Genomic DNA, 115343 nt, shown 5'->3' on the forward strand with positions numbered 1-115343 from the left:
GCGCGGTTAGTAGGTCCGGAGAAAATGATTGCGGCGCTGCGACGTTTGCAAAATGCGCACGAATCACAACTTGATGGCAGCATGGCAGCCTTTGGGATCCAGAGCAAACGGCGTCCGAGTGAGCTGTTTATGAGCCATCCGCCACTTGAAAAACGCATTGCAGCTTTGCAACAACTGAAACGATAAAAGTAGTAGATAAGGAATACCATGACCCATTGGAGTGCACGAAGCTGGCGTGAGAAGCCTATCCAGCAGCAACCAAATTACACTGATAAAGCGCAGCTGCAGCAGGTTGAACAACAACTAAAAACCTTTCCACCGCTGGTATTCGCCGAAGAAATTCGCTCACTTCGCGCACAGTTAAGTAAAGTGAGCCAAGGGCATGGTTTTCTTTTACAAGGTGGTGACTGCGCCGAATCTTTTGCTGACTTTAATGCGCCGAAAATCCGCGATACTTTCAAAGTCATTTTGCAAATGGCAATCGTGATGACCTTCGCCGGTTCGTGCCCTGTAACAAAGGTGGCGCGCATGGCGGGACAGTACGCCAAGCCGCGTTCGAGCGACGAAGAAACCATTGATGGGATTAGTCTGCCAAGTTATCGCGGCGATATCATTAATGGCTCTGATTTTACTGAGCTTGCGCGGGTACCCGATCCGCAACGTATGTTACAGGCTTACCACCATTCAGCGGCGACCTTGAACTTGCTGCGCGCGTTCGCTCAGGGTGGTTTAGCCGACTTGCACAAAGTGCATAAGTGGAACATGAGTTTTGTTGCTGCCAATCCGCTGAAAGAAAAGTATTTGGAAGTTGCTGAGCAAATTCAATCGGCACTGAAATTTATGGAAGTCGTGGGTATCACTGCGCAAACCAATGCGACCATTCACGAAACTCAGTTGTTCACTTCCCACGAGGCACTTCTGTTGCCTTATGAAGAAGCGTTAACGCGCACCGATACGCTGACCGGTCTGCCTTATGATTGTTCAGCGCATATGGTTTGGATTGGCGAGCGAACACGCCAGCTAGACCATGCGCACGTTGAGTTTATGCGTGGTATTCACAACCCGATCGGTGTTAAAATAGGTCCGACCACAACACCTGATCAACTGATCGCATTGTTGGATGTGCTTAACCCGCACAACGAGCCGGGCCGCATGACGCTGATTACGCGCATGGGCGCTGATAAGCTTGCGCAAGCGATGCCAGCGTTAGTGCGCCGTGTCAAAGCAGAAGGGCGGCATGTGGTGTGGTCAAGTGATCCAATGCATGGCAATACGGTGAAAGCTGAAAACGGCTTGAAAACTCGTAATTTCGACGCCATACATCAGGAACTGCGTCAGTTCTTTGCTGTGCACCAGGCCGAGGGAACCTACCCAGGTGGTGTGCATCTCGAAATGACTGGCGAAGACGTAACTGAATGCACCGGCGGTGCTTATCAGATTAGTGAACAGGATTTGACGCAGCGCTATCGCACCCAGTGCGACCCGCGTTTGAATGCAGACCAAGTGCTGGAATTAGCCTTCTTGGTCGCAGATTCACTCCGTGAGGCACGTCAAGGCCGCGGATAACACGACATTTTCGAGGTTTAGTAGTATATGTCACAGCAGGTTGAGCAGTTTTTTGAAAACCTTTGGAACGATTACATCAAACTTACGCCATCGGCAGCAAAAGTGCATGAAGTGTTGGGCCAAGGCCGCGACATTATCAACGACCATGTTGCCTTCCGTACTTTTAATTTAGCCCCAGTGCGCCTAGAAACCCTAGCGAAGCACTTTGAAGCTATGGGTTACGTTGCGGCGGGTGATTATACCTTTGAGGCGAAGCGTTTGCAGGCGAAGCACTTTGAGCACGCCGACCCGCGCTTACCAAAAATTTTCATCAGCGAGCTTTTGGTCGAAGAATTCTCACCAGAACTCCAAGCGATCGTAAAGCAGTTGGTTGAGCAGATTGACCCGGCAGCAGTTCAGCAACCTGAATTTTTGTACTCAGGTACGCACTGGCAAATCAGCAGCAATGACTATGAGCGCTTGCTCGAAGAAAGTGAATACGCGGCATGGATGGCAGCATTTGGTTTCCGCGCCAATCACTTTACCGTGAACGTGAACGAATTGCCTGATTATGCGTCACTTGAACAAGTGAACGAAACCTTGAAAAACGCCGGCTTCCGCCTTAATAGTTCAGGTGGTGAGATTAAGGGGTCACCGGCGGTTTACTTGGAACAGTCGTCAACCATGGCCGATCATATGCCCGTACGTTTTAGCGATATGGAAAAAGTCATTCCAAGTTGCTTCTACGAGTTTGCCAAGCGTTACGAAGTGGCACCGAATAAACTTTACACGGGCTTTGTTGCAGCTTCTGCTGACAAAATTTTTGAGAGTACGGACGCACGCGCCGCTGCTGCTCAGAATAGCGACGCTTAAACACGCTTGAACTCTCAATAATGATGCCGCTCAAGATTCGTCTCGGCGAGGATCTTGGCGGCAATCTCTTCTACCGAAAACCGCGTTGAATCTAGAAACGGGATGGCTTCCCGGCGGTACAGTTTCTCTACTTCTTGTAATTCAAACCGACATTGCTGCATTGACGCATAGCGTGAGCCTTCGCGACGTTTACTGCGGATCTCGTGTAGGCGCTGCGGTTCCAGCGTCAAACCAAAGAGTTTATGCCGTTGGTGCTTTAACACTTTCGGTAACTGTAAGTTCTCCATGTCATCATCTTCAGTAATGGGGTAATTGGCCGCCTTGATGCCGTAATGTAGGGCTAAATAAAGACTCGTCGGCGTTTTTCCAGTGCGTGAGACACCGAGGAGAATGATATCGGCTTGATCGTAGTCAGCGATGTTACTGCCGTCGTCATTGGCAAGCGAGTAGTTCACCGCTTCGATACGACTGTCGTAGCTATCACGCACACCATTTTCTTGAATACCGTGAGTTCTGTGCGTTTTGGGTTGTGCTTGAATCCCGAGTTCAGCACTCATGGGTTCGACAAAATAATCGAGAAAATCGTAACAGCTGCCTTCGGAACTGGTGATAACGCGTTTAATATCCAAACTTACGAAGGTATGGAAAATAATCGGACGTTCGCCCGATGCTGCATGTGCTGCGTTGATTTTGGTGACGGCGAGTTGCGCTTTTTCTACGCTATCGACAAAAGCAATGGTTTTGTGTTCCACCTTGACCGGAAACATCGATAACATGGCGCGGCCGAAAGCTTCAGCTGTCAGTGCAGTGCCGTCAGATATATAGAAGATTGTTCTCATGAATGGTTTCTCAGCGTAGAAATGCCTGATGAATCTTAACCTTTTCGGCGTTAGCGTGTAAAATGATGAGCCATCATCAGCCAGATTGACGGCTACCTTTCGCTTTACAACTGCGAGGAATTCAACGTGCAGCAACAGGTTACTGATTACGTACTTTGGTATGATCACTTAGGGATGAATGATGTAGGGCGTGTAGGGGGCAAGAATGCTTCCCTAGGCGAGATGATTAGTAACCTTGCTGGCGCCGGGGTTGTGGTGCCCAACGGCTTTGCCACCACAGCTGAAGCCTTCCACCAATTCCTCGAACAATCTGGCGTCGACGAACGCATTCATAAACTGCTCGATAAGCTTGACGTTGACGATGTTCGCGCACTTGCCGAAGCGGGCAAACAAATTCGTCAGTGGGTCATCGATACACCGTTTCAGCCAGAGCTCGATAAGGCGATTCGTGATGCCTATCAGCAACTGAGCGAGGGCAACGATGAAGTAAGTTTCGCAGTGCGCAGCTCGGCCACCGCTGAAGACATGCCAGATGCGTCCTTTGCCGGTCAACAAGAAACCTTCCTTAACGTGCATGGCATCGATGCAATCATGGAAGCGATTAAACATGTATTCGCCTCGTTATTTAACGATCGCGCGATATCCTACCGGGTTCATCAAGGTTATGACCATCGTGGCGTTGCGCTATCGGCTGGTATTCAACGCATGGTACGGAGCGACATTGCCGCTTCAGGCGTCATGTTCACCATCGATACCGAGTCAGGCTTCAACGACGTAGTCTTTATTACTTCATCTTATGGTCTGGGCGAGATGGTTGTGCAGGGTGCGGTGAATCCTGATGAATTTTACGTGCATAAACCGACCTTAAAAGCCGGTCGTAAAGCGGTGCTACGTCGCAACATTGGTAGTAAGAAAATTCAAATGATTTACGCTGATAGCAAAGATCATGGCAAGCAAACTCAGATCGTCGACATTCCGACCGAGCAGTCACGTCAATTTTCTATTACTGATGCAGAAGTTGAAGATTTGGCACGGCAAGCGATGATTATCGAGCAGCACTACGGTCGCCCAATGGACATTGAATGGGCGAAAGATGGGATCGATGGCAAGCTTTATATCGTCCAGGCGCGCCCAGAAACCGTACAGTCAAATAAATCTGGTCAAGCGATCGAACGCTTTACTTTGGCTAAGAAAAGCCAAGTTGTGGCCAGCGGTCGCGCCATAGGCCAGCGCATTGGCAGTGGTGTCGCACGTGTACTGAACGATATTTCTGAAATGGATCAGGTGCAAGCGGGCGATGTACTCGTGACCGATATGACCGACCCCGACTGGGAACCGATCATGAAGCGGGCCGCGGCGATTGTCACCAACCGCGGTGGACGTACTTGTCATGCGGCGATTATTGCGCGCGAATTAGGTATTCCGGCTATCGTCGGCTGTGGTGATGCAACGGACAAAATTAAAGCGGGGCAAGCGGTCACCGTTTCTTGTGCAGAAGGTGATACCGGTTACATTTATGATGGCGAACTGGAATTTGCGGTCAACCGCACTGATGTCGGTGCGATGCCAAACGTCCCATTAAAAATTATGATGAACGTGGGCAACCCAGACCGTGCTTTTGATTTCGCTGGGTTGCCACATGCCGGTATTGGCTTGGCGCGCTTGGAATTCATTATTAATCGGATGATCGGCGTACATCCAAAAGCCTTGCTGAATTACGCACAACAAACGCCTGAATTACAGGCACAAATCGATGAGTACATTGCCGGTTATCCATCACCGCGCGAATACTACGTAACCAAACTGACGGAAGGGATCGCCACCCTAGGTGCTGCGTTTGCACCTGAACGGGTGATTGTCCGAATGTCAGATTTTAAATCGAACGAGTATGCAAACCTGTTGGGTGGACGTCAGTATGAGCCGCACGAAGAAAATCCAATGCTTGGTTTTCGCGGTGCTTCACGTTATATCTCAGCTGAGTTCCGCGATTGTTTCGCGATGGAATGTGAGGCTATCAAGCGCGTGCGCGATGACATGGGACTGACCAACGTCGAAGTAATGATTCCGTTTGTACGCACTCTTGAAGAAGGTCGCGAAGTGATCAAGCTTTTAGCCGAACAAGGGTTAGTGCAGGGAGAACGTGGTTTACGCGTGATTATGATGTGCGAACTACCGTCTAATGCTTTGCTAGCAGACCAGTTCCTCGATATTTTCGATGGTTTCTCTATTGGCTCCAACGATTTGACGCAATTGACGTTAGGGCTTGATCGCGATTCAGGTGTCATTGCGCACTTATTTGACGAACGCAACGAAGCAGTCAAAGCACTGTTAGCGATGGCTATTCAAGCGGCAAAACGCAAAGGCAAGTATGTTGGTATCTGTGGCCAGGGACCATCGGATCATGCTGATTTTGCTCAATGGTTGGTCGAACAAGGCATAGATTCCGTATCACTAAATCCAGACACTGTAGTTGATACTTGGTTGTATCTTGCAGAACACGCAAAACACTAATTCAATTCGACGAGGAGAACGACTTGTCAAATACAGCAGTCCAGGAGTTGCACGTGCTCGATCAGCACGTAAGCTACGAGGTTCCTGCCGCTGGTTATCGACGCTATAGCCAAGCGCTAACGCAAGCGGGGTTCGCTGGCGCAATCGAAGATAACTATGCAAGTCGTTTACTCGCCGCGACCGACAACAGTGTTTACCAACTGTTACCACAGCTTGTCATTTTTCCTCGTGATACCGCTGATTTGCAGTTGGCATTGCAACTTGCTCAGCGCGAGGACTTTCTCGATCTAACCTTCAGCCCTCGTGGGGGGGGTACGGGTACCAATGGGCAAAGCTTGAATCAAGGCATCATCATTGATTTAAGTCGAACTTTTAAAAACATTCTTGAAATTGCCCCTGAACAAGCTTGGGTTCGCTGTCAGACGGGTGTCGTCAAAGATGCACTCAACGATGCTGTGCGCGAGCATGGACTGTTTTTCTCGCCGGATTTGTCGACCTCTAATCGTGCCACCATTGGCGGTATGATCAATACCGACGCTTCAGGGCAGGGGTCCTTGGTCTATGGTAAAACCAGCGATCATATTCTTGGTCTACAAGCGGTGTTGATCAATGGCGAAGTGATTGAAACGGCCCCGGTAAGCGTGGCCGAGGCGCAACGCCGCGCGCACGGCGAAAGCATGGAGGCAAGTCTTTACCGGCAAGCTATTGCAACTTGTATCGGCAAGCGGAGCGCTATCGAAGCTAAATTCCCGCCATTGAATCGGTTTTTAACCGGCTACGATCTCAAGCATTGCTATGACCCGCAAGCACAAACTATTGATTTATCGCGTTTGTTGGCCGGCTCTGAAGGTACTTTGGCATTTATTACCGAGGCTAAACTCAACTTAACCGCCATTCCGCGCCACAAAGTCTTAGTAAATATAAGCTATCGTAATTTCGATGCTGCGTTGCGGCATGCGCCGGTTTTGGTTAAAGCACGTGCGACTTCGGTCGAAACCATAGATAACACAGTGCTCAATTTGGCACGTAATGACATTATTTGGGACAGTGTTCGCGAGCATCTTTCTGAAGGCCAAGCTGATCAACCCATGGACGGCATCAACATGGTGGAATACACCGCCGTTGATCAGGCTGAAATTGATGCAAAACTGCAACAGCTGATTGCAATCTTGGAGCGTGAATTAGAGGCCGGCGCTAATAACCAACATGGAGTGGTGGGCTATAAGATCTGTGACCAAGCGGATAGCATTCAAACCATCTATGCCATGCGTAAAAAAGCCGTCGGTTTGCTCGGTGCGGTAAAAGGCGAACGTAAGCCTATCGCGTTTGCTGAAGACACCGCAGTGCCACCTGAGTCACTGGCGGACTTTATTAGCGAGTTTCGAGGTTTACTTGACCAACATGAACTGCAGTACGGGATGTTTGGCCATGTCGACGCTGGCGTATTACACGTGCGTCCTGCGCTGGATATGAAAGTGCCGGCCGATGAGCAAATGTTGCGCCGTATCAGCGATAAAGTCGCAGCTTTGACTGCCAAATATGGCGGTTTGATGTGGGGTGAACATGGTAAGGGCTTTCGTTCCGAGTATGCGCCGACGTTCTTTGGTCCCGAGCTCTATACCGAACTACAGAAAATTAAAGCTGCTTTTGATCCTGACAATCGGTTGAATCCAGGAAAGTTGGCCACGCCGTTTGGCCATCCGACCGCTCAACTGGTTTCGGTTGATGCGCGCAAACGAGGCTTTTTCGACCGCCAAATTCCAATCGCTGCGCGTGCGTCCTATCAAGCAGCTTTGAACTGTAATGGTAATGGCTTGTGCTTTAACTATGCCGAAGCATCGCCTATGTGTCCCTCGTATAAAGTCACGGGTGATCGACGCAATTCACCAAAAGGTCGCGCCACCTTAATTCGTGAATGGCTACGTCTGAACGCTCGAGAAGGCGTTGATGTGAGCGCAGAAGCACCACAGAAGTCTTGGTTTTGGCGTTTTCCTAAACGTCAAAACGCCAGTGACTTTAACCACCAAGTGAAAGCTTCCATGGATGCCTGTTTGGCATGTAAGGCATGTGCTAGCGAATGTCCGGTCAAAGTTGACGTACCGCAGTTTAGGGCGAAGTTCTTACAATGGTATTATCATCTGTATCGGCGCCCACTGCGTGATTATTTGGTAGCAAGTGTAGAGCGCACGGTGCCGCTAATGGCGAAATGGCCGCGTATCAGCAATGCACTAACCCACAATGGTTTGAGTCAATGGCTCTTTGCTAAAGTCTTTGGTTACGTTGATACGCCCAAATTATCGGTTCCTAATCTCCAGCAGCAATGGCAGCAGGATTGGTTATCGGGCAATGTGGAACAACTGCAAGCGATGGATGCCAAGGAGCGGCAAAACATCGTGGTGATTGTGCAGGATCCCTTTACCAGTTTTTACCAAGCTGAAGTGGTAGTCGCCTTTGCAAAAGTCGTCGCGCGTATGGGTTACCAGCCATATTTATTGGACTTTATCGGTAATGGTAAAGCCTTACATGTGAAAGGCTTTTTAAGCCAGTTTCGCCGTGTAGTGCAGCGTGTGAGCAAACAACTTAACGCTGTTGCTGAGTTAGCTATTCCCATGGTTGGCTTGGATGCTGCCACAGTACTGGTGATGCGTGATGAATATCGTGAATTTCGTGGCGCGCCGCAGAATTACAAGGTGCAATTAGTGCACGAGTGGTTATGTGAGCATCTAGCGGAGCTACAACAGTTCAAAGGGGTGCACGAGGGCAGTGCCGATTTGTTAACCCACTGTACTGAGCAAACAGCCGTACCGACAACGGCGAAGCAATGGCAGCAAGTATTTGCCAGCGTGGGTAAAACCATTAAGCCGGTAGCAACGGGTTGCTGTGGAATGGCAGGAACTTATGGACATGAAATCGAACAGCTCGAGCATTCGAAGCGACTCTTTGCTATGAGTTGGCAGCAACCCCTTGCGGCAAGTGCGCAGCCTTTGGCCACCGGGTTTTCTTGTCGCTGCCAAACCCATCGCATGCAAGCTACAGAAACAACGAAGCTGCGACAGGATGTTCGCCATCCAGTGCAGCTTCTCGCAGACTTGCTGAGTTAATAAGAGCTGAGCGCGGTATTAACCGCGCTTGGCTGCTTTTGCTTTGGCAATCACTTCACGAGCCAGCTCGTCAGCAATAATGCCTGTGGGGCGTTGCTCTGCTGCTGAACGATTGAAGATCTCAGTCAACGTATTGTAAATATTACGCACCCGTTCTTCCGTTTCGGCGGTACTCATACCGGTAGCTTCGCTACAAACATGAATTACACCACCTGCGTTAATCACGTAGTCAGGTGCATACAGAATCCCCATATCCATGACTTTTTGATCGTGCGCAGGGGTGGCTAACTGGTTATTGGCACTACCGGCGATAATTTTCGCTTTAATTTGTGGCAGTGTAGTGTCGTTGATGGTCGCACCTAATGCACATGGAGCATAAACATCGACATCCAAGCCATAGATTTCATCTAAGCCGACAACGGTCGCATTCAATTCTCGTGCGGCACGCTCGCAGGCTTCTTCATTAATATCGGTCACGAATAGTTTTGCGCCTTCTTTTGCACAGTATTCAGCGAAGTCGTAACCAACCGCACCGAGACCCTGAATCGCAATTTTCAAACCATTTAAATCTTCGCTACCAAATTTGTGCTTAGCGGCAGCTTTCAGGCCTAAATAGGTACCTTGCGCGGTATGCGGTGACGGGTCACCCGCTTTACCTTCGGTACCGGCAACATGTTGTGTTTCTTCAGCAACAATTGCGATATCACTGGTGCGAATATTGACGTCTTCGGCAGTAATATAACGTCCGCCTAATGAATTGATAAAACGACCATAAGCACGGAATAATTCGGGGCTTTTAATTTTCTTTGCATCACCGATGATAACCGCTTTACCGCCGCCAAGGGGCAAGCCGGCGAGGGCGCTCTTATAAGTCATGCCACGCGATAAGCGCAACACGTCCGTCAGAGCTTCGGCTGATGACGCGTAGTTCCACAAGCGTGTGCCACCTAACGATGGACCTAAGGTGGTGTCGTGAACTGCGATAATCGCTTTAAGACCGGTTTCTTTATCGTGGCAAAACACCACTTGTTCGTGTTGGTCGAACTCTTGATGCTCAAATAGAGACATGAGTTTGGTTTCCTCGTTCATCCCAAAATTGCGCGCACATTAGCACTTAAATATTGGCTATGCTAGTGCACGACAAAAATAAAACGTTTACGTTAACGTAAACTATTGAAAGCAAAGTTTACAGTAATTCAGACTTTGCCCAAAACACCTTTCAAGGTACTATGGGCGCAACGTTGATGTACTAAATAAGCAATAAGGAAAGATTCAATTATGGCGATTCAACTGCCTCCAATGAGCCAAGAAGAAACCTCGAAATGGGTGCGTGAGCAATTTCAAGCCGCGAATAAATTTTTGGCCGAAAACGGCATTATAAGCGACCGCGTATTGACCAAAGATTCGCGCTATTTAGCGCCGTACGTTGCGGTATGGAAATTTACCACGCAAGATCGTAAAGAGTTGTGGTTGGTCAATGGCGATGTACCGACTGACGTGGCTGGCAAAAAAGCCGCAGATAATGCCCGTGATGCGCTGCGTTATTTCTCATTTCAGTGGCAGTTGAAAGCGCAAAACTTGATGGCGGATGAGCAAGCCATGGCCGACCCTACCAAGCAGCAATATGCTAATTATTTGGTGAATCGTGCCGAAACCATTTATGAAGTGGTTGATTCGCCTGAACTGTGGGAAGCACCAGCAGAAGATCAGAGCAACGGGTAAGTCGTTGCTCTTCACAGCTTAATCTTCGTCGAGTTCTTGCACGAGATAGAACACCCCCAGATTCAGCAGCTCGCAGGTCCACCTGCGCAGTTGCTGATCCGCAAGTAACACATCGCATTCAGCTAATGGGCATTCGTCCCAAATCGCCAGTAGTGCATCGCGCGCTGGTGAGTCAGGGCAATACCCTAGACGCTCTCCTTGCGCATAAAGCTGGTTATTTGTATCCAGCAAAATACGGGCCCCAGGGCTGCGACCAATGAGCATGTCAGTGGCGGCAAATTGCAATAATTGCTGCTCATCAATGGCTTGATCTGGCTGCGGAAGTGGGCGTTTTGCTTGGGACATTACTTGTAGAATGGCTTGCTGTCCTTGCTCACTTGCCAATTGCTGCTGCAGCAATTGTTGGACTGCGGCGACTTCCTGTGGATTGACAAAAAAGGGAGCCTGCTTCGAGTCCAAAGCTGGATCTTGGTAACGCGGATAGACAGTATCACTAGCCAGTAGTTGATCTGCGATCTGTGCCAGGAACTCGGCACTATTAGGTGCCCGAAAACCGACCGAATAATTCAACGACGGCTCAAGGGCAATACCATGATGCGGACATCCGGCAGGAATATACAACACATCTCCAGGCTCCAAGACGGTATCGATGACCGCTGGAAAATCAGCGTCTTGAAGCTGCTTTAAATCGGGGTGTGGACAATGTTCGGTCAGTCCCGACATGCGCTCGCCGACGCGCCAATGCCGCCGTCCTGCGCCTTGAATGATAAATACGTCGTACTGATCAAGGTGAGCACCGACGCCACCCCCGTCGGTAGCAAAACTCACCATGACATCATCAAGGCGCCAATCGGGTAAAAAACGAAAGGCCGAAAGCAGTTGTTGAACTTCCGGAAACCATTCGTTGACCGCTTGTACTAGTAGCGTCCAATTGGCTTCGCCAAAACTTTCGTAGTCAGCAAATGGCCCGTGGAGCACATCCCATTGGTGGTTATGATGTTGAATGATGCGTGCATCGACGCCTTCTTCCATGGCCAACCCTGCGAGCAACTCGGCTTCAATTGGATCGGCAAAGTCAGCGAAACCGCCACGAATGAGAAGCGGTTGTTGTTGCCAGTATTCACCGAGAAAAATTTGACGATCGAATTGCAGGGTAAAAACAGTCATTATGAACCTTGCAAGTCATCAACGAAGGCAATAGCACGACCAATGTAAGAAGCTGGAGTAAGCATTTTTAATTCAGCTTTGACGTCATTGGGTAGGGCTAAGCTGTCGATAAATTCCGCCATAGCCGCTTGGTTGACACGTTTCCCACGGGTCAATTCCTTGAGTTTTTCATAGGGCTTTTCAATTCCGTAACGACGCATTACGGTTTGGATTGGCTCTGCTAGCAATTCCCAGTTTTGATCAAGTTCGCGCGCCAGATTGTCGGCATTGACTTCGAGTTTGCTGATGCCTTTGAGTGTGGCTTGATAAGCAATCAACGCGTAGGCAAAGCCGACACCAAGATTGCGTAGTACTGTTGAGTCAGTCAGATCGCGTTGCCAACGGCTGATTGGTAACTTGCTCGCGAGATGCTGCATAATGGCATTAGCGATACCGAGGTTGCCTTCAGAGTTTTCAAAGTCGATCGGGTTGACCTTGTGTGGCATGGTCGATGAGCCAACTTCGCCAGCTATCGTACGCTGTTTAAAGTGATTCAGTGCGATATAGCCCCAAACATCGCGGTTGAAATCAATCACAATAGTGTTAAAACGCGCAACGGCATCAAATAATTCAGCAATGTAGTCATGCGGCTCGATTTGGGTCGTATATGCATTCCAACTCAAGCCCAAACCGGTTACGAACTGTTCGGCAACTTGGTGCCAATCAACGTTAGGGTAGGCGGTTAAGTGCGCATTATAGTTACCAACCGCGCCGTTAATTTTGCCCAACAGCGGTACGGCTGAAATTTGCTTTAACTGACGTTCGAGGCGTACATAAACGTTCGCCATTTCTTTACCCATAGTGGTCGGTGTTGCTGGCTGACCGTGGGTACGTGCCATCATAGGCACTGCTTTATGTTCGAATGCGAGCGCTTTGACCGCGTCACTGAGTTGTTGCATCATCGGCAGCATCACATCGGTGAGTGCTTCGCGCAGCATTAACGCATGCGACAGATTGTTAATGTCTTCAGAGGTACAGGCGAAGTGAATAAATTCGCTAACCGCATGCAATTCAGCTTGCCCAGCGATACGTTCTTTCAGAAAGTATTCGACTGCTTTGACGTCGTGATTGGTGGTCGCTTCGATCGTTTTGACACGCTCAGCATCAGCTTCGCTAAAATTGTTGATCAATGCTTCGAGGTAGTCATTTGCAGCAGTTGAAAACGGCGGGACTTCTTTGATCTCTGTTACCTTGGCGAGCTGTTGGAGCCAGCGAATCTCCACGATCACACGTTGACGTATCAGCCCGTACTCACTAAACATAGGACGTAGGGCGGCGGCTTTCGTGCCATAACGGCCATCGACGGGAGATAAAGCCGTAAGGGCAGATAAACTAGTCATGTTGAAGACTCCGATGCTGAGCTAAGTGAAACATAAAGGTCATGCGCGATGGTGACCATCTTGCGCCGATTGAAAAGAAATTGTCGACGTTGACCGCCGCTTTGCTGCCAAAGAATAGCACTGCGAATCGCCGCCAGCAGCAGGGCGCGTATTTGGTTTTGGATATTCGGCTGCTGTAAATGGCTTGGCTTACCTTGTATTTGAATCGGTCGACTCAAGGGCGAGATAAAGTCGCTGTAGGTGCTTGCCATGCCAGTTAACAAAGTTTCGTCGGCAAATTGAAAAGTAGCCCGCTGACGTTGCAGTTGTTCGATGCGATCGCCCAGTTTGGCTAGCTGCTGAGGGTGTTTCTGTAAACGCCGAGCTAGCGCTAGTATGCCAACCATGTAGCGGGTGACTTCAACGTCTTTATCGCGGGTCGCGCCAAGTTGTGCTAACAACACCTGCAAGCCGCGCCGCAAGTTTTGCACATCGCCATAGATTTCGATAAATGACCGCGGATTTTGGATTAATACGCTATCAAGCAGTGCTTGGCGCGCATACTCATCGGTCAACTGGCCGTGCCGCGCCAGTTGCTTGACCGCGGCACAACATTGGGCTACCGCAGCAAGGGCAAGGACGCGTTGTTGCCACTGGTTCACAACAATACCTCGTGGTCGGCTAAACGCTGTTCAATAATACCCCCACCGAGACACACGTCACCCTGGTAAAATACCGCCGATTGTCCAGGAGTCACCGCTGCCACCGGCTGCTCGAATTCGACTTGGATGCGGCCATCAGCTTGCGGCGTCACGCGGCAAGGAATATCTTGCTGGCGATAGCGAGTTTTCACCACGCAAGCAAAAGGCGCGGTCAACTGTTCGCGTGCAACCCAATGCAGTTGACCGGCAATTAGCCCTTTCGAATACAAACGCGGATGTTGTTTACCTTGTGCAACAATGAGGACATTGCGTTCGACATCTTTATCAACCACATACCAAGGTTCGTCGCTGGCATCGGCGCGCCCGCCAATGTACAGACCTTTGCGCTGACCCAGGGTGTGATACATTAAACCTTCATGCTCGCCAAGCACTTCGCCGTCAACACTCTCGATGACACCCGGTTTGGCGGGTAAGTATGTTTGTAAGAAGTCCTTGAACTTGCGTTCGCCGATAAAACAGATACCGGTAGAGTCTTTCTTATCGGCTGTCACTAAACCTTGCGCCTCAGCGATTTTGCGCACTTCAGGCTTTTCTAGTTCACCAACTGGAAAAAGAGTTTGCGCGACATGTTCATGTGAGAGCGTGTACAGGAAGTAGCTCTGATCCTTGTTGTTATCGAGGCCGCGCAAAAGTTGAAACTTACCTTCGCTCTCACGGCGACGGACGTAATGACCTGTAGCAATATAGTCAGCGCCTAATGCTTCCGCAGCAAATTCTAAGAAGGCCTTAAATTTAATTTCTTTGTTGCACATGATATCGGGATTAGGTGTACGTCCTGCTTTATACTCTTGCAGGAAGTATTCGAATACGTTGTCCCAATATTCGGCGGCAAAATTGACCGTATGCAGCTCGATACCAAGTTTGTCACATACCGCTTGAGCGTCGGCAAGGTCTTCTGCCGCAGCGCAGTATTCGTCGTTGTCGTCTTCTTCCCAGTTTTTCATAAACAAGCCTTCGACTTGATAGCCTTGTTGTAGTAACAGGTACGCGGAAACCGACGAATCGACGCCACCTGACATTCCGACAATTACTTTTGTATCTGCGTTCGACATAACGACCTTTTACTCCGTAAAAATGCGCGCGAATTCTACCACACTGGGGGCACTTCGCGCCACTGACCCGGCGCTAAACCTGCCAAGCGCCAAGGGCCAATTGCAGCTCTTATCAGACGCAGTGTTGGATGGCCTACCGCAGCTGTCATACGACGCACTTGGCGGTTCTTTCCTTCACGAATAATTAAGCAAATCCAGCTGTCTGGCACCGATTTACGCTCGCGAATGGGCGGGTTACGTGGCCAAATATGATCTGGTTCTGGCATTCGCAAAGCTTCTGCTGGCAGCGTCATACCATCAGCGAGCTCGACGCCTTCACGAAGTTGCTTGAGCGCACTTTCGTCAGGTATTCCCTCAACTTGTACCCAGTAGGTCTTCGGTAGTTTGTGTTTTGGGTGACTAATCTTATGTTGTAGGGAACCATCATTGGTCAACAACAACAGACCTTCACTGTCTTTATCGAGACGCCCAGCAGGATAGACATCATTAAACGGAACATACTGCTTGAGCGTAACCTCATCGGCGTCTGCGGAGGAAAATTGTGTCAATACGCCATAGGGTTTATTCAATAACACTAACTTTGGATTGGCTGGGCGGCTGCTAGTTTTTTTAGTTTTACGGCGAAACGGTTTTGGGCCTGATTTGGGTCGCATGGTCTCGATATCGTGGTTGCAAAAATTTAATGGTAGAATGACGTTTGTCATTGCAAAAACACAGTATAAAGGAAAAAGTCCGCGATGCAGGATTCTCAACCGAATAAAAACGAAAACCAGGTAACTAAAGATGATTGCTTTGCTGCAGCGCTGCGCGGTGAGGTGCCACTGCGTGTTGGTGATGTGATTCAACGGAGCTGGGATATTACCTTACGCGCCTTGCCAATTATGCTCGTTGCGTTAGCGCTGATGCTGGTCGTTAATTACGTTATTGGCGAGATTACCGCAGTGCAGTTTCCGGTCGACGAAAACAATCCAAATCTAGCCAATGTTGCTTGGCAAACCCTAATTGGTATGGTGATCATGGCGCCCTTTAACGCGCTTGTGCAATGGCTCGGGATACTTAACGCGCGCGATGTTAAACCAAGCTTTGCGAACTTTTCTCACGCCTTTCGTAGTGCGCCACAGGTGATTGGCATTCAAGTCGTGATGACGGTTTTGATCATGGTGGCGAGCACCGTGTTCTTCCTTATTTTTGGTTTCTCTTCAGTGTTCCTCGCGTTAGTCGTGGTCACTGCCGCTTATTTGCAGCTTTCTTTTACCCTTGCTGTGCCGCTAGTGTTGGATCGAGGTTTACGTGTACAGCGCGCAATTCTTGCCTCAGTGATGATTTTAAGTAAACGTATCTTTGCCATGTTAGGCATTTATATTGTGATGTTTTTTATTCTTTTTATCAGCGCTTTACCGTTACTTCTTGGTCTTATATTCACCCTACCAATGACGTTTAACGTGATCGGGGTGATCTACAATCGCATGATCGGGCTACCTAGTTCAGAACAACCGTTGCCACTCGCGACGGACGACCAAGGTGGCGTATAGGAGATTGGATGTTACGATTTTTATTAGTTGTGTTTGCCCTAATTGCTGTGGTGGCAGCTGTGGTTGCGCCGAATGTGCTGCATTTGGCCAATCCCCACCGACTTTATGATGGCGTAGTTCCGGTCAAGTCTGACCAAGTAAAGGTGCCGGAAATCCGTGAACTGCCTGACTTTTCGCAGTACAGCCAAGCCGCTGATAAAAAACAGGCATTCTTTGGTTTTTTGGCGCCAGTGGTGGCCGCTGAAAATGCACTGATTGAGCAACAACGCCAGGGCTTGCAAGCGTTACACACGAAGTGGTTGTTCAAAGCGAACTCGCTCAACCGTGAGCAACGTAGTTGGCTTGAATATTTGGCTAAGCGTTATCGCGTTGACTTTGATTTACAAGAAGGTGCAGCTGAAATGTTTGAACTGTTGTTGCGTCGCGTCGATGTGGTACCAGAAACCTTAGTGTTAGTGCAAGCGGCGAATGAGTCAGCATGGGGAACGTCACGTTTTGCCACCGAAGCTTTTAACTTATTTGGTGAGTGGTGCTTTAGTGAAGGCTGCGGCATTGTACCCAACTTGAGAGGTGACGAAGCGCGCCATGAGGTTGAACGCTTCAGCACCATTAATGCGTCTGTACGCAGCTACTTAATGAATCTCAATACCCATCCGGCTTATGTCGAATTGCGTACGTTACGTGCCGCTAAACGCGCTGAAAATGCCGATATCCGAGCCTTGGACCTAACCCCTGGGTTGCTTAGCTACTCCGAGCGTGGCGAGGCTTACATTGAGGAACTTAACGCGATGATTCGCGTCAATCGGCCATTGATATTAGAAGCCCTAGACGAAACCGGCCCACTGCCTGAGCCGGGTTTTAATGCTAGCGCTGCAACTAACTCAAATTCCGCACCTGAATAACACCTGAGGCGCCGTCTTCGTTGGCGGCGTCATCTTCTGTATCACGGAAATTCAAGAACTCGGTTGGCGTAGGCTGATCGAATGCCGTGTCACCATTAACATTTTCCTGTCCGTCCGCCTGAATCGATTTAAAGTCAAATAGCTGATGATCAGCTAAATGTGATGGCACGATGTTTTGCATCGCGGTAAACATACTTTCAATACGGCCTGGGAATTGCCGATCCCATTGTCTCAACATCTCTTTAATGGCTTTGCGTTGCAGATTCTCCTGCGAGCCACATAGGTTACATGGAATAATAGGGAAAGCTGCATAGCTGGCGTATTTTTCGATGTCTTTCTCACGCACATAGGCGAGCGGCCGAATTACCACATGTTCACCGTTATCACTGACCAGCTTGGGTGGCATTGACTTCATTTTACCGCCATAAAACATGTTCAGCATGAGCGTTTCGAGCATGTCATCGCGGTGATGGCCTAAGGCTATCTTAGTAGCACCTAGCTCTTTGGCGACACGATAAAGAATCCCACGGCGTAAGCGTGAACAGAGTGCGCAAGTGGTTTTACCTTCAGGTATCTTCTCTTTAACGATAGAGTAGGTGTCTTCTTCAATAATGCGAAAGTCAACGCCTTCAGCGCGCAGATATTCGGGCAAAATGTGCTCTGGAAATCCGGGCTGTTTTTGGTCAAGATTCACTGCGATCAAGGAAAACTGAATTGGCGCGATTTTCTGTAAAAAACGTAGAATGGCGAGTAGGGTGTAACTATCTTTACCACCCGATAGACACACCATCACTTTGTCGCCGTTTTCGATCATATTAAAATCTTCGATGGCTCGACCGACATGGCGACGTAAGCGCTTTTCTAACTTATTGAAGTTATAGCGTTGTTTTTTCTCTTGCTCGCTTTTTTCTGCAACACTCATGAATCTATGCACACCTAAATTAAAGTAAAACCCACAAAAGCGCGCGGATTATACCTTAACTGGTGATTCAAATCCTGCTGGTTTTACCGCAAGCAGGTCACAATTGATCTGCTCTATGACATGCTCCGCAGTGTTACCAAGTAGGGCGGCACTAAATCCGGTGCGACCAATGGTACCTAAAACCACGAGCTCGGCATCCAGCTCTTTTGCTAATTCCGGTATCACTTGTTCTGGCAACCCCTCTAGCACATGCTGCTGAGCGGCTGGCAAGGAAAATAGTTGGGCATGCTCAGCGAGTGCTTGGCGATGGTTTTGTTCGATCACTTCGCGATAATTGGCGGTGTCAAATTCAGGAATTTCAGCGGCGATGGTGACCGGCGCGCCAGGATAAGCGTTGACAAGGTGAACCTCACTATGGAGACAGGTTGCAAAGCGTTGGGCCACTTCGGTAATGCGGTAGTTGAGGCTCTCGTGATGTGCATGCTCACCGGTGGTATGAATGGCGGCGAGTACTTTGCCATCTTCGGGCCAGTCATGCTCTTTGACCAGTAGGACTAAACAGGGGGCCTTACGCAACAAATGCCAGTCGGTTGGGGTAAAAATAAGATGCGCCAAGCCTTCATGCGGGTGGGTCGCCTTGACGATGATATCGTGCTCGCCTTTAACCGCGGTCTCAATAATGGCCTCATAGGGGCGATTGTGCCACAGTACTTCGATATTGATATCAAGATCGCGCGTGTTATAGCCTTCGAGCAGATCTTCAATCCACACGCGGCGGTCATTGATCAGGCTGTCGCGCATAGTACTGCGCTCATCAGCGGCGAGCATGGTGGTCATTTCATACGAAAAATCATAGATGGAAAGCAACAGGGTGAGCGATGCTTGGCTAATGCGAGCTAAATGAAGGGCTCGGTTGAGTGCTTTTTGTTGCTCTTTATCAGGGTCTAAAACCACCAAAATATTGTTCACGCACGACATAGTTCACCTCAATGAGTGGAAATTTCTAGCATTGAGTTTAGCCAGAATTTTCTGCGTAAGCCAACTATGCCATCGCAACTGCTTGACGCAGCGCAATGATCAAGGTCCAAACCCCGTAGAGAATGAGTAACACGCCCATTGCCTGGCGAAAGCCTTGGGCTTTGAGAATGCTTTGCACTGCGCCGGTGAACCAGCCAAAAGCAAACATTGCGGGTAAGGTTCCCAAGCCAAACAACAGCATGTAAAGCCCCCCTTGAGCGGCGGTGCCGCTGATGGCGGCCCAACTCAGCGCACTGTAGACAAGACCACAAGGTAACCAGCCCCAGACCACTCCGGCGGCAAAACGCCCCGCAAGTGAGCGTTGTTGTTGTAGTTTCCGCGCACTTGGCGCAAGCCGTTGCCAGAGGGGACGTCCCAAGCGTTCAAGCTGTTGCATGCCAAACCACCAGCCAGCGAAATAGAGGCCAAGCGCAATTAAAAAGACTGCCGCAAGAAAGCGCAGACCAAGCAACGCAGGGGTAAATTGTGCGATGGCAAGTTGGCTGAGTAAACCCACTAAAACGCCAGCAACCACATAAGAACTGATGCGACCTAAATTGTAGGTCAGTAATTCAGTAGCAGAAGGTTTTGCGCCAAGCGCGCCGGCAAGCCCCCCACACATCATCAAGCAGTGTCCCGCTCCAGCAAGTCCCATCAGTAGGGCTGCAAAGTAATCAGCTGGATTGTTCATCATCGTTAGTTGGCTGAGTTGGCGACTTGTTCCTATGTTTTGCTTTGGGGTCATCATCGTCGAGCAAAACATTCATGCCCTGGCGCTCAAGATCTTCAAACTGATCGCTACGCACTGCCCAGAAAAATACCGCCACAGCGATGATCACGAATACGATAGCGATGGGAATTAACAGGTACAGACTTTCCATGCTATGGGTCCTTCGGAGTAGGAGGTTGTCGATAAAGGCGCAATGAATTCACTAACACCAGTAGCGAGCTAACTGACATACCAATGGCTGCGATGTAGGGGGTTACCCAGCCCATCACTGCAATAGGTACAATAGCAATGTTATAGAACAATGCCCAAGAGATATTCTGCTTCAAAATAGCACGACTTTTAGCCGTGGCTCGCAAGAGCTCGGCGAGCGCACCAAAATCATTGCGCATCGCGACGATATCGGCAGCTTGCCGAGCGAGATCCGCGGCATGTCCAAACGTCATTGAGACGTCTGCTTGGGCGAGAACGGGACCGTCATTCATACCATCACCAATCATCATCACTGGATGTTGCTGTTGTGTTTGCTTAACCCAATGCAGTTTGTCTTCTGGCAAACACTGCGCGTGATATTGGCTGATCCCCAGTTGCTCGGCAACACGGCGCGCGTTGTGTGGCTGATCACCGGTAAGCATGATGATTTCAAGCCCTTGTTGGCGCAGAAAATGCAAGGTTTCTGCGACATCTGGACGTAAAGTATCAGTGACCAGAAAGCGCGCAATGACTTGTTCCGGCGTGGCAAGAATAACGTTGTAATCAGCTTCTTTATTGAGTTCTGGGTGCCAATCCGCAGAGAATCCAGGAGCGCCAATTCTGACCCGTACTAAATTACCATCTGTTTGCTGCCAGTCTGCCTCGATGCCACGACCGAGTGCGACTGAGACGTTGGTTAACTGCACCGAGGACTTGCTATCAAGTTGTTGAAACGGCTTGGCAAGAGGGTGTTCGGAGTGCGATTCAAGTGCTTTCGCGAGAGCCCAAGCCTGTGTTTGCGCAACGTTATCCTCTAGTTGCACGTCAGCAATGCTAAATTGACCGGTAGTGAGCGTTCCGGTTTTATCAACCATCACAGTTTTGACCGTTGCCAAGGTCTGAATCGCATCTGTGTTACGCAGGATGATGCCTTGCTTATTTAACCGATGGATCACGCCAGTTACAGCTGTGGGTGCTGCTAATGCAAGAGCACAGGGGCAGGTTGCTACTAACACCGCAAGCGTCACCCAAAATGCTTCGCTAGGTTCAATAAAGGTCCACACAAAGAAAGTAAGCGCGGCGAGAATCAACAGTTGCTGCACAAATTGATTGGCCAGCTTTTCAGCGCGCTCCGCGAGTTTTGGTTTGTTGGCCAAGGCTTGGTCTTGTAAGGCTGCTATTTTTGCCATCACGGTGGCTTGTTGCACCGCGGTCACGCGAATACGCAATGGCTGCGTTTGATTCAACGTTCCAGCAAACACTCGGGCTCCTTGTTCGTGCACGACAGGCACACTTTCACCGGTGAGCATGCTTTCGTTAATCGTACCTAGCGCGCTTAGCAACTCGCCATCGGCGGGCAAAGTTTGTCCCGGCAATACGCGCACAATATCGCCGTCGGTTAATTTATTGACCGCAATTGACTCAAGGTCGCCATTCGCGGTCTCACGTTGCGCGGTGGCGGGAAGCAGCTTTACCAGATTTGATGCGGTGGCAATGGCGCGTTGTTTGGCCAAGAGCTCCAAATAACGTCCGACTAACAGTAAAAAGGTGAACATACTCACCGATTCAAAATACACTTCGCCGTGATTAATGACCGTAGCATATGCGCTGGCACCGTATGCGCTAAGTAATGCAAGGCTAACCGGGACATCCATGTTCAACTGTTTGGCTTGGATGCTGCGTAGTGCTGATAAATAAAATGGCTGAGCGCTGTAAAGTAAAACAGGGGTGGCGAATAACAGACTGATCCACCAGAAGAATTGCCGTAGATTATCGTCTAATTCATCGACCATGCCAAAGTAGAGGGCGACAGCTATCATCATCACTTGCATAGTTGCAAGGCCGGCAATGCCGATCCGCCGCACAAAATAGCGACGTCGGCGTTTGAAGTCCTGCTCTTGCGTTGCCGCTTGAAACGGCAGGGCGCGATAACCAAGCCCTGATATTTTTTTCAGAACGTCGCTGAGTTTGACCTGTTCTGGGTGCCAAGCCACGTTCACTCTCTCTGTGGTGGCGTTGACTCGCGCGTAATCGACACCGGGCAATGTTTGTAGTTGCTGTTCGATAAGCCAAGCGCAGGCGGCGCAAGTCATACCTTCGACCGATAGGGTGGTACTCGTGTGGCCGTTGTCGTCAAGATGGGTAAACTGTTGTTGTAATTCTTCTTGATCGTAAGCCTCGAGCTGTTGCAACTCTTCGGGAAGTAATGGGATCTGCAACGGATTCGAGGTATCGCGGAATTGGTAAAAATGCTGCAGTCCTTGCGCTTCGATGGTTTGCGCTACCGCCTGACAACCGTAACAACAGACGTGGCGCTGCTTATCTGCCACTGTAACGCTGTAACCACCATTTGGTGGCAAAGGTTGGAGGCAGTGAAAACAACTGCCATTTGGAGATTCAGGCAGGTTGGCACCCATCACTAAACGCCGTAGGTCAAGGGCTGTAGCGTGAGTTCGCGATAAGCCGGGAGTTGTACCTGCTGACTCAAACGCCAACTGTTATCGAATGGGCTTATAGTGAGCGTCCATTTGCCTTGCTCGGTGGCAACGTCGTCGGGGAGTTGGCCACGAAAAACACCTTTGGCGTCAGCAGTTAGAATGAGCTCAAAATCTTTGTCTTTTAACGTGGTGTGATAAAACTGTACACGCAATGCAGTAAGTTCATCAGGAGCGCCGGTTTTGTACGCTAGGGTTAGGGTTTGCGCATCTTGCTGCAGAGTGAAGCTAATATTCAATGCTTGCGCAGCTTGAACTTTCTCCACTTGAGTATTGATTCCGCGACCTTTCTTATAATAGTCGTCAACCACCATCGGATTGTCGTATTGGCTGGCAATACTGAGGGTGATGACCATTGCGATGACCACAGAAAAGGGAATGAGCATTAAAAACCAGGGCCAAAACTGCTTATACCAAGGTTTTTCCATCAATTTACACCTCAAAAAAAGCCCCGCCGCAGCGGGGCTCGTTTATTTACTCGTTAGATAACCCGTAAACATAGGCACTAATCACGTGAATTTTGTCTTCGCCGAGGATATCAATCCAGGCCGGCATCACGCCATTACGGCCGTTGTGTAAGGTTTCTTCGATCGCTTCTTGCGAACCGCCGTAGAGCCAAATGTTATCGGTCAGGTTTGGCGCACCCAATTGCTGGTTACCTTTACCGTCTTGACCGTGGCAGGCTGCACACACTGCATAGTTCTGTTTACCTGCAGCAGCCATTTCTGGGTCTACTTTGCGACCACTGAGGCTCAGTACGTAAGTCGCTAGTTCAGAGATTTGCTGATCGCTAAACTGTGCGTCAAACGCTGGCATCGCGCCACGACGACCTTGAATCAAACTGGTCTTGATCGCTTCTGGCGAGCCGCCATAGAGCCAATCGTCATCGGTGAGGTTAGGGAAGCCCTTACCACCCATTGCGTTCGAGCCATGACACTGGGCACAGTTCTGTAAGAACAGGCGCTGTCCGATTTCTGTTGCTTCTTCATCTTTTGCCAATTCAGGAATTGGCCGTTGCGCGTAAGCTTCGAAAATTGGACCAAAACGGTCATCGGCTGCTTGAACTTCGCGGTCGTACTGAACCACTAAGCCAGCTTCTCGATGCGCTTCAGTTGCCGCACGTGATTCTTCTAGCGATAACACTTCTTGGTTCGAGCTACTCCAGCCGAGTAACCCTTTAAAGTTACCGAGGCCAGGGTAGAGCGCCAAGTAAATAAAGCCCCACACGATAGTGATCCAGAATAAGATCATCCACCAACGTGGCAGCGGGTTGTTAATCTCTACAATCCCATCGAACTCATGATCCATGAGTTCACCTTCTTTAATATGGGTGTAGTTGCTCATATTCCATCGCAGTAACCAGATGATAAACACCAGAAATGCGAGGGTCAGGACGATAATCCATGCACTCCAGAAGCTACTCATTATTCTTCGACTCCTGTTTAGTAGTGTTGTTTGCTTTTTGCTCTAACTCATCTTCTTCGAAAATAGAGTTGGCGGCCTCATCAAAACGCTTTTTGCTGCTTTTGCTGTAGGCCCACCAAATAATGGCAACGAACACTACGAAAACTAAAACTGTGTAAATACTACGCCAGGTGATGTAATCCATCTTAATTGGCCTGTTGTTGCAATCCGGTACCCAGTGACTGCAAATACGCAATCAGCGCGTCCATTTCGGTCTTACCTTGAACTGCGGCTTGCGCACTAGCGATATCTTCGTCAGTGTAAGGCACGCCATAATCACGGAAGACTTCCATTTTCTTAGCTGTCCATTTGCCATCAAGCGTATTTTCAGCTAACCACGGGAAGGCAGGCATGTTCGATTCAGGAACTACATCGCGTGGGTCCATTAAGTGTACATAGTGCCACTCGTCACTGTAGCGACCACCAACTCGAGCCAGGTCAGGACCGGTGCGTTTTGAGCCCCACAAGAACGGACGCTCCCACACGTGCTCACCAGCCAAGGAATAATGACCATAGCGCTCAGTTTCAGCACGGAATGGACGAATCATCTGACTGTGACAGTTGTTGCAACCTTCACGGATATAGATATCGCGACCTTCCAGCTCTAATGCTGTGTACGGCTCTAAACCAACGACTGGTTCATTGGTTTGTTTTTGGAAAATCAGTGGCGTGATTTCCACTAGGCCACCAATCGAAATAGTAATGGTGGCCAAAACCGCCAACCAACCCACGCGTTTTTCAACGAAATCGTGCTTAACGTTTTTCATGATTACGACTCCTTAAGCTGATTGCGTAGCTGTTGATTGTGGTGCTGCTTCTTGTGGAGCAGCGTCGATGTAGTCTGCAGTTGCAGTACCAGCTTTAATGGTGCGGTAGCAGTTCCATGCCATCAGTAACATACCAGCAACAATGAACAGGCCACCGACAAAGCGAATGAACCAGAACGGATATGACGCTTCGACACTCTCAACAAAGCTGTAGGTCAGGGTGCCGTCTTCGGCATTGACTGCGCGCCACATCAGACCTTGCATGACGCCTGAGATCCACAATGCAACGATGTACAGAACAACACCGATGGTATGAAGCCAGAAGTGGGTGTTGATCCACTTGACGCTATGCATTTGGGTTTGGCCCCATAAGCGTGGAATTAAGTAGTACATCGAACCAATGGTGATCATTGCAACCCAGCCAAGTGCACCTGAGTGAACGTGACCAATGGTCCAGTCAGTGTAGTGCGACAGGGCATTTACCGACTTGATTGACATCATCGGGCCTTCGAAGGTCGACATACCGTAGAACGATAGTGAAACGATCAAGAAGCGCAAGATTGGGTCAGTTTTCAGTTTATGCCAAGCACCAGATAAGGTCATGATACCGTTGATCATGCCGCCCCAAGATGGAACGAACAGGATAACCGACATCACCATACCCAGCGACTGAGTCCAGTCTGGCAGTGCGGTGTAGTGCAAGTGGTGTGGACCAGCCCAGATATAGAGGCCAATAAGTGCCCAAAAATGCACAACCGACAAGCGATAAGAATAAACTGGACGCTCGGCTTGTTTCGGAACGAAGTAGTACATCATTCCCAAGAAACCAGCGGTGAGCAAGAAGCCTACGGCGTTGTGGCCGTACCACCACTGTACCATTGCATCCACGGCACCCGCATAAATACTGTACGACTTGGTGAACGATACTGGAACCGCCATACTGTTGACGATGTGCAGTACCGCAACGGTAATAATAAAGCCACCGTAGAACCAGTTTGCTACATAAATGTGCGATGTACGACGCTTAACTAGGGTACCAAAGAATACAATAGCAAAAGCTACCCATGACAAGGCGATCAGAATATCAATCGGCCATTCAAGTTCAGCATATTCTTTTGATGTAGTGAGACCTAGTGGTAAGGTGATCACCGCTAGCAGGACGACCGTTTGCCAGGACCAAAACACAAAAGCTGCAAGTTTGTCGGAGAAGAGTCGCACGCGACAGGTCTTCTGCACGATGTAAAACGCTGTGCCCATAAGTGCTGAGGTGCCAAACGCAAAAATAACTGCGTTGGTGTGCAGCGGGCGTAAGCGGGAATAGGTTAACCAAGGTGTATCGAAATTGAGCTCAGGCCAAATTAGCTGAGCGGCAATCCAAACCCCTAAAGCCATCCCTACAATGCCCCAAATAACCGTCATAACAGCGAACTGTCTAACGACCTTTAGGTTATATTCGATTTGTTGTGGACTTGTTTGACTCATTTTTATTTTCCGCGTTGATGCTCTGACTACAAAAACAGAGTAACGTGACAATGATGACCGCTTGTCGGATACTTTGACAAACTCCACGTATTTTATGATGAATAACCCTAAAAATACAGGGAGAATGCAGCAAATAACCGAAGCGCACCGTCAACATGGAGAAAAAAACAGCAAGCTATGGGATTAAACATTCTAATTTTGCCCCGTGACTGCTATATCCACAAGATTTTTAAGGTCTTTATGGCACTCCTGTTGACGGCGTTTAGTATCGCTTGTAGCCCTGATTCATCGCAACCTTTAGCCGAAAAAAAGATTGATCTGTATCAACAAAAGGTTTTTTTATGGATGCCACAAGATCCAGTGCCCATTGAGCAAAGTGTAACGCTGCGTTTGCAGCTTCCGGCCGAAATTAATCCACAATTAAGCGTTATAGAAGGCATCAATATGTACATGGGCAAGATTCCAGTGCAATGGTTACAACAGGAAAACGGTCAATGGCATGCACAACTTCTTATTGGTGCTTGCACCGAGCCAAAAATGGAATGGTTACTGACGATTCCGCTTGAACATGGTCCGGTAGATTTTCCAACGACTTTAACCGTGCGCTTTTTCAGCGAAGCAAATTGAAACAAAATTGCCGCTCGCCAGCACTTATAGGCATGCTATAGTCAAACTACACACCTTTTTAACACTCGAGGAGAAGGGAATGTCCGTAGCACTGATTTGGATTCTAGTTGGTATCGTTTTGATTCTTTCAGAATTGATGTTGACCAGTGTTATTGCTGTATTTCTAGGCATTGGAGCCATAGTTACTGGATTACTATTGCATTGGGGTTGGATTGAGCAAACATCAATTCAATTTGCGATTTTTGGCGGTGTTAGTTTGGCTTTATTGTTGCTTGCACGCGGTCGAATCAAGCGTTGGTTCCAAGGCTACACGGCAGATGAAGACGAAGCTAAACCTAATTTTCAGCGCGATATTGGCGCTCGCGTGCGGGTGATTCGTGATTTCAATCATGGTGCTGGTCGTGTCACTCTTAACGGTGTTCAGTGGGATGCCTTTTCAGACGACGAGTTGAAAGCTGGTGAAACCGCTTGGGTGATTGCTAACGAGGGTATTCAACTTACCGTAGCGCGACAAAAACCGAAACAATAATCGATTCCAAATAATAGAAGGGAACATCATGTTTGAACCACAAATCGGAACCGTACTGGCCATAGGCTTTGCCTTAGCCGTAATTATCGTCATTTTCAAAACTGCACGGATTGTGCCGCAACGAACCAATTTCGTCATTGAGCGACTCGGACGTTACAGCCGTACGCTGGACTCTGGTTTTCATTTATTGATTCCATTTATTGACAAAGTCGCGTATCAACACACGTTAAAAGAAGAGGTAATTGACGTAGAGCGTCAAGCCTGTGTCACGCGCGACAACATTCAGGTGGGCATTAACGGTGTGCTTTATATTCAAGTTGTGGATGCTCACAAAGCCAGTTACGGCATTAACGACTATCGTTACGCAGCGTCGCAGTTAGCGCAGACCACGATGCGCTCAGTCATTGGTCAGACTGACCTTGATAAAACCTTTGAAGAACGCGCCCGCATCAATGAAATCGTCGTGCAAGCACTCGATGAAGCAGCTTCGCCGTGGGGTATTAAAGTACTGCGTTATGAGATATCCGATATTGAATTACCGGCAAGCATTAAAGATGCGCTAGAACAACAGATGCGTGCGGAACGCGAACGTCGTGCTGCGATTGCTAAATCTGAAGGTGAGCGTCAGGCAATGATTAACGTTTCTGAGGGCCAGAAACAAGAAGTCATTAACTTGTCGGAAGCCGAGAAGCAAAAGCAAATCAACGAAGCTGAAGGGCGCGCTCAAGAAATCGAGCTGATCGCCCGCGCGACTGCCGAAGGCTTGAGTATGATTGCTGCATCGATTCAGCAGCCTGGTGGACAAGACGCGGTAAGTTTACGCGTTGCAGAACAGTACGTGAAAGAGTTTGGTAATTTGGCAAAAGAAACCAACACCTTGATTTTGCCGGCACAGCTTGCTGATATCGGTGGTGCCGTCGCTGGACTGACAGAAGTGTTGAAACAACGCCCGAAAGCTTAAGCGCTAGAAGACTGGCGTATTGAAAAGACCGTTCATCGAAGATGGGCGGTCTTTTTTGATCGTATTTGTTGAAATAACACTATTGTTACTCTAAGCACGCTCAATTACACCAAGGAAAAAAATTACATGAAGTTGTCTATCTGTGTTCGCGCAGCTCTCGTTGTAAGTATTCTGTCTCTGCCACCGCTGCTGAGTGACGTGGCTTATGCACAGCAATGGGGAAATTCCGAACAAGCGGCGTTAGTTGTTTCGCAACCGCTTGGTTTCGAGCGAGAACGCGAACAGGTTGAAGCTGTGGCCTATGCGGAAGCTTTACAATCCGTAGACTTGTATCCAGCAGTAGGCGACGAAGTTGTCGCAGTTAACTTTGCCCCTGGGGACGCAGTCGAGGAAGGTCAGGTGTTAGTACAGTTAGACGATAGGCGCCAACAAATCGCCTTGCAACGGGCGAAGTTACAACTGGCTGATGCTGAACGTACGGTGGAACGCTTGCGACAAAGTCGTGCCAACGGCGCGATCGCACAAAGCGAGCTTGATGCGGCTGTGATCGCACGTGACCTGTTAAAAGTTGAAGTTGATGAGGCGCAAACTGAAATTGATGATCGCCGTATTACTGCACCTTTCTCAGGCATCGTAGGCATCACTGATGTTGAGCCTGGCGATCGCATCACTCCACAAACAATGATTGCATCACTTGATAAACGCAATCAGCTTTATATCGACTTCCAAGCACCGGAAAGTGCGGTGAGCATGTTAGAGCAGGGCGCGCAGCTGTCAGTTTATGCATGGCAACGATTACGCGAACCTTTAGCTGCCACAGTTGCGGAAATCGGTTCACGCATTGATCCGCAAAACCGCACCATTCGAGTGCGCGCGCTGATCGATAACGCGGATGATACCTACCGACCTGGTATGAGCTTTCGCGTAGCTTTGAATTTAACCGGCGAGAGTTACCCTGTGGTCCCTGAAGCAGGTCTGATGTGGGGGCCTGAGGGTGCTTACGTGTGGATTGTTGAAGATGATAAAGCACGGCGCGTCGACGTTTCAATAGTGCAACGCATGCCCGGACGCGTGTTGGTGAACGGCGATTTACAACTAGGCGATCGCTTAATTGTTGAGGGAGTGCAAACCCTGCGCCAAGGTCAAACCGTGCAAGAGCTCACCGCCGCTGCGACCAATGGGAGCTTTGAATAATGAAATGGGCTCCGCAATTAAATGATTTACCGTCGTTATCGATTCGTCGGCCGGTACTTATTGTCGTAATTAACCTGCTTATCATTATCGCTGGCTTTGCCGCGATTCAAGGCGTTGAAGTTCGGGAACTGCCCGATGTCGACCGTCCGATCATTTCCGTTACCGCAAGTTTTCCTGGCGCCGCCCCAGAAACAGTTGATACTGAAGTAACGAGTCACCTAGAAGGCGCCGTGGCGCGGGTGAGTGGGGTAAAATCCATTCGCGCTTCAAGCGAGGAAGGTAGCTCGCGCATCGTTGTTGAATTTCGCCCTGGGGTCGATTTGGATAACGCCGCCAATGAAACTCGCGAATCAGTCAGCCGCATTCAGCGACGCTTACCAGAAGAAGTTGAAAACGTTGCGGTCATAAAAGCGGATAATGATGCCGAATCAGTTGTGGCGTTGGCTATTTCCAGTGACACGCTCGACCTGCCTGCTTTAACTGAGCGTGTTGAAACTGATCTAGCGCCTAACTTTTTAAATATACCTGGCGTTGCCGATGTGCGTCTAACCGGCGACCGCCGTCTAGTGATGCGCGTCGTCATCGATCCGCTACGTTTAGCGAGCTACAACCTAACGGTGAGTCAAGTTTCGGCGGTGTTAAGGCAGGCGCCATTCGACGTCCCTGCAGGGAGTCTTAAATCTACCGATCAACAACTGATCGTTCGTGCTGATGCAAGTTCGGTCACAACCGATGATGTCGAAGATATTATTATTGCTGGCAACACGCGCGTTGGCGATGTCGCGACGGTCTATTTTGGCCCTGCAGATGCAAGTAGTATTACTCGTCTCGACGGCCGTCAAGTGCTGGGTCTGGGGATCATTCGTCAAGCACGTTCCAATACTATCGAAATCTCTGACGAGGTATTGGCGCTCGTTGATGACTTGCAAAAGCAATACCCTGAGCTCAACATCATGGTGACCGATGATGATGCGGAGTTTATCCGTAGTTCGGTCGAAGAGGTTATTACGTCGCTAGGTTTAACCATTCTATTGGTAATCGCGACGCTTTGGGTGTTTATCGGTTCAGGCCGAGCAACGATCATACCGGCTTTTGCGATTCCAGTCGCATTGATTGGTTCTCTTGCTGTTATTTGGTTACTTGGTTTCTCGGTCAATATCCTTACCTTACTCGCATTAGTGCTGGCTACCGGTCTGATCGTTGATGATGCCATCGTTGTATCTGAAAATATTCAGCGTCGTAGGTCAATGGGATTAGGTGCGCGAGCAGCTGCGGTGATTGGTACTCGCGAAGTATTTTTTGCTGTCATTGCAACGACCGCCGTGCTTGTTGCGGTATTCGTACCGATTGCCTTTATTCCTTCAACAGCGGGGCGTTTGTTCCGCGAATTTGGCGGAGTTTTGGCTGCCGCCGTTATCATCTCATCCTTTGTCGCACTGACCTTGGTACCTGCACTGACCGCTCGGTTACCATTGAAAGAATATAAAGAAACAGCGTTAAGCCGTGTCGGTAATCGGTTCCGTATACGCTACGTAAAAAGCTTACATTGGGTACTCGACCATGCACTGTTGACCTTTGTTGCTTGTTTGCTCGTTGCTGGCAGCGCTACTTACTTCTACTTCGGCGTTGATAATGAGCTCATGCCTGCCGAAGACCGTGGTCAGATACGCATCTTTGCACGCGGACCCGATGGCGTCGGTCTCAACTTCATGGACCGCCAAGCGCAACGCATGGAAGAAATCTTATTACCTTATGTGAATGGTGGTGCGGTCGAGAGCATCAACACGCGAGTAGGTCAGTGGGACCCCAATTTGGTGTTTATCACGGTGCGTTTAAGCGACTGGGAAGAACGCGATCGTTCACAACAAGAGATCATTGATGAGATCAGTGAACCGCTGAGCCGGATCCCAGGTGCACCCGGCCGTGCATTTGGCTCAAACAGCTTGAATTTGCGCGGTCAGGGCGGTGGTCTTGAAGTTGCTTTGACCGGTGATGAATACATGGAAATCTATGACGCCGCGGTGAAGTTTGGTGCCGACGTGCAAGAGGCGATGCCGGAAGTTGGTTTCCCTCGCATTGGTTATCAGCCTACACAGCCAGAATTGCGCGTGAATATTGATCGTCGTCGTGCGACTGAACTTGGGGTGGCGTTAAGTGATATCTCGTCAACTTTGAGAGTCGCGATTAATGGCGATGACATTGTCGACTTAAATATTGGCGATCAAGCGGTACCCATTATGCTGCAAGCAAATCGTAGTTTGATTCAGTCGCCCAATGATTTGAACAACCTTTATGTGGCTGCAGCAAATGGCTCGTTAGTGCCGTTATCGAGCGTGGCGACGATTACTGAAGCGGGGGTTGCGGCAGAATTAGAGCGTCGTGCGCAACGTCGTGCGATTGAAGTCGACATGCAGATGCCAACCTCTATTCCAATTGAGGAAGTGGTGGAGCGCTTGCGCGAAATCGCCAACGAGTCACTGCCTGACAATGTAGGTATGGTGCTGCTGGGTGAAGCTGAAGCCTATGAAGAAACTGAGCGCGAAGTCATGCTCACTTATATTCTGGCCTTTGTTATCGTGCTATTGGTACTTGCTGCCCAGTTTGAAAGTGTTAATAGTGCAGTTGTGGTCATGGCAACAGTGCCATTCGGTATAGCTGCGGCATTCTTTGCACTATTTGTAACGGGAACATCCATTAATATTTTCTCGCAAATAGGCTTAGTGATGCTTATTGGTCTGATTGCAAAAAACTCAATTTTACTTGTGGAATTTGCTGACCAACTACGCGATAAAGGTAAGTCTGTACGCCAGGCTGTAGAAGAGGCCGCGGATATCCGACTACGCCCAATTATGATGACTTTAGTGTCAACTTTATTGGGTGCGTTACCCCTCATTTTATCGATGGGAGCGGGTGCGGAAGCACGTAATTCGATTGGTTGGGTGGTATTCGGTGGACTTGCATTCGCTGTACTCTTTACGCTTTACTTAACGCCAGTGATTTACCTTGGTCTGGCACGTTTCACCAAACCTCGCGCAGATGAAACTCAGCGCTTGGAGCGGGAAATGGAGAAAGCGGAAGAAATTTAAATGAATATACCCTGCAATCGGCTTTTTATAGCCATGGCATTCGGCGCTGCAACTGTTGCAGCGCCGCTACATGCCGATGTCATAGATAGTTCTGTAACTGGCTTTTCACTAGCGTTCACACGCGATTTACCTGTCACTACTGAGATTGCTTTCCAGCGGCTGACAACTGACGTTCAGCGTTGGTGGCTGGCTGATCACACTTGGTACGGCAGTAGCGCGAACATGTTTATTGATGCAAAACCTAATGGTTGCCTATGTGAAACCGACGGCCAGCGATTTACTGAGCATTTGCGCGTGGTGAAATATGAGCCCGGTCAAGCGATTCGATTTACCGGTGGCTTAGGACCCTTGCAAGGTGAAGGCGTGAGCGGTGTCATGGATTGGTCGGTTGCGGCTGATGCCGAAGATCCACAACGTAGCGTGTTGACCGTGAAGTATCGTGTGGGTGGTTATACGCCCAACGATTTGAGTCAATGGGCAAGTGCAGTCGATAATGTACTGCAACAACAAATGGATTCACTCCAAGCTTACGTTGGTGATTAACGATTACGCTGAAAATTTGCTAGCAACGAAATCGTGCGCTACGTGAAATCTGCGGTAATTCCTTAGGGATTGCCGCTATTTTTTTGCCTAGCACAAAGTGTAATAGGTTGTTGGTTGACTTATAAATGTGAATACCTACTTAGTGAATAGATACTTATCCATATCGTATTTAACATAATATACATTGTGCGCAATCATGGATCATCGTTGCCGGGATCAAGATTATCGTCGCTGCCGTCCCTGTCACTAGCTTTAGCCACGCGCTTTTGACTTCTGGCTCCTTAGCCCATTGTGCGTGAATACTAGCTAGAACTTCGCTTTCTCTCATTCCAAGCAATTTCGCAATATTAACCGCATGTTTATCCGGTAGCGGTGCTTTGCAGTTTTTAAATTGGCTAACCGTTGCTTGTTCCATACCAAGTGCGGCACCAATTTGTTTTTGTGTGAATCCGGCTTCTTTGAGTTTTTCAAACAAGCCTTTTTGATAGTTCATGGTTGTTCCTCCTGATTTTTCCATAGTATAGATGAAAATCTTTTTCTTGACACTGTATAGATGAACGTCTATAACTATAGATAAATATCCATTTATCTATCCAGGCAAGGAGATATGAAACATGAAACATTTACCTAAACAAGGTTGTTACTTTAACCGAATGGGCAATTTGCCTCTTTGCGCAAACTCGCTTAAACAAGGGCGTTTAACTGGTGTTGGTCGCATACGTTCTATCGGCTTCCCATTCCGCATTATTGATTTGAATCCACAACGGTTGGGTTTGAAATGAATATTCTGAACATTCCTTCATACGTTTTAGACCAGGCGATTGAATCCGCTGTTGCTGATTTGGGGCAACCTCAATTGACCCTTTCAGCCATTAACGCTGATCTCAAATATCACACTAAGTGCATCTTGATGCTGCGGAACGACCTCCGCGACCTAGCTCGCAAATATTCTCGTGATTGCGTGAAAGTGGATTCTTATCAGTCGTTGGAATTAACGAACGAATACGACACCGCTCGCGCAGTTCTCCAGGAGCGACAAGACGATCATAAAGCTGCCGTTACTCGTCTTGAACGAGCAAAGTCAAAATACTTGTTCTGCTTGGACGAGGTGACGAAGTGAACCATAGCATTTTACTTCCCCTTTTTATTGCCGCTTGTATCGCTTACGCGGTATGGCGTTCTAAACGAGGTTCTTAAAATGTCGCTTATGTGTGATTGGTTAACGGTCGTCATTGAATGTCCGCATGAACCTATCCCCTCTGGTGCGCTTATTGATTGCGACGCTGATGGGAATGTAACCCGGACGATTGTGAAGCGTACAACTGTTCGGTCGTCTTTCGAATCATCTATCCAGGTTAAGACAAACAATGTTATTACTCGCGACGATGGCTCAAGAATTGGCACACAATTATACCTGGACGGAAATTTTGCAAAATTCCTCCAGGGTCACAATGTTTTTGGTTCTCTTGATATTCCTTTTCTGGTTGCTGCTGGTGTACAGCAAGCGTTAAACCAGTGTCAAATACCTATTTATCCGTTTCAGCTTAAGCGCATTATGAATGGGGAGTTCAAGGTTAAACGGGTTGACTTAACAGCTAGTTACGATTGTGGAACGTCTGAAAACGTCGATCACTGGTTACAGTCTGCTTCTGTTATGTCACGTTCGCGCAGCGGTAAACCGGAAATTACCCGTGGCACTGTTTATTTCCAAAAGCATTCGCGTCGATGGTCGGTTAAGTTTTATAACAAACATCGTGAGATTCTGAAAAACAAAATTCCTTTACATCTGTTGAACTCCCCTATCCCGGCTTGGACTGATGGAAAACTTCGCGCAGAAGTCGTTATTCGTAGCAAGGAATTGCAAAAGATTGCAGAACAACAACTCGATAATGCTGATATTTACGGCTCCGATTTAACGCCCAAATTTTGCTCTACTTTATTCAACTCCTATATGGAGCGCATTGATATGTCTGACGTTCACCGCATTCCCCAGTCCGCAGCTTTATCTCTGCCTAACGCTTTGCGTGGTACTTATGAGTTATGGCTCAACGGCTTCGATATGAAAAGCCATTTATCTACTACTACTTTTTATCGCCACCGACGCGAAATTTCTTCGCGCCTGGGCGTTGATATATCGCTGCCACCTCCACGCGCAGCGCGTAACAATGTCGTACCTCTTTTACGGGTGATTGAAGCTAAACCCGTAGAAGTTCCTAACCACTTGCTTCCATACATGATTAAACGAGGTGATTTCAATGTCGCAATCTAACTTAAATTCTGGTTTCGCAGGTACGTTGTTAGCCGGCCGTTTGGTGGGTACTCGCATCGACCAACGACCAGGCAAAGACGGGCAACCCTGGATACGTCATTTCTTGGGAATCGAGGTGCCTGTCGTAAACGGTTTCCCTGGACAAACTGACGTTCAAGAAGTGCAAGTTTCCGAAAAAATTATGAATGCTGCGTTTCATACCGCTATTGAAAAGCTAACCGGAAAAGACGTTTTTGTTGTTGTCTATCCTCGCGTTTATGCCACCAAGAATGGTAACGCAGGTATGCAGTACAACTTATCGAACGTAGAAAACAATATCCTTGCGCAGCCGACTGCGGTTGCTAAGGTCGCTTAATGAGTTGGGTTCAGGTCTGCCCGGTCGATCCGATAAATGGGTCATGTCCTGAACCTATGGTTTGGGCGGAAACTGCTTCAGTCGGTTTAACGGCTGAACAGTTCCTCCAAATACTCCCGTCGCTAGTTATCATTCTCCTAGCGGCTTGGGGTACTAAGACACTTGTGAGAATGATTTTTAACCGTTAAGGACGAGCTATGAAAAAGCTACTTAAGGTCGGCACAGTTGTTTCATCTGTGCTTTTAACTGGTGCGGTAATGGCTACCGAACCGTCTGGTGTTCAAGCTGCGGCTACACAGTTTGAAACTGATTTCGGTGGTAACGCTGCAATCGTGGGTGGTGCAATCATTGCCATGGCTTTCTTGGCAATTGGTTACAAATGGGTCAAGGGCATGATTTTCAGTTAAGCCCTGAAACCTGGAGTATAACGCCATGTTTACTGTTGATGATGTTTTGATTATTACTGGACTCATGGCGTTATACATTCTTTTCTCTGATTGAGTGTATAACGTTATGCTTTCCCGACCCTGCCGCTTGTTGTTCCTTGCCGTTGCACTTGCGGTGGGGTTTTTTAATTCTTCTTTTGCACAAGATACCGTTCCAAAAGTAGAAATAGATACTTACCAGTGCCGTTCTTCCTATTGGCATAGTACCGATCCCAACGCTGTTTCTATGGGTAATTTTGCGTCCCTTGATGAATGTTATAATGCGGCATTGGCATACAACGCGAACTTTAATGATCAAACGCGCACTTTGGACGGCTATACTGTAAAGAATACCTACTCTAACTATGTTCATTATGTCTTTATCGTAAAATATGCCAATTCTAATCCCGATGCAGAAAAAAGTGGTTTTGCATTTTATACAACCGCATCTGGTTCTACCCAATCTTGCCCATCTTCTCACCCAATCGACAACGGTGATGGCACGTGCAGCATCGACGGAGCCCACGAAGCTTTTTGCCAGGACTTAGCGAATAGCGGTACTTCGTTTTGGGCACCTGATAACGGTGATGAATGTACGACTATCACTGATGGTAATCCGCAAGGTTATTCATGCACGTTCACTCGTGGCGAAATCGGCATCGGTTTCGGTGGTGGTGTCGAACAATGGGAATACACTGCTTCGGGTGAAATCTGTTCTGGTGGCGGCAGCGGTGGCAATTCACCCGGTAGCGACCCTTTAGAACCCTCAACACCTATCGACGGTGGTGATTTAGGCGGTGATGGTGGCTCACCTGGCACGACACCAGGCACCGACCCTGCCGAGCCAACAAACGATGAATCTGCCTCATATCTCGGTCAAAAAATCGAATTTGAAACCAGGACACAAACAAACGCTTTGCTTGATGGTATGGCTGAATCCGTCAATAAACGTAATGAAAATCACGACAAAAACTCGCAGTTCATTGTCCAGGGTTTATCTGATTTGGCAAAAGCCAATGCGTCCGGTTTATCCGATATAGAACGCGCAGTTCGCGCCAATGGTACTTCGAGCGGTGGCGGCTCCGGTGGTGGTGACGATCCGGCAGGTTGGGGAAATGAAGAAAACGTTTCAATTGATGCGCTTGATTGTACGCCTGACCCTGTAACGGGTCGCTGTACCAATTGGCAGCCTTTAACGGAGCAAGAACTACCGGAACAAATCATTAATCTTGACCAGGAAATTTCGCAATTTGATGAATATTCGGTAACTGCTACATGCCCGGAAACCTTGCCGATGGCTTTGTCTTTCGGCAATTTAGATTTCAACTCTAAACCTGTTTGTGATTCCCTGGGCGGTGTTCGCTATATTTTGTTAGCGATAGCCTATTTTATCGTTGCGCGTGTGATGGTTAGGAGTTTTGGCTAATGACCACGCTTGCGGCTCGCGCTTACCCTCAAATCACCTGGGATACTTCCACAACGTTGGATTCGTTGCGTGTGATTGCTTGCGCTATCGTTCTTTTAAGCCATGTCTATGAATTTTCAACCGGGAATTTGAATAACCCGGTAAATGAAACGATTAGTTATATCGCGGTCGCTTGCTTCTTTTTTATCTCTGGTTGGGTGAACACGCATTCCATTCGCACTCGAAACTCAACCAAACAGTTTTATGAAAAACGCTTTTTCCGTATTGTACCGACCTATGTATTTGCCCTGGTGTTGGGTGCAGTCGTTTTTATCCTGGTCGGTGGTAATCCGTTAGAGTATCTTTCGAATTTGGTATTTCTGAATCCCTTTTTCGGCACGATACCAACTAACGCCCCTCTTTGGTCATTACCTTATGAAATCTATTTGTATGCGCTGCTGCCACTGCTCTTGGGTTCCTCCTGGTACTGGTCGCGCTTTGCCTTTGTGCTGTTGATTTTGCTGTTTACGCTACTTGGACACCCGTTTTTATTTGTTGCGTTTTATATGGGCTGCCTTTGCTATTCGTTTGGGTTGCAGTTACCTCGTCTGAATCTTTTTTCCAAGTACGGTAAACACACCTACGAAATTTATGTGTTTCATTATCCGCTCATGATTTTGTTATGGGGGCTTTTCTAATGCCTATACCTTTTGCGGGAATACTTGTTCCTCTAGCAGGACCGCTTATTACTTTTGGCACCTTTTTACTTGGTATCTTCACCAAGTTTCGTAGTTGGTTCGGCTTTTGGTTTATCACCCACATCGGTGATTTAGCCATAGGTGCGCTTTATTCTGTCGGTGCAGGTTGGGCAACCTATGAACTCGGCTCCTTTGCCTTAACCGCTATTTATAACGAAATTCTAAGCAATGTTTCTGGTATGCCTGAAATGCTATTAGTCAGCATTAATACAATGGGCATGTTTGAGTTTCTGCCGATTGTATTCGGTGGCTTTTCGGCTTCTCTTGTGCTGCGCGGTGTTGTTGGCGGTATCAGTGCTTCAAAGTTCTCTATGCGTAAACCTGAAAATTGGGTGACTTAAAAAGCAGCGTGCAACATGAGCGAACGCAGTCGCCAGGTTGCACGCTTTAACAACTATCTGGGGTTAATATGTATTCTTTAACTTTAATCACGGGTCGCCCAGGTGCAAATAAGACCCTTAACACCATTAAAATGATTGTTCAGGATAAAGATCATCAAAACCGGGTGGTCTTTTATCACAACATTCCGTTGATGTTTCTTGATTATTCTGTCTGTAATTCTTTCCAGGGCTTCTTTTACGGTGTTTTTCGTCCATCTTTACAAGGTAACGATAAAGAACACTATCAGCTTCTAATGGAACGCTGTCATAACCAAAAAAGACGGGTTGAACTCAAAGATGTTCCCCATTTGGAACAACAATTTGATGCCTGGCAATATGACGGGGGTTTGCAGCTTTGGTTATCCTGGTGTCGTCGCGTTTATTCCAGTTCTCGGTTAGAACCTCTTGAAAATTATTTAGCGATTAACCCTGATGCGACTTTCGATCAACTAGAACAATTTAATTTGCATTGGATTAGTTTTGATAATCCTACGGATTGGCATCTGCTGCCGCGTCCTTGTCGTATTGTCGTTGATGAATGCCAGCGTTGGTTTTTACCTCGTCGCCCTGGTTCCGAGGTTCCTAAACATATTTCCGAGTTTGAAACCGTCCGGCACTCTGGCGGTGATGTTTTTCTCATTACACAGCACCCGAAACTCATTGATTCGAATATTCGTCGCCTGGTGGTGAATCATTATCATTTTGTCCGTAAATTGGGCATGAATCGCGTTATCAAATATGGTTTTCCCGATTGTGCTGATGATCCTGATGATTACCATGCTAAACAATCAGCAGATAAACAAACGATCCAATCTGATAAAACCTTTTTCGGTTTGTATCACTCGGCTGACAGGCACAATTACAAATTCAAACTCCCTCGTAAGGCGTATTTTTTCATCGTTGTTGCTGTTGTCCTTGTTTTGCTTCTTTTTCTGGCTTATTTTCGTCTTTTTGGTGGTTCTAATGGTGATTCTTCAAACCATTCTGGCGGTGCTGTTAGTGTCGCAGATAGTTCTGTTGCTGTGGTTCCTGGTGGATTGGATAATGGAAGCAATTTTTCCCAGGCTCCGCGATCGATTCAGCAAGTAGAAAGTGAGGTTTTGCCGATTACTGCGTTATCGAATCAACCTCACCCGTTGAACTCGCTTTGTCAAAAGCTATCGTTAGCCGGCCATGAAGATATTAGGGATTCGAGTGGTCGTACTGTTCGAACGTATTACCTTAATTGTTTCACTGAAAATGTGATTAGTTATAAAGCCCAGGCTTCCGGCAGCAGTTCACCAGGTGAAAACCAAGATGGTGATTTTGCTCGAAATAACAACGACCAGGCACAATCGAAATCTTACCAAGAACGGTTGTTGTTTACGTTTGATGATTTGATTCAGTATGGTTATCAGTTTACGTTGAGCAGCAACCAAACTCCGATGTTGGTGTATGGTGGTCAAAAGTATTTGTTGGTTAATTATAATTAGGTGGTTATGAAAGATTCATTTATGTTTTTGGTTGAGATATTCGAGGGATTGCGGTCTGGTTCGTTACTGGCCGACCAGGTTGCAGACAGTTTTTTAGCGTCAAACAATGTTTGCCCTGGTATGCCGAACTATCCAACGGAAAAGGAACGGTTAATCGAAGCACTAACGTCTGTTGCTCAGATAAAATGTGACGATTACCGCCTAGTCATTATCGAACAAATCGCTTTGCAAGACGCTTTTCGCATTCACTAATGAACCTGGTTTGAAAAGCTGAACCCGTCTTTCTGCACGAAAAAATCAAAAAAATCGCTTTCACAAAAAACGGCTAACGCTCGCCGCAGTCAAAAACGAACACGCAGCGAAGCGAGTATTCGTTTTTGCGAGGAAGCGTCACGCCAAAGGAACTCGAAAAAGGAAAGTACACACCTAACCCGAACAATTCCTCACCTAAACCCGAACGGGCAAAAGGTAAGGTAATACTGGACTTTTGTGCCATTTTTGGCAAAACCCCATCATCAATAACACACCTCATATTCGCTTAACCTTATGAAAATACTATACTTATCGGCTTATTGGGGAGTTTTTAGCGTGGATCACCAATTTAAAACCGATTTTGTTACCGTCTACGGCTTTAATTTTGCTGCTGCTGCGGCTGACCTGGGCGTTTCTGAACAAACTATTTTGCGTTGGTACCAGGGCAATCCGAATCCTTTAGCCAGGCGATTAGTTTCCATTATGGCGCGTGGCTATCTTCCTGAATATGCGCCTTTTGATACCTGGCAAATTGTAGGAACTGAATTGCATACGCCCTGGGGAAACTTCCCGGCTGCTGAAGTTGAGTATTTAAAACAGTACAAGTGGCAAGCCCGAACCTTGTCGGCTCGGTTCCGCTCTTTACCAGGTGCTTACAAAGAATTGGAGGAAAGGTTAAACCGGATACTTGGGGAATCGGAAGAACTGCGAACTATTATCAAGCGCATGAATGGCGTTTAGCCATTCCAATAAATATACATTATGCGCAATAAATTTAAGGTTGTTGTGAAGGTCATTTCGCGCTCATTTATTCACGATTTGTTGCAGTTCTTGTCGTTGCTGTTCATGGCAATCAATTTGCGAGCGGTTTAGAATGCTTCTCGTTAATGCATTGTTAACTTCAATAAGGAAGCAAGTATGAAAATGTCTAAACTCGCAACGCTCGTTGGTGCTGGTCTATTGTCTTTGAGCACAGCCCAAGCATCACTGCTGTATAAAATTAGCGGTAATGAGATGCAGGAACCGTCTTACCTGTTCGGCACCATCCACCTAATTTGCGCGGAAGATTTTAAGGTTGCTGAATCAACACAAGCCGCTTTGCAGGAATCTGATCGCGTCATTTTGGAACTTGATATGGATGATGCTGAGGCCATGCAAGCCATGCAAACTAAGTTAATGGATCCCGAAGGAAATAGAATTTCTGCGCATTTGAGTGAAGATCAACAAGCAATGCTTGATGCGTTCTTGATGAACAATTTTGGTGCGGGTCTGGCTGCGTTTGATGGTATGCGCCCTTTCATTCTCAGTACTATGGTCATGACGACGCAGATGGGCTGTGCCCAGCAAATGTCGTTTGAGGGCTATTTCGTGCAACAGGCTATGGGCCAAGGCAAAAGCGTAGATGGGCTTGAAACCGTTGATTTTCAATTCGGTGTATTTGAACAAATTCCGCATCAAGAACAAGTTCAGTGGTTGATTGAATCTTTGGAACAGCCTGATAAAGCTAAAGAAGAATTCGCGAAGATGCTTGAATTGTATCTTGCCGAGGATTCGCAAAGCTTGTATGACATGATTGCGGGGATGGATGCCTATGCCGAATATACTGAATTACTGCTCGACAACCGTAACCGTGATTGGCAAACCAAGCTAGACGCGGAATTGCAGGCTGAAGGCAGTGAGTTTATAGCGGTTGGCGCAGGTCATCTTGGTGGCGAAGCTGGAGTAGTCCAACTTCTGCGTGATCTAGGGTATGATGTCGAGCCTATCGCAACATCTGCTGAATAATAAGGATTTACTCTATGCGTGTCGCTGCTGATCAGCTTCAACCCCCTGTCGAGTCTTGGGCGCAACAGCGTCCAGCTGCAGTCAAACCTGATCCTTTGGTCGGGCAAACGCGGGCTTTGACGGCGATTGAACAAACTATGCTGATCGGCGGTCGATACGCGCACGGCTTTGTGGTGACCACGCCTGGCCTGCGCATTGTTGACGTGTTACAGGAAGTTCAGGCGCGACATCAATGGTTGCATTTCGAACGTTTTGATTGGCTCTATCTAGCTAACCCTGACTCCGCCAGCGAGCCATTGTGCGTGAATGTTCCCGCAGGTCAAGCTCGGACCGCTCTAGAACAGCTCATGGCGTTGTTTCAGACCGACGTTAAACAACGCACTGAATTGCTTCAGCAGTTGCAACAAGACTTCCCTACTGAGCGTTTTCAAGCGTATGTAGCGCGGGTGCAAGACAAAACTTTTGATGACCTGCCGGGCAATGAGTTGGCGACGATAATTGTCGAAACTGAAGCACAGCAAGATGAATTTGTTTTATGTGATCGGGTGACAGACGCGAGCCTATTCGGCAGCATTCGTTTGCAGTCGGTGGCGGGTACCATCACTTCTGAACTTCATTTAATTCAGCCAGGCGCATTGTTAAAAGCAAACGGCGGCGTGTTAGCGATTGATGCCGAAGAATTGCTATCGCAACCGGGGCTATGGCGTAAGTTAAAATATGTACTGCGCACCAGTCTCTTTCACTGGCCACAACCGGGCGAAGCAAATATTGCGGCTTATTATCAACCAGAGCCCGTGCCGATTCACCTGAAAGTCTTGCTACTCGGTGATCGTAATATCTATGCCCAGTTACGCGAATTAGATCGCGATTTCGATAATTTGTTTCCTTATCTTGCGGACTTCTCGGCACATTATTCTCTGGCACAGCATGAATTGGTGCCCTACTTTGATTACTTAGCTTATGTTGAGCGCGAAGCAGCGACTTTACCCGTCGATGCATCTGCCCTACCTTATCTACTGAAATACGCCTCGCGGCTAAGTGATTATCAGACCGAGTTAGCACTCGATACAATTGCATTGATGCAGTTTTTGCGCGAAGCCGATGCCTTTGCTAAGAAACAACAACGGACAAGCATTGACGCTGAAGCTATTTTAACGGTCTTGCAACAGCGGTTATTTCGCGAGGGGTATATTGCTGAACTAAGCCGTCGCCAAGTCCTCGAAGGTCAGGTTTATATTGCCACCGAAGATGCTGTGGTAGGTCAAGTTAACGGCCTTACAGTGGTTACCATCGGTGGCACAGAGTTTGGTGAAGCCGCACGGATCACCGCAACTGTGCACTACGGCGATGGCGATATCATCGATATCGATCGGAAATCGGAACTGAGCGGTAATATTCACACGAAAGGCGTGATGATTTTATCGGCCTACATTGCCAATGTGTTTGCCCGCAGCGAAGAAATGCGCTTATCGGCAACTATTGTCTTTGAACAGTCTTACTACGAAGTTGATGGCGACAGCGCCTCACTGGCTGAGCTGTGCTGCTTGTTGTCCGCGCTTGCTGAAGCTCCGGTTGCGCAGGGGTTGGCGATTACCGGTGCCGTCGATCAATTTGGCCGAGTACAAGCGATTGGCGCAGTGAATGAGAAAATTGAAGGGCACTTTGAGTTGTGCCAAGCGCGCGGCCTTAATGGTAAACAAGGGGTGATTATTCCTCGTGCCAACTTATCGCAACTCAATTTGGAACCACAAATTATTGAGGCAGTGAAAGCGAATAAGTACCACGTTTACGCGATAGACGATGTTGCCGAGGCGCTTGCATTGCTGACTGGTGAGAATCAACAACAGCTGTACGCTCGTATTGAAAAACGCCTAGCTGAACTACAACATTGCGAACCGGAAGCTCCCTGGTACAAAAGGATTTGGTAAACATTACTTGTCGGACTTGTTTAGCGTACAAGTGTTCGCTAATCTAGCGAGCACTTGATTCGTCAACGACAAGGTATTTATGACACAAGCTAGTTTTACTCGCCAAGACCTTCTTGACTGTGCAGAAGGCAAAATGTTTGGACCTGGTAATAGTCAACTTCCTGCGCCCAACATGTTGATGATGGACCGTATCGTCACTATTAACGACGATGGTGGTGAGTTTGGCAAAGGCTATATTCACGCTGAGCTTGATATTCATCCAGATCTTTGGTTTTTTGGCTGCCATTTTAAAGGTGACCCAGTGATGCCTGGGTGTCTCGGACTCGACGCAATGTGGCAGCTAACCGGTTTCTTTCTTGCTTGGGCTGGTGGTCCAGGTCGTGGCCGGGCATTGGGTGTAGGTGAAGTCAAATTCACGGGGCAAATCTTACCGACCGCTAAAAAAGTGACCTATCACATCGATATGAAACGAGTGATCAAACGTAAATTATTTATGGGCATGGCCGATGGTCGTGTCGAAGTCGATGGTAGAACTATCTACACTGCGAAAGATTTGAAAGTAGGCTTGTTTACCGATACGTCTACGTTCTAGTTCGGAGCCGAATTGAGACAAGAAAAAGCCCGCTTCGTGCGGGCTTTAATTTATGCTGTTAATTTTTTCAACGATAGAGGCCTACACTGCGCGCTTCTTGCGCATCACGCCAACCGCCTAGCCACTGGGAGCGAATTTCCTGATTTTGATATGGACAAAGCTCTTTTGAGCGCCCCGCTACACCTGCTTTAAAACCTTGAGCATGAGCTCGTTCTAAGCGATCGCGTTTCTGTCTTTTCATCATTTACTTCCTCGTCCAGTTGTTCATGTTCTTAACTGTTTTTCTAAGAGCGATTTATTTCACTCTTGTAATAATAGATAGCAACTTCGGACGGGAGTTCAATAGCAAAAAAAAACGCTTTTTCAGCTGGCTTGCTAAGCTACTGAAAAAGCGTCAGATCTATCCTAAGCTTTTTTTAGAACAAGTTTGCTAATTAAACTCGAAACCAGCGACGGACCGTAATAAGCCCACCGATCAATAACATAGAAATAAAACCCAATAGACCTGTGGCGGCGCCTTGACGCTCAATTTTGTTGTCTTCGACTGAACAAGCATTCAGCTCACCACCGGTTGGATCCATGATAATGGTTTTGGCGATTTGCAGGTCAAAGGTCTCGCCTTCGTCACCTGTACGCGACTCTTCTTTCACAATTGTCGCAGCAATTTCACCGTTATCATTAATCGCATCGGCGCTTGCGATGAAAAGGTTCGCATCACAATCTACGGTATCGTTTAAATTTACAAAGCGTGCGTCCGCGTCACGACTATCGTAAATAAAGCCAACACGACGGCGTTGTGTTGAAAGTGAGGCTTCAATTTCACCAGAGCCAACGATCAAGCCGTCATTATTGATTTCATTTGGGAAAGTACTTGAGCCGATGAAGAATCCAGGCAGTTCAGTCAAAGTATCGGTATCGATGTCGTAAATAAAGCCGACATAACGTTGGATACCCTGAATACGTTTGATAAGGAAACCGACAACCTCGTTGTCATCATTGATGTCGTTGGCCGAGCCCCAGACATATTCTGGATCTTCAGTGATCGCCTTCACTTCACCATCGATAAAGATTGCTGGCATTTTAATGCGCCGGCCCACTTCTTCGATACCTTCGTAATAGGTCCAACTTTGGCCAACGGCAACACCTTGGTTATTCACTGCGTAGGCATAACTTGAGAAGTCGTTTTCATCTTCTTCACCACGGTCCATTAGAGTGCCGTACTGCTGCGAAGAAATAACCTCACCGTTTGCGTCGAGCTGCCAAACCGTTGCGGCCATATCGTAAATCGATTGATTGGTACGAATCTGGTTGTTGGTGTAAAAGTCTTGAAGGTTCTGCGCAATACTATTCTGCAAGCTGTACCAACGTTGCCACATACACACATACACCGAACGATTGGTCGTACCTTCATCTACTGCCGTTTGACAGTTTTCCGCAGTTTCAACCGATTGCGGACTCAAGGCAACACTGACAAAACCAGCAGCGTAATTCGTGTCGCTGATATCCATCATGACTGTTTCGCCACCAAGGAAGCTCTGCTCAGGAGCCGCATAAGTTTTGCTGGTGATACCATTAGACCACAGCGCCTGACGCGTAAAATCGCGTTGTGCGTAGCTAATCGTGATTTCTTCAGGCTGCTCCTCAGTACCACCGGTATAGGTAAAGTCTTCGTAGCGATAAGGAGCTGTACCCCAGCCTACACGCACATCGTTGTTATTTAGACCATAAAAATAATGGTCAGTGCTATCGGCGGTTTCTGGCGTTTGTGGGTCAGTATCATTGAAAAACTCATTGAAGGTGACATCCTGGCCATTAAAAAAACCAGCAAAGTTATATGAAATACGCGGATTTTCGAGTAATGGGCTTGAGCCGTCACGCAAGATTCCGACCAGTCGATTGTATTGCACGTAACTTAATTCGTAATTTTCCAGATCTAAGTCTTCATCGTTAGGATCGATACCGAGCGATGCCAAAGTACTGGGCTGTAAACGGGTTAAATCGATTTCTAAGTCGGTAGGAAACTGTCCTAAAACTACTGCATGACGATTATTATTGAGTGCGGTTGGGAACAAGTGTTCCACTGTCTCCGGTGTTTCAAGTTGCTGATAATCATAGGTATCAGCCTGTGTAGTTGGAATCATCGCTGTTGCAACAGCAACGCCCAACACCCCTAAAGTAAATTGTTTCATACGTGCTTCAACTACTCTCTTTTTGTAAATTTTCGAGTTCTTCCCAACGCTCAAGCGCAACCATAAGTTGTTCTTCAATGGCTGCCAAGCGTTCCAAAACAGGCGCGGTTTCTGTGTGCGGGCGCGTATAAAACGCAGCATCTCCCGCTTGTACTTGCAGTTCTTCTAACTCAGCTTCCAGCGCCTCGATGTGTTCTGGCAGTAAATCGAGCTCGCGTTGTAGCTTATAGGATAACTTTTTCTTCGGCGTCGGAGAACCTATGCTTGCAGGCTTTTCTGACTGCTGTGCCGGTAATTTAGTTCCCGAGCTTTTTTGATGTGTTAAATAGTGCTCGACATCATTAAAATCGCCGACAATCTCGGTGACCCTGCCCTCACCCTCGAATAATAAAATACTCGTTGCGGTGTTATTCACAAATTCACGGTCGTGGCTGACTAAGATAACGGTGCCAGGGTAATCTGCAATAATTTGTTCCAGCAGTTCTAGGGTATCGATATCGAGATCGTTGGTTGGCTCATCGAGCACGAGTAAATTGCTCGGTTGCAAAAAGAGCTTTGCCAAGAGCGCTCGATTACGCTCACCACCAGATAGCGCATGCACAGGCGTGCGTGCTTGTTGTGGGGCAAACAGGAAATCCTGCAAGTAACTCAAAATATGGCGCGTTCGGCCATTGAAAGTGATGTCCTGTTTGCCGTCACCAACATTTTCTGCGACTGATTTCTGTGGATCAAGTAAGGCGCGATGTTGGTCGAAATAAGCAACTTCTAGATTAGTACCAAGTTTAACCTGCCCACTATCGACTGCCTGCTGTCCCAAGATGACTCGGATAAGTGTACTTTTTCCGCAGCCATTTGGTCCCACCAACGCAATGCGATCACCGCGCTGCAAGGTAAGATTAAAGTCACGGAGTATCGGGCGCCCATCAAATGCAAGTTGAATTCCTTCACCTTCGAATACTAGCTTGCCTGAACGCTGTCCTTGCTGCAGCGCTAGGCGTGCAGAGCCTTGCTGTTCGCGTCGCTGCTGACGCTCTTTGCGTAACTCTTTAAGCGCCCGTACACGACCTTCATTGCGGGTGCGACGGGCTTTGATGCCTTGTCGGATCCAGGTCTCTTCTTGTGCGAGCTTTTTATCAAACTCAGCATTTTGATTTGCTTCGATTTCGAGTAACTCTTGTTTTGCCACGAGGTACTGATCGTAGTCACCCGGAAACGATGTCAACTGACCGCGATCCAGATCAATAATTCGTGTTGCTAAACGGCGAATAAACATTCGGTCATGGCTGATGAAGAGTACGGCGCCATTAAAATCTAATAATACTTGCTCAAGCCACCGCACCATGTCGATATCAAGGTGGTTAGTAGGCTCATCTAATAGCAGTAAATCAGGTGCTACCACCAACGCGCGAGCTAAGGCCACGCGGCGCAACCAACCTCCAGATAGCGATTGCATCGATAGTTCGGGATCTAAACCCAAGCGCGTGAGGGTTTGTTCAATACGGGTTTGTAGTTGCCAGCCATTGTTGGCTTCTAACTGGGTTTGCAGATTTGCCAGCTGGTTCATCAAGCTATCATCGCTCGGATTTGCGGTGAGTTGTTGCGAGATCTCATGGTAGCGTTTGAGCACCTTACCGACATCGGCAAGTGCTTCGGCAACGTAGTCATACACCAGTTGTGCTGAATTTGCGGGGGGATCTTGCGGCAAACGCGCAACAACGGTATCTCCGACGGCTTGGACGATGCCATCGTCTAGTTGCAGGTCGCCTGCTATTGCTTTTAACAAAGTAGATTTACCCGCGCCATTGCGGCCGACCAAACACAAACGTTCACCAGCTTCGATGACAAGGTCGACATGGTCAAGAATGGGTTCACGACCAAAAGCTAATTGTGCTTGTTGAATGCGTAATACTGTCATTGCTCAATAAACTCCAGCAAGGTCGTTGGGTCAAATGGCCAGCGTAGCTCGGCGTCGTCGGTGGCACGCACTAAAACTGGGATCAGCCAAGCATACTCTTCGAGTAAATCCGCTTGCTGGCTGATATCGACCCAATGCAAACGCAGAGGTTCTTCCAATTGCAAACTGTTGAGCATACGCAAAGCTTCATCGCAAAGCGGACAGTTGGGTTTACTCAAAAGATAAAACTCAGTCATGCCAATGGGTCACCTTGAACAAGTGGTGAATACCTTTGTGTCGCGCAAAGTCAGTGCTGATAGAACGCTCAGTCCAATTCTCGGCGCGCAGGAAAGCTTCGGCAAGCCCTTCTTCATCAAGTTTGAACTTACGCTTATTATTCGAAAACAAAATTACCCCATCATCTTTGAGCAGACGCGCGGCAAGTTTTAGTAACATCACATGGTCACGCTGAATATCAAGCACGTCATGCATGCGCTTCGAATTCGAGAACGTCGGCGGATCCAAGAAAATCACATCAAACCTTTGCTGCGGCCGTTGTTCTTGTAACCATTGTAGACAGTCAGCTTGCACCAAAGGATGTTGTCGCGGTTGCAGGCCGTTCAGCTGGAAATTCTGTTCGCCCCACGCCAAGTAGGTTTTCGATAAATCCACCGAAGTAACTTGCTTGGCTCCCGCTAACGCGGCGTGAACGGACGCGGTGCAGGTATACGCAAATAAATTAAGAATGTTTTTGCCCGCACTCATCTTGGCCAACTGACGGCGCGCCCAACGATGATCTAAAAACAGCCCGGTGTCCAGGTAATCACTCAGATTGACCAAGAACTGTGCCTCATACTCATGCACGACAGTGGTAATATTGCGCAGTTGCTGGCGCTGGTACTGGCTTTTACCACTTTGTTTCTGACGAACTTTAAGGTGCATATTCGCCGCAGTGAACGGCAGAACTTCAGCTAAAGTATCGAGTAAAAACCACAAGCGCTCTTTGGCCACGGCCGGTGGAATGTCTTTTGGTGCTGCATATTCTTGAATCACGAGGTGATCGTTGTAAACGTCCACTGCTGCGTTGTACTCAGGAAGGTCTGCATCGTACACGCGCCAAGCACTAACCCCTTCTTTTGCCGCCCATTTCTCGAGTTTCTGATAATTTTTCTTAAGTCTATTTGCGAGATCGCTGGATTGCTCTTTTGTAAATTCAATTTGTTCTTTATTGAGATCATAAAGGGCCAATATGACATCTAAAGCGCCGTTGAACAGCTTATATTTCTTATGACTACGCAATTTTAAGCGCTTTAGCAATGACTCATCGCCCGCCAGAATAGCGATTTGCCAGCCGGCAAAACTAGTGCGCAACCGTTGGCCAAATCGGCGATAAAGCAACAGTGTCTCGACCTCCTCGCCTAATCGCTCGCCATAAGGGGGGTTGCAAAGCAATAAACCGGTCTGCCCCGCTAATTCCTCTGGTAGAGTAAACTGAGTTGCGTCTTGTGCGCGCCATTCGCAAAAATCAGTAAAACCAAGTCGTTGCGCATTCTGGTCAGCAATCGCAAGGACCTTCGGATCGTTATCAGCACCCAAAATCTTAAGTGAACGTGCAGCTTTGGCATTCGTTAGACGCTGTTGAGCCTCAGCAACCAGTGCGTGCCATGTGACATCGTCATGCTGCAACCAAGCGTTGAAACCCCACCGTTCGCGCAAGAGTCCCGGAGCGTGATCGAGTACGATCATCGCTGCTTCTAGCAATAAAGTGCCTGATCCACAGAAAGGATCGACTAATAATTGAGTGGACTCATCTACTCCTGCCCGCATCGCGATAGCAGCTGCAAGCGTCTCACGCACTGGTGCCGCGCCTTGCGCTAAGCGATAGCCGCGCCGATGAAGTGCATCGCCGCTCAAATCAAGGTACCAAGTCAGTATATTGTGGTGTAAGTGCGCGTGGATCCGAATATCGGGCTCTGCTTTATCGATGCTTGGGCGTTCTAAGCCTTGCGCTCGGAAGTGGTCGACAACACCGTCTTTCACTAATTGTGCGCCAAATTGGGTATGCCGAATTTGTTGGTTTTGCCCAGTAAAGTCGACAACAAAACTTTCGTTCGCCGTGAAATGCTCATGCCAAGGCGTCGCTGCAATAGCAGCCGTGGTACTCTCTAGTTTAAATCCAACTTCAGTTTGCCCGAGTTGTAGCAAGATACGACTGGCTAAACGACTCCATAAACAAACTCGATAGGCTTCAGGTAGCGACGCTTGGAAACGACAGCCGGCAATAGTTTGTTGTACTTCACTGAGGCCGAGTTGTTTCAGTTCATCAAACAACAAAGGTTCGAGGCCTTTGGCGCAAGTGGCGAAAAGTTGCAGTGCTGCGGTCATTTAGAGCGGAATCCTAATTACGAATAATAGCGTGCATTATACGGTATGCGAACGTGGCTGTATTGTCGGATTTGGAGGAAAAAGCAGCAGTTAGGACGATAATGGTCAATTTATCAGCGATTGAACAACTTAGTGATTGCTATTCCTCAGAACACTGGTAACATGCGCAGCATCGGACGCGGGGTGGAGCAGTCTGGTAGCTCGTCGGGCTCATAACCCGAAGGTCGTAGGTTCAAATCCTGCCCCCGCAACCAATTACTTGCCAATGATTTTCAGTTTCTTCTGTATAAGCTCGCTCGGGCAACGCTGCTAAATAACCTAACAACACATCACCAAGCATATCTGCGCCACGTGCAACTGTTCTCTCACCGGTTAAGTGTGGAAAATCTCCACCACCGTTTGCACGATAATTATTCGTCGCAACATAAAACAGCTGTGTTACATCAATTGCCTTGCCCTGCCAGCGTAAATTTTGAATGCGTTGACCTACCGGCTGTGAAAGGTCAATCTGATAATCAAGACCGAAAATGGTGTCATAGTTGTAATGCGGAAAATCTTGATTCAGCACCTGCCAGCAGTCTGCTTGCGTCCCCTCGTTTACTTGCACAAAAGCTTCCGCACTGCGTTCAAGCCAGTCCCTTAATTGCTGACCATTAAGCTCAACTACGTCGAGCGTGTTTGGGTAGCGGTATAGATCGCCAATAGCACCGCGCGTCAAAGCTCCAGCGGCAACGGTGGTGGCGGTGCCAGCCTCGCTAAAGGCAGCATCAAAAGGCGCTGCAGCACTTAGCAACGGTCTTTCAGGTAAACCACTTGCACGAATCAGTTGTTGCGCTTGCCACAATTGCGCGCGCTGAACAAACTGCACTGCAGCACTCGGTTGCCAACGCGCGGTGCGATAACTTAGTGCATGTTTAGTGGTTCCCACTGGCTGTTGCATAAAGGCCAGTGTAGCTTTGTGCGCTGGTTCCACCAGAGCGACTAATTCAGCTGCCGCCTCGCGGTGATGTTGTACAGCACGCGCACTGACCTTGAAACCTGAGCGCTGCCAACGTTGCTGTTGTTTATCGTAAGCTAGTTGTAAGTCGATAACACCCAAATGACTACCGTATAATCCCGGCTGCACCGTTGGAATACCGCGCACCGTCCCCGCCTTGCTGTCGACTTCTGCGAGTTGGTCATAAACTGAGGTACCAGGGAAGACCTCGTGTTGATGCCCCAATAACAGCGCATCTACACCTTCAATCCCAGCCAACAGCCAACCGGTTTGTTCATCATCGTGCGGATTTGGGGTTTGCTTTGGCATACCAGTGTGTGCCGCTAAGATAATGACATCAGCTTGCTGCGCTTGTGCCTCTCGCACTGCAGTTGTTGCGGCACTGACCATTGCCGTCGCCGAAACTTTGCCTTGCAGATGATGCTGATCCCACTGGTTAATTTGCGGTGGTAATACACCAATGACGGCAATTTTTAAAGGAATGGTGCCATGCGGCGTGTTAACTTCACGGTTCAGCCAAGCGGTTGGTTGAATCTTTTGCTGTAGCTCAGGAGCAGCCTTGCTTTGCCAATTGAGATTAGCGCTAATGACCGGGAATTCCGCAGTACGGTAGGTATTCCACAAGTAATCTAAGCCAAAATTGAATTCATGATTGCCCAAGTTTGCTACGTCATAATCTAAGGCGTTGAGCACTGCAATGATGGGATGTGTCGCGGTAGCGACTGGGAGATCTTGTACCGCCCAGTCAGCGAGTGCTGAGCCCTGAATGAGATCGCCGTTTTCAATCAGAACATTTAATGGCTGCTCAGCGCGCGCTGCTTGAATAACGGCTGCGGTGGCGATCAAACCTTGTTGTTCTTTGTCGGCTCCCGCAAAGTAATCATAACTTAGCAGTTGCCCGTGAACATCACTGGTTTCCATGATCCGCAAGGTAACTTCGAACGACTCTGAAGTTGATTGGTGATTGGATTTTTCAAGCATAGGTGAACAGCTAATCAAGCCCCACGCAGCGACTGCTGCAAGTAGCAGTTTACGCGTGACGCAAGTGGTCGTCGTCATAGCTCATTTGCAGGTAATGACTTGGTTGTAAGCGATTGCGCAAAACCTTTATCGCATCAAATTGCTGCATGATTTTGACCTCTGATAAGGTCATCGATGAACTTAAAAGCATGCACTCAGCGAATTCCGCATCAATACTCATGATCGCAAACACCCCAGTTTCGATGCCGGAATTAAGCTCCACCAGTGCGCCCATTTCGAGGTCATAATTAGGCACTTCGATGCAGGTTTGAAAGTACCAGCTCTGTGGCATTTGTGGGCGCCCGAAACGCATTAATATAGTGCGGTTCAAGGCTGCTTGAGTGAGCAGCATGGGCTCCCAGAGTTCATAAGCTGAAAGTGCATCGTAAAATTCTTGGTAGTTTGCCGCATCTTCCATGCTAAAAGCTGCATGCGTGGGCTGTAGAGGAATAAGCCGAGAGGCTTTATAGGGACACTTGTGCACTAACCCGTGATCGAGTTCAACGCTGAGCTGTTCATGTTCGGGATCGAAGTTCCAGCGCCAATGTTGCGATGCGTGCACTTTGCTTACCTTCTTATTGTTATGCGTTGTGCCATAACATAGCTAAGATACGACAAATTTACAAGCGATTAACGATATCAGCAATCAGCTTTGGACCCTGATAAATAAAGCCCGTATATACCTGCACCAAGCTTGCCCCTGCAGCCAGTTTTGCCTTGGCACTGCTATAGGAATCGATGCCCCCTACCGCGATAATCGGAATTTTTTGATTGAGCAAAACCGATAACTGCCGAACCACCGCGGTACTTTGTTCAAATAGGACAGCACCACTGAGACCACCAGCTTCATCGGCAAAAGGCAAGCCTTTCACCGCTTCTCGACTAAGCGTGGTATTGGTCGCAATCACGGCGTCTATTTCATGTTTAAGCAGCGCTTGTGCCATTTGTTTGATTTCTTCATTGCTCAGATCGGGTGCGATTTTGACCGCTAAGGGAACGTATTTACCATGCTTAGTAGTCAGCGCCATCTGCTCTTTTTTTAATCCAGCCAGCAACTGATCGAGTGCCTCGCCGTGTTGTAACGAGCGCAAGCCAGGCGTATTAGGCGAAGAAATATTCACGGTAATATAGGACGCGAATGGGTAGACCTTGCGCATACATATAATGTAATCACTGAGTGCTTCGGCATCCGGGGTATCTTTATTTTTACCGATATTGATGCCAAGCACTCCGCGAAATTGCGCGTTTTTAACTTGCTCAACTAAATAATCAACGCCGTGATTGTTGAAGCCCATCCGGTTAATAATGGCTTGCTTTTGCTCAATGCGAAACAACCGTGGTTTGGGGTTTCCAGGTTGTGGGCGCGGCGTTACCGTGCCCACTTCGAGAAAACCAAAGCCCATTTGCGCAAAAGCATCAATGCAATCGGCATTTTTATCTAAACCAGCGGCGAGTCCAACAGGATTTGGGAACTCAATCCCCATGACATGCACTGGCTTAGTTTTGACCTTCTGGCGCCAAAACCAAGCCAAGGGACTATGGGCGTACTTTTTGAGAAGACCCATTGAGATGTCATGAGCTTGTTCTGGGTCCTTCCGAAACAGCCATTGCCGCGCTAAGTTATACATCTTATGCCGTCACCGGTGAGCAGTTGTGGTTCAGCAACATTAATTCACGCAAGGCTACAGAGAACTTCGCGAACTCATGGGTTTTGCTGGTACGGAAATCAGACAACATGTGCTGCCAACGATCGACATAGACCTTATTTTCACTTAGCCAGTTGTCCAACGTCTGTAAACCGTCGGTTTTCGGATCGCTGCCTCTCAACATGCTCAATGTAAGTGAGCGTTGCTGCCAATCAAGCTCCTCGCGGAACGCTGTACGTGCCAACGCTTGCCAGTGGTTGTCCACCGGTTGCGAGTTGATTTGCTCAAGGAACCAATGCAGTGACACGCGTGCGCCCAAGTGAAAATAGGCGTAACCAACAGTGCCCACTTTCCGTGAAGTTTCATGCACGATATCAGCAATATCTAGCGCTGAGAACAGTGTCGAAAGCGTACCTATTTGCTCTGCTAACTTAGCCGGAACCCCCGCATTGGTATAACGCGCGATTTCTTTTTCGATACCTGCGCGCTCATCTTTGACTAAGTATTCCAACGCATTCTTACGCAGGTCATTAAAGGCCGGCATGTAAAAATCGATATTCGCTTGAATACTCGACAATTCGTTACGACGGTGGCGTAGCAACCAACGCGTTGCACGGCGCACGTTACGGCGTAATTGGAACAGCATTTGATTCTGCATATCTGCAGGGATCTTGTTATTACCTGCTTCAATTTGCTCCATTAAGCCGCGCAAGTTGAAACATTCACGGCCGACCACGTAAGCCGCAGCGACTTCTGCTGCTGTGGCACCAGTCTCTTCCATGTTACGGAAGACAAAATTCGGGCCCATGTCATTAACGATATTGTTAGCTAAGCGTGTTGCGATGATTTGCGCGCGCAACGGGTGCGCTTCCATCGCTTCCGCATAAGGTTCTTGCAATGGTTTCGGGAAGGCATTCATCAATGAACGCGCATGGAAGGGATCTGCCATGATCGTATCATCAAGCAATTCTTCTTTCAAAACCATTTTCCCGTAGGCGGTAATGACCGCAAGTTCAGGGCGGGTGAAGCCACGTCCCGACGCTTGGCGTTCCGCTAACTCATCGTCATCCGGCAAGTATTCGAGGCTACGGTTTAACTGCCCTTCACGCTCAAGATGATGCATGAAACGCTGTAACTCTTTGACTTGTTCAGAACCGCGAATTGAGGTGACTGAAATAGCTTGTGATTGACGGTGACAATCACGTAGCACGATTTGTGCCACTTCATCGGTCATGTCATACAATAATTGGTCACGTTGCTTGCGGGTCAGGTCACCGTTGGCAACTAAACCATTCAATAGAATCTTGATATTGACTTCATTGTCTGAACAGTCAACGCCGCCTACGTTATCGATAGCATCGGTATTGATACGTCCGCCATTGGCTGCGTACTCAATCCGACCCAGTTGGGTGAAACCAAGGTTACCGCCCTCGCCGACAATTTTCGCCCGCAATTCTTTGCCGTTAACACGCAGCGCGTCGTTGGCACGGTCGCCCACGTCACCATCGCTTTCTTTGGTAGATTTCACGTACGTACCAATGCCACCATTCCAAAGTAAATCGACTGGCAGGGTCAAAATGGCCCGGATCATATCGGTTGGCGTCATTGATTTCTTTTGCGTATTGAACAGCTTCTTCATTTCCGGTGTCAGTTCAATCGCTTTCGCTGAGCGTAGGAAAATACCACCACCTTCCGAAATAACTGAACGGTCGTAGTCGTCCCACGAAGAGCGCGGTAAGGCAAACATGCGTTCACGCTCGGCATAGCTCTTCTTCGCATTCGGTTCTGGGTCAATAAAAATGTGCATGTGGTTGAATGCAGCCACAAGGCGAGTGTGCTTCGATAACAACATACCGTTACCAAATACATCGCCGGCCATATCACCAATACCCACAGCGGTAAACTCGGTCGTCTGGCAATCTACGCCGATTTCACGGAAGTGACGTTTGACCGATTCCCATGCACCCCGAGCGGTAATGCCCATTTTTTTGTGGTCATAACCCACTGAACCACCAGATGCGAAAGCATCACCTAACCAGAAGTTATACTCTGCCGAAATACCATTGGCGATATCAGAGAAGGTCGCGGTGCCCTTGTCGGCAGCAACAACCAGGTAGGTATCGTCTTCATCGTGACGTACCACATCTTTCGGCGGTACCACTTCACCAGCTACAATGTTGTCGGTAATGTCGAGCAGCGCACGAATAAAGGTGCGGTAACACTCTTTACCCTCTTCAAAGAACGCTTCACGCTCTTCAGGTAACTGCTTGCAGAAGAAGCCGCCTTTGGCTCCCACTGGCACAATAACAGTGTTTTTGACCTGTTGCGCTTTCACTAGGCCAAGCACTTCGGTACGGAAATCTTCGCGGCGGTCGGACCAACGCAAGCCGCCTCGTGCCACTTTGCCACCGCGCAGGTGGACACCCTCCACGCGTGGTGAATAGACGAAGATTTCATATTTTGGCAACGGCAACGGCATCTCAGGCACCAGTTCCGGCATAAACTTCACTGAGATGTAAGGTTTTTCGTGACCATTTGCATCTTTTTGGAAGAAGTTAGTGCGTTGTGCAGCTAGGATCAGCTCAACATAGCGACGGATGATACGGTCGTCATCAAGGTTGGCGACGTTGTCCAGTTCGCTGGTGATACGCGTTTCAAGCGCTTCAACTTTTTTGTCGCGGCTTTTCGTTGCCGGTTCGAACTTGGCATGAAACAGCTTCACGATGAGTGTGGCAATTAACGGATACTTGCCAAAAGTACTCTCGATGTAAGCTTGGCTAAAGGTCGTACCGATTTGTCGCATGTATTTCGCAAACATCCGCAAAATAATCACTTGGCGACCGGTAAGACCGGCGCTTAAAACGAGGCGGTTAAAACCGTCATCTTCGTAGTGGCCGTCCCAAACCCGTGCAAACGCGTTCTGGAACAAGTCCCGACTTGCTTCGAGGTCCAGCGTTGCGTTGCTGTGCAGCATCTGGAAGTCGAGCACCCAGTAGATTTCGCCATTGGTCGCTTTAATTTGATAGGGACTCTCACCGATGATCCGCAAACCGAAGTTTTCCAACATCGGCAACACATCAGACAAATGAATGGGTTCGTCCTTGTGGAATAATTTGAGTCGTACGTTTTTGCTTTGCTCATTATCTTCGCGTGAGCGGTAAAACAACATACCCAACTTGTGGTCTTTGTCGAGTGCTTCCAACTGCTGAATATCAGCAATGGCAATTGACGGTAAAACCTCTTCTTTGTAAGCCCGTGGGAATGCATTTGCATACTTTTTGTTGAGTGCGTTCGCCTTTGAGTCACCAAAAGTACTGTGTAAAATGCGTTCGAAGTTATCTTCCCAAGTGCGGGCCGCTTCAATAAGATTCTGTTCCAATTCTTTCACGTCGATGTCCTGTACCTGTTCGCCCAGTTTCACTGTGTAGTGCGTGCGAGCAAGCGCTGATTCTGAGAAATACGTGGTAAATTCCACGTCGTAACGACTGTTAAAAGTGTTCGCTAAAATGCTTTGGGTTTTCTGCCGCAAAAGCGTGTTGTAGCGCTCTTTCGGGACATACACCATACATGAGGCAAAACGTCCGAAAATATCACGGCGGACAAACACTCGGGTCATGTCACGTTCTTTCATTTGCAGCACACCAACGCCTACATCTAACAGGTCGGCTTCGCTAGCTTGCACGATTTCATCGCGCGGGTAAGTTTCAAGAATATTCAACAGCGCTTTGGCGGCGTGGGAGGTCGGTGCGAATCCTGACATCTCCATCACTCGACGAATTTTGTCGCCGACAAGCGGTACGTCCCGTGCACTGTTATTGTAGAAGCTACTCGAATAGAGACCGATAAAACGGTCTTCACCGATAACTTTACCGTTTTTATCAAAGCGTTTGACGCCAATGTAATCGCAATAAGCAGGACGATGAACTAAAGATTTCGCATTGGTCTTAGTGACGAGCAACAACGCATCATCGAAGGTGCGTTCACGGGCCATTTCTGGCAATGATGAAATGAGGCGCTCTTTGTTATTCGCTGACTTTCGCATCAAACCAAGGCTCGACTCTGCGTTCTGGCGGATCAGATAATCCCCTTCAATCGCTTTTAAATCGTAGCGACGATAGCCCATCAGGGTGAAATTGTCTTTGGCGAGCCACTGTAAGAATCGCTGCGCTTCGCGTAATTGTTTCTTATCGCCAGGGTAATTAATATCACTGAGCTCATCGGCGATTTGTTGCATGCGTTCGCGCATCGGCTGCCAATCGGAAACCGCATAGGTCACATCGTCCATGACCGAGGCCATTTCACGCTTGAGCTGGGCAATCGCGTCTTTACTATTCTGTCGGTCAATTTCGATCAAGAACACTGTATCGACTTCATTTTCTCCACGAGTACCGGCTTTCAATAGTTTGGTAATACGCCCTTCACTGTCGCGTTCATGACTCAACGGTAGGTGTAAAAACAAATGTGAGCTGATGCCCAAACGCGACAGTGCCATACGGATCGAGTCGACCATAAACGGCATGTCGCTTTGAATAATTTCAATAATGGTATGAGCAGATTCCCAGCCGTGACGTGCTACCTCAGGGTTATAAACCTTGATAAGTGCTTTCTCGCCTGGGTGATATTCGTTAAAGCTGTGCCATAACCCCATAATGGCACCGTACAAATCGCTGTCGTTACGTTGCGCAAGTTCGTCATGTGAGACGGTACGAAACATCCTCATGGCAAAATCTTCGATGACATTCGCACGGTCGGTTGCTCTTTTTTGGATGAGCGCGGCCACTTTTTGCAGTATGACGGGGGTCTGGCTTTCGCCAACGGAGTTCATGCTATGTATCCTTGTAACCTAAGAAAAATAGAACGCAACTGGAGAAAAATGTTACTGAATTTGTAACGCCCTTTATTGTCGGACATTTAGTTCAGCTATTCAATGTTTATTAAGGGTAAAAACGAGTGTTCAGACCACGTTTTACGCGGTCTGAACATCTTTATGTCAAGTTTATGAATGGATATGAGGAGAATCGTTGTTAAATCCCTAGTGCAAGGTTGATTTTTTCTTCTAAATCGGTCGCTAACTGAGGAATTTCTTTAAGCTCTTCAAGCACTTTTTGCATGTTTGCGCAGCGTGTTTCATCGAACCTTTTATACTGTAGGAACGGCGTAATCAAGCGCGCAGCAACCTGCGGGTTCAGGGTGTTCAATTGGGTAATTATGCGTTGCAATAATTGATACCCGGCACCATCTTGCTGATGAAAGCGCAAACTGTTGCGCGCAAAGGTCGCCAGTAATGAATAAACGCGATTGGGGTTGCGCAGGTTAAATGCCTCGTGCTCGAGCAGGCGCTCGACATCGCTCACCGTGTGCTCATGCACTGCACTTGCCTGTACCGCAAACCATTTATCCATGACTAGCGGAGTGCTCTGCCATTGCTTGGCAAACTCAGCTAAAACTGCCGTCTTACAAGGTAACTGCTGGTGTACGGCGATTTCAAGAGCCGCATGTTGCTGTGTCATATTGCCTTGGCGTAATGCTTGTTGCTCGACCACATCGTTAAAGTTTTCTGGTTGAGCTGCGGCGAGCAAACGTAGGCATCGATTCTTCAACGCACGCTCAGCCATTGCTCGCGCCGACAAATCATCATCTTTTGGCTGTAGACGTTGAAAGCACTCTGCCAATGGCTGTTGTAATTGAACGGCCAACTGGTATTCCAGCGAGCGTGTGGCAAGCTCAATCGCTGCCAGTGGAATCGCTGATGGATAGTATTCGAGGAGTTCTTCTGCACTTGGTGGCGTCAAAATCATCGCCACCAGAGCAGGATCAAGGTCTGCTTCTAATACTTGTTGCAATGCGCGGCGCTCGAGTTCGCTCAGTTTCACTTGCGCTGATTGCGCGACCGCGTGACGTAGTAAAGTGATGAAGATACGTTGTGCGGCCTCCCATCGGGTGACTTCTTGTTCCGCATGGCCGAGCAATACAGCCAGTTCTTCAACACTAATGGGCTGCTCTAATTTTACTGGCGCACTAAAGTTTTCAAGCCAAGCCAGCACCGGTTGAGTCTTGACATTGCTGAAGGATACGGTCATTTCAGCAGAATCGAAAACGAGCAGCTGACTGCCGCTTTCATGACGCACGACATTTGGCTCGCCCTGCAATTCGATACGTTCACCCTGTTGGCTGTAGGCACTCAAAAGTATCGGAATAACCACTGCTTGTTTCGCCGTCTGGCCCGGTGTCGCTGGGGTCTGTTGACGAAGGTGCACCTCGAGAGTTTCCGTCGCTGCATCGTATTTTTGCGTGATGGTAACTTCAGGTGTCCCTGCTTGACTGTACCAACGGCGGAACTGACTTAAATCGGACTGATTAGCGTCTTCGAGCGCTGCAACAAAGTCCTCACAGGTGACCGCTTGGCCATCGTGACGCTCACGGTAAAGTCGCATACCTGCTTGGAATCCTTGTTCACCCAGCAAAGTATGCAGCATCCGAATCACTTCAGCGCCCTTGTTATACACCGTGACAGTGTAAAAATTATTCATTTCTTGCACTTTGTCAGGACGAATAGGATGCGCCATCGGGCTTGCATCTTCATTGAATTGGTGGCTCCGCATCACTCTTATCGCATCAATACGATGCACCGCTCGTGATCCCAGATCAGCACTAAATTCTTGGTCGCGGAATACGGTTAAGCCCTCTTTCAGCGATAATTGGAACCAATCGCGACAGGTAATCCGATTACCTGTCCAATTATGAAAATATTCGTGACCGATCACCGACTCAACATGAATGAAATCCCAATCCGTTGCAGTTTCTTGGCTCGCTAGCACATACTTGGAGTTAAAGATATTGAGCCCTTTGTTTTCCATCGCGCCCATGTTGAAAAAGTCGACCGCAACGATCATGTATCGGTCGAGATCGTAGGCTAAGCCGAACCGCTGTTCGTCCCATTGCATCGACCGCTTAAGCGCGCCCATTGCATACTCTGCCCGTTGGGCATTACCTTTATCGACGAAGATCTCGAGTTTAACCTTGCGCCCTTCGATAGTAGTGTAATGGTCTTCAATGCGATCAAAGTCACCGGCGACAAGGGCAAACAAGTAACTGGGCTTTGGATGCGGATCATGCCAAGTGGCAAAATGGCGGCCGTCATCCAGCTGCCCCTCTTTGATAAGGTTGCCGTTGGCGAGTAAAAACGGATAACGTTGCGCATCGGCCACAACAGTAGTGGTAAACACGGCGAGTACATCAGGCCGGTCAAGGTAATACATGATGCGGCGGAAGCCTTCTGCTTCGCATTGTGTACAAAATGCCCCACCCGATAGATAGAGCCCTTCAAGGGCACTATTCGCGCTTGGATTCACAACCGTTACTATTTCAAGCTCAAAGGCATCAGGTACATCATCAATGCGCAGCTCGGTGTCACTGACCTCATAGCGGTCGCTAGCCAGCACTTGGCCATCGATTTTAAGATGCTTTAGCTGAAGTTGTTCGCCATGCAAATGGAGTGCTCCACTCGCCTGCCGTCGAACGCGCATGAGACCGCGTACTTCAGTGGCTTGTTCAGAGAGATCGAAATGGAGGTCTAGCTGGTCGATGGTGAAGGCCGGAGCGCGATAATCGCTCCGGTATTGGACTGCTTTACGACTCATTATTTCCTCTTAACTGCTGTGCCGGAAAAAACTTAAGCGGTTGCAGCTTGTTGCTGCACATTAGGTTCACGGCGAAGAATTTTAATACCGGTATATCCGTAGAACATCGCGACTAGCGGCGTTAGCCAGTTAAAGAACGCGAAAGGCGCATATTCGAGTGGACTGATGGCCAGTGTTGCCATCATAAATGCACCACAAGTATTCCACGGAATAAGTGCGGAAGTTAAGGTACCGCTGTCTTCCAGTGTACGCGATAAGACCCGCGGGTCTAAACCGCGACGCTCGTACTCTTCACGGAACATGCGGCCGGGAATCACGATGGCCATATATTGATCGGCCGTCAATAAATTCGCACCAAAACAGGTGAAAAGCGTTGCTGTGATCAGGTTACCCGTTGATTTGGCGAAACCGAGTACACCTGAAATCAGACGCTCTAACAAGCCAATCTTCTCAACCACGGCACCAAATGCCATCGCACTTAAGATCAGCCAGACAGTATTGAGCATACTCGACATACCGCCACCGCTGAGCAGTGAATCAAGTTGTTCACTACCGGTCTCAACGGCGATACCATCAGTCATGGCCAGCCATACCATTTTTAAGGTGGCAATACCTGAATCCTCTCCCGCGAGCTGGGTGATCAAGTCAGGCTGAAAGAAGACCGCCCAGACCCCACCGAGTAACGCACCAAAAAATACCGTGGGTAAAGCGGGTTTGCGCGTTGCCGCAAGCGCCAACAATACCACCAGTGGAATCAGCATTTCCCAGCCAATGTTATACGCATTGTTGAGCTCTAACTGCATGGTCTCGAGTTGCAAAGCGGTCGCACTACCGTCGACGTTTAAGCCCAATAAAGTGAAAATAATTAGCGCAATTATATAAGCTGGACCTGCGGTGTAGGCCATATAACGGATGTGAGCGAACAATTCAGTACCGGCGACGGCTGGTGCTAAGTTGGTGGTATCCGATAACGGTGACATTTTATCACCAAAGTAAGCGCCAGATACCACGGCTCCAGCTGTGATCGCAGGTGATAAGCCCATCCCTGCCGCAACCCCCATGAGGGCAACACCGATGGTTGCAGCCGTTGTCCACGAGCTGCCTATGGCTAACGCAATAATGCCACAAATAAGTGCGCTTGCCGCGTAGAACCAGCTTGGACTCAGCAGCTCAAGACCAAAGTAAATCATAGTTGGCACCGTACCCGATAACAACCAGGTACCAATCAATGAACCCACCGCAAGAATAATTAACAATGCACCAAGGGCTACTGATATGCCCTCTTTTATGCCTTCTTCGATGTCTTCCCAGCGATAATTATTCACGAAGCCGATAATGACAGCAACGCCACCGGCAACCCATAGAGCAATTTGATTAGGCCCGTAAGAGGAATCTTCACCGAAAAGGTATACTGAAGTAGCGAGTGCGATAATCAATACCACAAGTGGTAACGCGGCTTGCAGCAGCGTTGGTTCTTTAAAAGCTGAAAGTGAACGATTGTGCATAGTTGTCTCTATTCTTTAAAAGCTCACGACACCGATGAGCTGCAGAAAAATAATAATAATAATGACTGGAGCGACCCAGCGCACCAGTAGCAACCAGAGTTGATAGACTCGTGGATGGGTATCCATTTCGTCTTGACTCGCAGCGCGCGTCATCACCCAACCACTAAACAGAGCCAATAATAAACCGCCTAATGGTAACAGAATTGAGCCGGTCGCATAGTCGATTAAGTCGAACCAATTGGTAATTACTTTGCCCGGTAACTGCCAATCAAGCTGTGTCCAGCTTGCGCCACTGAACGAAAAGATCGTGACCAGCCCCAGTAACCAAAGTACGACGACAGCAACCAACGTAGCGCGCCAACGACCCCAATCGCACTTCTCTTGGAGAAATGCGACAGCAGATTCAATCATGGCGATCGCCGAAGTGAATGCGGCAATGACCAACATGACGAAAAACAGCGTACCTACCCATTGACCGCCTGGCATGCTAGCAAAAGCCACTGGCAAGCTCTGGAAAATGAGACCAGGCCCCGCTTCTGGCGCTAATTGGCTACCGAAAACGATGGGGAAGATAGCAAGACCTGCGAGCAATGCAACGAGTGTATCTGCAAGTGCAACCCATAAGGTGGTCTGTACTACTGACGTCTCGCGCGGCAAATAAGCGCCGTACATGATGACAACACCTGAAGCTAAACCCAATGAGAAAAAGGCATGACCTAAGGCTAGCAAGACACCATTTACGGTTAAGTCTTGAAAATTCGGCGCAAACATGAAGTTAATGGCACCGGCGAAGTCACCTATGGATGCAGCATAGATAGCGATAGCAATAAGCAATGCGACCATCACCGGCAGCATCCACCGCACGGTATTTTCTAAGCCGTCTTTTAACCCACGGCCGACGACCAGTGCAACGGCAATAAGGATTAAACCGTGCCAGAGTAACAAACGCTCAGCCGAGCTGACTAAACTACCGAAAAGACCACTGATTTGTTCTACGTTTTTGTCAACAAACGCCCCACTGGCAGCTTCTCCGACATAGGCCAGCGCCCAACCAGCGATGACAGCGTAAAAACTAAGGACTAAAAAGCCGGTGGCCATGCCAATCCAGCCAGTGATCGCCCACTTGCGACTACGACCTGATTCCGCTGCAACTGTAGCCGCTGCAATACCTGGACTATGGCGTCCGCGGCGGCCAATGATAATTTCCGCCATCATAATAGGAATACCAATAACGGCAATACAAAGCAGATAGACAAGAACAAATGCACCACCGCCATTTTCACCGGTGATGTAAGGGAATTTCCAGATATTACCTAGACCTACTGCGGCAGCGGTAGAAGCCAGAATAAAGGCAAGACGGCTCGACCAGCGACCCGTGATAGTTTTAGGAGTTTTCATAACCCTTGTTTTCCGTTGTTTATTATTATTCTACAAAAAAGCCGCCTAAGGCGGCTTTTCTTTACCATGCGAGGGTTATTGCATGGCGATCTTTAAGTCATCAATCAACTCGAAGCTTAACACGAGTGTTTCGTTTAAGTAAGGATCCGGTTGTTCAAAGTCATCTGGCATCTCATCAAGGCTTTTAATCGGTTCCATACCCAAGCGCGCAAGGCGTTCATTGGCACGCACCAGCGCTTTTTGTTCGTCAGCTTCTTCCTCAGCTTTGCGTTCAGACATGACTAAACTGGTCCAAGTTTTGTCTTTTTCAGCTTGATATTCAGCTGCATCTTCAAGCACATAATTGAACTCAGGATTTTCCGCGATAAGCTTATCATTTAACCGTTTGAGTTTTTCTACCAAACTGGTATCGATCGCATTCACTTGCTCAAAATCAGCGGAGTCAAGTTGATTCCAAGGCAGTGCATTCTCGAGCGCACTCTCGCCGAAATCCTCATTATCCATCACAGTTGGGAAAGCAATGTCTGGCACCACACCTCGCATTTGCGTACTGCCACCATTAATCCGATAGAACTTCGCTATTGTGTACTGCACACTACCAATCGGCTCATCAAAAAAGTCAAAGCGGCGTTGCAGTCCTCGATGTTGCTGGACAGTACCTTTACCATAGGTTTGCTCACCAACGATGAGTGCACGCTGATAGTCTTGCATCGCCGCCGCAAAAATCTCTGAGGCTGAGGCGCTATAACGGTTGACCATCACGACCAAGGGCCCATCATAGTGAATCTCATTGTCGCGATCGCCGTTTACTTCGCGACGGCCACTGCCATCGGCTACTTGCACTACCGGACCCGAGGAAATAAATAGACCCGTCAGACGAATCGCTTCTTGCAAAGAGCCACCGCCATTATTACGCAAATCCATAATAATGCCTTCAGCACCCGCAGCTTGCGCTTCGTCAATCAACTTTTGTACGTCGCCACTCACATTGTGATAGAAACTCGGCACGTTTATTACGCCAAGCTTTCGCCCTGCGTAGGTGCCCTCTTCCATCGTCTTCACCTCGAGCTTCGCGGCACGATCCTCGAGTTTGACCTTATCGCGGACAATGGAGATCACCTCCGGCGTTGCGCTTGCAGTTTGATTTGCTTTCAAAACTTGCAACTGCACCGTGGTACCCTTAGGACCCTTGATGAGCTCGACCACTTCGTCTAAACGCCAACCAATCACATCGACAAACTCAGCATCTTCGTCGTCACCTTGAGCTACGCCTACCACACGGTCTTCAGGCGCGATTTCGCCGGTTTGATCAGCGGGGCCGCCAGGTACCAGACTACGAATGACAGTGTAATCATATTCCGATTGCAACACCGCACCGATGCCCTCAAGTTCGAGGTTCATATTTTGTTCGAAACGCTCAGCATTCGCCGGTGATAAATAACTGGTGTGTGCCTCAACACTACGCGCAAAGGCATTCATAACGGTTTGAAAGACGTCTTCACTGTTGGTTTGCGTTAATCGCAACAACGCGTTGTTGTAGCGTTTACCCAGGGTTTCGACGATTTCCGGCCATTCTTTTCCAGTCATGGCTAAGTTCAGCGCATCAAACTTGACGCGTTGACGCCATAGCTCGTTTAGCTCTGCTTCACTCGTTGCCCACTGAGCATCTTCACGATCAAAGTAGTACTTATCGTCGGCTTTCTCAAAATCAAAAGGCTGTTCTTCATCAAGCAGCTCGAGTGCATAGGTATAGCGCTCGAAGCTTCTTTCCATCGCCTTTTCAAACAATGAATAAGCGGGGCTTAATTTGCCTGAGTGGATCATGTCGTCAAACAAATGTTTATACTCTGCGGCCTGCTCAACATCGGCTTGTAGTAAAAACATTTTATTGTAATCGAGCATGTCTAAATAACGTTCAAGTATCTCTTCTGACAGGACGTTATCAAGTTCCATGTTCTTGAAGTGATAACGCGTGAAATAAGTCGTCACTCGCTGACTCACAACAGAGTGTTGTTCTTCCTGAACGAGGTCAGGTAATTCATCGATTTGATGCGCTGGCGGTAAGGCAACTGCAGCCCCCACCAATCCAAGCTGGATGGCAACGACCAGTGAGATTTTCTTGAACATTGTTGTTGGCATTCGACTACTCCTGCTGGGCAACAAAAATCGCTTCGGCTGATACTTTGACAGTCAGTCCGTTATGAAGTTGCACTACTACGTCGTTGCGGTCAAGTTCGACGATTTCACCAGCGATAGGTTTCTGCCCTGCTTTTACTTGAACTTGCTGCCCTGGCTTTAACTGCGAACTAGTTACCGCTTGCAGCTTTGGTGCTGACTGTTTTATTGGTTTACGTGTTGGCGTCGAATTTGGTTTGCTACGCTTGGTGTCTTTGCGTGGTGCGGCTTTTGTTGGTGCACGTTTAGCAGCAGTCGGTTTCGCGGCTTTCGCCGCCGCTTTTTTGCGTTCTGCAACAGCAGCTTGCGATTGCTCTAGCGCTTCTGCTGCGTGAGTTTGATGCTCTTCTTCAACTTTAGCAACTACTTTGCCATCGAGATCCACCCGTTCGCCACCAACCTTCATCGCACGTAAGTAACGCCAGCTGTTGGTATAGTGTCGTAAAGCGGTACGCAAGCGTGTTTTACTCACCGCATCATCGTCCGCAAGACGCGTCGCGAGATCATCAAAAATACCAATTTTTAATGGTTTCGCATCCCCTTCAACGCTAAAGCAAGCAGGGAATTTTTCTGCAAGATACGCGATGACTTCTTTATTGTTGCTTAGTTTCTTTACTTCACTCATGTTCATCATTTTCCTGCTGACGTGCGTCAGCTAGTTGCTCTTCAATATAGGTGTACATCTCATCGCTATCGAGATCGAGGAGTTCCGGGTTCTCAATCCAGTCGAATAACGTGCGCCGCACGACTTCTTCAAGGGTTTCCAGAGTATCATCTTCTGCAGCCATACTGTGAATGTAATGGAGCATTTCATTCAATTGGTCAACCGCGACTTCTGCCTCATCTTCGAAGAAAGCCATGTCTTGATAACTGACCAAGTACGCATGAATATCAAACTCACTATACATGGATTTAGGTCCAGTTTAAGGTTTCGATAAATCTTCCCAAACGGGTTAAACCAGCTGCATCATCTGCGCTGAAGCGCCCGACTGAAGGACTGTCTAAGTCAAAAACGCCAACGACCTGATCCTCGACAATTAAAGGTACCACTACTTCAGAATTAGATGCGCTATCACAGGCGATATGCCCAGGAAACTCATGAACATCGATGACGCGTTGTGTTTCACGCGTCGCCGCAGCGGTACCACAGACACCTTTGCCAAACGCGATGCGCAAGCAAGCGACCTTGCCTTGAAACGGCCCTAATACCAGCATTCCTGGCGCGCGTGTAAGATAAAAACCAACCCAATTCACATCATCCAGCGCTTCGTAAACCAGTGCGGATAAATTGCTTAGGTTTGCAATGAGATCTGGTTCCCCAGCGGTGATTGCTTCGGCTTGCGCCAACAACAAATCATAATCAGTAGCTGTCGCCATATTACTTAGAGTCTTCTTGGTTAAGGGAGAAACTGGCGATACGCTCGCCTTTTGATGCCACAGCGGCATCACGCATTTCACGTTTGCTACGGGTCACGAGCAGGCCATCAGCACCTACACGGAATGGTTCATCTGACGGACAATATTTGGCTTGATAAGCCATGACCAATTGAATGGTGTCTTCTTTTTGCCGTTCAGTAAGCGCTACGCCATCGGGCCAACGTCCTATTTCCACGGCACTGACGAGACGTTGGAACGTCTCGGGGGTAATACTGGCGAGTAGGTCTTCAAACTGCATTAACGACTCCGTTTCACCATTAAAATACGTACGCGATTAACGATAAACCACACCAAACCAAGCGCCATGGCACCATAGCTCACAGCTGCTTGCCAACTTTCTGGATGCGGCTGCTCAAGAAAACTGTAGGCAAAACCACCAATCGCGACCAACAGCGCTAACATTGATTGTCCGAGCAGCTTTTCTTTGCGGCGTTGCAACGCTCGCTGTTGCGCTTGTTCAAGTTCATCAGGTGAACGCCCGGCCAATTGAAAGTCACAATACGGACAGACTTCAGCGCGACTTGAAACGCGCTTGTTACATGAGGGGCATTGAATGATTGCCATGAGGGCCTCTTTTAACTACATCGGACTAAGCAATATAAGGGTTTCAGGGCGAAATTCAAGTGTTGAAACGAGGCTACAAAGTAAAGTGCCCGCGATGACTGCGGGCACTTAAATGAAACCAACACTTAGGCGAACGAAAGTTACTGTTCTTCTTTCTTTTTCGCTTGTTCGGCATCAAAGTCTTGCCAATAGGCTTTGACGGTATCTTTCATTTCGCGCCGTAATAGCATGATCCCGAGTAAGTTGGGTAAGGTCATGAGCACGATCGCGACATAGGACAAAGTCCATACCAGAGTTGTATCGGCAAACGAAGCAACAAAGAAACCTGCAACGTAGATGATTCGGTATGGCATAACACCGCGTTGCCCGAACAAATAAACCACTGCACGGTCGCCATAGTAAGACCAAGCGATCGCGGTCGAGAAAGCAAATAGCATCAAGCTAATAGGCACAATGTATTCACCAGCCGCACCGAAGAAACCGTTGGCAAAGGCAATTGACGTAAGCGCAGCAGAGTGCACCAAACTATCGCCCATAATGACGATGTCTTGTTTCATCATGCGACCGTTCTCAATACGTAAAGTACCAGTATAGGGGTCTTCTCCAGCGACGATAAAGCGCACGTTCTCTGCTACAGAGCGAGCATGCAACATGGTATAGCCATTACTGACAGGTTCACCATTTTGCACCTCGATCGTACCGCTATATTTTTCGATACTATTTTCGTCGGTGTCGTTCAAGTAGTGATAGAGCGCAGTACGATCAGCTTCTGTGCGATCATCATAGTTGCCAGCGATGATCTCTAAATCGGCTTTTTCGAAGGTATTGGTATGTTTTTCACTCCAAACGCCGGAAGACAAAATCACCAATGCCGTCAACGTACAAATAACGATAGTATCGATGAAAGGTTCGAGGATCGAAACCATACCTTCTGATACTGGCTCATCGGCGCGTGCTGATGCGTGCGCGATGGGCGCTGAACCTTGACCTGCTTCGTTAGAGAACAAGCCGCGGTTGACCCCACGGTTAAAGGCGTAGGCGAAGGTAGCGCCTAAGAAGCCACCCGTTGCGGCAGAACCACTAAAGGCATTGGTGAAGATCGCCGCAAATGAAGGACCGATATTTTCGATGTTAAACAAAATAACGCTCAATGCACCTAAAATGTAGAGTACGCCCATAATTGGCACGATTTTAGAGGTCACTGCAGCGATACGCTTAATCCCACCGATAATTACCATTGCTAGTAAGATGGCAAGCACACCACCGGTGAGCATTGGATCAAAGCCGAAGCTCATTTCCATACTCTGTGCGATGTTGTTAATTTGCGGCATGTTACCAGTACCGAATGAACTGATGATGGTCGCCACCGCAAAGATGACTGCCAACCACTTCATGTTCAAGCGCCGATCCATGTAATACATGGGGCCACCGGCCATAGTGCCATCTTCGGTTTTGACGCGATATTTGTGCGATAGAGTCACTTCGACGAATTTGGTCGTCATGCCCAAGAATGCAGTTACCCACATCCAGAAGATCGCTGCCGGACCGCCTAAAAAGATCGCCAGTGCAACACCACCGATATTACCCGTACCAACGGTGCCAGAAAGTGCGGTAGAAAGGGCTTGGAAGTGACTGGTGTCACCTTGCGCACCCTTTTTATCGAATTTTCCTGTAACAACTTTCCAGGCATGACCGAAAAATCGGACTTGCGGGAAACCGAGATACAGTGTGAAGAAAATACCGACACCCAGCAGGATGTAAGGAAAGTAAGCTGCCGAGCCTAGATAGCTATCGAGCAGTAACAGAAAGTTATTAATGGCTTCCAAGGTGTCCCCCTTGCGAATTGTAATTGTTATTTATTGTCGTTATTACGTACTTAAGCTAACTTGCGCGCGTTAAACGCGCAAGTCATTCGCAACAGCATAGACTGCGCTGAGCACATCTGCACCTAATTGTGCGCTGCGATTCGCCGACCAGCCGAAGTCTGCATCTGGCAGGTTGGCATTATCTTTGAAAGGCATCTCTAATGTGAAGGCTAAACAGTCGAAACGCTCTGCCACTGCGTTACTTGCCACCGTAAGATTAGCTTCGCCTGGTTGGTCCACCTCGTAGCCAAATTCAGTTTGAAACTCTGGGGTGATGGCAAGTAGCGTTGCTTTGAATTTTTCAGCAAGTTTTTCATGGCGTTCGTTGTAGCAAGGCACGCCTTCACAACCCGCTAAGAAATTGTAGGGCAGGTTTTCATCACCGTGAATGTCGAGATATAAATCAACGCCAGTCTCTTGCATCGCGTTGAGAACATGAAACACCTCAGGGCTGCGTTCGAGCGAAGGTGCTTGCCACTCCCGGTTGAGGTTGACCCCCACCGCATTGGTGCGCAAGTGGCCCCGGACACTGCCATCTGGGTTCATGTTAGGAACTACATAAAAGACGTTATCTTGCAGCAACTTACGCACTGCGCCGTCTTCATCATCAAGTAAACGACCTAACATGCCCTCGATAAACCATTCAGCCATTGATTCACCTGGATGCTGGCGTGCGGTGACCCAAATCTTTTGTTTGCGCTCATCGGGTTCACCAATGACTAACAGATTCAAATCACGGCCATCAAGCGTTTGTCCCAGCAAAACATGTTCAACTAGGCTAGATTGTTGTGCCCAATGAATTAAATCTTGATGACGCTCATACGAATACGGCGTGAAATAGGCAAAGTAGACACTTTCTTGCTCCAACGTATGACGAATCGTAAGGGTTTTTCCATCATAGCTGGTAGGCACGCGAAACCAAGTTTCACGGTCATACGAGGCAACCGCTGAGTAATCCTGCCAACCATCCGGATAAGCAGACCCTCCGGCATTGGTAATGTTCATCACATGTTCAGTGCCTAATTCGCCATAAAGCTTAAAGTGAAACCACTGATAAAAATCAGACTGATGGTCTTGGCGAATTTTAAGTTCGATGGCGGCAGGATCTTCAGCCTTCACGACTTCGATGTTGCCACTATCAAATTGCGCAGTAATTAGCATGTTGTAATCCTTTAATTCGAGAAAACAAAAGCGCCGATTGGCGCTTTTGCTGTGATTGAAAAAGTCTTATTTAGGCAAATTGGTAAGTTCTTGCCCTGCCATCTTTTCAGCAACACGAATCACCTGACAGCTGTAACCGAACTCATTGTCGTACCAAACGTAAAGTACGGCACGATCTTCATCAACGATGGTTGCTTGTGAGTCAACCACACCTGCGTAACGCGAACCTACCAAATCGGTGGATACAATTTCGGTTGAAGCAGTGAAATCAATCTGCGCTTGCAAATCTGAGTGGAGAGCTTGGTCACGCAAGAAAGCATTGATTTCATCTTTGCTGGTTGCCTTTTGCAGATTCAAATTCATGATCGCCATTGAAACGTTCGGCGTTGGCACGCGAATCGCGTTCCCGGTTAATTTACCAGCTAACTCTGGCAAGGCTTTCGCTACTGCTTTTGCTGCACCAGTTGAGGTTAAGACCATGTTCAAGGGTGCAGAACGGCCACGACGTTCGGCTTTGTGATAATTATCGATGAGATTTTGATCATTGGTGTACGAGTGCACAGTTTCAACGTGACCATTGCGGATACCATAGTGGTCATTGATGACTTTCAACACTGGCGTGATGGCGTTGGTCGTGCAACTTGCGGCACTAACAATCAAATCTTCTGGTGCGATATCTTGGTGGTTGACACCGTACACGATATTTTTGATGGCACCTTTTGACGGAGCAGTCAGCAATACTTTCTTGACGCCTTTTGACTTCAAGTGCAGCCCTAAACCTTCTTCGTCTTTCCAAATACCCGTGTTGTCGATAACAATGGCATCGTTGATCCCATATTGTGTGTAGTCGACTTGATCAGGGCCATCTGAATAAATAACCTTAATACTGGTACCGTTGGCTTTGATCGCACAATTTTCATGATCAACCGTGATGGAACCATTGAATGGGCCATGAATCGAATCACGACGTAATAGACTCGCGCGTTTCTCTAAATCACCGTCGCGACCACCGCGAACCACGATCGCACGCAATCGCATTTTATTATTGCTACCGTTACGCTCAATCAATAAACGCGCTAACAAGCGGCCAATGCGACCGAAGCCATAAAGCACAACATCAGTGGTTGGAATTTCATCGACCTTGTCGATGATTTCTTCCAGCTCTGCTTTTAGGTAATCTTCGATAGAAGCACCCTTGCCGGCGTCTTTATGCAAGTAATTGAAAGCCAATTTACCTAAGTCAATGCGCGCCGGTGCAAGTTTCATCTTGCTGATGGCCTCGATGAACGGGAAGCTCTCACGCAAGCGCAGCTTCACCCCTTCATGCCGGCGGATCAGACGATGCGCTTTGATGATGTTGATGGTATCAACGTTTAACAGTGAACGGCCATAGACCAAAATTTCAACACCGTAGTTACGATACAGACGGCCTAAAATAGGTTGCATCATTTCAGCGTATTCCTGGCGTTCCTGCCAGCTTTGAAGCGTCAGATCCTGCTGTTGGTCACTCATGCGATTACCTTTGCGTTAAAGAGGAAAACAGTTAAACGGAAAAAATCGAGCGCTATTGTACTGAAAAGACCTCCGAAGTACCAGAAAGTGTCGACCGCATTTCTCAGCGTGCTACAATTCGCGACACACAATATTGCAGTCATTATCTTGCTGTCCAAAGGAGCTCTTTATGTTACGCCGTACCAAAATAGTCACAACGCTTGGCCCCGCTACTGATAATCCAGCCACTTTAGAGGCCTTAATCAAAGCTGGTGCAAACGTGGTGCGGTTGAACTTCTCCCATGGCAAAGCGGATGATCACAAACAACGGGCGAAGTTGGTACGTGATATCTGCGCGCGACTCGGGACTCACGTGGCGATCTTAGGTGATTTGCAAGGTCCCAAGATTCGCATCGCAAAGTTTGTTCACGACCATGTCACGCTCGACGAAGGCGACACCTTTACCCTCGATGCAGCGATGGCAAGCGATGCCGGCACTGGACAAGCGGTAGGTATTGATTACAAAGAATTGCCGCAAGATGTTAAACCTGAAGATATCCTACTTTTAGATGACGGGCGGGTTCGGCTCAAAGTGGACCGTGTTGAAGGCTCAAAAGTCATCACCACCGTGATTGTTGGCGGTAAGCTATCGAATAATAAGGGTATCAACCGACTCGGTGGTGGCCTCTCCGCGGCGGCGTTAACGGAAAAAGATTACCAAGATATTAAACTCGCTGCAGAAATCGGCGTGGATTATCTTGCCGTATCTTTCCCGCGTTCGAGTGCCGATATGCATGAAGCACGTCGACTTTTACGCGCTGCCAACGGCACGGGCATGTTATGTGCCAAAATTGAGCGGGCTGAAGCTGTTGCAACTGATGCAGCGCTAGACGATATCATTCGTGCTTCTGAAGCGGTCATGGTAGCGCGCGGTGATCTAGGTGTTGAAATCGGCGATGCCCAATTGGTCGGTAAACAGAAACTCATCATTAAACGCGCCCGTCAGCTCAATAAGGTTGTGATTACGGCAACGCAAATGATGGAAACTATGATCGAAAACCCAATGCCAACCCGCGCAGAAGTGATGGATGTGGCGAACGCCGTGCTAGACGGTACCGATGCAGTGATGCTATCGGCAGAAACTGCAGCAGGGAAATATCCGGTAGCGACCGTCAAAGCCATGGCGGAGATTTGTCTAGGTGCCGAAACGCACCCCGCGGCGCGGCTAGACAATAGCGAACTGGAGGAAACCTTTACTAATACGCAAGAAGCGACCGCAATCACCGCAATGTATGCCGCGACTCATTTAGCCGGCGTAAAAGCCATCATCGCCTTAACCGAGTCTGGCACCACTGCCAAATTGATGTCACGAATTCATACCATTTTGCCAATCTTCTCTCTGTCACGGCATCCAGATAGCCGCAATCGTTGCGCGCTGTACCGAGGAGTTTATCCTATCGCGTTTGATTCGACTAAAAGCAAGCCCGAAGCGCTGATTCGCGATGCGATTAACGAAATCAAAGCGCGTGGACATGTGGTACCAGGTGATCTTGTAATCCTTACCCATGGTGATGTGATGGAAACCGTTGGTTCCACCAACACCTGTAAGATTATTGAAGTCCGCTAGGCACTGAAATCTTGCGCGATATCCGTAACAAGTTCGCGATAATCAGCGAGCTTGTTACGAATGCGCCGCTTTTGTTCAACACTTAGCGTTGCATACATGGCAACAAAAAACTCGATGGTCATTGCTCGGCTGTACTGACTGCTTTGTTGCAGCTCTTCACTGCGCCACTGCTCCGGGTTGGTCATGAGTCGTTCAATAGAGCGACTGAAATCCTCTGCTTGTGGGTCTTGCAGTGTTTGCTCAAAAGCGTCGAGCCAAGCTACTTGATAGGCATACCACAAGTCATCGTTACTTTCCCGCTGCGCCATCCACCGGTGTAGTAGCCGTAATTGCTCAGGCTCTAAGCGTCCAAGCCACTCCTCGGCCCGCTCGATAGTGCGTTGAAATCGTTCGCGTTGCCGTTCGCGCGGGTCGGCGTTCTGATCTTCTTCGCGTTCGCGCGCAAGGTCTTTACGTAGTTTCGCCACCAGTTGCTCACGCTGAGTCTGGTCTAAGCGTGGCAGGTAAAGTTGCGCATAAGGCTCCGCTTGCTGCCGTATGACCCGCCAAAAGCCATACGCTTGGTCAGCATAGGTGTTGAGTTGTTGCGCATCGATGCGGTCGTTTTCAACCGCGTCGATCAGCTTAGTCAAGAAAGCGGCATATGCCGGCATCTGTGTTTGTGCATGCCATTGGTGTAACGCGTCGATACTGGCTGAAACCTCCCCGGCTAACGGGTCATCAAGAGCAACGTACTTGCCAAGTTGATATTCGAGGTAGGTATCAGCGAAGCGGTAACCAAACTGTGTTGAACAGCCGCTAAATAGAAGTGTGACAACGATGATTGTTAGCAGTTTAAGACTTACCGTTCGCATCGTTATCAGCACCCCTTGAGTGATTAGGAATTAAGAATCAGCTTTTTGATCCGTTCCTTGTAGCTACGACTGACTTTTAGTTCTTTGCCATTTTTCAGAATGATGTGGTACTCACCATTTTGCCGGCTACAGAGTTTTTCGATTTGGTCTAAATTCACGATTGCCGAACGATGAATGCGTTGGAACCGTGTCGGATTTAGCTCATCTTCCAATTCTTTCATGGTACGACGCAAAATATGCGTTTCGTTGTCCGCGTGAATACACATGTAATCACCGGCCGCATCAATCCATTCGATTGACTGAATCGCTACGCGCGTGATCTCGCCACTTTCTTTAATCGCAATGTGCTCGGGATAACGTGCAGCACCAAAATCTTGGTCATCAGCGAGCTTTTTCAGAATAGCCTCGCAATCTTCACCGGTGGCATCTGCCAACAAATTAAGCATACGTTGCTGTTGCTGATTACGTTCACGCTGAGCCAGATTTTTTTCAACACGATGCAGTGTTTGCGCCAGACGTTCATGGTCGACTGGCTTTAGCAGATAGTCAATAGCGCGCACTTCAAACGCTTTGATGGCGTACTGGTCATAAGCCGTGACAAATACCACGATAGGTAATGGAACGCCGCGCGCTTGCACTTCTCGCATGAGCTCAAAGCCATTCATTCCAGGCATTTGAATGTCGAGAAATACCAGATCAGGTTGCAACTCGACGATCGTCTCGAGTGCTTGCCGAGCGTTTGGGCACTCTTCTAGTAGTTCAACTTGCGGAAATTCTTGCAAACGCACAGCAAGACCGCGCCGTGCGAGTGATTCATCGTCGACAATTAGGGTACGAATGTGTTGACTCATTTAGCCTCAACCTGTTCAAAAGGTATGCGAATCTCGATACGCATGCCATGCGGTTTGTTAGTAGATAATGTAAATGAGTAACTCTTCCCATACAAGGCTTGTAATCGGTCGCGGGTATTTGCAAGACCAACACCGCCGGCTTTTTGTAATAGCTTTTCTGGTTCTGCACAGCCAGGACCGTTATCAGAAATAACCAGAACCAGATCATCGCCTTCGCGTCTGGCTTGAATAGCAATCACCCCACCGTCTTCAAGTTTAGCAATCGCATATTTAATTGAGTTCTCTATTAATGGCTGTAAAAACAGACTCGGAACCATTGCTTTTTCGGCTTCAGCGGTAATATCAATTGCAACTTGTAAACGCTCATCAAAACGCACTTTCTCGATATCGAGATAAAGCATTAATGCGTCAATTTCGCGTTGCAATGGAATTTTCTTAATCGGCTCGTTATCAAGTGAGAAGCGCAAAAAGGAACTCAACTTGGTCATCATACGATTCGCTAGATCATTCTCTTTGATCAAAATCAGCGTAGAAATCGCATTCAAGGTGTTAAACAAAAAGTGCGGGTTAAGCTGATAACGCAGCATTTTCAGTTGTGCCTGATGCGCCATCGAGGTTGCCATCAAGGCTTTTTGTTTTTCGTCTTGCAACATCTGATAGTACTTGATGCCAAAGTACAGGCCACTCCAACTGAGCATGATGTAAAATTTGGCGAGAGCATTTTTAAAATAGAACCAGTTACTCTCTGGACGGAAGCCAAATTTATAGACTTCCCAATAAGTAGCGTTATCAATGACCGCCCAAATACTAGCGCTGACATAAGATGCACCCAAGACAACAAAGATGAGCAGCCATGGCGGGCGTTCCCAAATGCGGCGATACAAATAGCGTAGTGGAACCGTTAACAGAAACCCTGCATAAGCGCCTAGCAGTATGATCAGTACATACACGGCACGCATTTCGTGCATCAGTGAACCGATATAGTGAACCAGCGCATAGCCAAACCAGCCTGCGGCTTGGAGAACCCAGAAAAATCGGTTGCGGTCGTCTAGAAATGCCTGCCAACGTGTGATCATAGTGACTCAAATCCTGTTCATAACGTTTTGATTATACCTTTTACCATGATGAATGTGCCGCTCATTTATCGCATTCAGCCCACTGTATAGCTTGTTCAACGCATGCTAAGATGCTGCTCATCGCAGTTCGACTCCGAGGTTCCAGTGTTACATTACGCCGTCACGCCGATCGATCCCAAAGGACATCAATTCGCAGTTCAACTTAGTATTCCCGCTACCGACGCTGACTTTATCGAACTTACGATGCCGGCCTGGATCCCCGGTAGTTACATGATTCGCGACTTTGCCCGCAATGTGCTCGATCTGCGCGCCGAAGCAGATGGTACTGAACTGGCGGTGACCGTAGTTGATAAGCAAACATGGCGTATTCAGAACCATGGGCAAGCCGTTACTGTTACTTATCTTGTTTATGCATTTGATCTAAGCGTGCGCAGCGCCTACCTTGATCAGCTTTGGGGCTTTTTCAACAACAGTAGCCTTTGTTTAAGTGTTAAAGGCTTTGAACAAGAACCGCACGCACTCGCGCTTAACCTGTTGGATGAAACACTGAACTGGCGTATTGCAACTGGCATGCCACGCATCAAGGGTGAGCGATACAGCAGTGGTGAGTTTCAAGCTGACTCCTACGAAGCATTGATCGATTATCCGGTTTTGTTGGGTGATTTAGCGATCCATGAGTTTATCGCTGGTGGCGTTAAACATGCCTTTGTCACTGCCGGTCGGCAGTATGCGGATTTCGCTCGAATTTGTGGTGATCTAGCGAAAATTTGTGAGCAGCAAATTGCCCAATTCGATAAACAAGTGCCCTTCGACGAGTATTTGTTCTTAACCATGGTGGTTGGCAAAGGCTTTGGCGGACTAGAACATCGTAATTCGACCGCTCTACTTTGTAGTCGTCGCGACTTGGTGAGCCCCAACACACGCGCGGCTATTGATACGGATTATCGCACCTTTTTAAGTTTATGTAGTCACGAGTATTTTCATAGTTGGAACGTGAAGACGCTGAAGCCTAAAGAGTTCTTACCGTACAACTTACAGGCCGAACAATATACACGACAGCTTTGGTTTTACGAAGGTGTGACCTCTTATTTCGATGATTTTGTATTACACCAAGCAGGCTTAATCGACGCCAATACCTATCTCGGTCTATTAGGTGATACTCTAGCGCGTGTGCGACGCGGCGTTGGCCTAGACCGACATAGCGTCGGCGATTCCAGTATGCAGGCCTGGAATCGCTTTTATAAACAAGATGAAAACGCGCCGAATGCGGTGGTGAGTTACTACGCCAAGGGCGCTTTAATCGCTTTGTGTATTGATTTACTACTGCGCAAAGAAAGCAAAGGTAAGGTTTCTCTCGGTCAGTGTTTGAGTGAGTTCTGGCGTGAGTTTGGCGCAACGCTCAAAGGTACTTCGGAAAATGACTTTGCTGACTTTGTCCAACAACGCTACCAAATTCATTTACACGCGTTTATCGAGCGTGCTGTGAACCAGCGTGAAAGCTTACCGACATTACAGCTGTTGCAAGAGTTTGGTGTGAGTTGCGAGCAAAGTCCCGCGCAAGATGACAATACCGTAGGTGGACGTGCGGCAGCACAACCGCTGCCGGTTGCTTTGGGGGCGAAATTTAAAGGCACCGCGTATGGTTTGGAGTTGCAGAATCTCTATGCCGATGAAGCGGCAATGCTTGCTGGTTTGAGTGCACAAGACCGCTTGATAGCCATCGATTTCTTACAAGTAACCGATGCCAATATGCGGGAAATTTTTGAACGTTATCAGCCAGGTGATACGGTGACGGTGCACGCTTTTCGGCGTGATGAGCTGCTGCAACTGAAACTTACTTGGCAGGCACCCAAGCACAACAACTACGTGCTGAAAGTCACTGACGCTACGCTCGCAAACCAATGGTTACGGTTGGCTTAAAAGTGCTCTAACACCAGCGCTGGATCCAAACGGACGTCACGCCAGTTGACGCGCCAATCAAGGTGCGGCCCAGTCGCGCGTCCGGTTGCACCAATGGCACCAATGACTTGGCCTTGTTCGAGAGTGTCACCAACTTCGACATCTACCCGACTTAGATGAATATAAGTCGTAGAAATACCTAAGCCATGGTCGACAATGATGGTCCCACCGGAATAGAACAGATCAGTATCGGCAAAGACAACCTCGCCCGGCCATACGACTTTCACTGGTGTGCCAGTAGGCGCTGCAACATCAAGACCAAAGTGCGGGTTGCGCGGTTCGCCATTAAAAATGCGTTGGCTTCCGTACACACCACTGATGCGCCCTTGTGCAGGTTCGATCACCGGTTGCAGAAAATCGGTACGATGTGACAGCGTCTGCCGCGCCTTCCACACTGCTGCTGCTTCTTTGCGGGCTCTAGCTACTTGTTGCGGATCTGGCGTTACCGTGCGCTGCGGCACGCCTTCAACCCGATCAATCTGGTATTCACGAGGTTGCAGTTCAATTGATTGCTTGACGACCTCACCCGTAGCGAACGTGATTGCCAATTCTTGCGAGCCGCTAGCATCACGATCAAAACCAAACACAACATGACCGTCGGGGTGCACCATTAGCGCTTCACCATTGAGCGATACTTCGGCCGTTGGATCGGTTTTGCCAATCATCAATGCCCCCGCTGTACGCGCGCCTTTCAGTTCAATTGGCTCGACTGTACTCGCCGTGACTGTAGCTGTGCTTGGCAACACCAGTAGTGCCACCGTAAAAAGAGTCTTAAGCATAAGCAATTGCTCCTTTGCCGACACCTTCAAACGCTCTAACTTGCACAGTGTTAGCCGCCGGACGCTGCACTCGAATAGCATCTGCCAAATGCGTCGCTATGCATTCCACCGTTGAGTCAGTCGCAATTAAATCGTTTTCCGGTAGTGGCACAATGAGTTCAAACAAACCTTGGTCGGCAGTATAGCTATAACCAATATGCGTCGTTTCACTTAAGTCGGCAGCAGCAGCAGAGCGTTGTAAATTGGCCAAAGCTGCGACATCCTCTTGCGAGCCTAAATAAATGTCACGCCAACGTTCGGCCCAAAGCTGTTCCAGAGCCCGATCGCGTTGACCATCAATAAAGATCTGCAGTCGTGAGCGATGGCCGTGAGCAATGCGTTGGCAGTTACCATCATGTTTCTTCAAACCATGAGTGTAATGATAATAGGCGTCGTCAATCTGTTCGCTACGCAGCAGCACTTCAAGACCTTCAATATTGCCTGGCAGTTCGCGTTTAATAACCGCGCGCAGATAAGCATTAATCGAGCTCATATCAACCCGATCAGCGTCAATAAAAGCATAGGCATCAGCTGGACAGAATAAGTGAATGGAACGCTGCTGAGGGCGTAAAAAATCGACCCAATAGCTATTCTCGTCGTCGGCGTGGGTCACCCTGGTAAACGGATGCTCCGCAGGTACCGCGAGTTTATGATCGACGGCATCGTCGATAATCCGTTTGATCTGCTTTTTCACACGACCAAAATCAAGCACCATTGACTGCTCGTTCAAGCTTCCGTCAAGAATGATATCAACGATCCAACTCTCCCCCACAATACCTCGCTCTGGGCATAAATAAGAGAAATCAATTACGGTTAGATCATTTACAAATAACTGCATAATACGTTCAGACACCTATCACTTAATTAAGGCTAGTATAATACCAGTTTCAACTGCCAAGCAGAACTTGTATTACCTGCCACCAGTCGAGCAATAACTTACCGCAAAGGAACAGTAGAAGCGCGCCCATGACTCTATCAATCCAATGCCCGTAGCGCCAAATCCGCTCGTAAAAAGCCGGAATCGTGAATGCACTTGCTAAAAAGGCAAACCAAGCTGCGGTGGCAACAGCCATATAGAGCCCGTAACCGGCTTTTATCCAAGTGGGTGTTGTAGGTTGAATAATAGTGACGAATAAGGTCATGAAAAACAACGTAGCTTTGACGTTCAAGCCGTTGGTAATGAAACCCACCCGAAAGGCTTTGCCACGACTGAACTGTCCTGCCGCATGAGCTGATTCAGGACGCTGACCATTGGGTTTCGCTTGAATCGCCTGCCAACCGATCCAGCCGAGATATAGCGCGCCTAACAGGAGTAAGGATGCATACACCCATTGATAACGGTGGATGATCAAAGTCACGCCCAACAGTGAATAGGCAACGTGCACTAAAATACCCACACCAATACCGAGTGCGACCCAACGTCCAACTCTACGGCCATAGGCCAGACTATAGCGAGCCGTCACCGCAAAATCGGGCCCCGGCGAGGCAACGGCGAGAAAATGCAGAATCGCTATTTCGACAAATTCTTGTAAATACATTGATTAAAGGCTCATCATTAGTTTTAATTTATGCAATATGTATTAACAAAACCGCAGGGTTCCGAGGCTCTATGTTGAAAGACTATTCACTGAATGCGCTACGGGTGTTCGCGCTCGCCGCTAACGCTACTTCATTTAAACACGCGGCGCAGCACCTTGGACTTTCGCAGTCTGCGGTGACGCGTCATATTCAAACATTGGAGGACCAACTCGGTACCTCTTTATTTCATCGCGACAACCGTGTTTATGCCTTAACGCCTGCCGGCCGTGTGTTAGCACGTCAATTGTTGCCATTATTTCAGCAAATGCAGCATGCCGTCCAGCAAACTCAGTTGTGTGGCGACGAAGAACTTACGACCCTGCGCATTATGGTGCCCGATAGCCTGCTACGGTTTTGGTTAGCCCAACGCCTCGCTGACTTCAATGCGCTGTACCCGCATATACGCTTGCACGTACTAACCTTTGCCGATGTTTATGGGGCAAGTGTGGATGCGCACGCGCAACAGGACTTACAACAAGGCACAGTTGATGTGCTAGTAAGCGCCGGTAAAGTGAAAGATCGCACCCTGAAACAACAGCGTCTATACATGCCGCAATTTGTACCCGTAGCGCACCCGCAAAGCTACGATGCCGCAATTTTAACTTGGTTCGTCGCCACCGACAGCTCACTGTGGAAGCGCGCGCAAGGAAAATTGTCGCACGACAGTAAACAGGCCGCAGCGCAGAATGTCAGTAGCAGCAATTTAGCCATTGACCTAGTCAACGCTTTACCTGGCTTTGCCCTCGCCGATCGACTGTGGCTCGAACACCCACAACTGCAACAACTCCAACGGAGTGCGGATGTGACCATCGATGCCGACACTGCCGTGTACGTGAGTTACAAACAAAGCACTCATCATCCAGTGTCAGTAGTGGCATTTAGTAAATGGCTCGCGAGCCGTATTGAGCATGCACAGCCAAAGAGCTAGAGCGTCGTTCTAACTTGGCAAACGCCGTGCGTTCAACCAAGCTAACACCAACAAACCAGCAAAGCTAAGCAGCATCCATTGTGGTGTGATTTGCCAGTCGATCATCAAACCCATTAAAAATGGCGATAGTCCAGTTGAAAAAACCATTAGTGCATGAACCAAGGCACGCACTGTGCCTAGCTGCTTGGTGCCATAAATTTCGGCCCACAGTGAACCTGAAATCGCCGAATTAATACCTGCACTGATACCGGCCAGCGCTAGATAAGCCCACCAACTCCATAAACCGAATCCAAAGCTCAATAACACCACCCCCATCGCGAGCGGGATAATGTTTAAACCGATCAATTTGCGCGAACCTATGGTATCAATCCAGTCACCGGCAAATACACTCATAGTGACCCGCGTAAGCGAAAATGCAGCGATTGCAGTCGCTGTACCGGCTGGCGACCAAACAAACTGCTCGGCTAGCCAGAATTGATTAAGGATTACGGCTGTAAAGACAAAAGGTAAGCCAAGTAAAGCGGGCAATACCTGCCAAAACTTTGCATCACGTAGCAGGTCACGTTGGCGCAGTGTTGGCTCTATGACTTTCTCTGAGGTCGGCTCTGTTACTGAGCCCGCAACTGGCTTTGCGCCCTGTAGATAAACCATCAATGGTAGTGCGAGTAGCAAACTCACTGCAACGCCCCACCACACAGCTTGCCAACCAAAAAACGCTAGTAGACTGATGATCAGTAATGGCAGTATGAGCTCCGCCAAGGGAAACCCCATGCCTGCGAAAGCAACTGCTTTACCGCGTTGAGCACTGAAGTATCTACCCATACTAGTCATGGCAATATGCCCCATAAAGCCCTGACCAAACAAGCGCAGGCCAGCGAGTGCGACGCAAAGAACTAAGACATGAATATTCCAAGTGATCAGTGCTGCGGCTAGGGCAAATCCGAAAAACGCAAAAGCGGTAAATTTACCGAGACTCACGGTGTCAATGCGTTTACCTATGCGCATCAATAGAAAACCGCCGGCAAAAGTTGCACCGGCATAGATTGCACCATAACTGCTATAACTAAGCTGGTACGCGTCGATGAGCGTATCGGTAAACAACGCTAAGAAAAAAGTTTGGCCGAAGCTTGAGAAAAAAGTGGCTAAAAATCCAAACATCAAAAAGCGCGGATGTTGCGCCAACATCTTGAAGTACTGCTGGATAATCATGGTGTTTTATTGCCTAGGTGCTTGTGGCGGATAACGCTCTGCTAAACTGACGCTATCGCCGGTGTGGGTCACTACCCGTGCATGGCGACGATTCAACTGGCGAGGATCTGAAACACCGCACGAGTGCGCGATGATATTAACGCCATATTCGAGATATTTATGATAATTCGCCACGCGTACCGATTTATCTTCAGGATCGAGCCCACGCTGCAAATTTTTATCATGGGTGGTAATTCCGGTCGGACAGGTATTTTTGTTGCACTGCATCGCTTGGATACAACCAAGTGAAAACATAAAGCCACGCGCCGAGACAATAAAGTCGGCACCAATCGCGAGCGCCCAAGCAACGTCTGCTGGCGAAATCTGTTTACCTGAGGCTATCACGCGAATGCGGTCTTTTAAGCCACTGGCGATTAACTTATCGACCAGAATTGGCAAGCTCTCTTGCAGCTTCAAACCGACGTAATCCATCAACGGTTGTGGCGCCGAACCGGTGCCGCCATCAGCACTATCGAGAGTAATAAAATCGGGCGCGTATTCAATACCTCGCCGTTTAATACAATCGATAAGCTCATCAATCCAACCAGGGTCGCCCATGACGAATTTGATTCCGGCAGGTTTACCGGTGATTTCACGCATTTTGGCGAGAAAATCTAATAAGTCATCATCCGTTTTGATTTCTGGGTGCCGATTTGGACTAATCGAGTCTTCACCCTCTGGGATGCCACGGATTTCAGCAATTTCTTTATTAACCTTTAAACCTGGCAAGATGCCGCCTTTACCCGGCTTTGCACCTTGGCTGAGCTTTAATTCAAACATCTTAATCAATTGATGTTCGCCTAGCTCTTTAAGCCGCAGCTCATTTAGCGAACCGTCTTTATTGCGTACGCCATATTTTGCCGTACCGATTTGAAACACGATATCGCATTCACCTTCAAGATGATAAGGGCTTAATCCCCCTTCTCCGGTATTCAACCAACATCCCGCTAGTTTTGCGCCTTTCGATAATGCGCGAATAGCGACCGGCGACAATGCGCCATAACTCATCCCCGAGATATGGAAGAATGAAGTTGGTGCGTAAGGCGTGCGACAGTAGGGACCGATTTCAACGGGTTCAGGTTGGGTTTTTTCTTCGCTTTGCGGCGGATATGGCGCATTAGCGAAAATGATAGTCCCGTTTTTGGTTAAATCACGGGTGGAGCCAAACGCCAAATTCCGATCAGCATTTTTTGCTGCACGATACACCCAACTGCGTTGGGCGCGATTAAACGGCATTTCTTCGCGGTCCATCGCGAAGAAATATTGCCGAAAGAACTCTCCGAGATTTTCAAACACATAACGAAACCGCCCAATAACTGGAAAATTACGCCGTATGGTGTGCTTGGTTTGGGTTTTGTCCACAATGTACATCACCACAATACTGAGCAAACCTAAGATCAGTACTAGTACAAATAAACCCAAAAGCCACTGCGCAATGACAAGGAGTGTATCGGCGTTCATCCATGAGTTATTGGTCATCTCGTCTACTCCGTTGCTTCTACATGCTACTAATCTAGCTTGTTACGCTATTAGCAACAAGCTTAAACCTCGGTAATTTCGGGATGCTTCAGCGCACTAAACACCTCAGCGAAAGTAGTCGCTTTAGGATACAGGCGAACCGACTCTCCAGTGAGTTGCAGCACCTTTAAGGAGCTAACAAATCCCGACAAGCCCTGAACATTCTCGACTAAGACAAAGTCTTTACCAACCGCTTGCATGGTCGCCGCAATGTCACCGATTTTTGCTTTACGAAAATTGGCTTCATTCACTACGGGTAGCTGCGTCAAAGGCTGCATCAAATGCCGTACCTCTAGTTGCGCCCATGGTAACTGCAAGGCACTACAGAGCGCACCGCTATGTCGACTGTGAAGCTCGCGTGTCAATAATAAACCAGTAAAGCTCTTTTGCGCATCAATGACACAGGCGTACCGAAGATTATGCTTTAGCAACAGTTCCTCAGCTTCGGGCAAGCGCATCGATTCGGTCAGCAAGATGTTTTGCGCAGCCAGTGACTCGAACACCGCAGGCGCAGCAGCATGCCAACTCAACTTGGTGTCAGTAGATGCGCTCGCTGATTGCAACAAACGCGTAGATATTTCGGCTGGATGCCATGAAAGTACGTGGAAAGAAGCCATGTTCTTTCTCCTTTTCAATTAAGTGATTAGATAATGTGATCTGGACTTAACTGAAAGGTAATGGCGGTGCGCGTACGTGGTGTGCCGCTTTTACTATTCTGGAGTAGTTATTTTGAAAAAGGCCTTGGACCTTAACCGAAATTGGTTTTACGACGGGTGATCGTGCAACTGCAATCGTATCGCTATCTGTATCACTATTACCGCTGTGCGCAGAGGCTACGGCTGGGAATTCTAAGGTTGTAGAGGTGTAACCGTCATCCAGCGTTACTTTTGTCACTGCGCGTTCAGCGCCGACAAGAACAACGACTAAAGATGCAATGAGCAGACGGATTAACACAGCACGATCTCGATTATGTTTTGCTACACAAGAATAAGATTAATATGAGGCTAGATTCTAGTTTAGACAAGTTCACTCAACAGATTTATTTTACGGTTGAGCCTTTCTATACCAAAAAGTGACGCGACTATACCACAACTATACCAGTTGCATTTTCGCTTCGATTTGAGGATGTTTTGAACGTAACTTATTGATTTAAATGGTGCCCGGGGCCGGACTTGAACCGGCACGCTGTTGCCAGCGAGGGATTTTAAATCCCTTGTGTCTACCAATTTCACCACCCGGGCACATCTTAAGATGCAATACCTGAGGTTCGATGGAGGCGGGTCCCGGAGTCGAACCGAGATCCACGGATTTGCAATCCGCTGCATAGCCATTCTGCCAACCCGCCATCGAGTTTGGAGCGGGAAACGAGATTCGAACTCGCGACCCCAACCTTGGCAAGGTTGTGCTCTACCAGCTGAGCTATTCCCGCGTCCAGTGCCGAGGCATTCTACTGTCTATTTCGTCAAGGTCAACGATTTTTTGCCGTTCACTGGTTTGTTTGCTTATTTTTAATCCACTTGACTTAAATCTGACCATGCCGCGCGCAAATATTCCCACATTGACCAAAGTGTTAGCACAAATGCGATGTACAACAGCAGCGTCGCTAAAACAACCACAAAAGTATTGGCCTCCCAAATCAAACCACCAATAGCCACCATTTGCGCTGTGGTTTTGACCTTACCAAGATTCGAGACTTTGACACTTTCTTGTTTGCCGATTTGTGCCATCCATTCGCGCAATGCAGAAACCACCAGTTCACGGCTCACAATTGCCAGTGCCGGCACACTAATCCACCACACCGCATAGGTTTCGACTACCACGATCAAGGATGCAGCAACCATCACTTTGTCGGCAACCGGATCAAGAAAGGCCCCGAATTTCGTAAACTGATTAAAGCGACGTGCAATGTACCCATCTAAGCCATCGGTAATTGCGGCAAGCGCAAACACAAAAGCGGCCCAAAATTTTGCATCACTGCCAGGCAGGTAATAAATCCCCAAAAACACCGGAATCAGCAGGATCCGGAAGCTAGTGAGCAGGTTTGGAATATTCCACATACGACTTGTGAGTCCTCTATTCGTCACGAAATGCGTGATAGATGGTTTCAGCCAACTCGCGACTGACACCGGGTACCGCAGAAAGTTGCTCAATACTAGCCTGTTTTACCTGTTGTAATCCACCGAGATTTTGCAGAAGTTTTTGCCGACGCTTGGTCCCAATCCCCGGAATGTCCTCTAATCTCGAGGTGCGACGTACCTTTGCCCGCCGCTGGCGATGGCCAGTAATCGCAAAGCGGTGCGACTCATCACGAATATGTTGTACCAAATGCAAAGCCGGTGCATCGGCAGCCAGTGGAATGGTTTCGTGACTGCCGGCAAGTATCAGTGTTTCAAGCCCTGGTTTGCGTGACTCTCCTTTGGCGACGCCTATCAACAAAGGTGCAGGACGCCCTGCTGCATCCTGCCAACTGGCAAAGTAATTCTCAGCCTGTGAAAGTTGCCCTTTGCCGCCGTCAATGAACAAAATGTCCGGTACCGGTGCGAGCTCCCTATCGGCTTGTTGTAGCGGGTCAAAGCGCCGCTTTAACGCTTGTGCCATAGCAGCATAATCATCGCCCGGTGTAATGCCCTTAATATTGTAACGGCGGTAATCGCTCTTTTTGGGACCCTGTTGATCGAACACCACACAGGAGGCCACGGTTTCTTGTCCCATGGTATGGCTAATATCGAAACATTCCATGCGCGTGACTGGACGCCCGAAATCGAGAACATCCTCGAGTGCTTTAACTCGCATATGCATGGTGCTGGCTTGATTGGCTTTGCTATCGAGTGCGTTGAGGGCATTTTTTTGTGCCAGCACTTGGTATTGGCGGCGTTCGCCACGCACGTTGTGTGTCATTCGAATTTTTTGCGCAAGCGCCTGTTCCAGCGTCTGTAATTCTTGTTCTGGATCAAGCACCTGTGCTGCATTTTGCTCGGGAAGAATAATCTCCCGTGGCAGTTGTCGCTCAACTTGATCATTCAAGTAAAACTGTAACAAAAATGCCAGCAGTACTTCGCTGTCTTCAGTGTTGCTTGGAACTTTCGGGAAATAACTGCGGCTGCCCTGCACTGCACCACCGCGCACAAACAACAGATGAACTGCAGCAATGCCTCCTTGGCGGGCATAACCAATCACATCAAGTTCTTGTTGATTACCAGTGACCGCATTACGCTCTTGAACTTGCCGTAAAGCGGCGATTTGGTCGCGGTAACGCGCTGCGCGTTCAAATTCTAACTGATTTGAGGCGATCTCCATTTTATCGACCAATTGATCAATGACTTCTTGGTTTTTTCCCTGCAGGAAGCTTTTTGCCAGTTCTACCTGCTCAGTGTACTCCTCGTCACTGCAGTAGCCTTTAACGCAAGGCGCTAAGCAACGATTGAGCTGGTACTGCAAGCAAGGTCGGCTGCGCGCCCGGTAATAGGTATCTTCGCACTGACGCACAGGAAATAGCTTCTGCAGTAACCGCAAACTGTTACGCACAGCCACTCCATTAGGGAAGGGACCAAAATAACGACCTTTTTCACGACGTGTACCACGATGAAACGCTAGCCGCGGGTGCTCATGCTCACTGAGTAAAATATACGGGTAGGATTTATCATCACGTAACAACACGTTGTAACGCGGCCGATATTTCTTAATAAAGTTATTTTCGAGGATCAATGCTTCCGCTTCGGTATTGGTAACCGTCACTTCAATATTGGTAATTTGTTTAACGAGTGTTTGTGTTTTTGGATGGTCAAGATTGCTGCGGAAATAACTGCTGACACGTTTTCGTAGATCTTTGGCTTTACCCACATAAATGATATCACCTGACGCATCATACATACGGTAAACACCTGGCTGATGCGTCAGGTTACGTAAGAACTGCTTGGGATTAAACTGCTCCCTCTTCGTCGTCATTACTGTTTTTTACACCTTCTGTTGCAATTTCAATCAGACCTGTTTGTAACGCTAGGTGAGCAAGTTCAACATCACCCGAAAGCCCGAGTTTAGCAAAGATTCGATAGCGAAAGGTATTGACCGTTTTGGTACTGATATTCAGTATCGCGGCAATATCAACCACCTTCTTACCTCGAGCAACGAGTTGACTCACTTGCACTTCACGTTTACTCAGTCGACTCAATAAGTCTGCTTGTCGCTGCCGCGCTGGGTTTTGTGCGAAATACTGGGCAATACTGGCAGCGACAAACATACGCCCCTTTCCCACTGTTTCGCAAGCCTCAATAAACTCACTGCGTCGCGCACCGGAGAGCAAGTAGCCATCCACCTTATCGACATTACATTGAAAATCTAAAACATCTTGAAAACGCTGTGCCCAAAGTAACAATTGAACATCGCGGTAGCGGTGACGTAAACGTCGCCATACCTCAATCGTGTTTTCACCACAGAGGTCACTTCCTAGTATAACCGTCGCGAACGGATGCTTACTCACTGCATCTCTCAGTTGCTGTTGGCTTACTATGGTCGCAACAACTTTTAATTGCGACTCCTCCTTTAGTAAGGCGGTCATTCCTTGACTAACCATTTCTGAAGAAATAGCAACAATGAACTCGGTCATTTTTGTCTTCCATCTTTATATAATTTCCGAACCATTTCGGCGTTCACATCGAAACTATTTCGATGCCATCACAGTAATGCCTAATTTCGTTTCAAAAATCAACAATAAATGTAACAAAAATATTAATTAACTCAATATCTTACAAAAACAAAATCATCTGACTGAGTTGATGTTTCAAATGACTTAAATTAGGTTCAAAATAGGTTAAGCAAACACCGTAACAGTCTGTCGACTGATCGCAACCAGCTGACCTTTTTGATCCCAAATGTGCGCATGTGTATGTCCGTAACCATCGGCGGCGTAATCGATAGTCGCCACATAGTGCCACCACTCATTGGTTAATTGCTGCGGTAAATGGCTTGGAAACTCGATCGTCCACGTAAGTGAACTGGCCGGCGCCAACTCAGTTAAATGGGGCAACACGGCTGGTGGCCAAGCGTCGACTAAACCAAGAAATGTGCCAATATCGATCGGTTGGCTTAAATCACGGAAGCGCATGAAGCCACCAAATTCTCGACTCTTGTTACCGCTAAACGGCAAGCCTCCAACCGTTACGCTGTAATCGAATGCCCGCGCAAATTCCGGTAAAAACTTCGTCGGCGGAAACGGCTGACCACTATCAGGAGCAACACTTGCAGGCTCTGGGGTGTCAGTAACACGTACTTTTGAATCGCGCGCACTGCCATAAGTAAGCAGTGCTGCAAGGACAACTTCGTTCGCTTGTTGAATCTCGACCGCTATTTGTGTCACGTTTTTGCCCTGCCTCAGGACGCGTCGTTGCAACTGTGCTTCACCAGCGAGTACTGGTGCAACAAACGAAACGGTCATCGCCCGCAGTTGTTGATTAGCTGCAGCCCCTGCCTGGCCATGACGCCATGCAATCGCCGCGGTCAAGCCGCCAAACAGCGCGCGGCCTTGCCCCCAACCTTCGGGTAATTGCACTGTTTGTGTTGCTTCTGGCGTAATACGTTGCAGGATCTGATCGAATGCTTCCATGGAGACCTCATTGTTTAATCTTATTCAGCAAAGTGAACGTAGTATAAACAGGTAGGACCAGATCATAAAGGCATAAAAAAAGCCCGCTAGGGTTGCTAGCGGGCTTCTCGGAATGTGGCGGAGAGAGAGGGATTCGAACCCCCGGTGGGTGTGAACCCACGCCTGATTTCAAGTCAGGTGCATTCAACCGGACTCTGCCATCTCTCCGCTGTCTGGGCTCTGTGCCTCAAGACGAAGCGAATGATAAAGAGCCTGAATCGGCTTGTAAAGTAAAAATTTGAATCTTTCGGTGCGTTTGCTGTCATTTTATACAAATGGAAACAAAAATAGCTTGAAAGGATTGCGTGTGCCCCCCATTTCTGGGGTAAACTGAGGCTGATTATTATCAATCGGAGAAACCAATGAACAATCAAGTTCACGTCTCGACCACCCAGCGCGGTGAGTCGGTATTACAGACCAACAAAGTCTTGCGTAACACCTACATGTTACTTGGACTAACCCTTGCTTTTAGTGCGTTCACTGCGTTCTTGGCGGCAAGTATGGGGTTACCACATCCTGGCCTGATCATTACGCTCGTGGGCTTTTACGGCTTATTGTTCTTAGTTCATAAAACTGCGAACAGCGCCATGGGCCTCGTGTCAGTGTTCGCGTTGACCGGTTTTATGGGTTACACCTTAGGTCCTATTCTTGGCATGATCAGTGCTATTGGCCCACAAGGTACCGAGATTATCATGACCGCACTCGGTGGCACGGCATTAATCTTCTTCGCACTGTCAGCTTATGTGTTGACCACTAAAAAAGACATGTCATTCATGGGTGGCATGATGATGGCCGGTTTCTTTGTGCTCATCGCCCTGTTCGTTGCGAACTTGTTCCTTAACATGCCGGCGCTAGGTCTCGCTCTGTCAGGCTTGTTTATCTTGTTCTCTGCAGGTGCGATTCTGATGCAGACCAGTGCCATTATTCATGGTGGTGAGCGTAACTATGTATTAGCCACAGTTACCCTGTACGTTTCCATCTACAACATCTTTGTCAGCTTGCTGAACTTACTTATGGCCTTTGGTGGCGACGAGTAAGTTGTGACTGATTTGGTGTTATCGGTGCACGTTGCACCGGACCATCCACGCAGCCTGTTAGCATTGAACTTTGCGCAGGCTGCGCTTATTTCTGGGCAGCGTATTCGACAAATATTTTTCTACCAAGAGGGTATTCTGCACGCACAGCTCGATACTGAATCCCAGTTACATCCAAGTGCGGAAGCATGGCTCCGCTTTGCGCAGCAGCACAGTCTCCCCCTCGTTGTTTGCAGTACAGTCGTTGAACAAGACTTCGATTTAACCGCAGCGCAGTTACACCCTGGTTACTCATTAGGTGGACTAACTGAATTCAGTAGTGCAGTCGCGCAGTGTGAACGCTTGGTGCAATTCTAATGCAGATTTACCTGATTCAAACTTATGCTCCACAAGTCGCCGATAGTTTTCATGGGCAAGATATGCTGCTCGCCCTTGCGACCTTAGAACTGAATCCACAATTAATTTTTCAAGGCGATGCGCTACTGCAAATTCGCGCTGGCAATGATCAAGAACGCCACGGTAAATCATTGCAAAAGCGCTATGGTCTGCTGGCTTTATTTGATGCGCCAGAGCCTTGGGTGTTCGCCGAAGATCTCGTAGCAATGGAGCTAACCGTCGACGATTTGGTTATTGATGTGGTCGTTAAGAGTGCGGATGAAGTCAATGAATTACTCGCTAAAAGCAGCAAAGTGTTGAGGTTTTAACGATGCTCTCAAACGCTCCCAATGCTCTCGTTTGCTTGCGACGTTGGCCGTTGCCGGCGCAACAGCAAAAACTTCTGACGAGCTGGTTAGCGCAGCCCAATACCGTCCTGTTGCTGACTGAGCAAGCACTTGCACAATGGCTCGCGATGCCAGCACTGTTCGATCAGGTGTCGGTACCCGTCTATGCTTTGCAAGCTGAAATAAGCGACCTTACTGATAACAACCCTGATCAAGCGGTACCTGCATTCGTGTTACAACTCAGCGATTCCGCTTGGCTAGATTTGACGTTACAATCACAGCCTGTTCTCAATCTGGGTTAAGCGTTTTTCATTATGTTCGATTTCAATGGTAAGCAATATGCGACTGACAAGCATGAGTACTTGGCAGATTTCGCTGAGTGGACACCTGAACTTGCTGAATATATTGCTGGGCTAGAAAATATTGAAATGACACCCGCCCATTGGGAGGTCGTTAACTTTGTCCGTGATTTTTACCAAGAGTTTGATACCAGCCCCGCGATGCGCGTGCTGGTAAAAGCGATAGGACAACGGTTAGGGCCGGAAAAAGCAAATAGCCGATATCTCTATCGGCTATTCCCCAAAGGTCCGGCAAAACAAGCGACCCGCATTGCTGGCCTGCCAAAGCCAGCAAAGTGCATTTAACTCGCTTTAATTTCGCTTCTACCACCCATATACGGCTGCAATACAGTTGGAATCTTCAGTGAGCCATCCGCTTGTTGATAATTCTCTAGAATCGCCACCAAGGTGCGGCCAACTGCCAATCCAGAACCATTCAGGGTGTGCATAAGCTCTGGCTTTTTCGCCCCCTTGCGACGGAAGCGTGCTTGCATGCGCCGTGCTTGGAAATCACCCATATTCGAACATGAACTGATTTCACGATAGGTATTTTGCGTTGGCAGCCAAACTTCTAAATCGTAGGTTTTGCATGAGCCAAAGCCCATATCACCGGTGCACAACAAAACTTTGCGATAGGGCAATTCTAATAACTGTAATACACGCTCCGCATGTCCAGTCAGCTGTTCAAGTACCGCCATCGAATCTTCTGGCTTCACGAGCCAAACTAATTCAACCTTATCGAACTGGTGTTGGCGGATCAGGCCACGTGTATCACGACCATGCGACCCAGCCTCACTGCGGAAGCATGGGGTATGAGCCGCATATTGCAACGGCAACTGCTCTTCATCGGCAATTTCGTCGCGCCATAAGTTAGTTAATGGTACTTCTGCCGTGGGAATCAACGACAATGGGACTTGTTTCTCAGTAGCGCCTTGCACGTGGAACAGATCTTCGCCAAATTTCGGTAATTGACCAGTACCAAAGAGTGTGTCGTGGTTGACCAAATACGGCACATATGCCTCAGTGTAGCCGTGTTCATTTACATGGAGGTTGAGCATAAATTGCGCCAACGCACGATGTAACTGGGCCACAGCTCCCTGCAACACGACAAACCGCGCACCTGCAAGTTTAGCTCCGCGTTCGAAATCCATGCCCTGGGCTAAACCAGCAGCAACATCAACATGATCTTTGGTTTCGAACGCAAATTCGTGTGGTTGCCCCCAGCGACTGATCTCTTGGTTGTCATTTTCGTCAGCGCCCAATGGTACTTCGCTTGCTGGTAAATTCGGCACACCTTCAATGATGCTTTGTAATTCATTCTGCACATCGTGCAAATCAGCTTTTGCTTGCTCTAGTTGCGCACCTAAATCATCAACTGCGGCCAATAAGGGTTTGATATCTTCACCCTGAGCTTTCGCTTTACCAATGGCTTTCGATCGTGAATTACGCTCAGCTTGTAGGCTTTCCGTTTGCACTTGCAACGCTTTGCGGCGCTCCTCTAGTGCTTCCAGCTTGGCGACATCTAATTTAAAGCCGCGAGTTTGCAGCAACCGTGCCGCAGTGTCCGCGAGTTCACTCCGAAATAACTTGGCGTCTAACATGCTAATTCCACATCAAAAATAAGTTTTAAACCACAATGCCAATAGCACCGCAGCGAGACAGACGAAAAAGTTTAAACTGGCAAATAACAATGCCTTGGTGAATTCGCCACTTTGCAATAGTAATACCACTTCTAACGAGAAAGTTGAGAAGGTGGTGAAAGCACCAAGCACCCCCACACCGAAGAACAACCACCCCGCTTCATTGACTGAGCCTTGTTGTTGACCGATAAAGAGTAATGCCAGTAAAAATGAGCCCACTATGTTAACGATAAGTGTGCCGAAAGGGAATGATTTGCCCCAAATTCCAATACTCGCCAAAGCCACGCCGTAGCGTCCTAAAGCTCCTAATGCACCACCTAAGGCAACCCAGACTAAATTAGTTATCATCGTCTCGCTGCCACTCGCTGTCATTGTTCTGTTGTGCCAGCCAGCGTTGCTTTTCTGCGAGTTGGCGTTCAAGCCCGCGTTCGCTTGCTTGATACAAGCTGTGCTTAGCAATCGCACTCGGCAAATAACGTTCACCAGCGACAAAGGCATTGGGGTGATCATGGGCATAGCGATAATCTTCACCAAAGCCTTCTTGCTTATGGATTTTTGTCGGCGCATTGCGCAAGTGGTGCGGTACGGCCAAATCAGGAAATTCAGCAGCCAAACGCTGCGCCGCCTTGAAGGCGGTGTACACCGCGTTGCTTTTCGGTGCTAACGCACAGTACACCAACGCTTGCGCGATAGCGCGTTCACCCTCTGCCGGCCCGACCCGATGAAAGGTGTCCCAGGCGTTTAACGCCAACTGTAACGCGCGCGGATCGGCATTGCCAATATCCTCTGAGGCAATAGCGAGCAAGCGGCGCGCAACAATCAAAGGGTCGCCACCGCCCTGTAAAATCCGTGCATACCAATACAGAGCGCCATCCACCGACGAGCCACGCACTGACTTATGCAGTGCAGAGAGGAGATCAAAATAAACATCGCCTTGCTTGTCAAAGCCCGCTTGTTTGCCACCAATCGCATCCACCACGGTGGCGCGTTCAATCAATTGCCCAGCGGCAACGCTATCACTGGTGATTTCTAAATAATTAAGTGCCCTGCGCGCATCTCCTGCAGCGGCATACACTAGGTAGTCAAGGGCATCTTCAGCAAGCTGGAGTTGCCGCTCGCCAAGTCCACGCTCGGTATCCGCAAGCGCACTTAAAACAAGCCCCCGAATGACGCCGTCGTCGAGCGAGCGCAGGCGATAAACCCGCGCCCGCGATAATAATGCACCGTTGAGTTCAAACGCCGGGTTTTCGGTAGTAGCACCAATAAAAATAATAGTGCCATCTTCAATGTGCGGTAAAAATGCATCTTGTTGGCTTTTATTAAAGCGATGCACTTCGTCCACGAATAACAAGGTTCGACGTCCCTGCTGTTGGTTCAGCTCGGCTTGGCTGATGGCGGCACGAATCTCTTTTACGCCTGAGGTTACTGCGCTAACGCGTTCTAACTCAGCAGCGCCCGACTGCGCAATAATTTCCGCAAGGGTCGTTTTGCCGGTGCCGGGTGGTCCCCACAGGATCATCGAGTGCAGTTGACCGGCAGCTATGGCTTCATACAAAGGTTTTCCAGCTGCCAGCAGATGCTCCTGACCGACATATTCATCAAGCTTCCGCGGCCGCATACGAGCGGCAAGCGGGCGAAAGTCAGCAGCGAAATCGAAACTTTGATTCACCGCTAGCTCCCCTTAATTATGTTCTGCACGCTGGTCGTCGACCACCGCAGTTGCTGGGATTTCAAAGCTGAACAAACTGTAAGGCACAGCTTGATCCACTTGTACGTTTGCTAACTCGATGTGGGTTATCTGACCTTGACCATCGTCCAATAGCAGACTATCAAGCACGATCTCGTCTCGTGTATCAGTCGCAACAAAATTGATTTGCAGCGCTTGTTGGTCAGCGTTTGCTGCGCTAGGCTCCAGCTGATAGCTAAGTTCGGTTTTGCTAACCGTGTAATCAGCCCAAGCGCTGGCTTGCGCATCAAGCAGTAATAAGAATGGACTTTGCGCTGAGGCTGCAGTTTGATCACTCAAGGTGACTTGATCGACAAATGGGTCGTAGTAATACACAGTGCGGCCATCAGCCACCAGCACGAGTTCATCTGGTGCATCACTTTGCCAGAAAAACTGGTTGGGCGTTGCCATCGCTAAATGTCCTTTCAGCTCTTGTACCAGTTCACCGTAGGCATCCACAACTTGTTGGGTAAAGTCGGCTTGCAAGGTGCTCAGCTCATCAAAAATTTGGCGCAACTCGGTTTTCGCTGCAGAGGCATTGCTATCTTGTTCGTTTGCTTGTAGCGGTGCCACGGCTAATAACGCTAAACTGGCACTCACCGAAAATGCGGTTGTGAGTTTCATAATTATCCCTTAGTCTCTATCCCTCAATCACGAGGTGGGCGCGGTGCAAGCACGTCACGTTGACCATTACTTGCCGCACTACTAACGACACCACTCATTTCCATTTGTTCAACAATGCGCGCGGCGCGATTGTAACCAATTCTGAATTTACGTTGCACACTCGATACCGAAACGCGTTGAGTTTCGGTGACAAAGGCAACAGCTTCGTCGTAGAGCGGATCGCTCTCAGCATCGTCGCCGTCAAGGGTTTCGCCAGGCAATAAAGCGTCTTCGCTTGGGTCGCCTTTAAGAATTTCTTCTAAATAATTCGGTTTGCCGCGTTGCTTCCAGTCTTTGACCACCGCATGTACTTCATGGTCGTCAACAAAGGCTCCATGCACCCGAGTCGGCACACCGCTCCCAGGTGGTAAGTACAGCATGTCACCCTGCCCTAACAGCTGGTCGGCACCCGGCTGGTCGAGAATGGTGCGCGAATCAATCTTAGATTGTACTTGGAAGGCAATCCGCGTTGGAATATTGGCTTTAATCAAACCGGTGATCACATCTACTGATGGGCGCTGTGTCGCCAAAATCAGATGAATACCGGCAGCACGAGCCTTTTGCGCAATACGAGCAATGAGCTCTTCTACTTTTTTGCCGACGATCATCATCATGTCAGCAAATTCATCGATGACGACTACGATACTCGGCAAGGTTTCAAGTAGTGGCGGCATTTCATCCATCGAATCGCCAGGCTTCCACAAGGGGTCGCGTAGCGGCTCGCCAGCGTCACGGGCATCTTCAACTTTGGCGTTATACCCTTTGAGGTTACGCACACCTAGCGCCGACATCAGCTTGTAACGACGCTCCATTTCGCCAACACACCAACGCAATGCATTTGCCGCGTCTTTCATATCGGTAACGACTTCCGTGAGCAAATGCGGGATGCCTTCGTACACCGATAGTTCAAGCATTTTCGGGTCAATCATGATCATCCGCACTTCTTCTGGCGTGCTCTTATAAAGCATGCTTAAGATCATCACGTTAACGCCCACCGATTTACCTGAACCTGTGGTACCCGCAACCAATAAGTGCGGCATTTTGGCAAGGTCGACGATGACCGGCTGCCCAGAAATCCCCTTACCTAGCACCATGGTGAGCGGTGATGGACTCTGCTGGAAGGCATCACAATTGACAACCTCACTAAAGAACACGGTTTCACGACTCTTATTCGGAAGCTCAAGACCTACGTAGGATTTACCTGGAATGACTTCCACTACACGCACGGAAATCGCTGACAATGAACGCGCAATGTCTTTGTCTAAGTTCGAAATTTTCGATACTTTCACACCCGGTGCGAGATCCAACTCAAAACGGGTGATAACCGGGCCAGGTTGCACATTGGCAACTTTCACTTCGACACCAAAATCTTGCAACACCGCCTCAACGGTTTGACTGATTTGCTGTAACTCTTCTGGGGTCAACGGATTGCCAGTTTTGCGTGGTTTATCCAGCAGTGCTATCGATGGTAATGGGTCTAGCGGCGCCTTGACCACATCGTCATCATCGTCTTGTTCCTGTGCCTCAGCATCTGCTGCAGCTTTTACTTTTGCGGCTGGCACTTGCTCTTGTTTAGCAACTTTAACGGACTTCTGCTCGACCGCTGCGAAGATACCTAAATCGGGCTCGGGCTCTTCGTCAGTCGTAATGGTAAGGTCTAAGTCGAAATCAGGTTCGGTCCGCTCATTATCATTTAATGCCGGCAATGCTTTCAATTTACGACGCTTACGGCGTCGCTCACTGGCTGACTCAGTGGCTTGGCCCGCGCTGCGTGGCTGTTTCCAGCCGACCACGAGGTCTTTCGCGTAATGATAAAGCCATTGCGTCGCTCTAATCGTCCATTCACCTAGTTTGTCGGCTAACCACACCCACGAAATACCAGTGATAAGCGTTAATCCGGTGCACAGAAAGGTCAGTAGCAGCAAGGTAGTGCCAATCAAATTAAAATAAGGTAGCAAAGAACCACTAATGACATCGCCGACAACACCACCGGCCGAAAACGAATAGATTTCAGAAAAATTCAGCGAAGCCAACGCCGAGGCGCCAACCAAGGTTAGGATAAGTCCGATCAGACGTAACCCCAGTGCGAGATAATCAAGCTCGAGTAGACGGTGTGGCTGCTTGAACATCACATAGCCAAGACCCGCTAAACCGAAAGGGATTGCGTAGGCAACAAAGCCAAACGCGAACAGCAAGGCGTCAGCGAACCAAGCGCCAATGGCACCGGCAGCATTTTCAATTGCGCCTTCATAGCCCGTTTGCGACCAGCTTGGGTCGGCCGGGTTAAAGCTGACCAACGCAAGAAACAGAAAGATAGCAAAGGCTCCACACAGGATAAGCCCTACTTCTAAAATTCGTTGCGCACCACTCATAATTGCAGATTCCCTGTTCGCGTACGTTGTTCTTATAATGTCACTAGTGTAGCTTGTTCAACGCTTATATTCAGCTGTTTTACGAGCTCTTTGCTAACCTTTTATCAGCACTTTGTTGTCGTTCTTCACCTCTTCCATGACCACGTAAGTGCGAGATTCGTTCACACCTGGCATCATTAACAAGGTTTCCCCCAGTAACTTACGGTAGGAAGGCATATCCGGCACGCGCGCCTTGATCAGGAAATCAAAGTCCCCTGCCACCAAATGACACTCCAGTATTTCCGGTGTTTTTTGTACGGCTTCACTAAATTCTTGGAACGAGTCTGACGACGTTCGGGTTAACGTGATTTCCACGAAAACCATAAGGTTAGCGCCCAATTTTGTAGGGTTAAGCCGCGCATGATAACTCTCAATAACGCCCTCTTGCTCAAGCTTACGTACGCGCTCGTTGCAAGCCGTTGCGCTGAGCCCCACTCGGCGTGCGAGTGCCACGTTACTGGTGCGACCTTCATCCTGCAAAATCCGAAGGATCTTTCGGTCAATTCTGTCAATAGTGATTTTTACGGGATCTTCTGGGTTAAACATTGTTTTTCACTATATTGCTGCCATTTAGGGTCAGTATATACGCTAAAAGGGCATAAAAAAAGTACGAAACCAACCTACATTATCGCCTATAATCACCGCCGAAATATTCTTTGTTGAACTGACAAACTAAACGGGAACGAAGCCATGCTAATTGGTGTACCAAAAGAGATTAAAAACCACGAATACCGAATCGGTCTTACCCCTGCTGCAGTACGCGAATACGTTGCACATGGCCATAACGTATGGGTCGAAAATAATGGCGGTCTGGCGATTGGTTTCACCAACGAAGATTACGAACTTGCCGGCGCAACTATTGTAGCTGACCCTGCGGAAATCTTTGCCAAAGCTGACATGATTATCAAGGTGAAAGAACCCCAACCGAATGAGTGTATGCAGTTACGCGAAGGTCAGATTTTGTACACCTATTTACATTTAGCACCAGACCCAACGCAAACCGAGCTGTTGGCGAAATCAGGTGTAAGCGCAATTGCCTATGAAACGGTAACCGACCGTAACGGTGGTTTGCCTTTGCTGGCTCCAATGAGTGAAGTTGCTGGCCGTATGTCCATTCAAGCCGGCGCCCACAACCTTGAAAAAGCGAATGGCGGCAGCGGCGTGTTGCTTGGCGGCGTCCCGGGTGTAGAACCAGGTAAAGTATTGGTAATTGGTGGCGGTGTGGTAGGTACTCAAGCGGCAAAAATGGCAGTTGGTATGGGCGCAGACGTCACCATTCTTGACCGTTCATTGCCACGTTTGCGTCAGTTAGACGATATTTTTGGTGGCCGCGTGAAAACCATTTACTCCACCGTAGATGCGGTTGACAAATTCTCGCGTGAAGCTGATTTGGTTATCGGTGCAGTATTGATTCCAGGCGCAGCAGCACCAAAACTATTGACCCGTGAACACCTGAAAAATATGAAGCCTGGTTCTGTTGTGGTTGACGTTGCGATTGATCAAGGCGGCTGTTTTGAGTCATCAAAAGCAACCACCCACCAAGATCCAACCTATGTGGTTGAAGATATCGTTCACTACTGTGTTGCCAACATGCCAGGTGGTGTTGCACGCACCTCTACTATCGCGCTTAACAATGCGACCTTGCCCTTCGGCCTTGAACTCGCTAACAAAGGGCTGAAAGCAATGGAAAACAATGAACACCTGCGCAACGGTTTAAACATGCACAAGGGTAAGATCACTTATAAAGCTGTGCATGATGACCTAGGCGAGAAATTAGGCCTGGATTATCAAGATCCAATCGAAGCAATTCGTAGCTAAGTTTACCTTACGCAATTAGCTTTACAGTTTCGGGACCCGCACTTTGTTGCGGGTCTCTTGTTTGTGGCCGTTGTAATCCATACAATCAATCCCAATGTAAACAACAGATCACAAATCATAAGAAATAACGGAGTACATCGACTATGGCTGAAGCCAAACACTGCCGACTTTTGATCCTCGGCTCAGGCCCTGCTGGCTATACCGCAGCTGTTTATGCAGCACGCGCAAACTTGAATCCAGTGTTAGTGACGGGTATGCAACAAGGCGGCCAGCTCACCACCACCACTGATGTTGAAAACTGGCCGGGTGATGCCGAAGGGCTAACCGGGCCTGACTTGATGGTGCGGATGCAGCAGCACGCCGAGAAGTTCAACACTGAAATCGTGTTCGACCACATCAATAAAGTAGATTTTAGCGCGCGCCCGTTTCGGTTGTTCGGCGACAGCCAAGAGTTCACCGCTGACGCCGTGATCATTTCTACCGGCGCTTCAGCCAAATATTTAGGCTTAGACTCAGAAGAAGCATTCATGGGTAAAGGTGTCTCAGCCTGTGCAACCTGTGATGGTTTCTTCTACCGCAACCAGAAAGTGTGCGTTGTCGGTGGTGGTAATACCGCTGTTGAAGAAGCACTGTATTTGGCGAATATTGCCAGCGAAGTGCATGTCATTCACCGCCGTGACACCTTTCGCGCAGAAAAAATTCTGGTCGATCGCCTTATGGACAAAGCAGCCAATGGCAACGTAACTCTGCACTTGAATAAAACTCTTGATGAAGTGCTTGGCGACGACACTGGCGTGACCGGTGTGCGTGTTAAAGACACCAACGATGGTAGCTTGTCAGAGCTTGAGGTGATGGGTTGCTTTATTGCCATTGGCCATCAGCCAAACACAGGTATTTTTGACGGCCAACTCGAAATGCAAGACGGTTACATTGTGGTGCAATCGGGTTTAAATGGTAACGCTACGGCAACCAGCGTACCTGGTGTTTTTGCTGCCGGTGACGTAATGGATCACGTTTATCGCCAAGCCATAACTTCAGCTGGCACCGGCTGCATGGCGGCGCTTGATGCTGAACGTTATTTGGACGCTTTAACAAAAGCCTAACTGGATATCACGCAGGTGCTGATTCGCTTAAGCGACACGGATTATCGCTTTCCACGAGCAGAATTTGCCCTGCGTGAACCGAATGGGTTGTTGGCGGTCGGCGGTGATTTGCACCCCGAACGCCTGCTGAATGCCTATCGCAATGGCATTTTCCCATGGTTTACCGAGCAAGATCCGCCGCTTTGGTGGAGTCCTGATCCGCGTGCCGTTTTTACCCCAACAAGCTTACATTGCAGTCGCTCAATGCAGCGTTTTCGTCGTAAAACTCAGTTGCGAGTGACGCTCAATCGTGACTTTGCGGCCGTCATCCAAGCTTGTGCGACACTTCATGGTGAACGCGATGCAACTTGGATCACCGCAGACATGCAACAGGCCTATTGCGATTTACACGAACTGGGCCATGCCCATTCCGTTGAAGTTTGGCAGAACGATACGTTAGTAGGCGGCATGTATGGAGTGGCACAGAACCGCATGTTTTGCGGTGAAAGTATGTTCCATAGGGTAACCAATGCTTCCAAACTGGCGTTACTGAGTTTCGCTGAAGCCTTCTTTGACGCCGGTGGACAACTGTTAGATGCACAAGTACCTAACCCACACCTGGAGAGTCTCGGTATGCAAGAAATGCAACGCGCGCAATTTTTGCATTTGCTACGCGAGGACCAGCGCACAAACGCCGAAATCGCCACTGAATTTTGGCGTTGTCGCGAATTACCCCACATTTGAAGTGGCAATTTAAGCTAAAAACAGCTAGAATTCTGACCACTTTTTAGGAGCCTAACTAATTTTAGCGGCGATTAACCAAAGAATTGAGGAATTGAATGGCAAAAGAAGACAGCATTGAAATGCAAGGCACGGTGCTCGATACCTTACCGAACACCATGTTTCGTGTTGAATTGGAAAATGGCCACGTGGTCACCGCACACATCTCAGGAAAGATGCGTAAACACTATATCCGCATCCTGACCGGTGACACTGTGACTGTGCAGCTTACTCCGTACGACCTGACGAAAGGCCGTATCGTCTTCCGCGCTCGTTAAATTTAGCGTCGCGCGCGCCGTTAGCCCGTGGTTGAACCCCGGGCCTCACGCTCTAACACTTCAAACTGCAATTCATTATCGGCAAGATGCACCCGCACTTCGCCGCCATTGATGAGTTTGCCAAATAAGATCTCGTTTGCCAGCGGCTTCTTTAAGTGCTCTTGAATCACGCGCGCCATCGGCCGAGCCCCCATCGCTTTATCGTAGCCCTTCTCGGCTAGCCATTGATAAACAGCTTCATCGAGTTCCAACGTCACTTGCTTGCGATCCAGTTGCGCTTGCAGTTCGGTCACAAATTTATCAACCACCTGCGCAATCACCGCCGGATTCAAGTGATTAAACCAAACAATACCATCCAGGCGATTACGAAACTCAGGGCTGAAGACCTTGTTAATTTCTTGCATGGCATCTGGCGCATGATCTTGCTGCTTGAAGCCAATCGACTGCCGCACCGTTTCTTGTACACCTGCATTGGTGGTCATCACCAAAATCACGTTACGAAAATCGGCTTTACGGCCATTATTGTCGGTTAACGTGCCGTGGTCCATGACCTGCAGCAGAATGTTGTAAATGTCGCTGTGCGCTTTCTCTATTTCATCGAGCAACACCACGCAGTGTGGATGTTTAATCACGCCCTCGGTTAATAATCCACCTTGGTCAAAACCGACGTACCCTGGCGGTGCACCAATCAAACGACTTACCGCATGGCGCTCCATGTATTCCGACATATCAAAACGCAAAAACTCGATGCCTAGGGCTTTTGCTAGTTGCTGGGTGATTTCAGTTTTACCAACGCCAGTAGGACCCGCAAATAAGAACGAGCCAATAGGTTTATGCTCGGCACCTAAACCTGAACGTGACAAACGAATCGCGGCGGTAAGCTGATCAATTGCTTGATCTTGCCCAAACACAACCAATTTCAGATTGCGATCGAGTTGCTTCAATAACTGCTGATCGGAACGCGAAACACTCTGTTCAGGAATGCGCGCGATTTTGGCAATGATTTGTTCGATATCTCCTACCCCAATCGTCTTTTTCCGCTTCGACGGCGCGAGCAGACGCTGGCTAGCACCGGCTTCGTCAAGTACATCGATGGCTTTATCAGGCAAATGCCGCTCATTGATGTAGCGTGCCGACAATTCAGCTGCAGCGCGAATAGCATTTTGCGTATAACGAATACCGTGGTGTTCTTCGTAGCGCTCTTTCAAGCCCAACAAAATTTTCGTGGTATCGTCCACCGACGGCTCGTTTACATCGATCTTTTGGAAGCGCCGTACTAATGCGCGATCTTTTTCAAAGATGTTTTTGAACTCACTGTAAGTCGTTGAACCAATACACTTCAGTTCACCACTACTAAGGAGTGGCTTGAGTAAGTTTGAAGCATCCAGTACACCACCGCTAGCAGCGCCAGCACCCACAATAGTGTGGATTTCGTCAATAAACAAAATAGCGTGGGGCTGCCCTTTGACTTCTTTTAACAACTGCTTGAAGCGTTTTTCAAAATCGCCACGATACTTAGTTCCGGCAAGTAAGCCACCCATATCGAGCGAATAAATGGTAGCGTCCGCCATCACTTCAGGCACTTCACCCTGGACGATACGATAAGCAAGCCCTTCGGCAATAGCTGTTTTACCAACGCCAGCCTCGCCAACCAACAACGGGTTGTTTTTACGACGGCGACAGAGCACTTGAATGCAACGCTCTAGTTCACTGTCTCGACCAATGAGTGGGTCAATAAAGCCTTCGCGCGCGCGGGCATTTAAGTTCGTACAAAAACGCTTAAGGTAGCTTTGCTGCTCTTCGCTTGCGGCCTCTTGCTGTTCATTGTCGTCACTTTCTGGACGCACGACTGGATCATCCACTTTGGTTAAGCCATGCGACAAAAAGTGCACCACATCTAACCGCGTAATATCGTGTTTATTCAGCAGGTAGACCGCATGCGATTCTTGTTCACTGAAGATGGCCACCAGCACATTGGCGCCTGTTACTTCGCTGTTACCCGAGGATTGCACATGAAACACCGCGCGCTGCAACACGCGTTGGAAGCCCAACGTTGGCTGGGTTTCACTTTCGGCGGTTTCGTTGTCGAAACTTGGCGTGCTGCGATCGATATAGGCGAGCAGTTCTTGCTTGAGTCTGGTGAATTCCAGTCCACAAGCGCGCAATGCTTTTGCCGCTTCTGGATTGTCGAGAAGTGCCAACAGTAGATGCTCTACTGTCATGAGTTCATGGCGACGGTCACGGGCAATCCGAAACGCATCGTTTAAGGTAATTTCTAAAGCTTTGTTCAGCATAATGCACTCCTCGATCGAACCGACACCCTACGCTTTTTCCATGGTGCACAACAGCGGATGTTGATGCTCACGCGCGTACTGGTTCACTTGTACTACTTTGGTTTCTGCAATCTCGGCAGAATAGACCCCGCAAACTGCTTGGCCTTTATAATGAATGGTCAACATGGTATCGGTTGCCCGCTCTTGATCCATTCGAAAGAACTTGATGAGAATCTCGACCACAAAATCCATTGGCGTGTAATCATCGTTGTTCAAGATGACCTTATACATCGGCGGCGGCTGTAACTTTTGTTTATCCTTTTGCGGATCATGAACGACGCCGTTTTGTTGTTGATCCATCTGACTCATAACTGCCCTTTCTTTATATATAGCTAGAAAACCTTAAAACCGCTCACTTAAATTTTGCTTTTTCTGTGTTTTTGCTTACTAAATAATCAAATTTTGCCTTGACACCGTGTAGATCTCACCTAGAGTAAAACATGGCGTTAACACATACCGTTTTCAATAGCGGCTGACGTCATTCTAACAATAACTAAATAGTAAATGCAGAATAAAGGAAGTAGAAGTATGGCAACCGGTAAAGTGAAATGGTTCAACAACTCAAAAGGTTTTGGATTCATTGAAGCAGAGGACCGTGAAGGAGATATCTTCGCGCATTATTCAACCATTGAAATGGAAGGTTATCGAACGCTGAAAGCGGGCCAAGATGTCGAGTTTGAACTCGAAGAAGGTCCAAAAGGTCTTCACGCGACGAACATTACGCCAGTGCAAAAATAAGACCGGCAACATCAACGAAAAACGCCAGCGCTACCGCTGGCGTTTTTATTTGGCTTAACTGTTGGTACCCCTAACTGTCGATGCCAAAGTATCGACGCAGCTGGTCACGTAAGTTCGGCGGCGTACCGTGAATGGTCAACTTATCAGTCTGTGGATCATACTCCACGCGAGCACCCAATAAGTCTTGCTCAAATGCCACACTCAAGCCCCCACCTTGGCCTTGGAACTTCACCAGCTTTTTCAACGTGCTGCGATCGGTAGGAAATTCTTCAACCAATGCATGCTCGGCTTGCTGTTGATTAAAATCGGCAAAGCTGCGTTCGCGCGGCAAGCTCTCACGCAATTGTTCAGAGAGATCTTTCACCCGAACCGGCTCGCCTTGCTGCCACTGTTGATCACAAATCTCGTAAACTGATTTGCGTAACTGTCGCGCTTCATCAGCGGGTAGTTGCTCTTCTCGCGCATACTTGTGGATACTTTCAACCAACTGTTGGGATTGCTTTTTGGCATTTAGTCCTTCGGCACAGCCGAGGAAATCAAGAAAGAAATCAGAAACCTTGCGCCCGGCACGACCTTTAATAAACGAAATATAGCTATTCGATTCGGGCTCTTCTTGCCACTCGGTCAAGTTCACTGATGCTGCCAACTGCACTTTGCTAATGGCCAACTGTGATGAGCGATCAACACTCAAGTCAGCCGCAATGGTGACACCGTCTTGGCTAGGCAAGAAGGCAACCACTAGATAGTCTTGACCGCGCTCGCGGTAACTAGCGAGCAGCAAAAATCCGGCTTCGAGAATGCCATAATGTTGTAGTTGTTGATGTAGCAACTTAGCGCTTTGCTGCGAGAAGTCGACAAACTCAAGTTGCTGTTGATGCCATTGAGTCAATAGCTCTGGAAAGTTGCTCTCGACGCTCACTTCATGTTCGTCTTCGGCGCGTAAAAAGCGTGCATACCCTTTACTGGGTTTAGCTTGATAGACTTGCGTAAGTTCTTCCAATAACAAGCTGACTTCGTCATTAATCGCCAGTGTTGCTGGTGCTACGCGCAGGCCAATTTGGCCATCGTTAGTGTAAAACTGATGAATGATGCTGTGTTGTACTTCTGCATGCATGGTCAACTACTGCCCTTCTGCAATCCCTGTGTTAAGATTGCGCCATTCTAACATGTGAGGAAATAATTCGATGCCTATCGTGTCAAAATATGACGTGACCCGCCAACAACAATTGCTCGATGCGGTACTAGCACCGCTGCAGCAAGACCAAGTACCGGTCGATCTCGCACTCATGACGCTAGGTAATGCTGTCACGCATATCCTTGAATCTCATTATCCACCGGCAAAAGCTCAGCAAGTAGCTGAACAATTTGGCAAAGTGCTGCTACAATCTATTTCTAAATCAGCTTAAATCAGGTTGCACATGAGACAACGCAGACAGCGGCGCGACAAAATTGCACGACTTATTAGTTGGGGGCATTGGTTCACCTTTTTTAATATTCTGCTCGCGCTTGCTATCGGTACGCTGTATATCGAAGCTGCGGATACCCCGTCGACAGTTCTAGCCGGGGTTTACATGATTATGAGTTGGCTGGGGCATTTTGCTTTCTTGCCGTTTATTGTCTTTATTATTTTGATCTTTCCGTTTTGTCTGCTGATACCCTACACCCGCTTTCTTCGTGGTATCGCTACGCTGGTTGCGTCCTTTGGCTTGATTGCCTTGGTCGCAGATGCCTTGTTCTTTCGCCAGTACGGTTATCACCTAAACACCTATTCGCTTTCGCAACTTGCGGTCGATGCTGAGTCAACCTTTGCCGGTGCAAGCTTTGTGTTGTTATTGGGTATGTTATTACTGTTCGTGGTGCTCTTGGTATTCGAACTCGTGCTTGCCAATATTGCCTGGAAGCGTCTTGATCGTCTTAAGCAACGCCACTGGGGCGCCGCCTTTAGTGCTGTCTTTGTGCTGTGTTTTCTCACCAGTCATAGCGTGCATATCTGGGCTGATGCCGTATTTTATGACCCCATTACCAAGCAGGATGATTTATTTCCATTATCTTACCCCACTACAGCACGCACACTGATGAGCAAACATGGTTGGCTGGTAGAGGAGCGACTACAGGCAACCGACCGCCTATTGCGCGAGACTGCTTCGATTGAGCTGAAGTATCCGCAGCGTCCCCTCATGTGCGCGCGTGAAACCAATGCAGTTAATAGTCACGTGGTGTTATTCAATCATCTAACAGCCGCACAACAACAGCAGTTGCTGGCAGCATTACCAGAATTGCAACCGCTGGCCACACCGGTGTTAGGTCAAACCAACACCCAAGCAGGTTGGTTCGAACTGTTCTACGGTTTAGCTGATATTTACGCCGGTCCGGTGTTAGAGCAGCAGCAGCAGCCAGCGTTTTGGCAACAACTGAACGATTACCAAGTGGCGTTCAATGTCCGAGGTGACCACGCAGCATTCGCCGTGCCAGAGTTTTTACATGCAGCGCCACGCGGAAGTTATCGCGAGCGCATCGACATCAGACTCAGCTCCACCATAGAGCCAGAGCTTATCGAGTCGTTACAACAAGCAATAGCCGCTGGTGAACAGGTATTAGTTACGGCACTTACGCCGAATCATGACATTGGTAATAGCATTGAAGCCTTCGCAATGAGTGAAATGACCGTGCCCGCCTTCACTACTAGCAATCTACAATTTGCCGAGCAAGACGTGATTTTGCTTACCGATATAATGCCAAGCTTAGTGACGCAATATATTAACTGCAGCGACGGCGTAAAATCCTTTGCGACGGGTAAAAACCTATTCGATGCTGGCGAGCGCCGGTTTCCAGTGTTAACTAGTTTTGGTCGTGAGCTGGTGGTGTACGATGCATCCACAACAACGGTCATCAACGCGAACGGCGCGATGCGCTCATTCGATAACAGCACCTTGCAACCACAGCCGTCGTTTTCGCCAGCAACCCCAGTTTTGGTCGATGGCTTGAAGCATTTGCAACGCTTTAATGCGCAAACTGTGCAATAAAGCAGCAGTTGCTGCGTTTTCGCAGTTGCAAAGCTTGAGTAATTGCGAAAAAACCGTAATATAGCCGGTCTCGGTCGGCGTGTGGCGCAGTTTGGTAGCGCACTGTCATGGGGTGTCAGGGGTCGCTGGTTCAAATCCAGTCACGCCGACCAATTCTCTTCTTAAGTTGCTAGGTTCGGCTCACACTGCCAAGCCACTGCACCAGCTCAGTTGCTAATTTGCTCTCATTGATATCCGGCAAGCGCTCGCGTAGCGGTGCCAGCAGTTGTTCGAGTTCTTTTGCTTCACTGCGCGACAACCGTTGCTGTTGAATGCCCTGCGCGTCAATACGCAATGCCTCGGTTGCGGCATGACCACGTTTACTTAACTGCTGCAACAGTAACAACTGTCTACCGACCAGTGTCACCAACGTCACACTATCGATTTGTAACACACGCTCGCCCGTGATTTTCTGCTTGATCTTATCGCCAAAATAACGCCAGCTCTGGTACAAGCCTCCAGCTGCAGCACCGAGTGCAGTCGCAGCCCCCAAGCTCATGCCACCGACTAATAAGTCGATACCTGCGCCTGCCGCTGCCCCCGCTCCTACACCAAACCCGGCATCTTTGCCCCAAGCCTTTAAAGTGGCGTCGGCGAAAAGATCTTCGCGCCATTCACCTTGCTCGATATCGATGGCATCAAGCTCTGCGTCGCCTGCTAGAAAGGCAAAGCGGGTTAGTAACTCCTGCACAGTCTGTTGCTCGCGCGTTCTGATGCGGTGGCGTAGCTCACTGACGTGTTGATTGAGCGTCGCCTCGTCCACACTGGCTGGTATACGCAGCTGTAACTTGCTGACATCAATCAGTAATTGCGCAATGGCATGTAGGCTTTGCGCATATCGCTGCTGACGTTGTTGCTGGCGATGTAGCAGTAACTGTTGCAACGGTTGCTGCGCTGACGGCAACACGGTTGTTAAACTGGTGAACAATTGCTGTTCACCGCCTTCTGGTGGCGACACAGTGTCAAAAGCAACAACGGCATGTAGATTGACTTTAGCAAGCGCCTGTTGCCACTCTTGTTGTCGGCTATGAGGACTCGCGGTGAAATTCAATACGGGCAATAAAGGCTTGCCGCAACGCGAAAGTATATGCAATTCATCTTGAAATTTTTGCAATACAGGCTCCCTACTATCAATCACATAGAAGGCAGCGTCTGACTGTAACAGTTGTCGTAGCACTTTGGCTTCTTGATTGAAGTAGCCCTGAGCCTCGGTACTTTGTAAAAACTGTTCGACCTGTGCTGGGCCATCGTGACGATATTGTTGCCGGTAGTTTTCAAGTAAAGCATACAGCTCTTCCCCCGACTCCAAACCGGGCGTATCGTAAAAGCTCATCACCTGCTGTTGTTCGAGCCAGACACCTTGTTCGAGCACGTCGCGCGTGGTGCTTGGGGTTTGTTCAACCGCACCAAAGTCACGTTGCTGCAACAGGGTTCGCAACAATGACGTCTTGCCAGCATTGGTATGCCCAACCACAGCAATGCGCAATGAACTAGTCGACGCGGACATAAGCGACTCCATACTGATCGAGTAGTTGTTGCCACTGATTTAGGTAAGTCGCGGCAGGACTATCCACCAGTTGCACTATCAATTTTTGAGTGTATTGCGCGGTCTGACTTAACAAACGCATGCTGCCGCGGTCAGGCGTGCTCCGACAATCAATGCGCAGTGTCACCAGCGCGCGCGGCTGTTGTTGTAAGTCGCTTAGCCAACGTTGCTTATCAGCGTAGCTTGCAAGTACCCCAAAGTAGTTCGTCAAGGTGCTCGCGACCTGTGCTTGCGCTGATTCAAAATCTAAACTTGCAGCTAGCTCACCGCTACCTTGTTGCGCGTATTGAAACCTGAGGTGCTCGGCCGCGTTGCCAGTGTCGGCATCAACGACTCGTGGCGCGTGCGCACTGCGTGTTTGTTGCAGCTCTTGCACGACGTGAATATGCCCCGCTGCCTGTAAATCAAGCTGCATGCGTCGTACCCGAAAAGCAAACAGCAGCAAGCATAGCACCACGGCGAACAACCGCGGCAATACTGCGTAAAACAACACACAGACGGATAACCAGCGCCCGGCTAAATTTGCAAAATAAGGCTCCTGTTGTGCCTCAATCGGCGGTAATTGCACCCCAAGCAGTAGTTCTGGCAAATAGTTGATGAGCTGCGCCAACATTAACAACTGAGGTTCGTCAAGAATGGTGGTCGCCCAATGAAATTGGTAATTGTTAAAGCTCAAGTACAGCAACAAGGTGAGCCAACTCGCAGCACCGATCAGCAACCAAAAGCCATGAGAGACAGCACCGGTCAATGGCACCAACAGGCGCTGTTGTTGTACCATGCGTAACCATGCGTCGCTCAATTGCTGTGCAGCGGCATCTCTGACCAACCAGCTATTGAGACTCATAGCAATATGGCTGATGCCACGCGGCTTTGCTGAATGTGTAGCGAGCAATAACCACAGCAGTAACAGCAATAGGTTGGGCACTACCAGAATAGCGACCGCGAACAATAGTGAAATCGGCGGTGGTTGTTGCAGCAGTGTTTGCACCGCTCCTGCGCCTAGCAACACCGCGATAAAGCCAAACAATACCATCAGCAGCCGCCGCATGTTTTGCCAGCGGTGCAATTGTTGTGTGGTTCCGCGGCGTTCAGCGAGGCGCTCAGCGCGACGCAAAAGCTCTAGCTGCGGTGCGGCATCGGTATATTCCTGACGATGAAACAACTGTTGTTGGCGCGCAAAGTCATGTTGATCGTGTTGGCGTTGCAACTCTGCAAGCCAGAAGCGCTCAAAACGAGATAAACTCAAAGAAACGTCCTACTCAGCTTAATCAAAGGACATGCGGCGCTGGCACGTCGCAGTTTGGAGGTCATCGGATACGGCAACGTAGTAGCCGCTAGGGCACTCAATCCGTAACGTCGTAGGATCGGCTTTTTGCGTCGCTTGCTTTTTCAAATTGCCACTGACTTCCGCTAAGTCGATATCGGGCAATAAGTGCGACCCAAAGCCGTAATAATAATGATATAGCGCTGCTGCAAAAATCGCTAAAATGAGCAATTTGCGCATAGTGGCTCACTCCCACCCTGATTTAAAGGTAAACGAAATAAAGGCAAATCAATCCTCTATTTAATAGCAGCAGCGCACAAAATACAATGCAACAGTTTAGTCAATTTTTTCCAACTTCACTGCCGTACCAAAAACCAATAATTCAGCGGCACCTTGCGCCAACATCGAGGTGGTAAAACGCACACTAACAATGGCCTCGGCTTGCAATGCACGCGCTTCATCAACCATTCGATCAAGCACTTGTTCGCGACTTTCTGCCATCAGTTTAGTGTAGTCGTTAATCTCACCGCCGACGATATTCTTCAATCCGGCGAGAATATCGCGGCCAATGTGACGTGCGCGAATGGTGTTGCCACGGACAATGCCCAAGTGTTCAGTGATGCGGTAACCCGCCAAAGTTTCGGTTGTCACTACTGGAATTGTTTTCATAATTGCACCTTCTTATAGCGATCGGTTTTTGCTTGTTGCTTACGCTGCCATGCCACGCCAATAAAGAGCACAGTCAAGCCCAAATAAACTGCGCCAACAGCTAGTTTCAGCCAGATCGGCAGACTAGCATCTTGTACATACTGATATGCGGCCCATCCGCCAATCACTAACAGACCGACCAACATTAAGAGCCAACCGAGCCATTGCCACACTGGAGTTGTGGTGGTCTGCAAATGTGGCATAGTTGGTTCTGGCATTGTTTGCTGCGCAGCACGTAGCGCCGCACTTTGTTGCTCAAGTTGCGCTAATTTGGCGCTGCAATACTCGCAACGCTGCAGGTGTTGCTGCAACAATTGCTGTTGTTGTTGGGTGAGCTCGTTATCCAGAGCGCCACTTAGTAAAGGTTCGTACAAAGCGCACTCGCGGGTTGCTTCAGTCATTCGCTTGTTCTCCTCGCTCAAGTTGTTGCAACTGCAGTCGCAAAGCTTCGCGAGCGCGTGCCAATCGCGACATCACGGTACCTTGTGGAATCTGCATAATGGTCGCAATTTCAGCGTAGCTGCAGTCATTGAGTTCACGTAGTACCAACACATCACTCTGCGCAAAAGGCAATAACGACAGCGCTTTTAGCGCGTTAGATTCAGCAGGTAACGGCGTATTGACCACTTCCTCAAGCGTGCTGATGGCATCTAACGTCGTTAACTTTTTGCGTTGGCGTAACAGATCGAGACTACGAAAGCGTACCACTTGTAAAAACCAGGCTTTCACTTTGGCGGTTTCGGGAAACCCTTTGGTTGTGAAGGCGCTGATTAAAGCATCGTGCAAA

109 protein-coding genes and 6 tRNA genes (2 of these 115 running past the window's edge) are annotated in these 115343 nt (G+C 48.5%); 44 read left to right on the top strand and 71 right to left on the bottom strand.

All coding sequences use genetic code 11. The features are described 5' to 3' along the window. The 3 genes in view from htpX to IDAT_RS00870 are tightly spaced (at most 27 nt apart) and all read left to right on the top strand, a layout consistent with a single transcriptional unit that may run on beyond the window. Window positions 1–186, top strand: the end of a protein-coding gene (gene htpX, locus IDAT_RS00860) for a protease HtpX (RefSeq protein ID WP_034729314.1). It extends 693 nt beyond the left edge of the window; only the last 186 of its 879 coding nucleotides appear in the window; its start codon lies beyond the left edge, outside the window; its stop codon occupies window positions 184–186. A gap of 21 nt (window positions 187–207) precedes the next feature. Then, window positions 208–1566, top strand: a complete 1359-nt coding sequence (locus IDAT_RS00865; RefSeq protein WP_034729317.1) for a class II 3-deoxy-7-phosphoheptulonate synthase — start codon at window positions 208–210, stop codon at window positions 1564–1566. Window positions 1567–1593: 27 nt separating this feature from the next. Further along, window positions 1594–2418 (top strand): DUF1338 domain-containing protein, encoded by an 825-nt coding sequence (locus tag IDAT_RS00870; RefSeq protein WP_034729319.1) that lies wholly within the window; start codon window positions 1594–1596, stop codon window positions 2416–2418. Between the two features lie 14 nt (window positions 2419–2432). Here the strand turns inward: IDAT_RS00870 and ppsR are convergent, their stop codons facing one another. Continuing rightward, window positions 2433–3257 (bottom strand): posphoenolpyruvate synthetase regulatory kinase/phosphorylase PpsR, encoded by an 825-nt coding sequence (gene ppsR / locus IDAT_RS00875; RefSeq protein WP_034729321.1) that lies wholly within the window; start codon window positions 3255–3257, stop codon window positions 2433–2435. 126 nt (window positions 3258–3383) lie between these two features. On the opposite strand from ppsR, the gene ppsA reads away from it, so the two are divergent. Both ppsA and ydiJ read left to right on the top strand, forming a co-directional pair. Further along, window positions 3384–5768, top strand: a complete 2385-nt coding sequence (gene ppsA, locus IDAT_RS00880) for a phosphoenolpyruvate synthase (protein ID WP_034729324.1) — start codon at window positions 3384–3386, stop codon at window positions 5766–5768. A gap of 53 nt (window positions 5769–5821) precedes the next feature. Then, window positions 5822–8869 carry a D-2-hydroxyglutarate dehydrogenase YdiJ gene (gene ydiJ / locus IDAT_RS00885; RefSeq protein ID WP_051986484.1) on the top strand — a complete coding sequence of 1016 codons (3048 nt, stop codon included), beginning with the start codon at window positions 5822–5824 and terminating at the stop codon, window positions 8867–8869. Window positions 8870–8887: 18 nt separating this feature from the next. Here the strand turns inward: ydiJ and IDAT_RS00890 are convergent, their stop codons facing one another. After that, window positions 8888–9937 (bottom strand): Glu/Leu/Phe/Val dehydrogenase dimerization domain-containing protein, encoded by a 1050-nt coding sequence (locus tag IDAT_RS00890; protein WP_034729327.1) that lies wholly within the window; start codon window positions 9935–9937, stop codon window positions 8888–8890. A 210-nt stretch (window positions 9938–10147) separates the two neighbouring features. Here IDAT_RS00890 and IDAT_RS00895 point away from each other — a divergent pair, with 210 nt between their 5' ends. Continuing rightward, on the top strand, window positions 10148–10591 hold the full coding sequence (locus IDAT_RS00895) for a DUF4826 family protein (RefSeq protein WP_034729330.1): 444 nt from the start codon (window positions 10148–10150) through the stop codon (window positions 10589–10591). Between the two features lie 18 nt (window positions 10592–10609). Here the strand turns inward: IDAT_RS00895 and IDAT_RS00900 are convergent, their stop codons facing one another. The 5 genes from IDAT_RS00900 to IDAT_RS00920 are packed head-to-tail and all read right to left on the bottom strand — an operon-like array spanning window position 10610 to window position 15543. Next, on the bottom strand, window positions 10610–11758 hold the full coding sequence (locus IDAT_RS00900; protein ID WP_034729333.1) for a cupin domain-containing protein: 1149 nt from the start codon (window positions 11756–11758) through the stop codon (window positions 10610–10612). Then, window positions 11758–13137 carry an adenylosuccinate lyase gene (gene purB, locus IDAT_RS00905; RefSeq protein ID WP_034729336.1) on the bottom strand — a complete coding sequence of 460 codons (1380 nt, stop codon included), beginning with the start codon at window positions 13135–13137 and terminating at the stop codon, window positions 11758–11760. Before purB ends, IDAT_RS00900 begins: the two co-directional genes overlap by 1 nt. After that, the gene (hflD, locus tag IDAT_RS00910; protein ID WP_034729339.1) at window positions 13134–13778 is read right to left on the bottom strand and encodes a high frequency lysogenization protein HflD; all 645 of its coding nucleotides are present in this window, start codon (window positions 13776–13778) and stop codon (window positions 13134–13136) included. The genes purB and hflD overlap by 4 nt, the downstream gene beginning before the upstream one ends. Next, window positions 13775–14890, bottom strand: coding sequence for a tRNA 2-thiouridine(34) synthase MnmA (gene mnmA, locus IDAT_RS00915; protein WP_034729342.1), 1116 nt, complete (start codon window positions 14888–14890; stop codon window positions 13775–13777). Before mnmA ends, hflD begins: the two co-directional genes overlap by 4 nt. A gap of 35 nt (window positions 14891–14925) precedes the next feature. Next, window positions 14926–15543, bottom strand: a complete 618-nt coding sequence (locus tag IDAT_RS00920; protein ID WP_034729345.1) for a pseudouridine synthase — start codon at window positions 15541–15543, stop codon at window positions 14926–14928. An 84-nt stretch (window positions 15544–15627) separates the two neighbouring features. Here IDAT_RS00920 and IDAT_RS00925 point away from each other — a divergent pair, with 84 nt between their 5' ends. Next, the gene (locus IDAT_RS00925) at window positions 15628–16422 is read left to right on the top strand and encodes a DUF2189 domain-containing protein (RefSeq protein WP_034729348.1); all 795 of its coding nucleotides are present in this window, start codon (window positions 15628–15630) and stop codon (window positions 16420–16422) included. Window positions 16423–16430: 8 nt separating this feature from the next. After that, window positions 16431–17324 carry a glucosaminidase domain-containing protein gene (locus IDAT_RS00930; protein WP_051986485.1) on the top strand — a complete coding sequence of 298 codons (894 nt, stop codon included), beginning with the start codon at window positions 16431–16433 and terminating at the stop codon, window positions 17322–17324. Here IDAT_RS00930 and ttcA read toward each other — a convergent pair. The 10 genes from ttcA to ccoN all read right to left on the bottom strand — a co-directional run bounded on the left by ttcA (window position 17299) and on the right by ccoN (window position 26390). Beyond that, complete coding sequence (gene ttcA / locus IDAT_RS00935; protein WP_034729351.1) at window positions 17299–18246, bottom strand: tRNA 2-thiocytidine(32) synthetase TtcA; 948 nt, start codon at window positions 18244–18246, stop codon at window positions 17299–17301. The two genes, IDAT_RS00930 and ttcA, sit on opposite strands and share 26 nt — an antisense overlap. Window positions 18247–18294: 48 nt before the next feature. After that, a complete protein-coding gene (uspE, locus tag IDAT_RS00940; protein ID WP_034729354.1) occupies window positions 18295–19224 on the bottom strand; it encodes a universal stress protein UspE in 930 nt (309 codons plus the stop codon). 64 nt (window positions 19225–19288) lie between these two features. Continuing rightward, on the bottom strand, window positions 19289–19957 hold the full coding sequence (locus tag IDAT_RS00945; protein ID WP_034729359.1) for a sulfite exporter TauE/SafE family protein: 669 nt from the start codon (window positions 19955–19957) through the stop codon (window positions 19289–19291). Continuing rightward, the gene (ccoS, locus tag IDAT_RS00950) at window positions 19938–20144 is read right to left on the bottom strand and encodes a cbb3-type cytochrome oxidase assembly protein CcoS (RefSeq protein WP_034729361.1); all 207 of its coding nucleotides are present in this window, start codon (window positions 20142–20144) and stop codon (window positions 19938–19940) included. Before ccoS ends, IDAT_RS00945 begins: the two co-directional genes overlap by 20 nt. Window position 20145: 1 nt before the next feature. Further along, window positions 20146–22599 carry a heavy metal translocating P-type ATPase gene (locus tag IDAT_RS00955; protein ID WP_034729363.1) on the bottom strand — a complete coding sequence of 818 codons (2454 nt, stop codon included), beginning with the start codon at window positions 22597–22599 and terminating at the stop codon, window positions 20146–20148. Between the two features lie 2 nt (window positions 22600–22601). Further along, a complete protein-coding gene (locus IDAT_RS00960; RefSeq protein WP_034729365.1) occupies window positions 22602–23105 on the bottom strand; it encodes a FixH family protein in 504 nt (167 codons plus the stop codon). Between the two features lie 46 nt (window positions 23106–23151). Next, window positions 23152–24102 (bottom strand): cytochrome-c oxidase, cbb3-type subunit III, encoded by a 951-nt coding sequence (gene ccoP, locus IDAT_RS00965; RefSeq protein WP_034729367.1) that lies wholly within the window; start codon window positions 24100–24102, stop codon window positions 23152–23154. Further along, a complete protein-coding gene (locus tag IDAT_RS00970) occupies window positions 24095–24286 on the bottom strand; it encodes a CcoQ/FixQ family Cbb3-type cytochrome c oxidase assembly chaperone (protein WP_034729369.1) in 192 nt (63 codons plus the stop codon). Before IDAT_RS00970 ends, ccoP begins: the two co-directional genes overlap by 8 nt. Window position 24287: 1 nt before the next feature. Continuing rightward, window positions 24288–24908, bottom strand: coding sequence for a cytochrome-c oxidase, cbb3-type subunit II (gene ccoO / locus IDAT_RS00975; RefSeq protein ID WP_034729371.1), 621 nt, complete (start codon window positions 24906–24908; stop codon window positions 24288–24290). Between the two features lie 12 nt (window positions 24909–24920). Further along, window positions 24921–26390 (bottom strand): cytochrome-c oxidase, cbb3-type subunit I, encoded by a 1470-nt coding sequence (ccoN, locus tag IDAT_RS00980; RefSeq protein WP_051986487.1) that lies wholly within the window; start codon window positions 26388–26390, stop codon window positions 24921–24923. Window positions 26391–26567: 177 nt separating this feature from the next. On the opposite strand from ccoN, the gene IDAT_RS12905 reads away from it, so the two are divergent. From IDAT_RS12905 to IDAT_RS01010, 6 genes are all read left to right on the top strand, one after another. Next, window positions 26568–27017, top strand: a complete 450-nt coding sequence (locus IDAT_RS12905) for a hypothetical protein (RefSeq protein WP_156099458.1) — start codon at window positions 26568–26570, stop codon at window positions 27015–27017. A gap of 79 nt (window positions 27018–27096) precedes the next feature. After that, entirely contained in the window at window positions 27097–27546 is a 450-nt protein-coding gene (locus tag IDAT_RS00990; protein WP_034729372.1) for an NfeD family protein, read from the top strand. A gap of 28 nt (window positions 27547–27574) precedes the next feature. Beyond that, window positions 27575–28507: an SPFH domain-containing protein gene (locus IDAT_RS00995; protein WP_034729374.1), complete on the top strand. Its 933-nt coding sequence runs from the start codon at window positions 27575–27577 to the stop codon at window positions 28505–28507. Between the two features lie 126 nt (window positions 28508–28633). Continuing rightward, entirely contained in the window at window positions 28634–29701 is a 1068-nt protein-coding gene (locus IDAT_RS01000; RefSeq protein ID WP_051986489.1) for an efflux RND transporter periplasmic adaptor subunit, read from the top strand. After that, a complete protein-coding gene (locus IDAT_RS01005; RefSeq protein ID WP_034729376.1) occupies window positions 29701–32787 on the top strand; it encodes an efflux RND transporter permease subunit in 3087 nt (1028 codons plus the stop codon). The genes IDAT_RS01000 and IDAT_RS01005 overlap by 1 nt, the downstream gene beginning before the upstream one ends. Next, entirely contained in the window at window positions 32788–33330 is a 543-nt protein-coding gene (locus IDAT_RS01010; RefSeq protein ID WP_051986490.1) for an SRPBCC family protein, read from the top strand. It begins immediately after the preceding gene. Window positions 33331–33499: 169 nt separating this feature from the next. Here IDAT_RS01010 and IDAT_RS01015 read toward each other — a convergent pair whose 3' ends face one another. Further along, entirely contained in the window at window positions 33500–33823 is a 324-nt protein-coding gene (locus tag IDAT_RS01015; RefSeq protein ID WP_034729378.1) for a helix-turn-helix domain-containing protein, read from the bottom strand. Between the two features lie 121 nt (window positions 33824–33944). Between IDAT_RS01015 and IDAT_RS13265 the strand changes: the two genes are divergently transcribed. From IDAT_RS13265 to fabA, 13 genes are all read left to right on the top strand, one after another. Next, window positions 33945–34112, top strand: a complete 168-nt coding sequence (locus tag IDAT_RS13265; RefSeq protein ID WP_156099459.1) for a hypothetical protein — start codon at window positions 33945–33947, stop codon at window positions 34110–34112. Between the two features lie 425 nt (window positions 34113–34537). Further along, the gene (locus IDAT_RS01025) at window positions 34538–35599 is read left to right on the top strand and encodes a phage/plasmid replication protein, II/X family (protein WP_162178382.1); all 1062 of its coding nucleotides are present in this window, start codon (window positions 34538–34540) and stop codon (window positions 35597–35599) included. Beyond that, window positions 35586–35954, top strand: coding sequence for a DNA-binding protein (locus IDAT_RS01030; RefSeq protein ID WP_034729384.1), 369 nt, complete (start codon window positions 35586–35588; stop codon window positions 35952–35954). The genes IDAT_RS01025 and IDAT_RS01030 overlap by 14 nt, the downstream gene beginning before the upstream one ends. 197 nt (window positions 35955–36151) lie before the next feature. Continuing rightward, the gene (locus IDAT_RS01040) at window positions 36152–36361 is read left to right on the top strand and encodes a hypothetical protein (protein ID WP_034729389.1); all 210 of its coding nucleotides are present in this window, start codon (window positions 36152–36154) and stop codon (window positions 36359–36361) included. Window positions 36362–36467: 106 nt separating this feature from the next. Next, window positions 36468–37805, top strand: coding sequence for a hypothetical protein (locus IDAT_RS01045; protein ID WP_156099460.1), 1338 nt, complete (start codon window positions 36468–36470; stop codon window positions 37803–37805). Then, window positions 37805–38482: an acyltransferase family protein gene (locus IDAT_RS01050; protein WP_034729394.1), complete on the top strand. Its 678-nt coding sequence runs from the start codon at window positions 37805–37807 to the stop codon at window positions 38480–38482. The genes IDAT_RS01045 and IDAT_RS01050 overlap by 1 nt, the downstream gene beginning before the upstream one ends. Next, window positions 38467–38883: a DUF2523 family protein gene (locus tag IDAT_RS01055; RefSeq protein WP_156099461.1), complete on the top strand. Its 417-nt coding sequence runs from the start codon at window positions 38467–38469 to the stop codon at window positions 38881–38883. Before IDAT_RS01050 ends, IDAT_RS01055 begins: the two co-directional genes overlap by 16 nt. A gap of 68 nt (window positions 38884–38951) precedes the next feature. Further along, window positions 38952–40394, top strand: coding sequence for a zonular occludens toxin domain-containing protein (locus IDAT_RS01060; RefSeq protein WP_034729397.1), 1443 nt, complete (start codon window positions 38952–38954; stop codon window positions 40392–40394). A gap of 6 nt (window positions 40395–40400) precedes the next feature. Further along, window positions 40401–40646: a hypothetical protein gene (locus tag IDAT_RS01065; RefSeq protein WP_034729399.1), complete on the top strand. Its 246-nt coding sequence runs from the start codon at window positions 40401–40403 to the stop codon at window positions 40644–40646. 336 nt (window positions 40647–40982) lie between these two features. Then, a complete protein-coding gene (locus IDAT_RS01070) occupies window positions 40983–41387 on the top strand; it encodes a hypothetical protein (protein ID WP_034729400.1) in 405 nt (134 codons plus the stop codon). Between the two features lie 177 nt (window positions 41388–41564). Continuing rightward, on the top strand, window positions 41565–42431 hold the full coding sequence (locus IDAT_RS01075; protein WP_051986491.1) for a TraB/GumN family protein: 867 nt from the start codon (window positions 41565–41567) through the stop codon (window positions 42429–42431). 14 nt (window positions 42432–42445) lie between these two features. Next, entirely contained in the window at window positions 42446–44359 is a 1914-nt protein-coding gene (locus IDAT_RS01080; RefSeq protein WP_034729402.1) for an AAA family ATPase, read from the top strand. A gap of 79 nt (window positions 44360–44438) precedes the next feature. Further along, complete coding sequence (gene fabA / locus IDAT_RS01085) at window positions 44439–44951, top strand: 3-hydroxyacyl-[acyl-carrier-protein] dehydratase FabA (protein ID WP_034729404.1); 513 nt, start codon at window positions 44439–44441, stop codon at window positions 44949–44951. 67 nt (window positions 44952–45018) lie between these two features. Here fabA and rmf read toward each other — a convergent pair whose 3' ends face one another. The 5 genes from rmf to rlmKL form a co-directional block, all read right to left on the bottom strand. Next, a complete protein-coding gene (gene rmf / locus IDAT_RS01090; protein WP_034729406.1) occupies window positions 45019–45192 on the bottom strand; it encodes a ribosome modulation factor in 174 nt (57 codons plus the stop codon). A 193-nt stretch (window positions 45193–45385) separates the two neighbouring features. After that, entirely contained in the window at window positions 45386–47140 is a 1755-nt protein-coding gene (locus IDAT_RS01095; protein ID WP_034729409.1) for a DUF3466 family protein, read from the bottom strand. A gap of 7 nt (window positions 47141–47147) precedes the next feature. Then, window positions 47148–49055 carry an ATP-binding cassette ATPase Uup gene (gene uup, locus IDAT_RS01100; protein ID WP_034729412.1) on the bottom strand — a complete coding sequence of 636 codons (1908 nt, stop codon included), beginning with the start codon at window positions 49053–49055 and terminating at the stop codon, window positions 47148–47150. Beyond that, on the bottom strand, window positions 49052–49291 hold the full coding sequence (locus IDAT_RS01105) for a glutaredoxin family protein (RefSeq protein WP_034729414.1): 240 nt from the start codon (window positions 49289–49291) through the stop codon (window positions 49052–49054). Before IDAT_RS01105 ends, uup begins: the two co-directional genes overlap by 4 nt. Further along, on the bottom strand, window positions 49284–51419 hold the full coding sequence (gene rlmKL, locus IDAT_RS01110; protein WP_034729417.1) for a bifunctional 23S rRNA (guanine(2069)-N(7))-methyltransferase RlmK/23S rRNA (guanine(2445)-N(2))-methyltransferase RlmL: 2136 nt from the start codon (window positions 51417–51419) through the stop codon (window positions 49284–49286). The genes IDAT_RS01105 and rlmKL overlap by 8 nt, the downstream gene beginning before the upstream one ends. Before the next feature lie 177 nt (window positions 51420–51596). Between rlmKL and IDAT_RS01115 the strand changes: the two genes are divergently transcribed. Then, window positions 51597–51673 (top strand) — tRNA-Met (locus tag IDAT_RS01115). Here the strand turns inward: IDAT_RS01115 and IDAT_RS13085 are convergent. From IDAT_RS13085 to IDAT_RS01190, 16 genes are all read right to left on the bottom strand, one after another. Next, window positions 51652–53475, bottom strand: a complete 1824-nt coding sequence (locus tag IDAT_RS13085; protein ID WP_081909703.1) for a bifunctional 2',3'-cyclic-nucleotide 2'-phosphodiesterase/3'-nucleotidase — start codon at window positions 53473–53475, stop codon at window positions 51652–51654. The genes IDAT_RS01115 and IDAT_RS13085 overlap by 22 nt on opposite strands. Then, the gene (locus IDAT_RS01120) at window positions 53447–53998 is read right to left on the bottom strand and encodes a cell division protein ZapC domain-containing protein (protein WP_034729419.1); all 552 of its coding nucleotides are present in this window, start codon (window positions 53996–53998) and stop codon (window positions 53447–53449) included. The genes IDAT_RS13085 and IDAT_RS01120 overlap by 29 nt, the downstream gene beginning before the upstream one ends. Window positions 53999–54056: 58 nt before the next feature. Beyond that, a complete protein-coding gene (gene pyrD / locus IDAT_RS01125; protein ID WP_034729421.1) occupies window positions 54057–55064 on the bottom strand; it encodes a quinone-dependent dihydroorotate dehydrogenase in 1008 nt (335 codons plus the stop codon). Window position 55065: 1 nt separating this feature from the next. Continuing rightward, entirely contained in the window at window positions 55066–59907 is a 4842-nt protein-coding gene (locus IDAT_RS01130) for an NAD-glutamate dehydrogenase (protein WP_034729423.1), read from the bottom strand. A 199-nt stretch (window positions 59908–60106) separates the two neighbouring features. Next, window positions 60107–62722 (bottom strand): aminopeptidase N, encoded by a 2616-nt coding sequence (gene pepN, locus IDAT_RS01135; protein WP_034729425.1) that lies wholly within the window; start codon window positions 62720–62722, stop codon window positions 60107–60109. A gap of 32 nt (window positions 62723–62754) precedes the next feature. Beyond that, on the bottom strand, window positions 62755–64227 hold the full coding sequence (gene nhaC / locus IDAT_RS01140) for a Na+/H+ antiporter NhaC (protein ID WP_034729427.1): 1473 nt from the start codon (window positions 64225–64227) through the stop codon (window positions 62755–62757). Between the two features lie 15 nt (window positions 64228–64242). After that, complete coding sequence (locus IDAT_RS01145; RefSeq protein ID WP_034729429.1) at window positions 64243–65625, bottom strand: sodium-dependent transporter; 1383 nt, start codon at window positions 65623–65625, stop codon at window positions 64243–64245. 75 nt (window positions 65626–65700) lie between these two features. Next, the gene (gene prc / locus IDAT_RS01150; RefSeq protein ID WP_034729431.1) at window positions 65701–67764 is read right to left on the bottom strand and encodes a carboxy terminal-processing peptidase; all 2064 of its coding nucleotides are present in this window, start codon (window positions 67762–67764) and stop codon (window positions 65701–65703) included. Between the two features lie 4 nt (window positions 67765–67768). Then, window positions 67769–68425: an RNA chaperone ProQ gene (proQ, locus tag IDAT_RS01155; RefSeq protein ID WP_034730204.1), complete on the bottom strand. Its 657-nt coding sequence runs from the start codon at window positions 68423–68425 to the stop codon at window positions 67769–67771. After that, a complete protein-coding gene (locus IDAT_RS01160; RefSeq protein ID WP_034729433.1) occupies window positions 68418–68708 on the bottom strand; it encodes a hypothetical protein in 291 nt (96 codons plus the stop codon). The genes proQ and IDAT_RS01160 overlap by 8 nt, the downstream gene beginning before the upstream one ends. Window positions 68709–68712: 4 nt before the next feature. Continuing rightward, window positions 68713–69177 carry a GAF domain-containing protein gene (locus IDAT_RS01165; RefSeq protein ID WP_034729434.1) on the bottom strand — a complete coding sequence of 155 codons (465 nt, stop codon included), beginning with the start codon at window positions 69175–69177 and terminating at the stop codon, window positions 68713–68715. A gap of 1 nt (window position 69178) precedes the next feature. Then, window positions 69179–69475, bottom strand: a complete 297-nt coding sequence (locus IDAT_RS01170; protein WP_034729437.1) for a YeaC family protein — start codon at window positions 69473–69475, stop codon at window positions 69179–69181. Beyond that, a complete protein-coding gene (locus IDAT_RS01175; RefSeq protein ID WP_034729439.1) occupies window positions 69475–69801 on the bottom strand; it encodes a zinc ribbon domain-containing protein in 327 nt (108 codons plus the stop codon). The genes IDAT_RS01170 and IDAT_RS01175 overlap by 1 nt, the downstream gene beginning before the upstream one ends. Before the next feature lie 140 nt (window positions 69802–69941). After that, on the bottom strand, window positions 69942–71627 hold the full coding sequence (locus IDAT_RS01180; RefSeq protein ID WP_034729442.1) for an alanine/glycine:cation symporter family protein: 1686 nt from the start codon (window positions 71625–71627) through the stop codon (window positions 69942–69944). A 69-nt stretch (window positions 71628–71696) separates the two neighbouring features. Continuing rightward, window positions 71697–72827: a M14 family metallopeptidase gene (locus IDAT_RS01185; RefSeq protein ID WP_034729445.1), complete on the bottom strand. Its 1131-nt coding sequence runs from the start codon at window positions 72825–72827 to the stop codon at window positions 71697–71699. Between the two features lie 66 nt (window positions 72828–72893). Beyond that, window positions 72894–74339, bottom strand: a complete 1446-nt coding sequence (locus IDAT_RS01190) for a glyceraldehyde-3-phosphate dehydrogenase (protein WP_034729447.1) — start codon at window positions 74337–74339, stop codon at window positions 72894–72896. A 169-nt stretch (window positions 74340–74508) separates the two neighbouring features. Here IDAT_RS01190 and pyk point away from each other — a divergent pair, with 169 nt between their 5' ends. After that, window positions 74509–75945: a pyruvate kinase gene (gene pyk / locus IDAT_RS01195; protein WP_034729449.1), complete on the top strand. Its 1437-nt coding sequence runs from the start codon at window positions 74509–74511 to the stop codon at window positions 75943–75945. Here the strand turns inward: pyk and IDAT_RS01200 are convergent. The 3 genes from IDAT_RS01200 to IDAT_RS01210 are packed head-to-tail and all read right to left on the bottom strand — an operon-like array spanning window position 75942 to window position 78726. Then, the gene (locus tag IDAT_RS01200; RefSeq protein WP_034729452.1) at window positions 75942–76799 is read right to left on the bottom strand and encodes a DUF6279 family lipoprotein; all 858 of its coding nucleotides are present in this window, start codon (window positions 76797–76799) and stop codon (window positions 75942–75944) included. The genes pyk and IDAT_RS01200 overlap by 4 nt on opposite strands. A gap of 23 nt (window positions 76800–76822) precedes the next feature. Further along, window positions 76823–77650, bottom strand: a complete 828-nt coding sequence (locus tag IDAT_RS01205; RefSeq protein WP_034729454.1) for a LytR/AlgR family response regulator transcription factor — start codon at window positions 77648–77650, stop codon at window positions 76823–76825. Beyond that, a complete protein-coding gene (locus tag IDAT_RS01210; RefSeq protein ID WP_034729457.1) occupies window positions 77647–78726 on the bottom strand; it encodes a sensor histidine kinase in 1080 nt (359 codons plus the stop codon). The genes IDAT_RS01205 and IDAT_RS01210 overlap by 4 nt, the downstream gene beginning before the upstream one ends. Window positions 78727–78870: 144 nt before the next feature. Between IDAT_RS01210 and IDAT_RS01215 the strand changes: the two genes are divergently transcribed. Then, complete coding sequence (locus IDAT_RS01215) at window positions 78871–80646, top strand: M61 family metallopeptidase (protein WP_034729460.1); 1776 nt, start codon at window positions 78871–78873, stop codon at window positions 80644–80646. On the opposite strand, the gene IDAT_RS01220 is transcribed toward IDAT_RS01215, so the two are convergent. From IDAT_RS01220 to IDAT_RS01230, 3 genes are read right to left on the bottom strand one after another with little or no spacing between them, the layout of a single operon-like run. Further along, on the bottom strand, window positions 80643–81464 hold the full coding sequence (locus tag IDAT_RS01220) for a M23 family metallopeptidase (protein ID WP_034729463.1): 822 nt from the start codon (window positions 81462–81464) through the stop codon (window positions 80643–80645). The two genes, IDAT_RS01215 and IDAT_RS01220, sit on opposite strands and share 4 nt — an antisense overlap. After that, window positions 81457–82341, bottom strand: a complete 885-nt coding sequence (locus IDAT_RS01225; protein ID WP_034729467.1) for a 6-carboxytetrahydropterin synthase — start codon at window positions 82339–82341, stop codon at window positions 81457–81459. Before IDAT_RS01225 ends, IDAT_RS01220 begins: the two co-directional genes overlap by 8 nt. Window positions 82342–82390: 49 nt before the next feature. Further along, window positions 82391–83041 (bottom strand): LysE family translocator, encoded by a 651-nt coding sequence (locus tag IDAT_RS01230; protein WP_034729470.1) that lies wholly within the window; start codon window positions 83039–83041, stop codon window positions 82391–82393. Window positions 83042–83112: 71 nt separating this feature from the next. Between IDAT_RS01230 and IDAT_RS12910 the strand changes: the two genes are divergently transcribed. Further along, complete coding sequence (locus IDAT_RS12910; protein WP_051986492.1) at window positions 83113–84009, top strand: LysR family transcriptional regulator; 897 nt, start codon at window positions 83113–83115, stop codon at window positions 84007–84009. A gap of 9 nt (window positions 84010–84018) precedes the next feature. On the opposite strand, the gene IDAT_RS01240 is transcribed toward IDAT_RS12910, so the two are convergent. The 11 genes from IDAT_RS01240 to IDAT_RS01290 all read right to left on the bottom strand — a co-directional run bounded on the left by IDAT_RS01240 (window position 84019) and on the right by IDAT_RS01290 (window position 92581). Then, window positions 84019–85218, bottom strand: a complete 1200-nt coding sequence (locus tag IDAT_RS01240) for an MFS transporter (RefSeq protein ID WP_034729473.1) — start codon at window positions 85216–85218, stop codon at window positions 84019–84021. Window positions 85219–85224: 6 nt separating this feature from the next. Continuing rightward, window positions 85225–86718, bottom strand: a complete 1494-nt coding sequence (locus IDAT_RS01245; RefSeq protein ID WP_244441587.1) for an FMN-binding glutamate synthase family protein — start codon at window positions 86716–86718, stop codon at window positions 85225–85227. An 80-nt stretch (window positions 86719–86798) separates the two neighbouring features. Next, the gene (locus IDAT_RS01250; protein ID WP_034729478.1) at window positions 86799–87392 is read right to left on the bottom strand and encodes a CBS domain-containing protein; all 594 of its coding nucleotides are present in this window, start codon (window positions 87390–87392) and stop codon (window positions 86799–86801) included. A gap of 537 nt (window positions 87393–87929) precedes the next feature. Next, window positions 87930–88016 (bottom strand) — tRNA-Leu (locus tag IDAT_RS01255). A gap of 30 nt (window positions 88017–88046) precedes the next feature. Continuing rightward, window positions 88047–88120: transfer RNA gene (locus tag IDAT_RS01260), tRNA-Cys, on the bottom strand. 8 nt (window positions 88121–88128) lie between these two features. Beyond that, a tRNA-Gly gene (locus IDAT_RS01265) sits at window positions 88129–88204 on the bottom strand. 79 nt (window positions 88205–88283) lie between these two features. Continuing rightward, on the bottom strand, window positions 88284–88832 hold the full coding sequence (gene pgsA / locus IDAT_RS01270) for a CDP-diacylglycerol--glycerol-3-phosphate 3-phosphatidyltransferase (protein ID WP_034729482.1): 549 nt from the start codon (window positions 88830–88832) through the stop codon (window positions 88284–88286). Window positions 88833–88848: 16 nt separating this feature from the next. Continuing rightward, entirely contained in the window at window positions 88849–90720 is a 1872-nt protein-coding gene (gene uvrC / locus IDAT_RS01275) for an excinuclease ABC subunit UvrC (RefSeq protein WP_034729485.1), read from the bottom strand. Then, entirely contained in the window at window positions 90695–91378 is a 684-nt protein-coding gene (locus IDAT_RS01280) for a response regulator transcription factor (RefSeq protein WP_051986493.1), read from the bottom strand. The genes uvrC and IDAT_RS01280 overlap by 26 nt, the downstream gene beginning before the upstream one ends. Window positions 91379–91582: 204 nt before the next feature. Next, a complete protein-coding gene (locus tag IDAT_RS01285; RefSeq protein ID WP_034729488.1) occupies window positions 91583–92374 on the bottom strand; it encodes a thioesterase family protein in 792 nt (263 codons plus the stop codon). A gap of 115 nt (window positions 92375–92489) precedes the next feature. Beyond that, window positions 92490–92581: transfer RNA gene (locus IDAT_RS01290), tRNA-Ser, on the bottom strand. 194 nt (window positions 92582–92775) lie between these two features. Between IDAT_RS01290 and IDAT_RS01295 the strand changes: the two genes are divergently transcribed. The 5 genes from IDAT_RS01295 to IDAT_RS01315 are packed head-to-tail and all read left to right on the top strand — an operon-like array spanning window position 92776 to window position 94813. Further along, window positions 92776–93450, top strand: coding sequence for a Bax inhibitor-1/YccA family protein (locus IDAT_RS01295; RefSeq protein ID WP_034729490.1), 675 nt, complete (start codon window positions 92776–92778; stop codon window positions 93448–93450). Between the two features lie 3 nt (window positions 93451–93453). Then, the gene (locus IDAT_RS01300) at window positions 93454–93804 is read left to right on the top strand and encodes a DsrE family protein (RefSeq protein ID WP_051986494.1); all 351 of its coding nucleotides are present in this window, start codon (window positions 93454–93456) and stop codon (window positions 93802–93804) included. Continuing rightward, window positions 93804–94151, top strand: a complete 348-nt coding sequence (locus IDAT_RS01305; protein ID WP_034729492.1) for a DsrE family protein — start codon at window positions 93804–93806, stop codon at window positions 94149–94151. The genes IDAT_RS01300 and IDAT_RS01305 overlap by 1 nt, the downstream gene beginning before the upstream one ends. A 2-nt stretch (window positions 94152–94153) precedes the next feature. After that, on the top strand, window positions 94154–94471 hold the full coding sequence (locus IDAT_RS01310; RefSeq protein ID WP_034729494.1) for a hypothetical protein: 318 nt from the start codon (window positions 94154–94156) through the stop codon (window positions 94469–94471). Window positions 94472–94483: 12 nt separating this feature from the next. Continuing rightward, window positions 94484–94813 (top strand): TusE/DsrC/DsvC family sulfur relay protein, encoded by a 330-nt coding sequence (locus IDAT_RS01315; protein WP_034729495.1) that lies wholly within the window; start codon window positions 94484–94486, stop codon window positions 94811–94813. Here the strand turns inward: IDAT_RS01315 and serS are convergent. The 6 genes from serS to lrp form a co-directional block, all read right to left on the bottom strand. Beyond that, the gene (gene serS / locus IDAT_RS01320; RefSeq protein ID WP_034729497.1) at window positions 94810–96108 is read right to left on the bottom strand and encodes a serine--tRNA ligase; all 1299 of its coding nucleotides are present in this window, start codon (window positions 96106–96108) and stop codon (window positions 94810–94812) included. The two genes, IDAT_RS01315 and serS, sit on opposite strands and share 4 nt — an antisense overlap. A 12-nt stretch (window positions 96109–96120) precedes the next feature. Further along, entirely contained in the window at window positions 96121–96495 is a 375-nt protein-coding gene (crcB, locus tag IDAT_RS01325; RefSeq protein WP_156099462.1) for a fluoride efflux transporter CrcB, read from the bottom strand. Further along, window positions 96485–97765 (bottom strand): replication-associated recombination protein A, encoded by a 1281-nt coding sequence (locus tag IDAT_RS01330; protein ID WP_051986521.1) that lies wholly within the window; start codon window positions 97763–97765, stop codon window positions 96485–96487. The genes crcB and IDAT_RS01330 overlap by 11 nt, the downstream gene beginning before the upstream one ends. Window positions 97766–97828: 63 nt before the next feature. After that, complete coding sequence (gene lolA, locus IDAT_RS01335; protein ID WP_034729502.1) at window positions 97829–98497, bottom strand: outer membrane lipoprotein periplasmic chaperone LolA; 669 nt, start codon at window positions 98495–98497, stop codon at window positions 97829–97831. 23 nt (window positions 98498–98520) lie between these two features. Further along, entirely contained in the window at window positions 98521–100908 is a 2388-nt protein-coding gene (locus IDAT_RS01340) for a DNA translocase FtsK (protein ID WP_034729505.1), read from the bottom strand. Window positions 100909–101001: 93 nt separating this feature from the next. Continuing rightward, the gene (gene lrp / locus IDAT_RS01345) at window positions 101002–101493 is read right to left on the bottom strand and encodes a leucine-responsive transcriptional regulator Lrp (protein WP_034729508.1); all 492 of its coding nucleotides are present in this window, start codon (window positions 101491–101493) and stop codon (window positions 101002–101004) included. 144 nt (window positions 101494–101637) lie between these two features. Here lrp and ald point away from each other — a divergent pair, with 144 nt between their 5' ends. From ald to infA, 4 genes are all read left to right on the top strand, one after another. Then, a complete protein-coding gene (gene ald / locus IDAT_RS01350) occupies window positions 101638–102765 on the top strand; it encodes an alanine dehydrogenase (RefSeq protein WP_034729510.1) in 1128 nt (375 codons plus the stop codon). A gap of 143 nt (window positions 102766–102908) precedes the next feature. Further along, window positions 102909–103868, top strand: a complete 960-nt coding sequence (trxB, locus tag IDAT_RS01355; RefSeq protein WP_034729512.1) for a thioredoxin-disulfide reductase — start codon at window positions 102909–102911, stop codon at window positions 103866–103868. A 15-nt stretch (window positions 103869–103883) separates the two neighbouring features. Further along, entirely contained in the window at window positions 103884–104591 is a 708-nt protein-coding gene (gene aat / locus IDAT_RS01360) for a leucyl/phenylalanyl-tRNA--protein transferase (RefSeq protein WP_034729513.1), read from the top strand. A 95-nt stretch (window positions 104592–104686) separates the two neighbouring features. Further along, window positions 104687–104905, top strand: coding sequence for a translation initiation factor IF-1 (gene infA / locus IDAT_RS01365; protein WP_008489926.1), 219 nt, complete (start codon window positions 104687–104689; stop codon window positions 104903–104905). Window positions 104906–104925: 20 nt separating this feature from the next. Here infA and clpA read toward each other — a convergent pair whose 3' ends face one another. Beyond that, entirely contained in the window at window positions 104926–107199 is a 2274-nt protein-coding gene (gene clpA / locus IDAT_RS01370; protein WP_034729515.1) for an ATP-dependent Clp protease ATP-binding subunit ClpA, read from the bottom strand. A gap of 27 nt (window positions 107200–107226) precedes the next feature. Next, on the bottom strand, window positions 107227–107547 hold the full coding sequence (clpS, locus tag IDAT_RS01375) for an ATP-dependent Clp protease adapter ClpS (protein WP_081909704.1): 321 nt from the start codon (window positions 107545–107547) through the stop codon (window positions 107227–107229). A gap of 219 nt (window positions 107548–107766) precedes the next feature. Between clpS and cspD the strand changes: the two genes are divergently transcribed. Beyond that, a complete protein-coding gene (cspD, locus tag IDAT_RS01380) occupies window positions 107767–107976 on the top strand; it encodes a cold shock domain-containing protein CspD (protein ID WP_034729518.1) in 210 nt (69 codons plus the stop codon). A gap of 70 nt (window positions 107977–108046) precedes the next feature. On the opposite strand, the gene yejK is transcribed toward cspD, so the two are convergent. Then, a complete protein-coding gene (gene yejK / locus IDAT_RS01385) occupies window positions 108047–109090 on the bottom strand; it encodes a nucleoid-associated protein YejK (protein ID WP_034729520.1) in 1044 nt (347 codons plus the stop codon). Window positions 109091–109160: 70 nt separating this feature from the next. Between yejK and IDAT_RS01390 the strand changes: the two genes are divergently transcribed. The 3 genes from IDAT_RS01390 (at window position 109161) to IDAT_RS01400 (ending at window position 111151) form a co-directional block, all read left to right on the top strand. Further along, on the top strand, window positions 109161–109382 hold the full coding sequence (locus tag IDAT_RS01390) for a YejL family protein (RefSeq protein WP_034729522.1): 222 nt from the start codon (window positions 109161–109163) through the stop codon (window positions 109380–109382). 12 nt (window positions 109383–109394) lie between these two features. Next, entirely contained in the window at window positions 109395–110999 is a 1605-nt protein-coding gene (locus IDAT_RS01395) for a DUF3413 domain-containing protein (RefSeq protein WP_034729524.1), read from the top strand. 75 nt (window positions 111000–111074) lie between these two features. After that, window positions 111075–111151, top strand: a tRNA-Pro gene (locus IDAT_RS01400). Between the two features lie 17 nt (window positions 111152–111168). On the opposite strand, the gene IDAT_RS01405 is transcribed toward IDAT_RS01400, so the two are convergent. From IDAT_RS01405 to IDAT_RS12915, 6 genes are all read right to left on the bottom strand, one after another. Next, window positions 111169–112545, bottom strand: a complete 1377-nt coding sequence (locus tag IDAT_RS01405; RefSeq protein ID WP_051986495.1) for a GTPase/DUF3482 domain-containing protein — start codon at window positions 112543–112545, stop codon at window positions 111169–111171. After that, window positions 112529–113830, bottom strand: coding sequence for a DUF2868 domain-containing protein (locus IDAT_RS01410; protein ID WP_034729526.1), 1302 nt, complete (start codon window positions 113828–113830; stop codon window positions 112529–112531). The genes IDAT_RS01405 and IDAT_RS01410 overlap by 17 nt, the downstream gene beginning before the upstream one ends. Before the next feature lie 18 nt (window positions 113831–113848). Further along, on the bottom strand, window positions 113849–114088 hold the full coding sequence (locus IDAT_RS01415) for a hypothetical protein (RefSeq protein WP_034729528.1): 240 nt from the start codon (window positions 114086–114088) through the stop codon (window positions 113849–113851). Window positions 114089–114184: 96 nt separating this feature from the next. Continuing rightward, window positions 114185–114517, bottom strand: a complete 333-nt coding sequence (locus IDAT_RS01420; RefSeq protein WP_034729531.1) for a YbjQ family protein — start codon at window positions 114515–114517, stop codon at window positions 114185–114187. Continuing rightward, a complete protein-coding gene (locus IDAT_RS01425; protein ID WP_034729533.1) occupies window positions 114514–114957 on the bottom strand; it encodes a zf-HC2 domain-containing protein in 444 nt (147 codons plus the stop codon). Before IDAT_RS01425 ends, IDAT_RS01420 begins: the two co-directional genes overlap by 4 nt. Beyond that, window positions 114950–115343, bottom strand: partial view of an RNA polymerase sigma factor gene (locus IDAT_RS12915; protein WP_051986496.1) — the 3' portion only. Its footprint extends 107 nt past the window's final position; 394 of the gene's 501 nt are visible here — the last part of the coding sequence; its start codon lies beyond the right edge, outside the window; it ends in the stop codon at window positions 114950–114952. The genes IDAT_RS01425 and IDAT_RS12915 overlap by 8 nt, the downstream gene beginning before the upstream one ends.

The organism is Pseudidiomarina atlantica, from assembly GCF_000753735.1.
Lineage (GTDB): Bacteria > Pseudomonadota > Gammaproteobacteria > Enterobacterales > Alteromonadaceae > Pseudidiomarina > Pseudidiomarina atlantica.

Coding starts and splice junctions, on each gene's coding strand:
- IDAT_RS00865 (WP_034729317.1), top strand. CDS start 208: ATGACCCATTGGAGTGCACGAAGCTGGCGTGAGAAGCCTATCCAGCAG.
- IDAT_RS00870 (WP_034729319.1), top strand. CDS start 1,594: ATGTCACAGCAGGTTGAGCAGTTTTTTGAAAACCTTTGGAACGATTAC.
- ppsR (WP_034729321.1), bottom strand. CDS start 3,257: ATGAGAACAATCTTCTATATATCTGACGGCACTGCACTGACAGCTGAA.
- IDAT_RS00890 (WP_034729327.1), bottom strand. CDS start 9,937: ATGTCTCTATTTGAGCATCAAGAGTTCGACCAACACGAACAAGTGGTG.
- IDAT_RS00895 (WP_034729330.1), top strand. CDS start 10,148: ATGGCGATTCAACTGCCTCCAATGAGCCAAGAAGAAACCTCGAAATGG.
- IDAT_RS00900 (WP_034729333.1), bottom strand. CDS start 11,758: ATGACTGTTTTTACCCTGCAATTCGATCGTCAAATTTTTCTCGGTGAA.
- purB (WP_034729336.1), bottom strand. CDS start 13,137: ATGACTAGTTTATCTGCCCTTACGGCTTTATCTCCCGTCGATGGCCGT.
- mnmA (WP_034729342.1), bottom strand. CDS start 14,890: ATGTCGAACGCAGATACAAAAGTAATTGTCGGAATGTCAGGTGGCGTC.
- IDAT_RS00920 (WP_034729345.1), bottom strand. CDS start 15,543: ATGCGACCCAAATCAGGCCCAAAACCGTTTCGCCGTAAAACTAAAAAA.
- IDAT_RS00925 (WP_034729348.1), top strand. CDS start 15,628: ATGCAGGATTCTCAACCGAATAAAAACGAAAACCAGGTAACTAAAGAT.
- IDAT_RS00930 (WP_051986485.1), top strand. CDS start 16,431: ATGTTACGATTTTTATTAGTTGTGTTTGCCCTAATTGCTGTGGTGGCA.
- ttcA (WP_034729351.1), bottom strand. CDS start 18,246: ATGAGTGTTGCAGAAAAAAGCGAGCAAGAGAAAAAACAACGCTATAAC.
- uspE (WP_034729354.1), bottom strand. CDS start 19,224: ATGTCGTGCGTGAACAATATTTTGGTGGTTTTAGACCCTGATAAAGAG.
- IDAT_RS00945 (WP_034729359.1), bottom strand. CDS start 19,957: ATGATGAACAATCCAGCTGATTACTTTGCAGCCCTACTGATGGGACTT.
- ccoS (WP_034729361.1), bottom strand. CDS start 20,144: ATGGAAAGTCTGTACCTGTTAATTCCCATCGCTATCGTATTCGTGATC.
- IDAT_RS00955 (WP_034729363.1), bottom strand. CDS start 22,599: ATGGGTGCCAACCTGCCTGAATCTCCAAATGGCAGTTGTTTTCACTGC.
- IDAT_RS00960 (WP_034729365.1), bottom strand. CDS start 23,105: ATGGAAAAACCTTGGTATAAGCAGTTTTGGCCCTGGTTTTTAATGCTC.
- ccoP (WP_034729367.1), bottom strand. CDS start 24,102: ATGAGTAGCTTCTGGAGTGCATGGATTATCGTCCTGACCCTCGCATTT.
- IDAT_RS00970 (WP_034729369.1), bottom strand. CDS start 24,286: ATGGATTACATCACCTGGCGTAGTATTTACACAGTTTTAGTTTTCGTA.
- ccoO (WP_034729371.1), bottom strand. CDS start 24,908: ATGAAAAACGTTAAGCACGATTTCGTTGAAAAACGCGTGGGTTGGTTG.
- ccoN (WP_051986487.1), bottom strand. CDS start 26,390: ATGAGTCAAACAAGTCCACAACAAATCGAATATAACCTAAAGGTCGTT.
- IDAT_RS12905 (WP_156099458.1), top strand. CDS start 26,568: ATGGGATTAAACATTCTAATTTTGCCCCGTGACTGCTATATCCACAAG.
- IDAT_RS00990 (WP_034729372.1), top strand. CDS start 27,097: ATGTCCGTAGCACTGATTTGGATTCTAGTTGGTATCGTTTTGATTCTT.
- IDAT_RS00995 (WP_034729374.1), top strand. CDS start 27,575: ATGTTTGAACCACAAATCGGAACCGTACTGGCCATAGGCTTTGCCTTA.
- IDAT_RS01000 (WP_051986489.1), top strand. CDS start 28,634: ATGAAGTTGTCTATCTGTGTTCGCGCAGCTCTCGTTGTAAGTATTCTG.
- IDAT_RS01005 (WP_034729376.1), top strand. CDS start 29,701: ATGAAATGGGCTCCGCAATTAAATGATTTACCGTCGTTATCGATTCGT.
- IDAT_RS01010 (WP_051986490.1), top strand. CDS start 32,788: ATGAATATACCCTGCAATCGGCTTTTTATAGCCATGGCATTCGGCGCT.
- IDAT_RS01015 (WP_034729378.1), bottom strand. CDS start 33,823: ATGAACTATCAAAAAGGCTTGTTTGAAAAACTCAAAGAAGCCGGATTC.
- IDAT_RS13265 (WP_156099459.1), top strand. CDS start 33,945: ATGAAACATTTACCTAAACAAGGTTGTTACTTTAACCGAATGGGCAAT.
- IDAT_RS01025 (WP_162178382.1), top strand. CDS start 34,538: ATGTGTGATTGGTTAACGGTCGTCATTGAATGTCCGCATGAACCTATC.
- IDAT_RS01030 (WP_034729384.1), top strand. CDS start 35,586: ATGTCGCAATCTAACTTAAATTCTGGTTTCGCAGGTACGTTGTTAGCC.
- IDAT_RS01040 (WP_034729389.1), top strand. CDS start 36,152: ATGAAAAAGCTACTTAAGGTCGGCACAGTTGTTTCATCTGTGCTTTTA.
- IDAT_RS01045 (WP_156099460.1), top strand. CDS start 36,468: ATGCTTTCCCGACCCTGCCGCTTGTTGTTCCTTGCCGTTGCACTTGCG.
- IDAT_RS01050 (WP_034729394.1), top strand. CDS start 37,805: ATGACCACGCTTGCGGCTCGCGCTTACCCTCAAATCACCTGGGATACT.
- IDAT_RS01055 (WP_156099461.1), top strand. CDS start 38,467: ATGGGGGCTTTTCTAATGCCTATACCTTTTGCGGGAATACTTGTTCCT.
- IDAT_RS01060 (WP_034729397.1), top strand. CDS start 38,952: ATGTATTCTTTAACTTTAATCACGGGTCGCCCAGGTGCAAATAAGACC.
- IDAT_RS01065 (WP_034729399.1), top strand. CDS start 40,401: ATGAAAGATTCATTTATGTTTTTGGTTGAGATATTCGAGGGATTGCGG.
- IDAT_RS01075 (WP_051986491.1), top strand. CDS start 41,565: ATGAAAATGTCTAAACTCGCAACGCTCGTTGGTGCTGGTCTATTGTCT.
- IDAT_RS01080 (WP_034729402.1), top strand. CDS start 42,446: ATGCGTGTCGCTGCTGATCAGCTTCAACCCCCTGTCGAGTCTTGGGCG.
- fabA (WP_034729404.1), top strand. CDS start 44,439: ATGACACAAGCTAGTTTTACTCGCCAAGACCTTCTTGACTGTGCAGAA.
- rmf (WP_034729406.1), bottom strand. CDS start 45,192: ATGAAAAGACAGAAACGCGATCGCTTAGAACGAGCTCATGCTCAAGGT.
- IDAT_RS01095 (WP_034729409.1), bottom strand. CDS start 47,140: ATGAAACAATTTACTTTAGGGGTGTTGGGCGTTGCTGTTGCAACAGCG.
- uup (WP_034729412.1), bottom strand. CDS start 49,055: ATGACAGTATTACGCATTCAACAAGCACAATTAGCTTTTGGTCGTGAA.
- IDAT_RS01105 (WP_034729414.1), bottom strand. CDS start 49,291: ATGACTGAGTTTTATCTTTTGAGTAAACCCAACTGTCCGCTTTGCGAT.
- rlmKL (WP_034729417.1), bottom strand. CDS start 51,419: ATGACCGCAGCACTGCAACTTTTCGCCACTTGCGCCAAAGGCCTCGAA.
- IDAT_RS13085 (WP_081909703.1), bottom strand. CDS start 53,475: ATGACGACGACCACTTGCGTCACGCGTAAACTGCTACTTGCAGCAGTC.
- pyrD (WP_034729421.1), bottom strand. CDS start 55,064: ATGTATAACTTAGCGCGGCAATGGCTGTTTCGGAAGGACCCAGAACAA.
- IDAT_RS01130 (WP_034729423.1), bottom strand. CDS start 59,907: ATGAACTCCGTTGGCGAAAGCCAGACCCCCGTCATACTGCAAAAAGTG.
- pepN (WP_034729425.1), bottom strand. CDS start 62,722: ATGAGTCGTAAAGCAGTCCAATACCGGAGCGATTATCGCGCTCCGGCC.
- nhaC (WP_034729427.1), bottom strand. CDS start 64,227: ATGCACAATCGTTCACTTTCAGCTTTTAAAGAACCAACGCTGCTGCAA.
- IDAT_RS01145 (WP_034729429.1), bottom strand. CDS start 65,625: ATGAAAACTCCTAAAACTATCACGGGTCGCTGGTCGAGCCGTCTTGCC.
- prc (WP_034729431.1), bottom strand. CDS start 67,764: ATGCCAACAACAATGTTCAAGAAAATCTCACTGGTCGTTGCCATCCAG.
- proQ (WP_034730204.1), bottom strand. CDS start 68,425: ATGAGTGAAGTAAAGAAACTAAGCAACAATAAAGAAGTCATCGCGTAT.
- IDAT_RS01160 (WP_034729433.1), bottom strand. CDS start 68,708: ATGTATAGTGAGTTTGATATTCATGCGTACTTGGTCAGTTATCAAGAC.
- IDAT_RS01165 (WP_034729434.1), bottom strand. CDS start 69,177: ATGGCGACAGCTACTGATTATGATTTGTTGTTGGCGCAAGCCGAAGCA.
- IDAT_RS01170 (WP_034729437.1), bottom strand. CDS start 69,475: ATGCAGTTTGAAGACCTACTCGCCAGTATTACCCCCGAGACGTTCCAA.
- IDAT_RS01175 (WP_034729439.1), bottom strand. CDS start 69,801: ATGGCAATCATTCAATGCCCCTCATGTAACAAGCGCGTTTCAAGTCGC.
- IDAT_RS01185 (WP_034729445.1), bottom strand. CDS start 72,827: ATGCTAATTACTGCGCAATTTGATAGTGGCAACATCGAAGTCGTGAAG.
- IDAT_RS01190 (WP_034729447.1), bottom strand. CDS start 74,339: ATGAGTGACCAACAGCAGGATCTGACGCTTCAAAGCTGGCAGGAACGC.
- pyk (WP_034729449.1), top strand. CDS start 74,509: ATGTTACGCCGTACCAAAATAGTCACAACGCTTGGCCCCGCTACTGAT.
- IDAT_RS01200 (WP_034729452.1), bottom strand. CDS start 76,799: ATGCGAACGGTAAGTCTTAAACTGCTAACAATCATCGTTGTCACACTT.
- IDAT_RS01205 (WP_034729454.1), bottom strand. CDS start 77,650: ATGAGTCAACACATTCGTACCCTAATTGTCGACGATGAATCACTCGCA.
- IDAT_RS01210 (WP_034729457.1), bottom strand. CDS start 78,726: ATGATCACACGTTGGCAGGCATTTCTAGACGACCGCAACCGATTTTTC.
- IDAT_RS01220 (WP_034729463.1), bottom strand. CDS start 81,464: ATGCTTAAGACTCTTTTTACGGTGGCACTACTGGTGTTGCCAAGCACA.
- IDAT_RS01225 (WP_034729467.1), bottom strand. CDS start 82,341: ATGCAGTTATTTGTAAATGATCTAACCGTAATTGATTTCTCTTATTTA.
- IDAT_RS01230 (WP_034729470.1), bottom strand. CDS start 83,041: ATGTATTTACAAGAATTTGTCGAAATAGCGATTCTGCATTTTCTCGCC.
- IDAT_RS12910 (WP_051986492.1), top strand. CDS start 83,113: ATGTTGAAAGACTATTCACTGAATGCGCTACGGGTGTTCGCGCTCGCC.
- IDAT_RS01240 (WP_034729473.1), bottom strand. CDS start 85,218: ATGATTATCCAGCAGTACTTCAAGATGTTGGCGCAACATCCGCGCTTT.
- IDAT_RS01245 (WP_244441587.1), bottom strand. CDS start 86,718: ATGAACGCCGATACACTCCTTGTCATTGCGCAGTGGCTTTTGGGTTTA.
- IDAT_RS01250 (WP_034729478.1), bottom strand. CDS start 87,392: ATGGCTTCTTTCCACGTACTTTCATGGCATCCAGCCGAAATATCTACG.
- pgsA (WP_034729482.1), bottom strand. CDS start 88,832: ATGTGGAATATTCCAAACCTGCTCACTAGCTTCCGGATCCTGCTGATT.
- uvrC (WP_034729485.1), bottom strand. CDS start 90,720: ATGACGACGAAGAGGGAGCAGTTTAATCCCAAGCAGTTCTTACGTAAC.
- IDAT_RS01280 (WP_051986493.1), bottom strand. CDS start 91,378: ATGACCGAGTTCATTGTTGCTATTTCTTCAGAAATGGTTAGTCAAGGA.
- IDAT_RS01285 (WP_034729488.1), bottom strand. CDS start 92,374: ATGGAAGCATTCGATCAGATCCTGCAACGTATTACGCCAGAAGCAACA.
- IDAT_RS01295 (WP_034729490.1), top strand. CDS start 92,776: ATGAACAATCAAGTTCACGTCTCGACCACCCAGCGCGGTGAGTCGGTA.
- IDAT_RS01305 (WP_034729492.1), top strand. CDS start 93,804: ATGCAGATTTACCTGATTCAAACTTATGCTCCACAAGTCGCCGATAGT.
- IDAT_RS01310 (WP_034729494.1), top strand. CDS start 94,154: ATGCTCTCAAACGCTCCCAATGCTCTCGTTTGCTTGCGACGTTGGCCG.
- IDAT_RS01315 (WP_034729495.1), top strand. CDS start 94,484: ATGTTCGATTTCAATGGTAAGCAATATGCGACTGACAAGCATGAGTAC.
- serS (WP_034729497.1), bottom strand. CDS start 96,108: ATGTTAGACGCCAAGTTATTTCGGAGTGAACTCGCGGACACTGCGGCA.
- crcB (WP_156099462.1), bottom strand. CDS start 96,495: ATGATAACTAATTTAGTCTGGGTTGCCTTAGGTGGTGCATTAGGAGCT.
- IDAT_RS01330 (WP_051986521.1), bottom strand. CDS start 97,765: ATGCGGCCGCGGAAGCTTGATGAATATGTCGGTCAGGAGCATCTGCTG.
- lolA (WP_034729502.1), bottom strand. CDS start 98,497: ATGAAACTCACAACCGCATTTTCGGTGAGTGCCAGTTTAGCGTTATTA.
- IDAT_RS01340 (WP_034729505.1), bottom strand. CDS start 100,908: ATGAGTGGTGCGCAACGAATTTTAGAAGTAGGGCTTATCCTGTGTGGA.
- lrp (WP_034729508.1), bottom strand. CDS start 101,493: ATGTTTAACCCAGAAGATCCCGTAAAAATCACTATTGACAGAATTGAC.
- ald (WP_034729510.1), top strand. CDS start 101,638: ATGCTAATTGGTGTACCAAAAGAGATTAAAAACCACGAATACCGAATC.
- trxB (WP_034729512.1), top strand. CDS start 102,909: ATGGCTGAAGCCAAACACTGCCGACTTTTGATCCTCGGCTCAGGCCCT.
- infA (WP_008489926.1), top strand. CDS start 104,687: ATGGCAAAAGAAGACAGCATTGAAATGCAAGGCACGGTGCTCGATACC.
- clpA (WP_034729515.1), bottom strand. CDS start 107,199: ATGCTGAACAAAGCTTTAGAAATTACCTTAAACGATGCGTTTCGGATT.
- clpS (WP_081909704.1), bottom strand. CDS start 107,547: ATGAGTCAGATGGATCAACAACAAAACGGCGTCGTTCATGATCCGCAA.
- cspD (WP_034729518.1), top strand. CDS start 107,767: ATGGCAACCGGTAAAGTGAAATGGTTCAACAACTCAAAAGGTTTTGGA.
- yejK (WP_034729520.1), bottom strand. CDS start 109,090: ATGCATGCAGAAGTACAACACAGCATCATTCATCAGTTTTACACTAAC.
- IDAT_RS01390 (WP_034729522.1), top strand. CDS start 109,161: ATGCCTATCGTGTCAAAATATGACGTGACCCGCCAACAACAATTGCTC.
- IDAT_RS01395 (WP_034729524.1), top strand. CDS start 109,395: ATGAGACAACGCAGACAGCGGCGCGACAAAATTGCACGACTTATTAGT.
- IDAT_RS01405 (WP_051986495.1), bottom strand. CDS start 112,545: ATGTCCGCGTCGACTAGTTCATTGCGCATTGCTGTGGTTGGGCATACC.
- IDAT_RS01415 (WP_034729528.1), bottom strand. CDS start 114,088: ATGCGCAAATTGCTCATTTTAGCGATTTTTGCAGCAGCGCTATATCAT.
- IDAT_RS01420 (WP_034729531.1), bottom strand. CDS start 114,517: ATGAAAACAATTCCAGTAGTGACAACCGAAACTTTGGCGGGTTACCGC.
- IDAT_RS01425 (WP_034729533.1), bottom strand. CDS start 114,957: ATGACTGAAGCAACCCGCGAGTGCGCTTTGTACGAACCTTTACTAAGT.